Origin of the sequence: Pseudomonas plecoglossicida NBRC 103162 = DSM 15088 (assembly GCF_000730665.1) — a bacterium.
GTDB classification, from domain to species: Bacteria; Pseudomonadota; Gammaproteobacteria; order Pseudomonadales; family Pseudomonadaceae; genus Aquipseudomonas; species Aquipseudomonas plecoglossicida.
The window spans coordinates 1-89,240 of sequence record NZ_BBIV01000023.1; the positions used below are offsets into that span (position 1 = coordinate 1).

General features: G+C 63.0%; 76 protein-coding genes and 1 pseudogene. 41 read left to right on the plus strand and 36 right to left on the minus strand.

What is annotated here, in order from left to right; genetic code table 11:
* The first annotated feature begins 119 nt into the window (after positions 1-119).
* Positions 120-866, plus strand: a complete 747-nt coding sequence (locus tag PPL01S_RS14845; RefSeq protein WP_028625938.1) for a DUF599 domain-containing protein — start codon at positions 120-122, stop codon at positions 864-866.
* 68 nt (positions 867-934) lie between these two features.
* Here PPL01S_RS14845 and PPL01S_RS14850 read toward each other — a convergent pair whose 3' ends face one another.
* Positions 935-1,210, minus strand: coding sequence for a hypothetical protein (locus tag PPL01S_RS14850; protein ID WP_016393105.1), 276 nt, complete (start codon positions 1,208-1,210; stop codon positions 935-937).
* A 151-nt stretch (positions 1,211-1,361) separates the two neighbouring features.
* Here PPL01S_RS14850 and PPL01S_RS14855 point away from each other — a divergent pair, with 151 nt between their 5' ends.
* From PPL01S_RS14855 to PPL01S_RS14870, 4 genes are all read left to right on the plus strand, one after another.
* Positions 1,362-1,838 carry a PaaI family thioesterase gene (locus PPL01S_RS14855; protein ID WP_016393106.1) on the plus strand — a complete coding sequence of 159 codons (477 nt, stop codon included), beginning with the start codon at positions 1,362-1,364 and terminating at the stop codon, positions 1,836-1,838.
* Positions 1,835-2,317, plus strand: coding sequence for a PaaI family thioesterase (locus PPL01S_RS14860; protein WP_016393107.1), 483 nt, complete (start codon positions 1,835-1,837; stop codon positions 2,315-2,317). The genes PPL01S_RS14855 and PPL01S_RS14860 overlap by 4 nt, the downstream gene beginning before the upstream one ends.
* Before the next feature lie 69 nt (positions 2,318-2,386).
* Positions 2,387-4,291, plus strand: coding sequence for a molecular chaperone HtpG (gene htpG, locus PPL01S_RS14865; RefSeq protein WP_016393108.1), 1,905 nt, complete (start codon positions 2,387-2,389; stop codon positions 4,289-4,291).
* Between the two features lie 79 nt (positions 4,292-4,370).
* Positions 4,371-5,096 carry a dienelactone hydrolase family protein gene (locus PPL01S_RS14870; RefSeq protein WP_016393109.1) on the plus strand — a complete coding sequence of 242 codons (726 nt, stop codon included), beginning with the start codon at positions 4,371-4,373 and terminating at the stop codon, positions 5,094-5,096.
* 129 nt (positions 5,097-5,225) lie between these two features.
* Here the strand turns inward: PPL01S_RS14870 and PPL01S_RS14875 are convergent, their stop codons facing one another.
* Complete coding sequence (locus PPL01S_RS14875; protein ID WP_016393110.1) at positions 5,226-6,089, minus strand: pirin family protein; 864 nt, start codon at positions 6,087-6,089, stop codon at positions 5,226-5,228.
* Positions 6,090-6,203: 114 nt separating this feature from the next.
* On the opposite strand from PPL01S_RS14875, the gene PPL01S_RS14880 reads away from it, so the two are divergent.
* A complete protein-coding gene (locus PPL01S_RS14880; RefSeq protein ID WP_016393111.1) occupies positions 6,204-7,208 on the plus strand; it encodes an amidohydrolase family protein in 1,005 nt (334 codons plus the stop codon).
* A 146-nt stretch (positions 7,209-7,354) separates the two neighbouring features.
* On the opposite strand, the gene fabB is transcribed toward PPL01S_RS14880, so the two are convergent.
* The 5 genes and pseudogenes from fabB to PPL01S_RS14905 form a co-directional block, all read right to left on the minus strand.
* Positions 7,355-8,575 (minus strand): beta-ketoacyl-ACP synthase I, encoded by a 1,221-nt coding sequence (gene fabB, locus PPL01S_RS14885; protein WP_016393112.1) that lies wholly within the window; start codon positions 8,573-8,575, stop codon positions 7,355-7,357.
* A gap of 11 nt (positions 8,576-8,586) precedes the next feature.
* Positions 8,587-9,102 carry a 3-hydroxyacyl-[acyl-carrier-protein] dehydratase FabA gene (gene fabA, locus PPL01S_RS14890; RefSeq protein ID WP_012273340.1) on the minus strand — a complete coding sequence of 172 codons (516 nt, stop codon included), beginning with the start codon at positions 9,100-9,102 and terminating at the stop codon, positions 8,587-8,589.
* A gap of 201 nt (positions 9,103-9,303) precedes the next feature.
* A pseudogene (locus tag PPL01S_RS14895) lies at positions 9,304-11,236 on the minus strand (ATP-binding protein).
* The gene (locus PPL01S_RS14900) at positions 11,233-12,123 is read right to left on the minus strand and encodes an ABC transporter substrate-binding protein (RefSeq protein ID WP_028625937.1); all 891 of its coding nucleotides are present in this window, start codon (positions 12,121-12,123) and stop codon (positions 11,233-11,235) included. The pseudogene PPL01S_RS14895 and the gene PPL01S_RS14900 overlap by 4 nt, the downstream one beginning before the upstream one ends.
* On the minus strand, positions 12,123-14,270 hold the full coding sequence (locus PPL01S_RS14905; RefSeq protein WP_174435906.1) for a TonB-dependent receptor plug domain-containing protein: 2,148 nt from the start codon (positions 14,268-14,270) through the stop codon (positions 12,123-12,125). The genes PPL01S_RS14900 and PPL01S_RS14905 overlap by 1 nt, the downstream gene beginning before the upstream one ends.
* Before the next feature lie 123 nt (positions 14,271-14,393).
* Between PPL01S_RS14905 and PPL01S_RS14910 the strand changes: the two genes are divergently transcribed.
* Genes PPL01S_RS14910 through sixA form a run of 3 tightly spaced genes read left to right on the plus strand, consistent with a single transcriptional unit; the run spans position 14,394 to position 16,243 of the window.
* Positions 14,394-15,419 (plus strand): NAD(P)H-dependent glycerol-3-phosphate dehydrogenase, encoded by a 1,026-nt coding sequence (locus PPL01S_RS14910; protein WP_016393116.1) that lies wholly within the window; start codon positions 14,394-14,396, stop codon positions 15,417-15,419.
* A 27-nt stretch (positions 15,420-15,446) separates the two neighbouring features.
* The gene (locus tag PPL01S_RS14915) at positions 15,447-15,794 is read left to right on the plus strand and encodes a DUF4389 domain-containing protein (RefSeq protein ID WP_028625935.1); all 348 of its coding nucleotides are present in this window, start codon (positions 15,447-15,449) and stop codon (positions 15,792-15,794) included.
* A complete protein-coding gene (sixA, locus tag PPL01S_RS14920; protein WP_016393118.1) occupies positions 15,791-16,243 on the plus strand; it encodes a phosphohistidine phosphatase SixA in 453 nt (150 codons plus the stop codon). Before PPL01S_RS14915 ends, sixA begins: the two co-directional genes overlap by 4 nt.
* A 310-nt stretch (positions 16,244-16,553) precedes the next feature.
* Here sixA and PPL01S_RS25140 read toward each other — a convergent pair whose 3' ends face one another.
* From PPL01S_RS25140 to PPL01S_RS14930, 3 genes are all read right to left on the minus strand, one after another.
* On the minus strand, positions 16,554-17,456 hold the full coding sequence (locus tag PPL01S_RS25140) for a hypothetical protein (RefSeq protein ID WP_144062882.1): 903 nt from the start codon (positions 17,454-17,456) through the stop codon (positions 16,554-16,556).
* A gap of 177 nt (positions 17,457-17,633) precedes the next feature.
* A complete protein-coding gene (locus PPL01S_RS14925; protein WP_028625934.1) occupies positions 17,634-18,527 on the minus strand; it encodes an immunoglobulin-like domain-containing protein in 894 nt (297 codons plus the stop codon).
* 520 nt (positions 18,528-19,047) lie between these two features.
* Positions 19,048-19,863 carry a hypothetical protein gene (locus tag PPL01S_RS14930; RefSeq protein ID WP_016393120.1) on the minus strand — a complete coding sequence of 272 codons (816 nt, stop codon included), beginning with the start codon at positions 19,861-19,863 and terminating at the stop codon, positions 19,048-19,050.
* A 190-nt stretch (positions 19,864-20,053) separates the two neighbouring features.
* Between PPL01S_RS14930 and PPL01S_RS14935 the strand changes: the two genes are divergently transcribed.
* The 11 genes from PPL01S_RS14935 to PPL01S_RS14985 all read left to right on the plus strand — a co-directional run bounded on the left by PPL01S_RS14935 (position 20,054) and on the right by PPL01S_RS14985 (position 32,141).
* Positions 20,054-20,404, plus strand: coding sequence for a hypothetical protein (locus PPL01S_RS14935; RefSeq protein ID WP_016393121.1), 351 nt, complete (start codon positions 20,054-20,056; stop codon positions 20,402-20,404).
* 94 nt (positions 20,405-20,498) lie between these two features.
* On the plus strand, positions 20,499-21,287 hold the full coding sequence (locus PPL01S_RS14940; RefSeq protein ID WP_016393122.1) for an alpha/beta fold hydrolase: 789 nt from the start codon (positions 20,499-20,501) through the stop codon (positions 21,285-21,287).
* Complete coding sequence (locus tag PPL01S_RS14945; protein WP_028625933.1) at positions 21,284-22,138, plus strand: alpha/beta fold hydrolase; 855 nt, start codon at positions 21,284-21,286, stop codon at positions 22,136-22,138. Before PPL01S_RS14940 ends, PPL01S_RS14945 begins: the two co-directional genes overlap by 4 nt.
* 109 nt (positions 22,139-22,247) lie before the next feature.
* The gene (locus tag PPL01S_RS14950; protein WP_016393124.1) at positions 22,248-23,030 is read left to right on the plus strand and encodes a DUF4892 domain-containing protein; all 783 of its coding nucleotides are present in this window, start codon (positions 22,248-22,250) and stop codon (positions 23,028-23,030) included.
* Between the two features lie 12 nt (positions 23,031-23,042).
* Positions 23,043-24,095, plus strand: coding sequence for an AI-2E family transporter (locus tag PPL01S_RS14955; protein WP_016393125.1), 1,053 nt, complete (start codon positions 23,043-23,045; stop codon positions 24,093-24,095).
* A gap of 154 nt (positions 24,096-24,249) precedes the next feature.
* Positions 24,250-24,339 (plus strand): K(+)-transporting ATPase subunit F, encoded by a 90-nt coding sequence (gene kdpF / locus PPL01S_RS14960; RefSeq protein ID WP_033743702.1) that lies wholly within the window; start codon positions 24,250-24,252, stop codon positions 24,337-24,339.
* A 9-nt stretch (positions 24,340-24,348) separates the two neighbouring features.
* Positions 24,349-26,043 carry a potassium-transporting ATPase subunit KdpA gene (kdpA, locus tag PPL01S_RS14965; RefSeq protein WP_016393126.1) on the plus strand — a complete coding sequence of 565 codons (1,695 nt, stop codon included), beginning with the start codon at positions 24,349-24,351 and terminating at the stop codon, positions 26,041-26,043.
* A 10-nt stretch (positions 26,044-26,053) separates the two neighbouring features.
* Positions 26,054-28,108, plus strand: a complete 2,055-nt coding sequence (kdpB, locus tag PPL01S_RS14970) for a potassium-transporting ATPase subunit KdpB (RefSeq protein WP_016393127.1) — start codon at positions 26,054-26,056, stop codon at positions 28,106-28,108.
* Positions 28,109-28,118: 10 nt separating this feature from the next.
* Complete coding sequence (gene kdpC, locus PPL01S_RS14975) at positions 28,119-28,670, plus strand: potassium-transporting ATPase subunit KdpC (protein WP_016393128.1); 552 nt, start codon at positions 28,119-28,121, stop codon at positions 28,668-28,670.
* Positions 28,671-28,794: 124 nt separating this feature from the next.
* Entirely contained in the window at positions 28,795-31,449 is a 2,655-nt protein-coding gene (locus PPL01S_RS14980) for a DUF4118 domain-containing protein (protein WP_028625932.1), read from the plus strand.
* Positions 31,446-32,141, plus strand: coding sequence for a response regulator (locus tag PPL01S_RS14985; protein WP_016393130.1), 696 nt, complete (start codon positions 31,446-31,448; stop codon positions 32,139-32,141). The genes PPL01S_RS14980 and PPL01S_RS14985 overlap by 4 nt, the downstream gene beginning before the upstream one ends.
* Before the next feature lie 71 nt (positions 32,142-32,212).
* Here PPL01S_RS14985 and PPL01S_RS14990 read toward each other — a convergent pair whose 3' ends face one another.
* From PPL01S_RS14990 to gloB, 9 genes are all read right to left on the minus strand, one after another.
* Positions 32,213-32,509 carry a DUF3077 domain-containing protein gene (locus PPL01S_RS14990; RefSeq protein WP_016393131.1) on the minus strand — a complete coding sequence of 99 codons (297 nt, stop codon included), beginning with the start codon at positions 32,507-32,509 and terminating at the stop codon, positions 32,213-32,215.
* Positions 32,510-32,586: 77 nt separating this feature from the next.
* On the minus strand, positions 32,587-32,826 hold the full coding sequence (locus PPL01S_RS14995; RefSeq protein WP_016393132.1) for a hypothetical protein: 240 nt from the start codon (positions 32,824-32,826) through the stop codon (positions 32,587-32,589).
* A gap of 282 nt (positions 32,827-33,108) precedes the next feature.
* A complete protein-coding gene (locus tag PPL01S_RS15000; RefSeq protein ID WP_016393133.1) occupies positions 33,109-34,728 on the minus strand; it encodes an ABC transporter ATP-binding protein in 1,620 nt (539 codons plus the stop codon).
* 1 nt (position 34,729) lies between these two features.
* Complete coding sequence (locus PPL01S_RS15005) at positions 34,730-35,749, minus strand: ABC transporter permease (protein ID WP_016393134.1); 1,020 nt, start codon at positions 35,747-35,749, stop codon at positions 34,730-34,732.
* Position 35,750: 1 nt separating this feature from the next.
* Entirely contained in the window at positions 35,751-36,824 is a 1,074-nt protein-coding gene (locus PPL01S_RS15010; RefSeq protein ID WP_008091250.1) for a microcin C ABC transporter permease YejB, read from the minus strand.
* 1 nt (position 36,825) lies between these two features.
* Positions 36,826-38,661 (minus strand): extracellular solute-binding protein, encoded by a 1,836-nt coding sequence (locus tag PPL01S_RS15015; RefSeq protein ID WP_028625931.1) that lies wholly within the window; start codon positions 38,659-38,661, stop codon positions 36,826-36,828.
* Entirely contained in the window at positions 38,658-40,487 is a 1,830-nt protein-coding gene (locus tag PPL01S_RS15020; protein WP_033743700.1) for an extracellular solute-binding protein, read from the minus strand. Before PPL01S_RS15020 ends, PPL01S_RS15015 begins: the two co-directional genes overlap by 4 nt.
* A 168-nt stretch (positions 40,488-40,655) precedes the next feature.
* Positions 40,656-42,071 carry a lytic transglycosylase domain-containing protein gene (locus PPL01S_RS15025; protein ID WP_016393137.1) on the minus strand — a complete coding sequence of 472 codons (1,416 nt, stop codon included), beginning with the start codon at positions 42,069-42,071 and terminating at the stop codon, positions 40,656-40,658.
* A 100-nt stretch (positions 42,072-42,171) separates the two neighbouring features.
* Positions 42,172-42,951 carry a hydroxyacylglutathione hydrolase gene (gloB, locus tag PPL01S_RS15030; RefSeq protein ID WP_016393138.1) on the minus strand — a complete coding sequence of 260 codons (780 nt, stop codon included), beginning with the start codon at positions 42,949-42,951 and terminating at the stop codon, positions 42,172-42,174.
* An 85-nt stretch (positions 42,952-43,036) separates the two neighbouring features.
* Here gloB and PPL01S_RS15035 point away from each other — a divergent pair, with 85 nt between their 5' ends.
* From PPL01S_RS15035 to PPL01S_RS15050, 4 genes are all read left to right on the plus strand, one after another.
* Positions 43,037-43,810, plus strand: a complete 774-nt coding sequence (locus PPL01S_RS15035; protein ID WP_016393139.1) for a class I SAM-dependent methyltransferase — start codon at positions 43,037-43,039, stop codon at positions 43,808-43,810.
* Between the two features lie 13 nt (positions 43,811-43,823).
* Complete coding sequence (rnhA, locus tag PPL01S_RS15040) at positions 43,824-44,270, plus strand: ribonuclease HI (RefSeq protein WP_028625930.1); 447 nt, start codon at positions 43,824-43,826, stop codon at positions 44,268-44,270.
* Positions 44,271-44,321: 51 nt separating this feature from the next.
* On the plus strand, positions 44,322-45,080 hold the full coding sequence (gene dnaQ, locus PPL01S_RS15045; protein WP_016393141.1) for a DNA polymerase III subunit epsilon: 759 nt from the start codon (positions 44,322-44,324) through the stop codon (positions 45,078-45,080).
* 176 nt (positions 45,081-45,256) lie between these two features.
* Positions 45,257-47,506, plus strand: a complete 2,250-nt coding sequence (locus PPL01S_RS15050; RefSeq protein WP_028625929.1) for an Orn/Lys/Arg family decarboxylase — start codon at positions 45,257-45,259, stop codon at positions 47,504-47,506.
* On the opposite strand, the gene PPL01S_RS15055 is transcribed toward PPL01S_RS15050, so the two are convergent.
* Positions 47,490-47,708 (minus strand): hypothetical protein, encoded by a 219-nt coding sequence (locus PPL01S_RS15055; RefSeq protein ID WP_016393143.1) that lies wholly within the window; start codon positions 47,706-47,708, stop codon positions 47,490-47,492. The two genes, PPL01S_RS15050 and PPL01S_RS15055, sit on opposite strands and share 17 nt — an antisense overlap.
* A gap of 156 nt (positions 47,709-47,864) precedes the next feature.
* Between PPL01S_RS15055 and PPL01S_RS15060 the strand changes: the two genes are divergently transcribed.
* Positions 47,865-48,425, plus strand: coding sequence for an NADPH-dependent FMN reductase (locus PPL01S_RS15060; RefSeq protein ID WP_016393144.1), 561 nt, complete (start codon positions 47,865-47,867; stop codon positions 48,423-48,425).
* Between the two features lie 92 nt (positions 48,426-48,517).
* Complete coding sequence (locus tag PPL01S_RS15065; RefSeq protein WP_028625928.1) at positions 48,518-52,960, plus strand: NEL-type E3 ubiquitin ligase domain-containing protein; 4,443 nt, start codon at positions 48,518-48,520, stop codon at positions 52,958-52,960.
* A gap of 64 nt (positions 52,961-53,024) precedes the next feature.
* On the opposite strand, the gene phnX is transcribed toward PPL01S_RS15065, so the two are convergent.
* Positions 53,025-53,852 carry a phosphonoacetaldehyde hydrolase gene (gene phnX / locus PPL01S_RS15070; RefSeq protein WP_028625927.1) on the minus strand — a complete coding sequence of 276 codons (828 nt, stop codon included), beginning with the start codon at positions 53,850-53,852 and terminating at the stop codon, positions 53,025-53,027.
* Positions 53,853-53,885: 33 nt separating this feature from the next.
* Positions 53,886-54,992 (minus strand): 2-aminoethylphosphonate--pyruvate transaminase, encoded by a 1,107-nt coding sequence (locus PPL01S_RS15075; protein ID WP_028625926.1) that lies wholly within the window; start codon positions 54,990-54,992, stop codon positions 53,886-53,888.
* A 133-nt stretch (positions 54,993-55,125) separates the two neighbouring features.
* Here PPL01S_RS15075 and PPL01S_RS15080 point away from each other — a divergent pair, with 133 nt between their 5' ends.
* From PPL01S_RS15080 to PPL01S_RS15115, 8 genes are all read left to right on the plus strand, one after another.
* Complete coding sequence (locus PPL01S_RS15080; RefSeq protein ID WP_016393148.1) at positions 55,126-55,989, plus strand: LysR substrate-binding domain-containing protein; 864 nt, start codon at positions 55,126-55,128, stop codon at positions 55,987-55,989.
* A 58-nt stretch (positions 55,990-56,047) separates the two neighbouring features.
* Positions 56,048-57,070 (plus strand): AraC family transcriptional regulator, encoded by a 1,023-nt coding sequence (locus tag PPL01S_RS15085; RefSeq protein ID WP_028625925.1) that lies wholly within the window; start codon positions 56,048-56,050, stop codon positions 57,068-57,070.
* 183 nt (positions 57,071-57,253) lie between these two features.
* The gene (locus PPL01S_RS15090; protein WP_033743698.1) at positions 57,254-61,687 is read left to right on the plus strand and encodes an NEL-type E3 ubiquitin ligase domain-containing protein; all 4,434 of its coding nucleotides are present in this window, start codon (positions 57,254-57,256) and stop codon (positions 61,685-61,687) included.
* A gap of 115 nt (positions 61,688-61,802) precedes the next feature.
* Positions 61,803-63,449 (plus strand): AMP-binding protein, encoded by a 1,647-nt coding sequence (locus PPL01S_RS15095; protein ID WP_016393150.1) that lies wholly within the window; start codon positions 61,803-61,805, stop codon positions 63,447-63,449.
* A gap of 11 nt (positions 63,450-63,460) precedes the next feature.
* Positions 63,461-64,228, plus strand: coding sequence for an SDR family NAD(P)-dependent oxidoreductase (locus PPL01S_RS15100; protein ID WP_016393151.1), 768 nt, complete (start codon positions 63,461-63,463; stop codon positions 64,226-64,228).
* A gap of 12 nt (positions 64,229-64,240) precedes the next feature.
* Positions 64,241-65,434: an acetyl-CoA C-acyltransferase gene (locus PPL01S_RS15105; protein WP_016393152.1), complete on the plus strand. Its 1,194-nt coding sequence runs from the start codon at positions 64,241-64,243 to the stop codon at positions 65,432-65,434.
* Positions 65,435-65,442: 8 nt separating this feature from the next.
* Positions 65,443-66,570, plus strand: a complete 1,128-nt coding sequence (locus tag PPL01S_RS15110; protein ID WP_016393153.1) for an acyl-CoA dehydrogenase — start codon at positions 65,443-65,445, stop codon at positions 66,568-66,570.
* Positions 66,571-66,583: 13 nt separating this feature from the next.
* Entirely contained in the window at positions 66,584-67,357 is a 774-nt protein-coding gene (locus PPL01S_RS15115; protein WP_016393154.1) for an enoyl-CoA hydratase, read from the plus strand.
* A gap of 33 nt (positions 67,358-67,390) precedes the next feature.
* Here PPL01S_RS15115 and PPL01S_RS15120 read toward each other — a convergent pair whose 3' ends face one another.
* On the minus strand, positions 67,391-71,926 hold the full coding sequence (locus PPL01S_RS15120) for a dermonecrotic toxin domain-containing protein (RefSeq protein WP_028625924.1): 4,536 nt from the start codon (positions 71,924-71,926) through the stop codon (positions 67,391-67,393).
* Positions 71,927-72,267: 341 nt separating this feature from the next.
* On the opposite strand from PPL01S_RS15120, the gene PPL01S_RS15125 reads away from it, so the two are divergent.
* From PPL01S_RS15125 to PPL01S_RS15140, 4 genes are all read left to right on the plus strand, one after another.
* Entirely contained in the window at positions 72,268-72,672 is a 405-nt protein-coding gene (locus tag PPL01S_RS15125) for a TraR/DksA family transcriptional regulator (RefSeq protein ID WP_016393155.1), read from the plus strand.
* A 186-nt stretch (positions 72,673-72,858) separates the two neighbouring features.
* Positions 72,859-73,053 carry a hypothetical protein gene (locus PPL01S_RS15130; protein ID WP_016393156.1) on the plus strand — a complete coding sequence of 65 codons (195 nt, stop codon included), beginning with the start codon at positions 72,859-72,861 and terminating at the stop codon, positions 73,051-73,053.
* Positions 73,054-73,409: 356 nt separating this feature from the next.
* Positions 73,410-73,880 carry a hypothetical protein gene (locus PPL01S_RS15135; RefSeq protein ID WP_016393157.1) on the plus strand — a complete coding sequence of 157 codons (471 nt, stop codon included), beginning with the start codon at positions 73,410-73,412 and terminating at the stop codon, positions 73,878-73,880.
* The gene (locus PPL01S_RS15140; RefSeq protein ID WP_016393158.1) at positions 73,877-74,089 is read left to right on the plus strand and encodes a hypothetical protein; all 213 of its coding nucleotides are present in this window, start codon (positions 73,877-73,879) and stop codon (positions 74,087-74,089) included. The genes PPL01S_RS15135 and PPL01S_RS15140 overlap by 4 nt, the downstream gene beginning before the upstream one ends.
* 12 nt (positions 74,090-74,101) lie before the next feature.
* On the opposite strand, the gene PPL01S_RS15145 is transcribed toward PPL01S_RS15140, so the two are convergent.
* From PPL01S_RS15145 to PPL01S_RS15175, 7 genes are all read right to left on the minus strand, one after another.
* On the minus strand, positions 74,102-74,467 hold the full coding sequence (locus tag PPL01S_RS15145) for a Na+/H+ antiporter subunit G (protein WP_016393159.1): 366 nt from the start codon (positions 74,465-74,467) through the stop codon (positions 74,102-74,104).
* Positions 74,464-74,742 (minus strand): K+/H+ antiporter subunit F, encoded by a 279-nt coding sequence (locus PPL01S_RS15150; RefSeq protein ID WP_016393160.1) that lies wholly within the window; start codon positions 74,740-74,742, stop codon positions 74,464-74,466. The genes PPL01S_RS15145 and PPL01S_RS15150 overlap by 4 nt, the downstream gene beginning before the upstream one ends.
* Positions 74,739-75,227, minus strand: a complete 489-nt coding sequence (locus PPL01S_RS15155; protein ID WP_016393161.1) for a Na+/H+ antiporter subunit E — start codon at positions 75,225-75,227, stop codon at positions 74,739-74,741. Before PPL01S_RS15155 ends, PPL01S_RS15150 begins: the two co-directional genes overlap by 4 nt.
* Complete coding sequence (locus PPL01S_RS15160) at positions 75,224-76,903, minus strand: monovalent cation/H+ antiporter subunit D (RefSeq protein ID WP_016393162.1); 1,680 nt, start codon at positions 76,901-76,903, stop codon at positions 75,224-75,226. The genes PPL01S_RS15155 and PPL01S_RS15160 overlap by 4 nt, the downstream gene beginning before the upstream one ends.
* Positions 76,900-77,244, minus strand: coding sequence for a Na+/H+ antiporter subunit C (locus tag PPL01S_RS15165; protein ID WP_013971840.1), 345 nt, complete (start codon positions 77,242-77,244; stop codon positions 76,900-76,902). Before PPL01S_RS15165 ends, PPL01S_RS15160 begins: the two co-directional genes overlap by 4 nt.
* The gene (locus PPL01S_RS15170; RefSeq protein ID WP_028625922.1) at positions 77,244-80,156 is read right to left on the minus strand and encodes a monovalent cation/H+ antiporter subunit A; all 2,913 of its coding nucleotides are present in this window, start codon (positions 80,154-80,156) and stop codon (positions 77,244-77,246) included. The genes PPL01S_RS15165 and PPL01S_RS15170 overlap by 1 nt, the downstream gene beginning before the upstream one ends.
* Before the next feature lie 150 nt (positions 80,157-80,306).
* A complete protein-coding gene (locus tag PPL01S_RS15175) occupies positions 80,307-81,257 on the minus strand; it encodes a DMT family transporter (RefSeq protein ID WP_016393164.1) in 951 nt (316 codons plus the stop codon).
* A gap of 83 nt (positions 81,258-81,340) precedes the next feature.
* Between PPL01S_RS15175 and PPL01S_RS15180 the strand changes: the two genes are divergently transcribed.
* Positions 81,341-81,904, plus strand: a complete 564-nt coding sequence (locus PPL01S_RS15180; protein WP_016393165.1) for a helix-turn-helix domain-containing protein — start codon at positions 81,341-81,343, stop codon at positions 81,902-81,904.
* A gap of 70 nt (positions 81,905-81,974) precedes the next feature.
* Here the strand turns inward: PPL01S_RS15180 and PPL01S_RS15185 are convergent, their stop codons facing one another.
* Positions 81,975-82,523, minus strand: a complete 549-nt coding sequence (locus PPL01S_RS15185) for a cysteine hydrolase family protein (protein ID WP_016393166.1) — start codon at positions 82,521-82,523, stop codon at positions 81,975-81,977.
* 81 nt (positions 82,524-82,604) lie between these two features.
* Positions 82,605-83,075, minus strand: coding sequence for a redox-sensitive transcriptional activator SoxR (gene soxR / locus PPL01S_RS15190; protein WP_016393167.1), 471 nt, complete (start codon positions 83,073-83,075; stop codon positions 82,605-82,607).
* A gap of 87 nt (positions 83,076-83,162) precedes the next feature.
* Between soxR and PPL01S_RS15195 the strand changes: the two genes are divergently transcribed.
* Entirely contained in the window at positions 83,163-83,543 is a 381-nt protein-coding gene (locus tag PPL01S_RS15195; RefSeq protein WP_016393168.1) for an antibiotic biosynthesis monooxygenase, read from the plus strand.
* On the opposite strand, the gene PPL01S_RS15200 is transcribed toward PPL01S_RS15195, so the two are convergent.
* Entirely contained in the window at positions 83,522-84,292 is a 771-nt protein-coding gene (locus tag PPL01S_RS15200; RefSeq protein ID WP_016393169.1) for an alpha/beta hydrolase family protein, read from the minus strand. The two genes, PPL01S_RS15195 and PPL01S_RS15200, sit on opposite strands and share 22 nt — an antisense overlap.
* Complete coding sequence (locus PPL01S_RS15205) at positions 84,276-85,394, minus strand: DUF3182 family protein (RefSeq protein ID WP_016393170.1); 1,119 nt, start codon at positions 85,392-85,394, stop codon at positions 84,276-84,278. The genes PPL01S_RS15200 and PPL01S_RS15205 overlap by 17 nt, the downstream gene beginning before the upstream one ends.
* A gap of 217 nt (positions 85,395-85,611) precedes the next feature.
* Here PPL01S_RS15205 and PPL01S_RS15210 point away from each other — a divergent pair, with 217 nt between their 5' ends.
* Positions 85,612-87,420, plus strand: coding sequence for an aminopeptidase P family protein (locus PPL01S_RS15210; RefSeq protein ID WP_016393171.1), 1,809 nt, complete (start codon positions 85,612-85,614; stop codon positions 87,418-87,420).
* A gap of 54 nt (positions 87,421-87,474) precedes the next feature.
* Here the strand turns inward: PPL01S_RS15210 and PPL01S_RS15215 are convergent, their stop codons facing one another.
* Both PPL01S_RS15215 and rhtA read right to left on the minus strand, forming a co-directional pair.
* Positions 87,475-87,756, minus strand: coding sequence for a hypothetical protein (locus PPL01S_RS15215; protein ID WP_016393172.1), 282 nt, complete (start codon positions 87,754-87,756; stop codon positions 87,475-87,477).
* A 189-nt stretch (positions 87,757-87,945) separates the two neighbouring features.
* A complete protein-coding gene (rhtA, locus tag PPL01S_RS15220; RefSeq protein ID WP_016393173.1) occupies positions 87,946-88,833 on the minus strand; it encodes a threonine/homoserine exporter RhtA in 888 nt (295 codons plus the stop codon).
* Between the last annotated feature and the right edge of the window lie 407 nt (positions 88,834-89,240).

Sequence of the window (89,240 nt, forward strand, 5' to 3'; positions counted from 1 at the left end):
GCCGGCGATGAGGCCAGTGCAGGTAAAGCGTATTTTCAGCCAATCATGTGCCTTTACCGACTTGCCGGCGTCGAAACCCGGTCCTTACTCTTTATGCGCCTTGCCCTCGGGAAACCTGCATGAACTTCATCCAAAGCAACCTCCACAACCTGCTGGCCATCTGCTGGTTCGCGCTCTGCTGGGGTGGCTATACGCGCTATGCCATCTGGAAGGGCCGCGACACGGCCTGCCTGGCCAGCGTGTTGCACCTGTACCGCGAAGACTGGATGCGCCGCATGTTGCTGCGCGACAACCGCATCGCCGATGCCAGTGTGATCGGCAACCTGGAGCGCAACGCTTCGTTCTTCGCCTCCAGCACGCTGATCATCCTGGCCGGTATTCTTACCGTGCTAGGGTCTTCTGAGCGTGCGCTGTCACTGCTGGCAGACCTGCCCCTGGTGCAGCAGGCATCCCAAGGCATGTCGGAGATCAAGTTGCTGTGCCTGGCGATGGTCTTCGTCTATGCGTTCTTCACCTTCAGCTGGTGCATGCGTCAGTACAACTTTGCCGCCGTGCTGGTAGGTTCTGCGCCGATGATTGGCGAGCGGCTGGTCAATGAACTGGAGCGCAAGGCCTTTGCGTCAAGAGCGGCGCGCGTATTGTCCCTGGCGGCCAACCAGTTCAACTTGGGCCTGCGTTCTTATTATTTCGGCATGGCCATGCTTACCTGGTTCATCAGCCCATGGCTGTTCATGGTCGTGAGTGTTGGCGTAGTGCTGATTCTGTATCGCCGAGAGTTCCACTCCGATGTACTCGACGTCATGGTATTCACCCCGACGGAGCGTGCACCGACCGAGGCTGGCAAGGAAACTACCGTCAATAACTGAAACGTTTAATCCAAAAGTTGTAGGCACAAAAAAACCCGACAATTGTCGGGTTTTTTCGTACAGCTCGATTACTGCTTGGCAGGCTCGGCTGGCGCGGTTTCCGGCGCCGGAGTTGCCGGAGCGGCTTCTTCGGCAGCCTTCTTCTCGGCTTCGGCCTGATCTTTGGCGGCTTCGGCGTTTTCCTTGGCTGCGTCGTTCATTTTATCCTGAGCTTCGCCCATCTTTTCCTGGGCTTGCTCGGCGTGTTGCTGTGCGTCCTGGGCTTTGTCTTCGCTCGCTTTATCGCAAGCAGCCAGGCCCATGGCAGCAGCCAGCATCAGAGCAAAAGCAAAAGGTTTACGCATGGGGGTGTATCTCCTTGGTGGGATAAGTGACTTGTTCCTTCGAGTTCACGAGTCTGGAATAAGTTCCGCAGAGATTACAGATATATAACATCGCGTTCTATATAGACTTTTTATCCTTTTTATGAAGCGCGCAGATAACAGGGAAGAACCGATGAGCGACTCCAGCTTGATGGCCATGGCCGAACGATTCTTGTCGGCACTAAAACATTGCCAAGTGTTGCAAATGCGTGTGGACCATGCAGATAGCGAAGGCATGACACTGATGATGCCCTGGTCGCCGACCATCGTCGGCAACCCGCAGACCGGCGCCGTACATGGCGGTGCCCTGACCACGCTGATGGACACCACCTGCGGCATGGCCACCCTGTGCGTGCTGCCGCGCTTCGAGGTCTGCCCAACCCTGGACCTGCGCATCGATTACATGCACCCGGCCGAGGCGGGCAAGGCAATCTACGGCCACGCGCAGTGCTACCGGGTCACCCGTGACGTCATCTTCACCCGCGGTATCGCCTACCAGGATGATCCTGGGCAGCCGATCTGCCAGGTAGTAGGCACGTTCATGCGCCTGGGCCAGGAGATCAAGGGCGGCATCCGTTTCGGCAACAGCCTGAAGGAGGGCGGCGCATGATTCCCCAGGAGGTTCGCCAGCGCCTGAATGCGGCCCATGCCAAAGGTGACTATGAGCCATTGCTGGCGCTGATCCCCTACGCCGCCCTGATCGGCATTACCTGCCAGCGCGAGGGCGACGACCTGTTGTTCTGTCTGCCGGCCAGCCAGGACAACATCGGCAACCCGTTGTTGCCGGCCATCCATGGGGGGGTGATCGCCGGCTTCATGGAGCTTTCGGCGGCGTTGTACCTGTTGATCTACAGCGAGAGCGCGAGCATCCCGAAAATCATCGATTTCTCCATCGACTACCTGCGCGCCGGCCTCTACCGCGACACCTACGCCCAGTGCCAGCTATGGCGCCAGGGCCGACGCGTGACCAACGTGGCAATCACTGCCTGGCAGGCCGACCGGCAATCGCCGATCGCCACCGCGCGTGCGCATTTCAAGATCGAACCGGAGAAGCCCTTGAAATCATCGGGTCAGCCCCCATCTGAATGACATCCGCCGTCAACGCAGGCCAATCGGCTGCCAGGCGCCAACTGCCATCAGATCGGAGTTTTGAAGACCATGAGTGTGGAAACACAAAAGGAAACCCTGGGCTTCCAGACCGAGGTGAAGCAACTGCTGCACCTCATGATTCATTCGCTGTACTCGAACAAGGAGATCTTCCTTCGTGAACTGATCTCCAACGCCTCCGACGCTGCCGACAAGCTGCGCTTCGAAGCCCTGGCCAAGCCAGAGCTGTTCGAGGGCGATGCCGATCTGAAGATCCGCCTGAGCTTCGACAAGGACGCCGGCACCGTGACCCTCGAGGACAACGGTATCGGCATGAGCCGTGAAGACGTCATCGCTCACCTGGGTACCATCGCCAAGTCTGGCACCGCCGACTTCATGAAGAACCTCACCGGTGACCAGAAGAAGGATTCGCACCTGATCGGCCAGTTCGGCGTGGGCTTCTACTCGGCCTTCATCGTCGCCGACAAGGTCGATGTCTACAGCCGCCGCGCCGGCCAGCCGGCCGCCGAAGGCGTGCACTGGTCGTCCAAGGGCGAGGGTGAGTTCGAGGTCGCGACCATCGACAAGCCTGAGCGTGGCACTCGCATCGTCCTGCACCTGAAGAAGGACGAGCAGGAATTCGCCGATGGCTGGCGCCTGCGCAATGTGGTCAAGAAGTACTCCGACCACATTGCCCTGCCGATCCAGTTGCCGAAGGAACAGGCAGCCGCCGAAGGCGAAGAACAGCCGGCCGAGGAATGGGAAACCGTCAACCGCGCCAGCGCCCTGTGGACCCGTTCGCGTACCGAGATCAAGGACGAGGAATACCAGGAGTTCTACAAACACATCGGCCATGACTTCGAAAACCCGCTGGCCTGGAGCCACAACAAGGTCGAAGGCAAGCTCGAATACAGTTCGCTGCTGTACGTCCCGGCCCGCGCGCCGTTCGACCTGTACCAGCGCGAGGCGCCACGCGGCCTGAAGCTCTATGTGCAGCGCGTGTTCATCATGGACCAGGCCGAGTCGTTCCTGCCGCTGTACCTGCGCTTCATCAAGGGTGTGGTGGACTCCAACGACCTGTCGCTGAACGTCTCCCGCGAGATCCTGCAGAAGGATCCGATCATCGATTCGATGAAGACCGCGCTGACCAAGCGCGTGCTGGACATGCTGGAGAAGCTGGCGAAGAACGAGGCGGAGCAATACAACGGCTTCTGGAAGAACTTTGGCCAGGTGCTGAAGGAAGGCCCGGCCGAAGACTTCGCCAACAAGGAGAAGATCGCCGGCCTGCTGCGCTTCGCCTCTACCCATGACGACAGCGGCGAGCAAAGCGTCGCCCTGGCCGACTACCTGGCACGCGCCAAGGAAGGTCAGGACAAGATCTACTACCTCACCGGCGAGACCTACGCGCAGGTCAAGAACAGCCCGCACCTGGAAGTCTTCCGCAAGAAAGGCATCGAGGTATTGCTGCTGACCGACCGTATCGACGAGTGGCTGATGAGCTACCTCAACGAGTTCGATGGCAAGGCCTTCGTCGACGTCGCCCGTGGCGACCTGGACCTGGGCAAGCTGGACTCCGAAGAGGACAAGAAGGCCCAGGAAGAAGTGGCCAAGGAAAAGGAAGGCCTGGTCGAGCGCCTCAAGGGTGCGCTGGGTGACAGCGTCGCCGAGGTCCGCGTTTCGCACCGCCTGACCGACTCGCCGGCGATCCTCGCCATCGGCGAACAGGACCTGGGCCTGCAGATGCGCCAGATCCTCGAAGCCAGCGGGCAGAAAGTGCCGGATTCGAAGCCGATCTTCGAGTTCAACCCGAGCCACCCGCTGATCGAGAAGCTCGACAACGAGCAGAGCGAAGACCGCTTCGCCGAGCTTTCGCATATCCTCTTCGATCAGGCGGCCCTGGCGGCCGGTGACAGCCTGAAGGACCCGGCGGCTTACGTTCGTCGCCTGAACAAGCTGCTGGTCGAGCTGTCTGCTTGAGTTGATGCACAGGAAAGCCCGCTTCGGCGGGCTTTTTTAATGGCAGCCTTTTTCAAGGTGAGTCCCTAAGGAGTGTTTGATGAGCAAGGTAATCGTCGAATCGTTGGTGTATCACCTCTCCGGCAAAGCCTATGAAAGCCGCCTGGTCTACGAGCCAGGCGCGTTGGGCCGCCCTGGCCTGGTCATGGCGCCGAACTGGATGGGTATTGGCGAAGGCGCCGAGCGCATTGCCAAGGAAGTGGCCGAAAAGGGTTATGTGGTACTGATCGCCGACCTGTATGGGCAATCGCTGCGACCGTCCAACGCCGACGAGGCGGGGGCGGCGATGATGCCGTTGAAGAATGATCGCGGCGAGTTGCGCAAGCGCATGCAGGAGGCTCTGGCGCAGCTGCTGGGCCAGTCCAAGGCATTGCTGGAGCCTGGCAAGGCGGCGACCTTTGGCTTCTGCTTTGGCGGTTGCTGCGCCCTGGAGCTGGCCCGCAGCGGTGCCGACCTGAGGGCGGCGGTGTCGTTCCACGGCACACTGGATACCCCGAACCCGGAAGATGCCAGACGTATCAAGGGCTCGGTGCTGGTGCTGCATGGGGCTGCCGATCCGCTGGTGCCGAAGGAGCAGCTGCCGGCGTTCGAAGAGGAAATGAACGTGGCCAAGGTGGATTGGCAGTTGCTCAGCTATGGTGGCGCGGTGCATTCGTTCACCGACCCGAATGCCAATGTGCCGGGCAAGATGCAGTATGACCGCCGCACCTCGGAGCGGGCGTTCCGGTCGATGCACAATCTGCTCACCGAAGTGTTCCAGCGCTGAGATGGCAGGGGGCTGCTGCGCAGCCCATCGCTGGCAAGCCAGCTCCCACAGGCAAGGTGTTGTCCGTAAAAACGGCGCGATCTCTGTGGCAGCCAGCTTGCCGGCGATTGGGCCGCAAAGCGGCCCCCGTCAACGCGGCAACTCGATCCGCGAACTCTCCCCCGGCACCACCGGCCAATCCCGCGCAGCCCACTTCGCCCTGGCCTGCTCGATCAACGCCGGATCACTCGCCACGAAGTTCCAGTTCATCCGCCGTGGCCCATCCAGCGCCGCGCCGCCGATCAACACCAGCTGGCACTCACCTTCTGCATACAAGGTGATTTCCTCACCCTGGGCAAGCACCAGCAGGCTGCAAGCCTCGACTTCCTCATCGTCCATCATCAGTTCCCCATCGAGCAGATACAGCGCCCGTTGCGCATGCTCGTTGGGCACCAGCAGGGTGGTGGCCGGTTGCATCCGTACATGCGCATAGAGGGTAGGGGAGAGCACCGGCACCGGTGACGCCAGGCAGAACCCGCTGCCGGCAATCATGCAGATACGCACCCCCAGGCTGTCGCTGACCGGCAGGCTGGCCGACGGGTGATGGCTGTAGCTTGGCGCGCCCTGTTCGAGCTCGCGTGGCGAAGCCAGCCATACCTGCAGCCCATGCAGACGCGAGCCGTGGGCCAGGGCATCGGCGGGGGTGCGCTCGACGTGCGCGACGCCTCGGCCAGCGGTCATCCAGCTGACATCACCGGGCAACACCAACTGCTCGGAGCCGAGACTGTCCTTGTGCACAATGGCCCCTTCGAACAGGTAGGTCAGGGTCGACAGCCCGATATGCGGGTGCTGGCGGATATCCATGCCATGCCCCGGTGCATAGTCGGTTTCGAGCATGTGGTCGAAAAACACGAACGGGCCGACACTGCGGCACTGGGCCGAGGGCAGCGGGCGCAGGATCGGTTGGCCCTCGACCGACTCGGCGCGTGGGCGGATGACCAGGGGGCTGCTCATGGGAGGCTCCAGGCGTGGCAGATTGTCCCCAGCATAGCGGTTAGGCAGGCAGAGCTGAACCGCTGCGGGCAGCTGCCGGTCTACCTTGTTGGTATTGGCAAGAGGAAGCTGCCCATGTTCGGCAAGCTGTTGGCTGGCATGTTGTTGTCTGGATGGCTGTGTGACGCGGCGCTTGCGCGCGACTACCGCTACAGCGATGCCCATCTGCACTACGTGGATTTTTTCCAGGAAAGCGAAGGCATGCAGGCGTTGCTCGAGGCCATGGACGACGCTGGCATCGAGCAGTCGATGATCTCGGGAATCCCGGTAGCCAAGAAATGGCACGAGGATGAACCCAAGCGCCCGCGCTATTACGCCGGCGACGATGCCGATGCCTACTGGTATAGCGCCACCGATACCTATGTGGCAGCGGCGTTGCTGCAGCTGCCTGCCGCGCAGCGGGAACGCTTTCATCCGTTTCTGAACGGTTTCAATCCGGTGGACAAGAACGCGGTCAGCCATATCCAGCGCATGCTCGATCTGTATCCCGGGCTCTGGCAGGGCATTGGCGAAGTCTTCACCCGCCACGACGACCTTACCGCCCTGACCAGTGGCGATACGCCGCGGGCCAACAACGAGGCGATGACGCGCATCTATCACCTGGCGGCCGAGCGTGACATGCCAGTGCTGCTGCACTCGAACATCACCTCCAAGCGCGAGCGTAATCCGCTTTACCTCGCCGAGATCGAAGAGCCCTTGCGCAATCACCCCCATACCAGGTTCATCTGGGCCCATGCGGGCAGCAGCGTGGAGATTCACCGGCATCAGGCGCACATGGACTTTCTCTTGCCGGTACTGACGCGCTTGCTGGGGGATTACCCGAACCTGTATGTCGACTTGTCGTGGAGCGTGCTGGAGCCGTACCTGCTGGATGACCAGGGTGTGCCGCGCAAGGCTTGGGTCGACCTGGTGGTGAAGTACCCGGAGCGGTTCATGCTGGGCAGCGATGTGGTGGGCAGGTTTGCCAGCCTTGGCGAGCAGATGCACGGGTTCCAGCCGTTTCTGGATGCTTTGCCGGAAGGGGTGGCGAACAAGGTGGCGAGGGACAACTTCTTGGCCGTTTTGCCCGGGCAGCGTTAGCTGTTGCCTTTGCTGGCCTATCGCTGGCAAGCCAGCTCCCACAAGTCCAGTAGGAGCCGGCTTGCCGGCGATAGGGCCGGTACAGACAAGCACAAACGAAAACGCCCCGAACCAGTCGGGGCGTCTTCAACTACAGCAGCGAGGCCTTACTTGCCTTCCCAGCGCTTGAGCACCAGGGTGGCGTTGGTGCCGCCAAAGCCGAAGCTGTTGCTCATGACCGTGTCGATCTTCGCGTTCTCTTCGGTCTTGCGCAGTACCGGCAGGTCGGCGACCTCAGGGTCCAGCTCGTCGATGTTGGCGGAGCCGGCGATGAAGTTGTTCTCCATCATCAGCAGGCAGTAGATCGCCTCGTGCACGCCAGCGGCGCCCAGCGAGTGGCCCGACAGGCTCTTGGTCGAGCTGATCTTCGGTGCCTTGTCGCCGAACACTTCACGCACACCCTTCATCTCGGCAACGTCACCGACCGGGGTCGAGGTGCCGTGGGTGTTCAGGTAGTCGATCGGGGTGTCGACGGTGGACAGGGCCTGCTGCATGCAGCGGATGGCACCTTCGCCGCTCGGGGCAACCATGTCGTAGCCGTCGGAGGTCGCGCCGTAGCCGACGATTTCGGCGTAGATCTTGGCGCCACGGGCCAGGGCGTGTTCCAGCTCCTCGACCACGACCATGCCGCCGCCGCCCGCGATGACGAAACCGTCGCGGTCAGCATCGTAGGCGCGCGAGGCCAGTTCCGGGGTTTCGTTGCGCTTGGTCGACAGGGCGCCCATGGCATCGAACAGGAACGACTGGCTCCAGTGCTCTTCTTCACCGCCACCGGCGAAGACAATGTCCTGCTTGCCCCACTGGATCTGCTCCAGGGCGGTGCCGATGCAGTGAGCGGAAGTGGCGCAGGCCGACGAGATCGAGTAGTTGATGCCCTTGATCTTGAACGGGGTGGCCAGGCACGCCGACACGGTGCTGCCCATGGTGCGGGTGACACGGTAAGGGCCGACGCGCTTGACGCCTTTCTCGCGCAGGGTGTCCAGCGCTTCCATCTGGTTCAGGGTCGAGGCGCCGCCGGAGCCAGCCACCAGGCCGGTACGCGGGTTGGACACCTGCTCTTCGGTCAGGCCGGCATCCTTGATCGCGTCCTGCATTGCCAGGTAGGCGTAGGCCGCGGCGTGGCCGACGAAGCGGAAGACCTTGCGGTCGATCAGTTCTTCGAGGTTGAGGTCGATGGACCCGGAAACCTGGCTACGCAGCCCCATTTCCTTGTATTCCGGGTTGTAACGGATACCCGGACGGCTGTTGCGCAGGTTTTCGGTGACGGTAGCTTTGTCATTGCCCAGGCACGATACGATGCCCAGACCAGTGATAACGACGCGGCGCATGCGAATAACCCTTAGAAATTGTCAGTGGAGGTGAACACGCCGACCCGCAGGCCTTCGGCAGTGTAGATCTCGCGGCCGTCAACGCTGACCGAGCCATCGGCGATGGCCATGTTCAGCTTGCCCTTCAGGACGCGCTTGATGTGAATGTTGTAGGTGACTTTCTTGGCGCTAGGCAATACCTGGCCAAAGAATTTCACTTCACCCGAACCCAGGGCGCGGCCACGGCCTGGCAGACCCTGCCAGCCGAGGAAGAAGCCGACCAGCTGCCACATGGCATCGAGGCCCAGGCAGCCTGGCATCACCGGGTCGCCTTCGAAGTGGCAGGCGAAGAACCACAGGTCCGGGGTGATATCCAGCTCGGCGACCAATTCACCTTTGCCGTACTTGCCGCCTTCTTCGCTGATATGGGTGATGCGATCGACCATCAGCATGTTCGGCGCGGGCAGTTGCGCATTACCTGGGCCGAACAGCTCACCGCGACTGCAGCGCAGCAGGTCTTCCCGAGTAAAGGCGTGTTGTTTGGTCATGCGAGCTCCTCAATAACCCCCTGTGGCAGGGGATGAATCTTCCCGGCCAACCCGGCATCTCTCCGAGCGGCAGCCTACAGGTAGACTATTGCGTTGTGGTGAAAGTCACAGCGCACCTGGCTAAAGAAGTACAGGTGTGCACTGAAACGTCTATTTTCAGGGCCGACGAAGGTCCTGTCCAGTCCTTAAGACTGCCGCACTTTAGCATTTATCGCCAGTCGCGGCTGTCTGGCCGGGTCAACCAGCGCTGTAGAACCCGCTGCAGGTCGGTGCGGCGGAACGGTTTGCTCAGATAATCGTTCATGCCTGCGGCCAGGCAACGTTCGCGCTCGCCCTGCAGCGCGTTGGCGGTCAGGGCGATGATCGGTAGATGGCCGGCCCCAGGCAACTGGCGAATGCGCCGGGTAGCCTCGTAGCCATCGACGTGGGGCAGACGGCAGTCCATCAATACGGCGGAAAAACGCTGCTGGCTGACCTGGTCGACTGCCTGCAGCCCGTCATGGGCGACGCTGACCTCAAGGCCCAGGCTGCGCAACATGGCCTCGATGACGCTTTGATTGACCGGATTGTCCTCCACCAGCAGGATGCGTTCGCCCTCGGCCATCGGCTCCGGCTCCAGCGCGCTGCCCGGCAAGGCTGCTGGCGCTGTCTTGGCCAGGGTCAGTGGCATTTCCAGGGTAAAGGTCGAGCCCAGGCCTTCGCGGCTTTCGCCGCGCAACTTGCCGCCCATGCGCTCGGCCAGGGTACGGGCGATCGACAGGCCCAGGCCGGTACCGCCATAGCGCCGGGAAATCGAGCTGTCGGCCTGCTGGAAGGCGACGAACATCATCTCCAGGCGTTCGTTGTCGATCCCGATGCCGGTGTCGCGCACGCTGCAGGTGAACCACAGTTGCTGCCGATCCAGTGCTTGCCAGCGTGCCTCCACCTGGATCTCGCCGCGTTCGGTGAATTTCAGCGCATTGCCGACCAGGTTCAGCAGCACCTGGCGGATCCGCGTAGGGTCGCCTGCCACCTGCAACCGCTCGGCGCCGGCTGGCAGTTGCAGGTGCAGCGCGAGGCCGCGCTGCTGGGCGCTGTGCTGGAACGACTGGACGCTGCTGGCGATCAGTTCGCCCAGGTTGAAGTCGATGTGCTCCAGCTCCAGGGCAGTGCGTTCGATACGCGAAAAATCGAGGATGTCGTTGATCACCTTGAGCAGGTGGCCGGTGGACTCGCTGGCCACTGCCGTGTAGTCGGCCTGTTCGCTGGTCAACTGGGTGGTTTCCAGCAGTTGCAGCATGCCGAGGACGCCGTTCATCGGCGTGCGCAGCTCGTGGCTCATCATGGCCAGGAACTCCGATTTGGCGCCGTTGGCCTGCTCGGCTTCCTCGCGGGCCTGGATCAGTTGGGCGATCGCGCGCTTCTGTTCGACGCTGGCCTGCTCCAGGGCGCTGGCCAGGTTGTTGATGTGTTTGGCCAGGTGGCCCAGTTCGCTGTCGTCGACCACCGGCAGCGGCGCGTCGTACTCACCCTGCTGGATGGCCTTGACCGCGTGGCCCATGTCGCTGATCGGCTTGGCCAGGCTCATCGCCAGGCGGCGGGCGAGCAGGAAGGTGAACAGCAGGGCGAACAGGGCCAGGATCCCGGCCTTGATCACGATCTCCTGCTGGCGCTGGCTGAATGCATCGTCCGACATGCCGACGATGACCCGCCCCAGGTAGTCGTCGCCGATGGACGGTGGCGCTGCCTTGCCTTGCTGGAGGAAGTCGTTGTCCAGGCGTATCTGCTGCAGGCGAATCGGCGCCTGGAACACTTCCACCCGCTGCGCCCGGTTGCTGCTCTCATCGGACTGCTCGACGTACACCAGGATATGGTTGCGGCTGTCCTGCACTTCGAGAAAACGCACATGGGGAATGCTCAAGGTGGCGCGCATCAGGCCTTCGAGCACTTCGTTGTTGCCGGAGATCACCCCGTATTCGGAGGCCGGCGCCAGCTGGTTGGCGATCAGTTGCCCGGTGTGGTTGAGCTCCTGGCGCAAATCCTGGATGCGCACGAAGGTGAAGAAGCTGATCAGCAGCAACGTCAACAGCAGCGCAGGGCCGAGGCTGATGATCTGGGTGCGGGTATGGATGTCCCAGCTCAGGCGTTTGCTCATGGGGTGGGCTCTCCTGCTGCCAAGGTCTTGGCAGCGGCCTTCGGATCGATCGGTTCAAGGCCCAGGGCACGTGCCACCTGCTGATTGCCGCTGACCCCGAAACGCTTCGGGTAGAGGCTGCGCGGCCAACGCGCGGGCGGGTGGTCGAGCAGGTGGTCGAGCACCTGCAGCCAGTCGTCCTGGTCGCTGTAGGTGCTGGCTAGGGCGCCGGCGCGGACGAAGCCCGCGTTCGGCCCGATCAGCGCCATCTGCCGGCCGTAACTGCTGAGCAGCACATTTTTCGCGGTCTTGGAGTTGTACAGGTCGGGGTCGTCGAGGCCCAGCAGCACATCACTGTTGCCCAGCAGATGCTGCAAGGGCCGGCTGTCGCGCTGGTCAGGCCAGTCCTGGGCGACGATCTCCAGGCCAAGCGGACGGGCCGCCAGGCGCAGCTCTTCGAGCAGGAAGTGGCTGTGCTCGCCGTACAGCACGCCAATGCGCTGCGCCTCTGGCAGCAGGTAGCGGGCCAGGCGCAGCTGTCGGGCCAGGGGCGGGTCACTCCAGAGCAGGGTCAGGTACGCGGGGCGCGACTTTCCCAGGCGTTGCTCGGCCTGTACCCGGCTGATGCGCATGGCCAGGGCGGGCGGCCCGGCGGCTTCGCCCAGGCGCCACTCCAGCGCGGCGCTGTCGAGCAATACCAGGCGCAGGTCGGCCTTGAGCTGGCTGGGGCGCGGCAGTTCGGCGACGGTACTGAACCGCACCTGGTCCAGACTGCGACGGCTTTCAAGGGCCGTGGCGAAGCTGCGTATGCCGGGCTGGTCTTCGCCACCGACCACCAGGATTTCGCTGGCGGACAGCGAACCCAGTGGCCACAGGCTGAACAGCAACAGGCACAGCAGGCGGACCATCAGAACTCCAGCTCCGCGCTCACGCTCAGGCGGTGGCGGCTGTCATAGCGGTTCTGGGCGCTGGTGATCGGCTCGTCATCCAGGCGTTGTTGCCACAGGGTGGCCAGCTCCAGGGTACTGCCCTGGATGCGAAAGCGCTTGGCCAGACGCAGGTCGAGGCGCTCGTAGCGATAGTCGTTGAGATCAGCGTCGGCATAGTAGAACAGCCCACTCGACCAACCGTCGCCCCATTCGCGCATCCAGCCGGCAGAGCCACTGTTGCTGGCGGTGTTGGCGCTGTCGGCAGGGTTGCTGGCCCAGGCGTCGACATAGGCGTAGGTGAGGCGCAGGCGGTCGCGGCGGCTCGCACGCCAGTCCAACTGGGCTTCGCTGCCGCTGAAGCGCGCCTTGTTGGCATTGCTGGCAATATACTGGTTGTTGCGCAGGGGCTCGCTGATCATGCCGGTGATCTCGTCATAGAACAGCTTCACGTCCATGTTCAGGTCGATGTCGCTGAACTGGCCGTTGTAGCCCAGCTCGCGCGAGCGCATGCGTTCCTGGTCGAGGTCCCCGGGGCCACGGGTCTTGACGAAGTATTCGCCGTGCTGCTGGCCGAAGGCATTGGGGGTCAGGTTCTTGACCGTGTAGCTCCAGTTGACGTTGTTCTCGAACATGTCCGGTGAACGCACCGCCTCGGAGTACACGGCGCGCAGGCCATGGCGTGGGGTGATCAGGTAGTTCACCGCCACGCGCGGGGTCAGGGAGCTTCCGGACAACTTCGAGTCCTCGAACATCGCGCCGCCCTGCAGGATCCAGTGCTCGTCGACACGCCATTCGAGCTGGCCGAACAGCCGCCAGGTCTGGTCGTCGATGCTGCCGTCGAAGTAGGTCTGCGAGTCGGCGCGATCATAGCGCAAGTTCATGCCGCTGAGCAGGCGCAGGTTGTCGGTGAGGCTCAGGGTGTCCTGGATTTCCAGGTCGTAGCGGGTTTCCCGGGTGCTCTGGTCGACATCGCCGCACACCACCTGGCGACCGCCCAGGTTGTTCCACTGGTTCTTGATTGTCTCGACCAGCGCCTGCTCTTCGGGGTTGCTGCTGCTGGGCGGATTGTTGGCCCGGCGTGCGACCTGCTCGGCGAAATTCGGGTTCAGTTGCCACAGCCGGGTCAGCTCCGGGCTGAACGACAACGCCGCGTCGCAGGCGCGCCAGACCTGCTGGCGGTCGAAGTGCTGGGCCGAGCCCTGGACGTACAGGCTGTGCTCGGGGTTGAAGTCGATGTTCCAGCGCATCGAGCCGGCATAGTCCTTGGCATTGACGTCGGCGTTGTCGCCGCTTTCGGTGACGAAGGGGAACACCGGCTGGTAGGTGTACGGGCGCTGGTTGCTGCCTTCCTTGGCCGCCAGTTGCCATTCCAGGGTCTGGTTCGGTGCCAGGACATGGCTGACGCTGAGGTTGAAGCGGTTCAGGCGGCGGCTGTCGCGGTAGTCCTGGCCGAACTGGTTTTCATCGAAACCGTCATCCTTCTGGCCCGACACCGAAAGCCGCAGGTCGCCGCCGTCCCAGCCCAGGCCGTGGCTGAGGTAGTAGTCGTCGATGCCGTCCTCGCCCCGGGTCAGCTTCATGCGGGTGCCATGGCTGTCGGCCGGGTTGCGGGTCAGGATGTTGACCACCGCCATCAGCGCGTTGGCGCCATAGCTGACGGTGTTGGGGCCGCGGAATACCTCGATGCGCTCGATGTCCTCCAGCGCCACCGGGATATCGCTCCAGTCCACCGTCGCCAGTCCGGCACGGTACACCGAGCGGCCGTCGATCAGCACCTGCATGCGCCGTGCTTCGTTGACGTTGGTGCCGTGGTAGTTGACGGTCGGCTGGTTGCCGGCGCCGTAGCCGATCATCATGCCCGGCACCAGACGCAGCAAGTCAGGGATGTCGCGGGCACCGCTGGCGCGGATCAGTTCGCTGTCGAGCACGGTCATGCTGCCCGGTACCGCGGCCGGGGATTGTTTCAGCCGCGTGGCGGTCAGAACCTGCGGCAGGTCGGCGTTGTCGATGAACAAGTCGTCGGCCACGGCCTGGCCGCCAAGCAGGGCGCTCAGCAGCAACAGGCGAGGATAGGGGGGCGAGCCAGGAAACACGATACGGCCTTGTATCAGAGTTGAAGCGGGCATGTTAACCGACCATGGGGGTTTTACCAGCCGTATCCAATTCGCCGGCCCTGCCTCTGGTTCTGAAGCAGGCGCGCCGTATAATGACCGGGTCGCCACTTAACTTATGGCTTTAACGGATTGAATATGACTGAACAGCAACCTGTTGCAGTTCTGGGAGGCGGCAGCTTCGGCACCGCCGTGGCGAACCTGCTGGCCGAAAATGGTGTGCCGGTGCGCCAATGGATGCGCGACCCCGAGCAGGCCGAGGCGATGCGCGTCAATCGCGAGAATCCGCGCTACCTCAAAGGTATCCGCCTGCACGATGGCGTCGAACCGGTCAACGACCTGTTGGCGACCTTGCAGTCCAGTGATCTGATCTTCGTTGCATTGCCCTCCAGCGCTCTGCGCAGCGTGCTGGCCCCGCATGCCGAGCTGCTGCGTGGCAAGTGCCTGGTCAGCCTGACCAAGGGCATCGAGGCGCAGAGCTTCAAGCTGATGAGCCAGATTCTCGAAGAAATCGCCCCCCAGGCGCGCATCGGCGTGCTGTCGGGCCCGAACCTGGCCCGCGAGATCGCCGAGCACGCGCTGACCGCCACGGTGGTCGCCAGCGAGGACGAAGCGCTCTGCCAGCGTGTGCAGGCCGTGCTGCACGGGCGTACGTTTCGTGTCTATGCCAGTGCCGACCGTTTTGGCGTCGAGCTGGGCGGCGCGCTGAAGAACGTCTACGCCATCATCGCCGGCATGGCGGTGGCGCTGGGCATGGGCGAGAACACCAAGAGCATGCTGATCACCCGCGCCCTGGCCGAGATGACTCGCTTCGCGGTGAGCCAGGGCGCCAACCCCATGACGTTCCTGGGCCTGGCCGGCGTCGGTGACCTGATCGTCACCTGCTCCTCGCCCAAGAGCCGCAACTACCAGGTCGGCCATGCGCTCGGCCAGGGCCTGAGCCTGGAAGAGGCCGTCAACCGCCTGGGCGAGGTGGCCGAAGGGGTCAACACGATCAAGGTGCTCAAGGCCAAGGCCGAGCAAGTACAGGTCTACATGCCGCTGGTGGCCGGCCTGCACGCCATCCTGTTCGAAGGCCGCACGCTCAACCAGGTGATCGAGCGCCTGATGCGTGCAGAGCCCAAGACTGACGTCGACTTCATTTCCACCAGCGGTTTCAACTGATCCCGCTCAATGAGCAAGGAGCAAGACATGAACGATACCCCCGAGCGCGCCCAGCGCGAGTCGATCATCCTGCGGGTGCTGTGGATGGTGGTGTTTCTGATCATCTGGCAACTGGCCGAGATTCTGTTGGGCGGCCTGGTATTGGTGCAACTGATCTACCGCCTGATCTACGGCGCGCCAAGTGCCAGCCTGATGAACTTCGGCGACAGCCTGAGCCAGTACCTGGCGCAGATCGGTCGCTTCGGCACTTTCCATACTGATACCAAACCCTGGCCATTCGCCGACTGGCCGGCCCCGCGTGCGCCGGAAGGCGAAACCCCGCACGCCGTGGCCCCGGCGCCGCATCCGGTGCGTGACGAGGAGCCGAAACTGTGAAGCTGTGGGTGTTGCGCCACGGTGAAGCGGAGCCACGGGCCAACAGCGATGCCGAGCGGCGCTTGACCGCCCATGGCCGCGAACAGGTGCTGCACAGCGCGGCGCGGCTGCTCGGGCAGCCCTTGCAGGCGATCATCGCCAGCCCGTATGTGCGGGCCCAGCAGACGGCGGCGCTGGTGCATGACACGCTGGGGTTCGTCGAGCCGGTGCGCACTGTGTCCTGGTTAACACCGGACAGTGACGTGCGTGAGGTGATCGATGAAATCGGACGGTTTGGGCTGGAGCATGTGTTGCTGGTCAGTCATCAGCCATTGGTGAGTTGCCTGGTGGGAATGCTGAGCGAGGGGCATCGTCAGGGGCCGGGGATGGGGACGGCGTGTTTGGCGGAGCTTGAAGGTGATTTTGGGCTGGTTGGTTCGATGAGCTTGTGCGGCGTGTATAACTCATGACACCTCCCCCACGGCTGTCACTTTGGATGTGCGACAAAGGGCGCGAGGTATTCGCGGCCCTTTGTCGCAACTACGTTGTCGGCTGACGACGTGGCCTGTATCGGGCGCTGTTCAAGCACGACTGAATAGGTACCAAGTCGGTTCAGTTGTCGAAATTGCAATCAAGTTGAACAACCATTCTCTCTGGGCAGCGTTCAAGCGGATCAAGTACTTAAAGGGTAATCGGCGAAGTACGTGAAGGCGTTGCGCCGCTTCCTTGTTTTTGTTCGGGTTGAGGCAGGCATCTCGCAACGCCTGATACTCGAAATGTTCAGGCTTCCCAACAAATTGAATGGATATTTACGGTTGATGGGCCATCGTTCGAATGATCATTGTGGGCTGAAAAAAGTGCGCGGAAGTGGTCCGTGCCAGTTTGCGGATGAGCCCCTGTTGGTATGGTGATTACTATACTGCTGGCGCTGATGGGGACGCTGACTGTATCTGTATGTTGCCCACTGCCGGGAATGAACCACATGGTAAACAACTGCATCGTCAGTCGTTTTGATGCGACGACATTAAATCGAATGGTAATTGTCAGCTGCCTTGCTAGAGGGGTGGGAAGCTTTGGTAGGTGGACCCAAAGGCTGCTGATGACGACCGGTGGGTTTGCGTGAAAGTCAATAAAATTGAGTGCGCGCTGCTGTCCGTTGGCGATGATTTGTGCACTGGAAGACATCGACTTAGTTGAAAACTCCAGTTGGGCGCCCGAGGGCAGTGGGTTAAGGATGTTGTCTGTAAACCTGTGACCGACAGGCAGACCTGAAAAGTCTTCGCACACCTGCCGTGGCAGAATCCGTAGCGGGAGAGCAGGGGATGGCACTGGCGTGCCACCCGTTGCACGGGTAACCAGGTACTTGACCTCTACCGACGTATTCGCGTAAGCGTCCACTTGCGCCTTGGGCACAATGAAGTTCTGCTGAACCAGAGCATTCACACGCTGTGGTGACGATGCATTGGCACCAAACTGCATGACGATCATATCCCCAATGGCCATGCCTTGGTACGCAGCGACGTAGACTGGCAGCCCTGTACCGGGCACATCGTTGGGTGGGAGCTGGTTTCCGGGTGCCAAGGGGATGGTAGGAACAAGCAGCACCAGATCTATCACTTTTCGGACATGGAACGCCAGTGGTTGCGATTGCCCAGCGCGAGTTTCTATCGTTGAATGTGACATTGGCTATCCTCCCTGTTTGATAGTCGCAGTATGGTCACGGTGCAGGGAGGGCGAAACTGGCAAAATTACTAGGTGGGTACGTGGGGTTGTTGGCAGGTCACCACCGACTTCACTGGTCGTTTGTGTTCTCCGCAAGTGCCCAGCAGCCAGCACCCAGGCGCTGGCTGAAGGTTGGTATCAACGGTTGAAAATCCCCCATCCTATCGCTGTGTCCCCACCGATGGAGGTGGCACGAAGCGCAGCTGTCGCGCCGGTACTCGGCGTGATTGCCCAGCGCTTGCCGGTTCCTGCCGAGTCCAGTGACCAGGCCTGTCCGGTTTCCATGTGGGTGCCATTGTAATTGGCCCGCAATGCATTCCACTCCGCGAGCGTCGGCAGACTCCCACCTCTTTCCGTCGCACGGTCGCGGCACCAGTACCACACATTGAAACTACCGAGCCCCTCGAACATCCTCACGCCGGAAACCGTCACCGGGTAACTGGCTGTCGCGTGATTGGCATCTGTCACCGTGACGCTGGCTGAACCGCTACCATACGAAACGGCGCGCCCTGAGGTTGCATCGACCTCTATCACATTGGTGTTGCTGGTTGAGTAAGTGTAGGGCGGCTGACCGCCGCTGGCGGTACGCGTGACGAATGAATTGACGGGTGGGTTGGGCACAGGTGCCGAGTTGCGATGAATGACCCCGGTCAATGATACGGGGGTGGGGTCTATAGACAGCGCAGGGGCGAGGGGGTCGATTTGCAAGTCGAGTTCCGGGGATGGAACCGCAGGCCCTCCTGAGACAGGCACGACCTCGTAATGCACCTTGATCCTGCTATCGGCATGGGCGTCCACCTGGGCCTTGGATACCGTAAATGTCAGCTCAGCGACTGCGGATACGGTCTGTTCGTCTGTCGACACCCCCGCGAAAACCACCTTGACCTTGTCGCCAGGGGTCATGCCCCCATAAACGGCGACGTTCACTGGCAACCCCGCTGGGAGTACTTTTTCCGGATCGAGCACATCGCCTGGAGCAAGTCGGATGATGGGGCGGGCCAGCACCAGGCTGCGTTTGACTTTGAACGTCAATGGATTCGATTGCCCTGCGCGACTGCCAGGGCTGTGAAGCGTTTTTGATGGGACGGTCGAGTGTGACATTTGCTGATCTCTTCGAAAGGAGAGATCGCAGTATGGAAGCGGCCCCAGCAGGGCGGAACTAGTAAAAATATCAGGTCCTCACCGGTTGCAAGGCTCCCCGCACAAGCACAGGTACCTGGCACTTTTCACGGGTGGCTAACGTTGCCGGGCAGTTTTGGCGATGCGCAATGAGTAGTCGCTGCTTGAAACTGGCAAGTTCGCTTGACTTGCCAAGCAGGCTGGAAAATCTGAGTAACGATGCAGCCTGTTGCGCGAACCAGCCGACACCAAGCTCCAGCTGTTGCGGGGTAGGGTTCAACGACAAGGCGCGAGCACCGCAGGCATTGGGCGATCTGCAAGGCGTCTATCTGGCCCTGTAGCGCTTGCAGCTGGATCATCAGGACCGGTGCCTGACGCCGCAGCCGGCGGATGGAAGTAAATCCAAATTGCTCGGCTGTTTCAGCGACGTCATTCAATACTCCATGGTAAAGTTGTCTACATTGATGCCTTGGCTGTTGATGGGGTGATGAATTATAATGTGGCTAATAAGCTGTGCGTAACTGAATACCGCCACTGAAGGAGTATTGTTAGCGGAACTTATGGGTCGGGATTCAAGGATTGTATTGCCACTATGAATGGTGACCTTTGCAGTATTGATGTTAAGGTGGTGGAACGTCAAGCGTCTAACTGCCCTTTTGAAGTGCACCCCTATTGCTGGACTATTCCCTCTGGGCAGCTGTGCCACGCCAAAAAGCAGGCAAGGTGGGGTAAGTGGCGGGAAGTTTTCAATGTAACGGTATGAAACGTAGCCCGATCCTACCACGATAGAGAAATAGGGGAAGTGGACTTCGCCGGTGAAGTAATCCTGCCGACCGTCAAAACTTTCCGTTTCCTTGAGTGTGGAAATGCTCACGCCAAGATCCGGAGAACGCACGGCGGAACCACCGGAGGCGCGCGTCACTTCGTAGTAGACGCTACCTGTACGGGCAGCATTCATCTCGACCTGAGCCCTGGCGACAATGAATGGCTGTGCCCCAATTGCATCCACGCGTTGTGGCAGTGAGGAGTAAGTACCAAAAAAATGCAGGACGATCATGTCCCCTACCGCCATCCCCACGTATTGAGGTACGGTCACCGGTAGACCGGTGTCTGGAACACTTTCTGGCAGCAGAACGTTACCAGGGCGCAGAAGGTTGATCTGCGGTGCGGTCAAGATCAGGCGGCCAAGCACCTTGAACGTCAGCGGTTGCGATTGACCGGAGCGGGTATTGGCTGTCGGGAGTGGCATCTGCAGGTCTCCTTGGTGGGTGATCGCAGTATTGCGACATCACCTGTAGAAGGTAACTGGCAAAAATATCAGGTACCCGTGTGCTTGCGTCGCCAGGTAACTGGCATTTCTGTCAGTTGTCGGCGCTCTGTATCCATTGCTAGCGTTGCACTCGGATAGCGCTGATGCTGAACCTGCCAGGGAGTCTTGAATGAGTAGCCTGATACCGGAGCTGTTGCGTTCGCTGGACCTGCAACTCACGATTGGAAAAGTCAACGAAGGCGCTGCGCTGGACTTTGCCCAATACAGCCTCCTGCGCGAATCGGCCGACGCCAAGCTCCATCACCTGCTGGGCAAAGTGCAAGGCGTAGAGGACCTGTGCAAACTGCAAGAAGCGTGCATGCGCGTGTCCCATCTCTTGCAAACCAGCTGCCTGGCCATGCTGCGCCTGCAGCTCGATTGCCAGGACCAGCAGCTGGCCCGCGAGGCCCTGGAGGGCCAACTGGCCTGCATGCAGGCCTGCCTGCAGCGCTCGCTGGCCTGTTTCGACAGCATTGCCTGACCTGATCACCCTTGGCGATGACCTTTACGGACGTTGCCCAGTGGCGGCAGGATGCCGACAATGAGCCATCCTTCCTCGGTCCGGACCCGGCGCCATGTCGCAGCAGATCTTCTTCGTCCATGCCAACGGTTTTCCCTCGGCGACCTACGGCAAGCTGTTCGCTGCCCTGGCGCCGGACTACCAGGTCAGCCACCTGGCCCAGCACGCCCATGACCCGCGCTTCCCGGTGAACGAAAATTGGCAGAACCTGGTGGACGAGCTCCTGCACCACCTGGCCCGCCAGGACGCGCCGGTGTGGGGTGTGGGCCATTCCCTGGGTGGCGTGCTGCACCTGCATGCGGCCTTGCGCTGCCCGCAGTACTACCGCGGCGTGGTGATGCTGGATTCGCCTGTGCTGACCCGTGCCGACCAATGGCTGCTGCGTACCGCCAAGCGTTTCGGCTTCATCGATCGCATCACTGCAGCGGGCCGTACCCTGGGCCGGCGTGAGGCTTTTGCCGACCGCGACAGCGCGCGGGACTACTTCGCCAGTAAGAGCCTGTTCCGGCATTTTGACCCCGACTGCCTGGACGCTTACGTGCAGCATGGCCTGGAAGAGGCCGAGCAGGGGTTGCGCCTGCGTTTCGACCCGGCCACCGAAATCAGCATCTACCGCAGCATCCCCCACGCCAGCCCGGCCCCGGCGCGGCAGTTGCAGGTGCCGTTGGCGATGGTGTGCGGCGACCGTAGCAATGTGATTCGCCGCCATCACCGGCTGGCTGTGCGTGGCATGCCCACGGGTGAATACCACAGCGTGCCCGGCGGCCACATGTTCCCGCTGGAACGGCCGACCGACACCGCCAGCCTGATCAAGGGCCTGTTCGACCGCTGGAGCCAGGCATGAGCGCGCAGGTCGAGGAAATCCGCCTGAGCCTTGGCCATATCGAGCTCGCCGCGCATCTGTTCGGCCCCGCTGACGGCCAGCCCGTGATCGCCCTGCATGGCTGGCTGGACAACGCCAACAGCTTCGCCCGCCTGGCGCCGCAACTGAAGGGGCTGCGTATCGTCGCCCTGGACCTGGCCGGGCATGGTTACTCCGAACACCGGCCGCCAGGCGCCGGCTATGCGCTGGCCGACTATGCCCACGACGTGCTGCGGGTTGCCGAGCAGCTGGGTTGGCAGCGTTTTGCCCTGCTCGGGCATTCGCTGGGCGCGATCATCTCGGTGCAACTGGCCGGGGCGCTGCCGGATCGGGTCAGCCATCTGGCGTTGATCGACGGGGTCATCCCGCCCACCGGTGCCGAACAGGACGCCGGCGAGCGCCTGGGCATGGCCCTGCAGGCCCAGTTGCGCCTGGACGGCAAGCGCAAGACGGTTTACCCGACCCTGGAGGAGGGCGTGCAGGCGCGCATGAAGGGCATGGTCGCGGTCAGCCGTGAGGCCGCCGAACTGCTGGCCCAGCGCGGGCTGATGCCGGTGCCCGGCGGCTTTAGTTGGCGCAGTGACAGTCGGCTGACCTTGCCGTCACCGGTGCGGCTGAGCCAGGCCCAGGCGATGGCTCATGTACGCCGGGTGAGCTGCCCTTCCAGCCTGGTGGTCGCCGCAGAGGGCATGCTCGCTCGCCACACCGAACTGCTGGAGCAGCTACCCTTTGCGCAGACGGTGTTGCCCGGCGGGCATCACCTGCACCTGAACGATGAACAGGGCGCGACCCTTGTCGCAGACTGTTTCAATCGCTTTTTTGGCTTTGCTTGACTTGCACCGGACAAGTGTCGAGGCTTGGCGGGTTGAACAGGGAGACAACCATGTACATGCCAGACATCCATCAATCTTTCACCGGCGCCGCGTGCGGCATGGGTGGCCGATGAGCATTCGAGTTCTCATCGCCGGCTGCCTGGCGCTGGCCAGCCCGCTGTTGTGGGCCGGCAGCCTGCCAGTCCCCGTGGATGCCAAGGTCGTCGACCAGCGCCCGGCGGTGGAGCAGGAACGCATCTACCCCATGGGCCCGTTGCGCAAGATCAGCGGCCGCCTGCGGGTCGACGACAAGGTCGAGAGCCGCGGCCAGGTCAGTTCGGTGACCTACGAGCTGCCGGTCGAGCGCACCGCCCGCGAAGCCTTCACCAGTGCTCGCGAAGCGCTGCAGCACGACGGTGGCTACCCCTTGTTCTGGTGCCAGGGCCGCGACTGTGGCGAAGCCAGCCTGTGGGCCAACGATGTGTTCGGCAACGCCCGCCTCAATGGCGGCGACGAGCAGCAAGCTTTCATCCTGCTGCGCCGCTCCGCCAAGCAAGCCGACACCTTGGTTGCACTGTACAGCGTCACCCGCGGCAATCGCCGCGCCTACCTGCACGTGGAAGAGTTCGTCGCCGGCAGCCCGCTGGGTGAGCTGCTGCCTACCGCGGCCACGGTGCTGCGCGAAATGCGCGATACCGGCAAGCTTGACTACCCTGACCTGAGCACCCCGCAGCCGGCCTGGGTGGCGTTGCTCAGCCGCAGCCTGAACCTGGACAGCACCCTGCGCGCCAGCCTCAGCGGCGCCGAGGCCGAGGCCTGGCGCGAGCAACTGGTCAAGGCCGGGGTGCGCAGCAACCGGCTCGAAGTCGGCAGCGCAACTACCGATGGCCTGCACCTGGAACTGATCCGTTGAACGAGTGCCACCATGGCCAACAATGACCGCCTGTTGATCCAGATTGTCCTGCTGGCGTTGCTCGGTGCGGCGCTGTGGGTGATGGCGCCGTTCATTTCAGCGTTGTTGTGGGGCGCCATCCTGGCCTTCGCCAGCTGGCCGTTGATGCGCCTGCTGACGCGGGTGTTGGGCGGGCGTGAAACCCTGGCCGCGAGCCTGCTGACCACCGCCTGGATCCTGATCGTGGCGTTGCCGCTGGTGTGGCTGGGGTTCAACCTGGCGGACCATATCCGCGACGCCACGGCCTTTGTGCGTGATGTGCAGGTCGATGGCCTGCCGGAAGCGCCGGACTGGCTGGGCAGCATTCCCCTGGTCGGTGAGCGCCTGGTTCGGTGGTGGCAATCCATGGATCAGCAAGGTGCTGCGCTGATTGCTTCGGTGAAGCCTTACCTTGGCCAGGTCGGCAACTGGCTGCTGGCACGCAGCGCGCAGATCGGCAGCGGCATGCTGGAGTTGTCCCTGAGCCTGGTCTTCGTGTTCTTTTTCTACCGTGACGGCCCGCGCCTGGCGGCGTTCGTGCTGCGGCTGCTGCAGCGGTTGGCGGGAGACCGCGCCGAGTATTACCTGGAGCTGGTGGCGGGGACCGTGCAGCGGGTGGTCAACGGGGTGATCGGCACCGCCGCCGCCCAGGCGCTGCTGGCGCTGATCGGCTTCCTGATCGCCGGTGTGCCCGGGGCCATCGTGCTGGGCTTGGTGACCTTCATGCTCAGCCTGATCCCCATGGGGCCGCCACTGGCCTGGATACCCGCCACCGCCTGGCTGGTGTGGAAGGGCGAGTATGGGATGGCGGTGTTCCTGGGCATCTGGGGTACCTTCGTCATCAGCGGCGTGGACAACGTGCTCAAGCCTTACCTGATCAGCCGGGGCGGCAACTTGCCGCTGGTGATCGTTCTGCTGGGCGTTTTTGGTGGGTTGATTGCCTTTGGCTTCATTGGTCTGTTCATCGGGCCGACCCTGTTGGCGGTGGGTTACAGCCTGCTGCTGGACTGGAGCCGCAACGCGGGGCCGCAGACGCCGCAGCGCTAGCCTTTGCTGGCGATAGGGCCTGGCCAGCCACCCAGAAACCCGATCTTTACGCATTCTTTATACCCATCCCCCACCCTCGATCTCGCCCCTTTACGCCCCTCCCTTCGACAATTTCCCTAAAGCGGCCAAAGCCGCACCACGGGGAGTTCCACTCATGTACATGCTCGACGGGCTGTCACTGCTGCTGGCAGTGGCATTGGCGATTTACCTGCTGGTGGCGCTGCTGCGCGCCGATCGCAGCTAGGGAGCGGCCATGCACAGTTACGACTTCGCTTTGCTGTTGGCATTCTTCGCCATCGTGCTGCTGCCGGCACCTTGGCTGGGGCGGTTCTACTACAAGGTCATGGAAGGCCAGCGCACCTGGCTGACGCCACTGCTCGGCCCCGTCGAACGAGGCTGCTACCGGCTCGCAGGGGTCAAGGCTGAGCAGGAGCAGAACTGGAAGCAATACGCCCTGGCGCTGCTGGCCTTCAACCTGGCCGGCTTCCTGTTGCTGTTCGCCATCCTGCTGTTGCAAGGCTACTTGCCACTGAACCCGCAGCACCTGCCAGGCCAGGAATGGTCGCTGGCCTTCAACACGGCGGTGAGCTTCGTCACCAACACCAACTGGCAGGCCTACAGCGGCGAGGCCTCGGTCAGCTACCTGAGCCAGATGCTGGGCATGACCGTGCAGAACTTCGTCAGCGCCGCCACCGGCCTGGCCGTGCTGGTCGCCCTGTGCCGCGGCATCGCCCGTCGCTCGACCACCAGCCTGGGCAACTTCTGGGTCGACATGACCCGCGCCACCCTCTACGGCCTGTTGCCGCTGTGCCTGGTGCTGGCACTGCTGCTGGTATGGCAGGGCGTGCCGCAAACCTTCGCCGACTACGCCCATGCCGTGACCCTGCAAGGCGCCGACCAGAGCATCCCGCTCGGCCCGGCCGCAAGCCAGATCGCCATCAAGCAGCTGGGCACCAACGGCGGCGGCTTCTTCGGCGTCAACTCGGCGCATCCGTTCGAAAACCCCACGGCTTGGAGCAACCTGTTCGAGGTGGCCTCGATCATCCTGATCCCGGTGGCGCTGGTGTTCACCTTCGGGCATTACGTCAAGGACCTGCGCCAGAGCCGGGCGATCCTGGCCTGCATGCTCAGCCTGTTCCTCATCGGCGGCGCCACCGCGCTGTGGTCGGAGTACCAGCCGAACCCGGCGCTGGAAAGCGCCCAGGTGCAGCAAGGCGCGCCCATGGAGGGCAAGGAAAGCCGCTTCGGCACGACCGGCTCGGTGCTGTGGACGGTGACCACCACCGCCGCCTCCAATGGCTCGGTCAACGCCATGCACGACAGCCTCAACCCGCTGACCGGCATGGTGGCGATGGTCAACATGATGGTCGGCGAGGTGATCTTCGGCGGCGTCGGCGCGGGGCTCTACGGCATGCTGCTGTTCGTGCTCATCGCGGTGTTCCTGGCCGGCTTGATGATCGGCCGGACCCCGGAATACCTGGGCAAGAAGTTGCAGGCGCGGGAAGTTCAGCTGCTGGTGGCCACCTTGCTGGTGATGCCGGTCGGCGTACTGGTGCTCGGCGCCATCGCCGCCAGCCTGCCGGGCCCGGCAGGCGCGGTCAGCAACCCGGGCGCCCACGGCTTCAGCCAACTGCTGTACGCCTACACCTCAGGCACCGCCAACAACGGTTCGGCATTCGCCGGATTCGGCGCCAACACGGTGTTCCACAACCTGATGATCGGCCTGGCCATGCTGATTGGCCGCTTCGGCTACATCCTGCCGATCCTGGCCTTGGCCGGCAGCCTGGCGGCGAAGAAAAGCGCGCCCCAAGGGCTGAACAGCTTCCCCACCCACGGCCCGCTGTTCACCGGTCTGCTGCTGGTGACCATCCTGCTGGTCGGTGGCCTGACCTTCCTGCCGACCCTGGCCCTGGGGCCAATCGCCGAACACCTGAGCCTGGGTTTCTGAGGAACCGACCATGAACATGCCCATTCCTGAAGTGAACGCCCCGCACAGCGCCAAGGACCAGACGCGCTTCGCCGCGCTCTGGCGCCCGGCGCTGGTACAGGCCTTCGTCAAGCTCGACCCGCGCCAGCTCAAGCGCTCGCCGGTGATGCTGGTGGTGGCCCTGACCGCCGTGCTGACCACCGTGCTGTGCTTTGCCCCCGGCAGTGGCGTGGGCACCGGCGTGGCGGCGCAGATCGCGTTGTGGCTGTGGTTCACCGTGCTGTTCGCCAACTTTGCCGAAGCCCTGGCAGAAGGCCGTGGCAAGGCCCGCGCCGACAGCCTCAAGGCCGGTAGCCAGGGGCTGACCGCGCAACGCCGGCGGGGTGATGGTTCGTTCGAGACCGTCGCCGCCACCCAGCTGCGCAAGGACGATGTGGTACGGGTGGTGTCGGGCGAGATGATCCCCGCCGACGGCGAAGTGCTCGAAGGCATCGCCGCGGTCAACGAGTCGGCCATTACCGGTGAGTCGGCGCCGGTGATTCGCGAATCCGGTGGTGATCGCTCGGCGGTGACCGGCAATACCCGCCTGGTCTCCGACTGGCTGTTGATTCGCGTCACCAGCAACCCGGGCGAGTCGACCCTGGACCGCATGATCGCCCTGGTCGAAGGTGCCAAACGGCAGAAGACGCCCAACGAAATCGCCCTCGACATCCTGCTGATCGGCCTGACCCTGATCTTCCTCATCGTGGTGGTGACCCTGCAGCCGTTCGCCCGCTTCGCGGGCGGCAGCCTGCCGTTGATCTTCCTTGCCGCGCTGCTGGTGACGCTGATCCCGACCACCATCGGCGGGCTGCTCTCGGCCATCGGTATCGCCGGCATGGACCGGCTGGTGCGCCTGAACGTGATCGCGCGCTCCGGTCGTGCGGTGGAGGCGGCCGGTGACGTGCATACCTTGATGCTCGACAAGACCGGCACCATCACCTTCGGCAACCGCCGCTGCAGTGCGCTGCATGCGGCTAGCGGCGTCACCGCCAAGGAGCTGGGCGAGGGCGCGTTGCTCGCATCGCTGGCCGATGACACGGCCGAAGGTAAGTCGATCGTCGAGTACCTGCGCCAGTTGCACGACTTCATCGAACCCGCCGCCGAACAGTTCGAAGCCATCGCCTTCAGCGCCGAGACCCGCCTTTCGGGCATCGACTTCCAGCAACACCGGTACCGCAAAGGGGCGGTCGATGCGGTGCTGGCTTTCGTTGGCATGCAGTGTCTGGAGATGCCAGTCGCGCTGGCCCGTGAGGTCGAGCGCATCGCTCAGAGCGGCGGCACGCCGCTGCTGGTGTGCGTCGACAAGCGCCTGCTCGGTGCGATCCACCTCAAGGACGTGGTCAAGCCCGGCATCCGCGAACGCTTCGCCGAACTGCGCAAGCTGGGCATCCGCACGGTGATGGTGACCGGCGACAACCCGCTGACCGCCGCCGCCATCGCCGCCGAAGCCGGCGTGGACGATGTGCTGGCCGAGGCCACCCCGGAAAAGAAACTGGCGCGCATTCGCCAGGAGCAGAACGACGGCCGCCTGGTCGCCATGTGCGGCGACGGTGCCAACGACGCGCCGGCGCTGGCCCAGGCCGACGTGGGCATGGCCATGAATGACGGTACCCAGGCCGCCCGCGAAGCCGCCAACATGGTCGATCTGGACAGCGACCCGACCAAACTGCTGGACGTGGTTCAGGTCGGCAAGGAGCTGCTGGTGACCCGCGGTGCGCTGACCACGTTTTCCATCGCCAACGACGTGGCCAAGTACTTCGCCATCCTGCCTGCGCTGTTCGCGGCCATCTACCCGCAGCTGGGCGTGCTCAATCTGATGCACCTGGCCAGCCCGCAGAGCGCGATCCTTTCGGCGATCGTGTTCAACGCGCTGATCATCATCGTGCTCATCCCCCTGGCCCTGCGCGGCGTGCGCGTGCAGGCCGCGAGTGCGGCGCACCTGCTGCGGCGCAACCTGCTGATCTACGGGCTGGGCGGCATCGTCGTGCCGTTTGCCGGGATCAAGCTGATCGACCTGCTGCTCAACGCCTTGCACCTGGTCTGAGGAGGCCACCATGAACAACTATGTACGCCCGGCACTGAGCCTGATCCTGCTGATGACGGTGGTCACTGGCGCGCTGTATCCGCTGGCGGTGACCGGTATTGCCCAGGTGGCGTTCCCGGAACAGGCCAATGGCAGCCTGGTGCGCGATGCCGCAGGCCAGGTACGTGGCTCGGCGCTGATCGCCCAGGATTTCCAGGGCGATGGCTGGTTCCAGTCGCGGCCTTCGGCGGGGGCGTATGCCACCGTGGCCAGCAGCGCCAGCAACCTGTCACCGAGCAATCCGGCCTTGGCCGAGCGCGTGGCCAGCGATGCGGCGAAGCTGTATCGGGCTGAACTGGGGCCGGTGCCGCAGGCCCTGCTGAGCACGTCTGGCAGTGGCCTGGACCCGCATTTGCCACCAGAGGCGGTGGCCTATCAGATCCCACGGGTGGCGGCGGCGCGACAGGTGCCTATCGAGAGGTTGCAAGCCTTGCTCGAAGAGGCCACCCTCCAGCCATTGATCGGGCCGCCTGTGGTGAATGTGCTGGCGTTGAACCAGGCGCTCGAGAAGACAGGACAGTGACAATGGGGCCGCGCTGCGGCCCATCGCCGGCAAGCCGGCTCCCACACAGGCAATGCAGATCCTTGTGGGAGCCGGCTTGCCGGCGATGGCCTGCGCAGCAGGCCCAACCAACGAAGGATCAGACATGAGTAATGCAGCCCGCGCCGACGCGCTGTTGGCCAACCTCCCGCGCGAAGGGCGCGGCAGGCTCAAGGTCTTCCTCGGCGCCGCCCCCGGTGTCGGCAAGACCTTCGCCATGCTCCAGGCCGCCCACGCCCAGCAACGCCAGGGCGTGCAGGTGCTCGCCGGCGTCGTCGAAACCCACGGCCGCGCCGAAACCGAGGCCTTGCTCGGCGGCCTGCAACAACAGCCGCAACTGCGCAGCGAGTACCGTGGCGTCACCCTCGAGGAAATGGACCTCGACGGCCTGCTCAAGGCCGCGCCCACCCTGGCCCTGGTCGACGAGCTGGCCCACACCAACGCCCCCGGCAGCCGCCATGCCAAGCGCTGGCAGGACGTGCAGGAACTGCTTGCCGCCGGCATCGACGTGTACACCACGGTCAACGTCCAGCACCTGGAAAGCCTCAACGACAAGGTCCGCGACATCACCGGCGTACAGGTCCGCGAAACCCTGCCGGACTGGGTGCTGCAGGAAGCCTTCGAGCTGGTGCTGATCGACCTGCCGCCGCGCGAACTGCTCGAACGTTTGCGCGAAGGCAAGGTGTATGTCCCCGAGCAGGCGCGTGCGGCCATCGATGCGTACTTCTCGCAGACCAACCTCACCGCGCTGCGTGAACTGGCCATGCAGACTGCCGCGGCCCAGGTCGATGCGGACCTTGCCCATGGCTACCGTCAACGCGGCCAGGAGGCGCCCACCCTGCGCGGGCGCATGCTGGTCGGCGTCGACGGTGACGACCAGGCCGAGCGCCTGGTGCGCCATGCCAGCCGGGTAGCGCAGCGGCGTCATCTGCCCTGGAGCCTGGTCCACGTCGACAACGGCCGGCTGCGCGACGAAACCGCCCGCCACCGCTTGCAGGCCGCCCAGCAACTGGCCGAACGGCTTGGCGGCGAAGTGGTGCTGCTGCGCGCAGGGGAAGTGGCGCGCACGCTGATCCAGCATGCCGTCGAGCGTCGTGCCAGCCTGGTGTTGGTGGGGCAGTCCCGCGACCGGCTGCGCCGGCGCTTCTTCGGCGCAGGCGTGGCGGCGCGCCTGCTGCGTGAAAGTCATGGCCTGGAGGTCAACGTACTCGATCGCGACGCACAGCCGGCCCCGACGAAGGCTGCTGTGCAACGGGTATGGGTGTGGCGCCATTACCTGTTGGCAGTGCTCGCCACCGTGCTGGCGGCGGGTTTGTCATGGGCGGTGTCGAGCGTGCTGGCATTGCCCAATATCTCCCTGGTGTTTCTCGCCGCCGTGCTGCTGGTCGCTGTGCGCAGCAGCCTGGGGCCGGCGCTTGCCTGCGCGGCCTTGTCGTTCCTGACTTACGATTTCCTGTTCATTCCACCGAACTTCTCCTTCAGCATCCAGCGCGAAGAAGATGTGTTGACGCTGGTGTTCTTCCTGCTGATGGCGGCCCTCACCGGCAACCTTGCCGCGCGTCAGCGTAGCCAGTTGCAGGCCTTGCGCGAAACCCAGGCGCAGACCAGCCAACTGCTCGACCTGTCGCGCCGGCTGACCGTGGCCACCGACCGCCAGGCGGTATTCAACGCCGCAGGTCAGCACCTCAACGGCTGGCAGGACGTGCAAGTGTGCCTGCTCGAACGTAACGCCGAAGGCCTGCTGCAGCTGGCCAGCGGCGAAGCGCACGTGCTGGGCGACAGCGAGCGCGCTGCCGCCGAGTGGGCCTGGCAACACGGCCAGGCCGCAGGGCATGGCAGCGATACCTTGCCCAATGGCCGCTGGTGGTGGTGGCCGCTGGCCGTCGACGACCAGCCCCTGGCCTTGCTCGGCGTGCGTCCGCGTTCCGGCGAGCCGCTCAGCGCCCAGCGCCGGCGCTTGCTCCAGGCACTCGGCCAGCCCCTGGCCCAGGCGCTGGCCCGCGCCCGCCTGGCCGAGCAGTTGGAGGCGGCGCGCCTGCACGGCGAAACCGAGCAGCTGCGCAGCGCCTTGCTGGCCTCGGTCTCCCACGACTTGCGCACCCCGTTGACGGCCATGCGCGGCAGCATCGACAGCCTGCTGGCGCTGGGCGAGGCGATCCCCGCCGAGGATCGCCGCGAATTGCTGGAAGGCACTCGCGATGAAGCCGAACGCCTCGACCGCTATATTCAGAACCTGCTGGACATGACCCGCCTTGGCCACGGCGGCTTGAAGCTCGCCCGCGACTGGGTCGCCCCGGCCGATATCGTCGGCAGCGCCCTCAACCGCCTGCGCCTGGTGCTGGCGCCGTTGCGCGTGCACACCGACGTCCCCGCCGAGCTGCCGCTGCTGTTCGTGCATGCCGCGCTGATCGAGCAGGCGCTGATCAATGTGCTGGAGAACGCTGCGCGTTTCTCGCCTGCTCAAGGTCGCCTGGAACTGCAGGTGTCGGTGCACGAGGAGCAGCTGCATTTCGCCGTCAGTGACCAGGGCCCGGGCATCCCGCTGCCAGAGCGCGAGAAAATCTTCGACATGTTCTACACCGCCGCTCGCGGCGACCGGGGCGGGCAGGGCACCGGCCTGGGCCTGGCGATCTGCCAGGGCATGATCGGCGCCCACGGCGGACAGATACGGGTCGGCGAAGGCATCGATGGCCAGGGTACCTGCATCACTCTATGCTTGCCGCTCCCTCAGCAACCCGAAGCCGAACACGAAGCCCCATGAGCCAGTCCGCCACCCTCCTGGTCATCGACGACGAACCGCAGATCCGCAAGTTCCTGCGCATCAGCCTGACTTCCCAGGGCTACAAGGTGATCGAAGCCGCCACCGGCGGCGAAGGTCTGGCCCAGGCAGCATTGGCCAAGCCCGACCTGGTGGTGCTCGACCTCGGCCTGCCGGACATGGACGGCCAACAGGTGCTGCGTGAACTGCGTGAATGGAGTGCGGTGCCGGTGCTGGTGCTGTCGGTGCGGGCCAGTGAGGTGCAGAAGGTCGATGCGCTGGACGGCGGGGCCAACGACTACGTGACCAAGCCTTTCGGCATCCAGGAGTTTCTCGCCCGGGTACGTGCGCTGTTGCGCCAGGTGCCGCAATCCGGTGGGGGCGAAGTCTCGGCCAGCTTCGGGCCACTGACCGTGGACTTTGCCTTTCGCAAGGTGACCCTGGCGGGCGTGGAGGTGGCGCTTACGCGCAAGGAGTACGCGCTGCTGGCGCTGCTGGCCGGGCATCCGGGGCGGGTGATTACCCAGCAGCAGCTGCTCAAGGAGATCTGGGGGCCGTCCCATGTGGAGAACACCCACTATCTGCGCATCGTGGTGGGGCATTTGCGGCAGAAGCTTGGGGATGACCCTACTGCGCCGCGCTTCATCATTACCGAGGCAGGGGTTGGTTACAGGCTGGTGAGTCCGGCCAGCTAATCGCTCCAGCTCCTGCGCTCTGAACGCGGGGCATTCCGCCCTCGAAAGTCCGAGTCGCACAAGGCGTGCACTCACTTCGACTCTTCATCGATGCCACTGGATACTCTGTGCGTCATCCCCAGCTCAGCATCATCCATCAGCGCCTTTGCCAGCGCGCTGAGGTAGTGCGAGGCCCAGATCAGTTGGGGGTTGTCGTCCATCAGGCCGGCGATGGTCATGTCGCGCACGTAGCCCATCAGCTCGGAGGCTTGTTCGCGGGCGTCCTGGCAGGGGATGCCGGGTTCGATGCGGAACAGGGGGTGGGTGTGGTTTTCGCCCTGGAAGAAGGTGGTTTTGCCTACGGTGAAATGGGTGTTGTCTGTGGTCATTGCTCTATCTCCCTGATTTTTTTGCTGCCTGGGCTGGCCCTATCGCCGGCCAGGCCACACCACACATCACTGTTGGTCTAGTGCAGCGTCCTTGGCTCAGCCGGCATCTGCACCTGGATCAACATGGATTCCAGCATGACGCGCAGCGCCTCCATCTCATGCATCGACGCCATCATCAGAATCGAAGCAGGTGACTTGGGCTGCAACAGGAGTGCCTGGTGAATCACGGTCTGGGCGCAGAGGGCGTAGTCCGTGGCCTGGATGAGGGTGTCTTCGAGGGAGTGGTTGTGCGGTGGATCGGGGACAATTTTCAGCATGGGTAGTATCCGTTTTTGGGGCGACCACCAAACTGCTGTCAAACAGGAGGGTGGCAGCTGTGCATAGGTTGACAGACCGGCGGATACCAGAACCGGCGCACGCGAACGTGCCCCATGCACAGCCGCCATAAACGACACGGCCGTGCAAAGTATCTCGTTACGGCCTGTCAAAGCCGTGTCGTTGATATGCAACGACACGCCGAGACTAGTGCGCTGCCAACGCGACCGCAACGGTAAAAAGGCGGTAGGAGTATCTTTGGGAAATGTCCTACAAGATAGAGCTTAAAACTGATTCTTTTCCCCATTCGGCTGCAAGAACGCCGCTTCCAGCAACTGCTGGGTATAGGCATGTTGCGGCGCATGGAAGATCGCCTGCGCATCCCCCTGTTCCACCACATGCCCATGCTTGATCACCATCAACTGGTGACTCAGCGCCTTGACCACTGCCAGGTCATGGCTGATGAACAGGTAGGTCAGGTTGTACTTCTGCTGCAGGTTCCTCAGCAGTTCCACCACCTGCCGCTGCACCGTGCGGTCCAGCGCCGAAGTCGGTTCATCCAGCAGAATCAGCGCAGGCTTCAATACCAAAGCCCGGGCAATCGCGATGCGCTGGCGCTGCCCGCCGGAAAATTCATGGGGATAGCGATGCCGCGTGCGCGGGTCCAGGCCCACTTCCTCAAGCGCTGCAATGATCGCAGCCTCCTGCTCGGCCGGCGTGCCGATACGGTGAATGCGCAAACCCTCGCCGACGATGTCCTCCACGCACATGCGCGGGCTGAGGCTGCCGAACGGGTCCTGGAACACCACCTGCATCTCGCGCCGCAGTGGCCGCACTTGCTTCTGATTCATCCCTTCCAGCGATTGCCCGTGGAAGCGAATGCCGCCGCGACTGGATATCAGGCGCAAGATCGCCAGCCCGAGGGTGGACTTGCCCGACCCGGACTCGCCGACGATCCCCAGTGTCTGCCCCTGGGGCAGGCTGAAATTGATGCCGTCCACCGCCTTCACATGGTCGACGGTGCGTCGCAGCAGGCCTTTCTTGATCGGGAACCAGACCTTGAGATCGTTCACTTCCAGCAGTGGCGAGCCCACCGGGTTGTGCGCCGGCAAGCCACTGGGTTCGGCATTGATCAGCATCTGCGTGTAGTGATGCTGTGGCGCGCTGAACAGCGTGGCGCAATCGGCCTGCTCGACGATCTGCCCGCGCTGCATCACGCACACCCGGTGGGCGATACGGCGGACCAGGTTGAGGTCGTGGCTGATCAGCAGCAACGCCATGCCCAAGCGCGACTGCAGCTCCTTGAGCAAGTCGAGAATCTTCAACTGCACGGTCACATCGAGCGCCGTGGTCGGCTCGTCGGCGATCAGCAGGTCCGGCTCGTTGGCCAGGGCCATGGCGATCATCACCCGCTGGCGCTGGCCACCGGACAGCTCATGGGGCAGTGCCTTGAGGCGCTTGCGCGGCTCGGGGATGCCGACCATCTCCAGCAGCTCCAGGGTGCGCGCGGTCGCTTCCTTGCCGGTCAGGCCCTTGTGCAGCAGGAGGATTTCGTTGATCTGCTTTTCGATGCAATGCAGCGGGTTCAGCGAGGTCATCGGCTCCTGGAAGATCATCGCGACGCGGTTGCCGCGGATGCGCTGCATGACCTTTTCGTTCTGTTGCAGCAGGTCCTTGCCTTCGAAGCGGATGCTGCCGCTGGGGTGACGCGCCAGCGGGTAAGGCAGCAGGCGCAGGATCGAGTGGGCGGTTACCGACTTGCCCGAGCCACTTTCGCCGACCAGGGCCAGGGTTTCGCCCTTGCGGATGTCGAAGCTGACGCCATCGACCACGCGGTTGACCTGCTCCCCGGTGACGAATTCCACCGCGAGGTCGCGCACTTCGATCAGGTTCTGTTCGGTCATTTCACTTCCTCGGGTCGAAGGCATCGCGGGCGGACTCGCCGATGAACACCAGCAGGCTCAGCATGATCGCCAACACGGCGAAGGCACTGATGCCCAGCCACGGCGCCTGCAGGTTGGACTTGCCCTGGGCCACCAGCTCGCCCAGCGATGGCGCGCCGGGCGGCAGGCCGAAGCCGAGGAAGTCCAGCGCAGTCAGGGTGCCGATGGCGCCCGTGAGGATGAACGGCATGAAGGTCATGGTCGAAATCATCGCGTTGGGCAGGATGTGCCGGTACATGATCGCGCCATTGCGCATGCCCAGGGCTCGTGCGGCACGCACGTATTCCAGGTTGCGCCCGCGCAGGAACTCGGCGCGCACCACATCCACCAGGCTCATCCACGAGAACAGCAGCATGATCCCCAGCAGCCACCAGAAGTTGGGCTGCACGAAGCTTGCGAGGATGATCAGCAGGTACAGCACCGGCAAGCCCGACCAGATTTCCAGGAAGCGCTGGCCGGCAAGGTCTACCCAACCGCCGTAGAAGCCCTGCAGGGCACCGGCGATGACGCCAACGATGGAGCTGAGAATGGTCAGGGTCAGGGCGAACAGCACCGAGATGCGGAAGCCGTAGATCACCCGCGCCAGCACATCGCGGCCCTGGTCGTCGGTGCCCAGCCAGTTGTCCGCCGAGGGCGGCGCGGGCGCGGGGACGCGCAGGTCGTAGTTGATGCTCTGGTAGCTGAACGGGATCGGCGCCCACAGCACGAAGCTGTCCTTCTTGGCCAGCAGCTCGCGGATGTACGGGCTCTTGTAGTTTGCCTCCAGCGGGAATTCGCCGCCGAAGGTGGTTTCCGGGTAGCGCTTGAATGCCGGGAAGTACCACTCGCCGTCGTAGCGCACGGCAATCGGCTTGTCGTTGGCGATCAGCTCGGCGCCCAGGCTCAGGCCGAACAGGATCAGGAACAGCCACAGCGACCACCAGCCACGGCGGTTGGCCTTGAAGCGCTCGAAGCGCCGGCGGTTGAGAGGGGACAAGGCCATGTCAGTGCTCCCGGCTGGCGAAGTCGATGCGAGGATCGACCAGGGTGTAGGTCAGGTCGCCGATCAGTTTCACCACCAGCCCCAGCAGGGTGAAGATGAACAGGGTGCCGAAGACCACCGGGTAGTCGCGGTTGATCGCCGCTTCGAAGCTCATCAGGCCCAGGCCGTCGAGGCTGAAGATCACCTCGATCAGCAGGGAACCTGTGAAGAAGATGCCGATGAAGGCCGACGGGAAACCGGCGATCACCAGCAGCATGGCGTTGCGGAACACATGCCCGTACAGCACCCGCGGGCGGCTCAGGCCCTTGGCCTTGGCGGTGACCACGTACTGCTTGTTGATCTCGTCGAGGAAGCTGTTCTTGGTCAGCAGGGTCATGGTGGCGAAGTTGCCGATCACCAGCGCGGTGATCGGCAGCACCAGGTGCCAGAAGTAGTCCAGCACCTTGCCGGTGGTGGACAGCTCGTCGAAGTTGTTCGAGGTCAGCCCGCGCAGCGGGAACCAGTCGAAGTAGCTGCCGCCGGCGAACAGCACGATCAGCAGGATGGCGAACAGGAACGCGGGGATGGCGTAGCCGACGATGATTGCCGAACTGGTCCAGACGTCGAAGTGGCTGCCGTGGCGCACTGCCTTGGCAATGCCCAGCGGGATCGACACCAGGTACATGATCAGCGTGCTCCACAGCCCCAGCGAAATCGACACCGGCATCTTCTCGACGATCAGGTCGATGACCTTGGCGTCGCGGAAGAAGCTGTCGCCAAAGTCCAGTTGGGCGTAGTTCTTGACCATGATCCACAGGCGCTCGGGTGCCGACTTGTCGAAGCCGTACATGCGCTCGATCTCGGCGATCAGCGCCGGGTCCAGGCCCTGGGCACCGCGGTAGTTGGAGCCGGCCACCGAGACTTCGGCACCGCCGCCGGCAATGCGGCTGGTGGCGCCCTCGAAGCCTTCGAGCTTGGCGATCATCTGTTCCACCGGGCCGCCGGGGGCGGCCTGGACGATGATGAAGTTGATGACCAGGATGCCGAACAGGGTCGGGATGATCAGCAGCAGGCGGCGCAGGATGTAGGCCAGCATGTCATTGGGCCTCTTGCGCAGGTGCTTCGGTCACGGCCGGGGTCACGTCGGGCTTGATCCACCAGGTGTCGATGCCGATATCGTACTTGGGCGACACCGCGGGGTGGCCGATGTGGTTCCAGTAGGCCACGCGCCAGGTCTTGATGTGCCAGTTGGGAATCACGTAGTAACCCCACAGCAGCACGCGGTCGAGGGCGCGGGTGTGGTCGACCAGGTTTTGCCGGGAGTCGGCGTTGATCAACTGTTCGACCAGTTGGTCGATGGCCGGGTCGCGCAGGCCGATGAAGTTGCGGCTGCCGGGGTTGTCGGCGGCGGCGCTGGTCCAGTATTCGCGCTGCTCGTTACCCGGCGAGTTGGACTGCGAGAAACCGCTGACGATCATGTCGTAGTCGCGCGAACGCAAGCGCGTGATGTACTGCGAGACGTCGACGCGGCGGATGCTCAGGTCGATGCCAAGGTCGGCCAGGTTGCGCTTGAACGGCAGCAGGATGCGCTCGAACTCGGTCTGCGCCAGCAGGAACTCGATGGAAACCGGCTTGCCGTTCTGGTCGACCATCTTGTCGTCGACGATCTTCCAGCCGGCTTCCTGCAGCAGCTTGTAGGCCTGGCGCTGCTGTTCGCGGATCATGCCGCTGCCGTCGGTGACCGGGTTGTGGAAGGCTTCGCCGAAGACCTGCTCGGGCACCTTGCCACGCAGCGGTTCGAGGATTTTCAGCTCGCTTGGGCTCGGCTGGCCCTTGGCCGCCATTTCGGAGTTCTCGAAGTAGCTGCCGGTGCGGGTGTAGGCACCATTGAACAGCTGCTTGTTGGTCCATTCGAAATCCAGCAGCAGGCTCAGCGCGTGGCGCACGCGCACGTCCTGAAACACCGGCTTGCGCAGGTTGAAGATGAAGCCCTGCATGCCGGTGGGGTTGCCGTTGGGCAGCTCTTCCTTGATCAGGCGGCCGTCGCGCACCGCCGGCACGTTGTAGGCGGTGGCCCAGTTCTTCGCGCTGGTCTCCAGGCCGTAGTCGAACTGGCCGGCCTTGAGCGCTTCGAGGGCGACGGTGTTGTCGCGGTAGGAATCGAAGGTCATGGCGTCGAAGTTGTAGAAGCCGCGGTTGATCGGCAGGTCCTTGGCCCAGTAGTCCTTGACCCGCTCGTAGCGGATCGAGCGGCCGGCCTTGACCTCGGCGATCTTGTAGGGGCCGCTGCCCAGCGGGATTTCCAGGTTGCCACGGTTGAACTCGCGGCCCTCGTACCAATGCTTGGGCAGCACCGGCAGTTGGCCGAGGATCAGCGGCAGCTCGCGGTTGTTCTGGTGCTTGAACTTGAACAGCACGCGCAGCGGATCTTCGGCGACCACTTCGGCGACGTCGGCGTAATACTGGCGGTACAGCGGGGCGCCGTCCTTGATCAGGGCGTTGAAGGTGAACACCACGTCGTCGGCGCGCATCGGGTGGCCGTCGTGGAAGCGTGCCTCGGGGCGCAGGTAGAAGCGTACCCAGCTGTTGTCCGGGGCCTTCTCGATCTTGCCGGCCACCAGGCCGTACTCGGTGAACGGCTCGTCCAGGCTCTGGCGCATCAGGGTGTCGTAGATGGCACCGACGTTTTCGGCCGGCACACCCTTGTTGATGAACGGGTTGAGGCTGTCGAAGCCACCGAAGCTGGACTGGCGGAAGGTGCCGCCCTTGGGCGCGTCGGGGTTGACGAAGTCGAAGTGCTTGAAGTCGGCCGGGTATTTCGGCGCCTCGTCGTACAGGGTCAGCGCGTGTTGCGGTGCGGCCAGGGCCGGCAGGCTCAAGCAGGCCAGCAACAGGCTGCCGGCCAGCTGGCGCAGGCGGGGCATGGGCATCATTGGGCTTTCTCCGAAGGCTTTATCCACCAGCTGTTCAGCCCGAGGGTGTAGGGCGGCGTGGTGACGAAGGCGAACCGGTTGCGGTAGGCCAGGCGGTGATTGTCGAGATACCAGTTGGGGATCATGTAGTACTGCCATGAAAGCACACGGTCCAGGGCGCGCGCGGCGGCGACCTGGTCATCGCGGGTGCGGGCGGCGAGCAGGGTGTCGAGCAGGTGGTCGACCACCGGGTCCTTGACCCCAGCATAGTTCTTGCTGCCCTTGGTCGAGGCCTGGCTTGAGTGGAAGTACAGCCACTGTTCGAGGCCGGGGCTCAGGGTCTGGTTGAGGGTCATCAGGATCATGTCGAAGTCGAACTGGTCCAGGCGTTGTTTGTACTGGGCACGGTCCACGGTGCGCAAGTGCGCGTCGATGCCGATGCTGGCCAGGTTTTCGACATAGGGTTGCAGGATGCGTTCGAGGTTGGGGTTCACCAGCAGCAGTTCCATGCGCAGTTGCTGGCCCTTGCCGTCCACCAGCCGCTGGCCATCGAGTTTCCAGCCCGCCTGGCCGAGCAGGGTCAAGGCCTGGCGCAAGGTCTGGCGGCTGATGCCGCGCCCGTCGGTATGGCTGACCTGGTAGGGCTGGGTGAACATCTTTTCCGGCAGTTGGTCACGAAATGGCGCCAGCAGCAGCCATTCCTTGCCGGTGGGCAGGCCGTCCGCTGCGAACTCGCTGTTGGGGTAATAGCTGGTCGAGCGGCGGTAGGCACTGCTGAACAGGGCGCGGTTGGTCCACTCGAAGTCGAGCATCAGGCCCAGCGCCTGCCGCACGCGGGCGTCGCTGAAGCTGGCGCGGCGGCTGTTCATGAACAGGCCTTGGGTCTGGGTCGGGATGCGGTGCGGGATCTGCGCCTTGATCACCTCACCGCGGCGCACGGCCGGGAAGTTGTAGCCGTTGGCCCAGTTCTTCGCCTGGTGCTCGATGTAGATGTCGAACTCGCCGGCCTTGAAGGCTTCGAAGGCCACCGTGGCGTCGCGGTAGAACTCGTACTCGATGCGGTTGAAGTTGTACTTGCCGCGGTTCACCGCCAGGTCCTTGCCCCAGTAGTTCTTCACCCGCTCGAACACCAGGTGACGGCCAGGTTGAACCTGGGTGATGCGGTACGGGCCGCTGCCCAGTGGCGGCTCGAAGGTGGTGGCCTTGAAGTCGCGGCGTTGCCAGTAGTGCTTGGGCAGTACCGGCATCTCGCCCAGGCGCAGGATCAGCAGCGGGTTGCCGGCGCGCTTGAAGACGAAGCGGATGCGCAGCGGGCCGAGGATGTCGACGCGCTGCACTTCCTGCAGGTTGGTGCGGTAGATCGGGTGGCCTTCCTTGAGCAGCGTGCGGTAGGAAAAGGCCACATCGGCCGCGGTGATCGGCTTGCCGTCATGCCAGCGCGCTTCCGGGCGCAGGTTGAACACCACCCAGCTGCGGTCTTCACTGTACTCGACCGAACGGGCGATCAGGCCGTAGCTGGAGGTGGGTTCGTCACCCGATGGGTCGTACTGGCCGGTGCCGACCATCAGTGTCTCGTTCAGCTCGCTCACGCCGTACTGCAGGAAGTTCGGCGTGGTCACCGGGCTGCTGCCCTTGAAGGTGTAGGGGTTGAGCGTGTCGAAGGTGCCGAACGCCATCGCCCGCAAGGTGCCACCCTTGGGCGCTTGCGGGTTGACCCAGTCGAAGTGGGTGAAGGTGGCTGGGTACTTGAGCGTGCCGAACTGCGCGTATCCGTGGCTTTCGCTCACCATCGCGGCTGCGGGAAAGCTCAAGGCCAGGCTGAGAGACAGCAGGAGGGGACGTATCAAGTCGGCATCCGATCCAGAGGCGTTGGGCTTTAGTCGGGGTACAGTAACAGCTTGGCGGGGTTGGAAAAAGAGGATGTCAGGGGCGGGCGGGAGGGGGCTGTGCGCCCCAATCGCCGGCAAGCCGGCTCCCACAGCCGGCGATTGGACGATTGGGCGATTGGGGTTACATCAATGCGGCAGGTAGACGGTCAAGGTCTGGCCCGGCTTCAGCGCATGGCCGCTACGCGGGTTCCAGCGCTTGAGGTGCTGCATCTCGACATTGAAACGTTTGGCAACCAAATACAGCGAGTCACCCTTGCGGACCTTGTATTGGGTCGTGCGCTCGCCGGAGGCTGCCACCCGGTTTCCCGCGGCGCTCGGCGCATTGCCGCCGCGCAGTGCCAGAACCTGCCCGGCTTTAACACGATTGCCCGGCAGTTTGTTCCAGCGCTGGATGTCCTTGACCGACACCCGGTTGGCCTTGGCGATGGTGCCCAGGTTGTCGCCACGCTTGACCCGGTAGGTGCGTGCAGTCGCCGGCGCTCGGGCTTCGGCGACTGCGCGCTCGAATACAGCCTTGTTCGGCTTGAGGCTGATCAACTGCTCGGGCTTGAGGTCGGTCAGCAACTGCGCCTTGGCGGTCGGCACCAGCAGTTGCTGCGGCCCATCGACGGTCATGCGCTTCTTGAATGCCGGGTTGAGCTGGATCAGCTCGTCCTCGTCGATGTTGGCGAAGGCAGCCACGCGCGACAGGTCGAGGCGTTCGTTGATGGCGACTGCTTCGAAGTAGGGCTCGTTGGCGATCGGGTTGAGGTTCACGCCGTAGGCCTCTGGGGTCGAGACCACCTGCGACAGGGCCAGCAGCTTGGGCACGTAGTCGCGGGTTTCCTGCGGCAGTGGCAGGTTCCAGTAGTCGGTGGGCAGGCCGAGCTTTTCGTTGCGCTCGATCGCCCGGCTGACGGTGCCTTCGCCGGCGTTGTAGGCGGCCAGGGCCAGCAGCCAGTCGCCGTTGAACATGTCATGCAGGCGGGTCAGGTAGTCCAGCGCGGCGTTGGTCGACGCGGTGACGTCGCGGCGGCCGTCATAGAAGTTGGTCTGGCGCAGGTTGAAGTGACGCCCGGTGGACGGGATGAACTGCCACATGCCCGCGGCATGGGCGCGCGAGTAGGCCATTGGGTTGTAGGCGCTCTCGATCGCCGGCAGCAGCGCCAGCTCCAGCGGCATGTCGCGTTCTTCGAGGCGTTCGACGATGTAGTGCAGGTAGAGGCTGCCGCGCTCGCCGGCGTTCTCGAGGAACGAAGGGTTGCTGGCGAACCACAGGCGCTGCTGCTCGATACGCGGATTGACGTCGATGCTGTCCTGCAGGGCGAAGCCCTGGCGCATGCGCTCCCACACATCCTGCGGCGGCTCGACGGGTTTGACCGCGAGCGGGGCAGGCTTGTGCTTGATCCGCGCCTGGTAGTTGTGCGCGCGAACGCTCTCGGCTTCGTCGAGCTGACGGGTGCTCTGGCAGCCCACCAGGGTGGCGGCCAGCGCCAGCGCACTGATCTGGGCCAGGCGCCTCAGGGCGACTGAATGAGGGGTTCTGCGGCTACGGGAAGACATCGGCGGGGACAGGTTTCCGGGCGAAAAATTTCGGCGATTCTAGAAACCGCACCCGGCCGGGTCAACCGTTGTCACCGCTCTGCGATATATCTTGAGGTTATCAGAATGTGTCCTTCCAAGACCTCAAGGCAGCAAAAACAGTGACCTGCGTATCGTTTGAATGTCCCTTCCATTCGTCTGCTTTTTGTTTAACTAATGTTTCAGACGTACGCAGAAAGGGGTTGGTCAGGCGTTCGAGACCGATCGTTGATGGCAAGGTGATGCGATTTTCCGCGCGCAAACGGGTAACGTCTTCGAACCGTTGCTGAACGTGCGGATTGCCGGGTTCCACGGCCTTGGCGAAACGCAGGTTGCTCAGGGTGTATTCGTGGGCACAGTACACTTCAGTCTGTTCCGGCAGCGCCGCCAAGCGGGCCAGGGCGGGCTGCATCTGTTGTGGCGAGCCTTCGAACATGCGCCCGCAGCCTGCGGCGAACAGGGTGTCGCCACTGAACAGCACTGGGGTGGCGGGCTGATCGCTGAATAGCGCGATGTGGCCCAGGGTGTGCCCCGGCACGGCAAGCACCTTGAAGGTCACGCCCAGCACCGTGACCTGGTCGCCTTCGTCCAGCGCCAGGTCGCGGCAGGGGATGCGCTCGTTGGCAGGGCCGCAGACCCTTGCGCCGGTCAGCTGCTTGAGGCGTTCGACGCCGCCGACGTGGTCGTTGTGGTGGTGGGTGACCAGAATGTCTTCCAGTACCCAGCCGGGGTGGGCGGCCAGCCAGGCCTCCACCGGGCCGGCATCGCCAGGGTCGACCACCGCGCAGCGGCGTTTGGCAGTATCCTGTAACAACCAGATGTAGTTGTCGGAGAAAGCGGGGAGAGCATCGATCTGTATCATGGTGCGGATCCGATTCGCCTAGCGTGGCACATGAGGGCATCTTAGCCGCGATGGCGCGGTGCGAGAACCTTCGAGGGAGAGCGCAATGACCGACCAAGCCTTTGCCCAGGCCGACCCCAGCTGGGTCGAGCTGATCAGCCTGGCCCGTGACTGGTTCAACGGCCCACTCGGCCAGTTGATGCTCAGGGAAGAGGAAAAACTGCTGGAAGAAGAGCTCGGGCGCTTCTTTGGCGGTTACCTGGTGCACTACGGCCCTTGCGCCGAGGCGCCGCCCAGCGCCCCGCAGGTGCAGCGCAACGTGCGCCTGGGCGCACCGCTGCCGGGTGTGGAGATCGTCTGCGAAGAGCAGGCCTGGCCGCTCAGCGAGCATGCCGCCGACGTGGTGGTGCTGCAGCATGGCCTGGATTTCTGCCTGTCGCCCCATGGCCTGCTGCGCGAAGCTGCCAGTGCCGTGCGCCCGGGCGGGCACTTGCTGATCGTCGGCATCAACCCCTGGAGCAGCTGGGGCATGCGCCATTTCTTCAGCCATGGCGCGCTGCGCAAGGCCCGTTGCATTTCGCCGTCGCGGGTGGGCGACTGGCTCAACCTGCTGGGCTTCGCGCTGGAGAAACGCCGCTTCGGGTGCTATCGTCCGCCGCTTGCCTCGCCGGCCTGGCAACAACGCCTGGCGGGCTGGGAACGCTTGGCGGGTGGCTGGCAGGGCTCCGGTGGCGGGGTCTACCTGCTGGTGGCACGCAAGATGGTGGTCGGCCTGCGGCCCTTGCGCCCGGAGCGTCGCGAGCCGATGGGCAAGCTGCTGCCGTTGCCGTTGGCCAAGGTCAACCGCACCGCCGTCAACCCCGATACCGAAAAGCACTGAACATGAGTGGTACATGAGCGAAAGCGTCGAGCTGTATACCGATGGTGCCTGCAAGGGCAACCCTGGCCCCGGCGGCTGGGGCGTCCTGCTGATCTACAAGGGCGTCGAGAAGGAACTGTGGGGTGGCGAGCGCGAAACCACCAACAACCGCATGGAGCTGATGGCGGCGATCCAGGGGCTGATGGCGCTCAAGCGCGAATGCGAGGTGGTGCTGACCACCGACTCGCAGTACGTGATGAAGGGCATCAACGAATGGATGGTCAACTGGAAGAAGCGCGGCTGGAAGACCGCTGCGAAGGAGCCCGTGAAGAACGCCGACCTGTGGCAGCTGCTGGACGAGCAGGTCAACCGCCACAAGGTCACCTGGAAGTGGGTGCGCGGCCACATTGGCCACCCTGGCAACGAACGTGCCGACCTGTTGGCCAACCGCGGCGTCGAGGAAGTGCGCGCCAAGCGCTGAGCTGGGGTACAATCCGCGGCTCTGTAATCGATGCAAGTTGGAGCGCCCCGCGTGGAGCAGCAGCAAGATAAACGCCTGGTCATTCTCGATACCGAAACCACTGGCATGCCGGTCAGCGAAGGCCACCGGATCATCGAGATCGGCTGCGTCGAGGTCATCGGCCGGCGCCTGACCGGGCGGCACTTCCACGTCTACCTGCAGCCTGACCGCGAGAGCGACGAGGGCGCGATCAACGTCCACGGCATCACCGATGCCTTCCTGGTCGACAAGCCGCGCTTCGCTGAAGTGGCCGAAGAATTCTTCGACTTCATCCAGGGCGCCACGCTGGTCATCCACAACGCGGCGTTCGACGTTGGCTTCATCAACAACGAGTTCGCTTTGCTGGGTCAGGCTGACCGCGCCGATATCTCGAACCACTGCACCATCCTCGATACCCTGTTGCTGGCGCGCGCCCGTCACCCGGGGCAGCGCAACAGCCTCGATGCGCTGTGCAAACGCTACGACATCGACAACTCCGGTCGTGAGCTGCACGGCGCATTGCTCGACTCCGAGCTGCTGGCGGACGTCTACCTGGCAATGACCGGTGGCCAGACCAGCTTGTCGCTGGCCGGGCACGGGGCTGACGGTGACAACGACGGGCAGGGCAGTGGTGGCAGCGAGATTCGCCGGATTACCGGGCGTGCGCCGGGGCGGGTGATCATGGCCAGTGCCGAGGAGCTCGAGGCGCATGCCGAACGCCTGGCGGCGGTTGCCAAGTCGGCGGGTGGGCCTTCGATGTGGCAGGCGTTGACCGAGACGCCTGCTGGTTGATGTTGGGGCTGCTCCGGCCCTATCGCCGCGGTTCGTCGCCACGACAAGCCGGCTCCCACAGGTACTCCACTGAGCTTTTTGTGGGAGCCGGCTTGCCGGCGATAGGGCCGCCACGGTAATCATCAGGCTCTACTACCCTGAGGAAGGATGCTCTGTCCTTCGGAGGTAGCAGCCTGATGTACAAGGACCTCAAGTTCCCCATCCTCATCGTCCACCGCGCCATCAAGGCCGACAGCGTCGCCGGCGAGCGCATCCGTGGCATCGCCGAGGAACTGAGCCAGGACGGTTTCGCCATCCTCGCCGCCGCCGACCATGCCGAAGCGCGGCTGGTCGCCGCCACGCACCACGGCCTGGCCTGCATGCTGATCGCCGCCGAGGGCGTCGGGGCCAATACCCACCTGCTGGAAAACATCGCCGAACTGATTCGCCTGGCCCGTGCGCGTGCGCCTGACTTGCCGATCTTCGCCCTGGGCGAGCAGGTCACCCTGGAAAATGCCCCCGCCGAGGCCATGGGCGAGCTGAACCAGTTGCGTGGCGTCCTCTACCTGTTCGAAGACACCGTGCCATTTCTCGCCCGCCAGGTGGCGCGCGCTGCGCACAACTACCTCGACGGCCTGCTGCCACCGTTCTTCAAGGCGCTGGTCCAGCACACCGCGCAGTCCAACTATTCCTGGCATACCCCTGGCCACGGTGGCGGTGTGGCCTACCGCAAGAGCCCGGTGGGCCAGGCGTTTCACCAGTTCTTCGGGGAAAACACGCTGCGCTCGGACTTGTCCGTGTCGGTGCCTGAGCTGGGCTCGCTGCTCGACCACACCGGTCCGCTGGCCCAGGCCGAAGCCCGTGCGGCGCGCAATTTCGGCGCCGACCACACCTTCTTCGTGATCAATGGCACCTCCACCGCCAACAAGATCGTCTGGCATGCGATGGTCGGCCGCGACGAACTGGTGCTGGTGGACCGCAACTGCCACAAGTCGGTGGTGCACGCGATCATCATGACCGGTGCCATCCCCATCTACCTGTGCCCGGAGCGCAACGAACTGGGCATCATCGGGCCTATCCCGCTCAGTGAGTTCAGCCCAGAGGCGATCCAGGCAAAGATCCAGGCCAACCCCCTGGCGAAGGGGCGTGAGCCACGGATCAAGCTGGCGGTGGTGACCAACTCCACCTACGACGGCCTTTGTTACCACGCCGGCCTGATCAAGCAGGTGCTGGGGCCAAGCGTCGAGGTGCTGCACTTCGACGAGGCCTGGTTCGCCTACGCGGCATTTCACGAGTTCTTCGCCGAGCGCTACGCCATGGGCACCCTGTGCAACACGCACAGCCCCCTGGTATTCAGCACCCATTCCACCCACAAGCTGCTCGCCGCCTTCAGCCAGGCGTCGATGATCCATGTGCAGGATGGCGCGCAACGCCAGCTCGACCGCGACCGTTTCAACGAAGCGTTCATGATGCATATTTCCACTTCGCCGCAATACAGCATCCTCGCCTCGCTGGATGTGGCGTCGGCGATGATGGAGGGGCCGGCGGGGCGTTCGCTGCTGCAGGAGATGTTCGATGAGGCCCTGAGCTTTCGCCGGGCCCTGGCCAACCTGCGTGAGCACCTCGCTGGCGATGACTGGTGGTTCAGCATCTGGCAGCCGGCGGCGGCGGGGGGGATGCAGCGTCTCGATGCCAAGGACTGGCTGTTGCAGCCGAGGGCAGAGTGGCATGGCTTTGGCGAGGTGGCGGACGACTATGTGCTGCTCGACCCGCTGAAAGTGACCTTGGTGATGCCTGGCCTCAGCGCCGGCGGAGTACTGGACGAGCACGGCATACCGGCGGCGGTGGTCGGCAAGTTTCTCTGGGAGCGTGGTCTGGTAGTGGAGAAGACGGGCCTCTACAGCTTCCTGGTGCTGTTCTCGATGGGCATCACCAAGGGCAAGTGGAGCACGCTGCTGACCGAACTGCTGGAGTTCAAGCGCCATTATGACGGCAATACCGCGCTCGGCGCCTGCCTGCCCAGCATCGTCGCAGTCGACGCTTCACGTTACCAGGGCATGGGCCTGCGCGACCTGTGTGACCAACTGCACGACTGCTACCGTGCCAATGCCACGGCCAAGCAGCTCAAGCGGCTGTTCACGCGCTTGCCGGAGGTCGCCATGACCCCGGCACGGGCCTATGACCTGATGGTCCGCGGCGCCGTGGAGGCGGTGCCGATCGAGGCATTGCTGGGCCGGGTCGCGGCGGTCATGCTGGTGCCGTATCCACCGGGTATCCCGCTGATCATGCCGGGTGAGCGGTTCACCGAAGCGACCCGTTCGATTCTCGACTACCTGGCGTTTGCCCGCGCCTTCAATAGTGGCTTCCCTGGCTTTGTCGCCGACGTGCATGGCTTGCAGAACGAAAGCGGCCGCTACACGGTGGATTGCATCAAGGAATGCGAATGATCTCGACGCCAGTGCGCGCCAGTTCGAAACGGTTTTCACCCAAGTGGTTGACCCGGTCGCCAATGGCCAGGCGATAGGTCGTGACCGGTGCGCCCACGGCGCTGCCGTCGGTTTGCAGGGTCGACTCCTGGAATTCGTGAACGGGGTAGATGCGGCCTTCGGCGTCTCGGGCGTGGAACTGGCCGACCATTACTGCTGCCATTTAGGTGGAAACCTCTGAATTACGTAGGAAATGTCTGCAGTGATAGACCGTGCAACAAAGCCGGAGTTTTCCAGGGCGGCAAAAAAAACCTGAGCGCCGAGGAACGGTCATCTATAACTAGGACGTCTCTTTAGCCAGCAAAGGTTGGAAATCGCCATGAGCCAGGTGTATTCGGTAGCGGTTGTCGTCGGCAGCTTGCGCAAGGACTCCTACAACCGCAAGGTGGCCCGCGCCCTTTCAGAGCTGGCGCCGTCCAGCCTTGCCCTGAAGATCGTCGAGATCGGCGACCTGCCGTTGTACAACGAGGACGTGGAGGCTGACGGTGTGCCCGAGCCGTGGAAGCGCTTTCGCGACGAAATCCGTCGCAGCGACGCGGTGTTGTTCGTCACCCCGGAGTACAACCGTTCGGTGCCGGGCGGCCTGAAGAACGCCATTGACGTAGGTTCCAGGCCCTATGGACAGAGTGCCTGGAGCGGCAAGCCCGCAGCCGTGGTGAGCGTGTCGCCGGGCGCCATTGGCGGCTTTGGTGCCAACCATGCCGTGCGCCAGTCGCTGGTCTTTCTCGACATGCCCTGCATGCAGATGCCAGAGGCCTACCTGGGCGGGGCAGCGAATCTGTTCGATGACAGTGGCAAACTCAGCGACAAGACCCGGCCATTCCTGCAGGGTTTCATCGACAAGTTCGCCTCTTGGGTCAAGCTGAACCGGGCGGTCTGAGTTCACGCCCTTGGCGGTAGCCATTCCAGCTGTAGTCAGACCGGTAGTTTCTTACAGCATTGTCGCTCCTGAACTTCGTTGCTGGAGCGACAATGTCCAACAAACCCTCGGCGATGCGCACGGCCGATGAAAAAATCCTCGGCGCCACCGATGACTTCATTGGTGCAAGGCTGCCAGCCTGGTTGAAGCAGGCTTCACGCGCCCAGCTGTCAGGATTGCGTGCGGCTTTCAATACTCACCAGGCCAGCCAGGCGCGCCTGCGTGGGCTCACCCAGAAGCTTGAGCCGCTTGACGTATTCGCCGAAAAGCACCTCAAGGTGCTGCTGGCCAAGCCACTGCCTGAGGGAATGGAGTTTTCACAGCTCGAGTGGCTGGTGGTGACGCCTTGGGTGGGTACGCTCGGCAGTTCCGACATGCAGGCGTTTGGTTACAGGGCAACACGCACCTCCGGCATCTTGAGGTTGATGAGCAACTTCGAGCCTGGCGACACCTTTTACGTCGGCTCCGGGCTGGTTGCGCCTGGGCACGATGAAGTTCTATCGGTCTCGGAAACGGCGCTCGCGACCGAGTGCCGAAAGCTGGACGCGGGGAAAAGGTATCAGGAGGAGCTGGACCGGGTCTTCAATGCGCAGGCCCTGGGCATCCTGGCCGATGACAAGCGTTCCGGACTTGCGTTGGCTAGCAAGATTGCTGCGATGAAAGGCGATATTACAGCCGAGGTGGAAATCGCGCTGCTCGAAATGACCCGCTCAGAGATTCACCTTCAGGCGTCGGGGCTGCGCGGTTATGGCGGTACCGTGCAGGTGCTCGGTCAGGTTGCAGCCGATGGCATGCTCGTCCGGTTGCGCAACCTGCAGGGCAAGCAGGTGGGTATCCTGCTGTACCTGCCGAGCGACCCGCTGCAGGCTTTGCGTCATTTCGATGATGATGCTTCGATGAACAGGGCAATGGCAACGCTGCTGCTAGGCGAAGCTTACCGTTCTTTTTTCTCCCAGTTGATCAGCCTGCGCGACCGGGCCAGTTTTGTAGAGTTGCTGGGTAAGCGTTTGAAGGACCCCAGTCCCGACCTTGAGATGGTAGGTGCCGTGGTTGAGGGCAGCATTTTCACGGCGCTGGCCCGTGCCCAGATCAAGCGCACCAAGGAAGATGCGCGAGTGCTGTTGGTGCCGACCGCCGAGGCTGACGCCAAGGCCGCCCGGGCCCGGCATGAGGCGTGGAAGTCGGCAGGCCTGAGCCTGATCAACCTGGCAGGGCTTTTCATTCCCGCGATCGGTGCATTGATGCTCGGGCAACTGGTATTGCAGACCTTGGGCGATGTCTTCGAAGGCGCACAGGACTGGTACGAGGGGCACCGTCATGAAGCACTGGAGCATATGCTCGGTGTGGCCGAAGCGTTGGCGGTTACAACCGCGACCGTGATCGGCGTAAGTGTCGTGCGCAGCGCCTGGGTCGCGGCCATGGAGCCCGTCAATGTGAAAGCCGGCATTCAGCGTTTGTGGCACGACAGTCTCGTACCCTACGAGTCGGTACCCGAGAACGTTATCCTGCGCTCCGATGGTTTGTATGGCGATGGCAAGCAGCGCTGGCTGCGCGCCGGCTCTCGTTACTATGAAGTGCATCGCCCCGACCCTGAAGGACCTTATCGGTTACGCCAGCAACGACGTTCTGGGGCATATGAGCCAGCCGTGCTGCATAACGACGAGCGTTGCTGGCGGCCGATATGCGAACGGCCTTGGGAGTGGGATGACAGCAGGCGAATGCTTGATCGGCTGTGGCCACAGCACCCGATGATCGATGCACAACGGACGGAGCAAGTGCTGCGCGTGGCAGGCGTCGATCAAGATGAGCTGCGCGGCATCCTGATGGAAAACCGGCAACTGCCTGTCAACCTGCGGGAGACACTGCGCAGCTTTGAGGCGGATGAGCGCATCGAGCGGTTCTTCGATCATTTGCGGCGCAAACGTCTCGATGCTCAGGACGAGGCGCTGCTGGCATGGTGCGAGGCATTGCCCGAGGTGGGCAAGGGCATCGCTAAGGTGCTGGAGGCAAGGCTGCAGCTGCGCGGGGTGCTTTACACGCACCTGACAAGCCTGAACCCTGGTGGTAATGACCCTCTGCTCGAACAGTTGCGCAGGGATTTTCCTGGCCTGGGGGACGGCTATGCCAAGCTGCTGGAAGGCGAGGCCACTGCGCTTGAGCGCAATGAAGCCGTCAGCAACGGCAAGCTTCCTCAGGCGTTGGCGCTCAAAGCGGCTTCGTTGCTACGTGTGGCAAGAATCAGCAAAGCCTTGGCGGGCCTTTACCTGGCCAGTGGATACTCCACGGAAACTGGCGAATTGATATTCGCACTGCTCAACCAGTTGGGTCCTCAGACCCTCAACATCAATCTCTGTGAAGGTGAAGTCGACGGGCGCTTGGTGGCAAGTCTGGTGGCGCAGGAACAAGGGACGCCATTGCGGATCCTGGTGCACCAGGACGGACGGTTCAATGTCTTCGAGGCCAATGGCAGCAAACTTGCGGTGTCGGTAGACGACCCAGGAGATCTGTTTGAAGTCATCGCCGCACTGATGACGCCTGCCCAGCGGCTGGAGTTAGGCGTGGAGAAAGATGGCAAGGTCAGCCAATTGCTACGAGCCCATGCACTGGAGCAACTGCCCGAAAGCCATGAGGAAATTGCACGGTTCATGGAATGGCCAGAGCGGGCGCGCTGGTTCAACCCTGGGCAACGTCTGGAAGATGGTCGGGTCGGCTACTTGCTCAGTGGGCGCGGCGCAGGCCGGCCAAGAACCTCCCGAGAGGTTTTGCAAGATGCCATGCGGCGCTATTTTCCGGGGTTGAGCGAAACTCAGTTGGATACGGAGCTGCAACGTATGCTTGCAGGACGGGCTTCGGCATTCGACCTTCTGCTGCAGTTTCAGGACGACCATGAGCAGCTGGAAAGGGGACTGCAGCGATGGCAAGGCAGCGAATTGAACGATGCCAGACGTCAAGTGCGTGGGCAGGTTGCCCGGCGCCTGCGAAGAGCATGGGCTGCGCAGGCCGAGGCGATACCCGGGGGTGATGAAGGTGCTCCAGGACAGCGGCTGCGCCTGACAGACATGAATATCACCACCCTTCCAGAGTTTGCGCTGCAACTGGATTTCACCTATATCACCTCGTTGCTGATGAGCGGTACAGCGATCAGCGAAGTGCCGGCACAGTTCCTCAGTTCATTCCCTAACCTGCAGATCTTGAACATGGGGGGCAATGCCCTGCTTCGCGTTCCACAGGGTATTTCATACCTGACCGAACTGCGCGAGCTGCGCTTGGCACGAAACAATATCCGACTGGACGCTGCGTCCCAGCAGGCGTTGGTTCAACTGCCGCGTCTTTGCTATCTCGACCTCAGCCATAATCCTCTCGGTCAATTTGCGATGAGGTTCAATCATCTGCCGCACCTGGTGCATCTGTATCTGCGCAACTGTCGCCTGGGTGACTGGCCAGTCGGTGTGGAGCTCTGCGGCTTTCTCGAAGTAGCAGACTTGCGCGACAACCAGTTGCCGGCCGCACCTGCTCGTTTATTGCAGATGCCCTATGAGTTTCGCCGCGGATTCCAGCTCGACGGCAATCCGATAAGCAGCGCGAGTCTGCAGCGTTTCTATGCCCTGGACAGCATTCTTGAAGAGCCTGCCGAATCGGCCAGGTCGGTATCGGATATCCGTGCTTGGTGGGTAGGTGAAGATGCTGACATGCAGGTGAGTCGCGGCGAACTCTGGAGCGCATTGCAGGCAACCGTACAAGGGGAAAGACTTATTGCACTGTTGGGCAACTTGATTGAGTTGGCCAACTTCAGTTGGTCGCAGTCGTTCCTGCTAGAGCAGGGGTGGGGGGTACTGAACGAATGGCAAAGCAATGACGAGTTTCGCCGAGTGATCGACGCACTGATGGAGCAGCCGGTGATAGACGACAACTCGGCCATCGAGCGATTCAGCCAGCTGTCATTGCGTTTGCGTATCGCACGGATCGAGGGGCGAGGTGGCGAGCTGGTGGCATTTGGGCGGGCGCTCATGCGTCTGGACTTTCTCGACCAGTACGCTCGCAGGGACATAGCTCGGCGTCAGCAGCTACGCTCACGTGTCGACCGGACCGCGATTGTACTGGGCTACCGTGTGCGCCTGCGGGAGCGCTTGAGCTTGCCCCAGCAGCCGAGGGCAATGCGTGTGTCGCAGGACGGTCGGATAACCGGGGACCAGTTGCTGGAGGCATTGCGCGCCTTGCGTGAGCACGAAACACCCGAAAACCTGGCACGCAGCCTTTGTCGCCGATCGTTCTGGCAGAGATACCTGGAGCTCGAGAATACTGATGCATTCAGTAATTTGGCACAGGTTTACGAGCAGAGGCGCAGCCTGGTCGAAGGGCGGCGTGCGCAGCTGGGTGAAACCGTGTATCGGGCCAGTCTGGAGGCGCTTGACAGGGAACTGGACGCCGATGGTCATGCCTTGAGGCTGCAGCTCACCTTGTGGATCATTCGCAGCCTTGAGAGGAGCAGGGGTTAAGCAAGGGCTGCGGCTCCTGCAGGTTCGCCATCGACCCTGCAGGAGCGGGCACAACACCGAACTATCAGAAGGCCTGCGGCATCTCCCCCTTGGCCAGGCGCCGGTTGATGTCTGCGATCACCTCAGGCAGATCATTGATGGTGTCGATCAGATAGTGTGGGCGCGAACTTTCGAACATCGCGTGAATACGTGTGCGTTCGCTCTCCAGCTTCTCCGCGCTCAGCGCCTGGTAGCTTTCCCAGGTCAGGCCCAGGGCATTACCCGAGCACACCAGGGCGACGGTCCACATGCCAGCACGACGGCCTTCCAGGATACCTGGCACCGTATCATCAACCTTGACGCAGGCTGCCACATCGTCAATGCCCAAGGCGATCACGTTGGCCAAGGCCTGGGCAGGCCATGGGCGGCCATTGGGCGTTTCATCGGTCGCCACCACATGGTCGGCAACGTAACCGTTCTGCGCAGCCAGTTCCACCACCTTGTCCATCACCACCTTCGGGTAGCCCGAGCACGAGCCGATCTTCAGGCCCTCCCGGCGCAGGCCGGTGAGGGTATCGAGGGCACCGGGGATCAGCGCCGAATGCACGGCGATCTTCTCGATCTGCAGCGGCATGAAGCGGTTGTAGATGGCGGTGACGTCGTCGTCGGTCGGCGTGCGACCGAACACCTTGCGGTAGCGCTCGGCGATTTCCGGCACGTCGCACAGGGTGCGGATGTGGTCCCACTTGCCCATGCCCATCGGGCCGCGGGCTTCCTCGATCGAGACCTGCACGTCGAACTCGGCGAAGGCTTCGACGAAGATCTGCGTCGGGGCGAAAGAGCCGAAGTCGACCACGGTGCCGGCCCAGTCGAGGATGGCGGCTTGCAGCTGGGTAGGATTGCTGTAATTCATGTGCGCGTTTTCCTGAAATAGGTTGGGCAGGGGTCAGATGTCCAGTACTTCCATTTCCCGCAGCACTTCGGCCACGGCATTGACGGCGGCTTGCATGCCATCGGCCCCGACCACGCCAATGCAGCCGACGCGGAAGGTCTCGACCTGGGTCAGCTTGCCCGGATAGAGGATGAAGCCCTTGGCCTTGACCCGCTCGTAGAAGTCCTTGAACTGGTAACGGGCGTCATTCGGTGCATGGAAGGTGACGATGATCGGTGCCTGAATCTCGGTCGGCAGGAAGCTGCGCAGACCGATGGCGGCCATGCCGTCGAGCAGGGTCTTGCAGTTTTCGGCATAGCGCTGGTGACGCGCGGGCAGGCCGCCTTCCTCGTTGTACTGCTGCAGGGCTTCGTGCAGGGCCGCGACCACGTGGGTAGGCGGGGTGAAGCGCCACTGGCCGGTCTTGGCCATGTAGGCGTGCTGGTCCTGCAAGTCCATGGCCAGCGAATGGGCATTGCCTTCGGCGGCGGCCAGGGCGGTCTTTTCGGCGAACACGAAGCCCATGCCGGGTACGCCTTCCAGGCATTTGCCCGAGGCCGCGATCAGCGCTTCGAAGGGGATCTCGCGGGCGTCGATCGGCAGCGCACCAAAGGAGCTCATGGCGTCGATGATCAGGCGCTTGCCGTGGCTTTTGATCGCCTGGGCGATCTCTGGCAGCGGGTTGAGGATCCCGGTGCTGGTTTCGCAGTGGATCAGCGCCACGTGGGTCACGGCCGGGTCTGCGGCGAGCAGCCGGTCGACGTCGGCGGCCGTGGTCGGTTGGTCTTCGGCGGTTTCGAAGGTGCTATAGGCACGGCCGAGCACTTTGCAGATCTTCGCCAGACGCTGGCCATAGGCACCGTTGATCAGTACCAGGACCTTGCCGTCACGGGGCACCAGGGTGCCGATCGCGGCTTCCACGGCGAAGGTGCCGCTGCCTTGCAGGGGCACGCAGTGGTGGCTGGCGCTGCCGTCGATGATCGCCAGCAGCTGCTCGCAGACGCTGGCGGTCAGTTGGTTGAAATCGCGGTCCCAGGAGCCCCAGTCCACCAGCATGGCTTGGCGGGTGCGGAGTGATGTGGTCAGTGGGCCGGGGGTCAGCAGAATCGGGGCGTTGCTCATTCCGTGGTTCCTCACAAGCTGCGGTGGTCGCCGGTTGGGTGGGCGCTGAAACTACGGGGCCTAGGTTGCAATTCACCAAGCTATCAATCAAATTGTTTGTTGTTATGTCAGCTATAAGTCAGGCCGATACGAAATGAACCTGTTCCAGCTTCGTGCTTTCGATGCCGTCGCCCGCGAGGGCAGCTTCACCCGTGCCGCCGAGCGCCTGTTCATCAGCCAGCCGGCGGTGACCGGGCACGTCAAGGCGCTCGAGGAGCACTATCAGATCACTCTGTTGCGACGCACTGCGCGGCGCGTCGAGCTGACCGAGGAGGGCACACGCCTGGCGGCCATCACCCGGGCCATGTTCGGCCTGGCCGAGGAGGCGCAGGCCATGCTCGAAGCCAATCGCCAGCTCCTTACCGGGCGCCTGGAAGTGGCGGCCGACGGGCCGCACCGGGTCATGCCCATGCTCGCCCTGTTGCGCGAGCGTTACCCGGGCATCACCGTCAACCTGCGCCTGGGCAATGCCCAGGAAACCCTGGCCGCACTGCTGTCCGAACATGCCGACGTGGCCGTGCTGACCGAGATCGAGCCGCGCAAGGGGCTGCACCTGCAAAGCCTCTGCGAGTCGCGCTTGTGCGCATTGCTGCCAGTAGGGCACGACTGGGCCAGGGGCGAGGGTGACCTGCCGCTGCCCGCGTTGCATCAGCAGATCATGGTGCTGCGCGAACCGAGCTCGACCACCCGGCGCACCTTTGACAAAGCCTGTGCCCAGGCAAAAGTACAGCCACGGGTACTGCTGGAGCTGGACAGCCGTGAGGCGGTGACCGAGGCGGTGGCGTCGGAGCTGGGCATTGGCGTTGTCTCGTCCACCGAGGTGGCCCACGACCCACGTGTGGTTGCAAGGCCACTGGCCGGTGAGGGGCTGAGCAACCAGCATTTGCTGGGTTGTCTGGAGCGGCGCCGCGAACTGCGCTTGATCCAGGCGTTCCTTGGCTTGGCGGCAAGCCTGTGAGGCCACACCGGCTTGCCGTAAGATGGCCGCCAGTGAGCAACCTGGCGCCGGATGGCCGATGAGCGAGAAAGACACGATTTCCATGCAGCTGGTGCGTGAAGCCCTGTTGCAGAGCTGCCCCGACCGTGACGCTGCCGGCGCTCTGCTGCGGCGTGCCGGGATCGATCCCAGCCTGCTCGAACAGGCGGATGCGCGAGTGGCTGCGGGCGCCTACGCACAGCTTTGGCGGCTGCTGTCGCTGCGTTGCAACGATGAGTTCTTCGCCATGGACCCGCGCGGTCTGCGTTCGGGTAGCTTGGCCTTGTTGGCCCACGCCGCCATGGCCCAGCCCAGCTTGGGAGAGGCGTTGGACGTGGCGCTGGGGTTTCTCGGCCTGATGCTCGAAGACCTGCAGCCGGTGCTGGTGCGCCAGGGCAGCCTGGCCGAAATTGTCATCGGCGAGCCCCGCGAACAACCGCGGCGGGCCTTCACCTACTTCACCTTCTGGATGATCGTGCATGGCGTGGCCTGCTGGCTGGCCGGGCGACGCATTCCGATCCTGGCCATCGACCTGCGCTGTGCCGAGCCACCGTTTTGCGACGACTATCGGGTGATGTTCTCCGAAAACCTGCAGTTCGGTCGGCCGCGCACCCGCATGATCATTGCCGCCGAATGCCTGGCACTGACGCCCAGGCGCACGGTGGAAGACCTGCAGCGTTTTCTGGCGGAGGCGCCCGGCAACATCCTGGTCAAGTACCGCGACCCGGACAGCCTGGCCCGGCGCATTCGTCACGACCTTCGGCAAACCAACCCGGGCGCCTGGCCTGATGCCGGGCGCCTGGCACTGGGCTTGTGCATGTCGGCGCCGACCTTGCGCCGGCGTCTGGCTGACGAGGGCCAGACCTATCAAGGGTTGAAGGACAGCGTGCGCCGCGAGCTGGCGATCAGTTGGCTGGCCGAGGCCGACATTGGCCTGGCGCAGGTCGCCGAGCGCCTTGGGTTCGCCGACAGCAGTTCGTTCTACAAGGCCTTTCGCAAGTGGTTCGGCTGCAACCCTGGGCATTACCGCACGCTGGTGTTGCAGGGGGATGGGGCGGCCTGACTGGCGACGCTTCCGGCTGCAAGCCTGGAATTCGACGGCCAAGGGGCATACGCGTTGACCCAACAGTTTCTCCACGGGCTGGAGCGAGGGCGTGGTTGTGTGGCCCTGCGGGGAAAGTTCCCTGTGCGATGGCGAGCGGCTTTCACCCAGGGTGGAGGCCCTCTCGCCAGCACAGGTGCAATCATGTCGCAATTCACCACCACGCTCGCCGACCCCACGGATCAGTTCGTGGCGTCTCGCCTGCCTCTTTGGCTCAAGCAGGCCTCCCAGGGGCAGATCAACAAACTGCGGGACTGCTATGCGGCCCACCGCGCAAGCCACGGGAAGCTGGCCAAGGTGTTGCATGCCTTGGCATCGCCGCAAACCTTCGCTCTTCAGGCGTTTACCGGGCTGCTCAGCGCCGAGGCGGCCAAGCTGGGGTTCGACAGGCTCGAATGGTTGGAAGTGCGGCGCAGATTTACGGTTTCGTCCGGCATCAGCTTGCCCGAAGACGAAATCTCTTATGCCCGCAGCCCTGCGTTACTGAGGATGATGCAGAATTTTCCAGGAAATGAGCCTTTCTACGAAGGCAGTGGTCTGGTGGCCAAAGGCGAAAGCAGGCTATTGCTGGGGGACGCCAATGACCTCGCTCGGCGCTGTCGGGAAGCGGATGCGGGGAAGCAGTATCAGGCGCTGCTGAGTAAAACGGTAACCGCCGAGGTACGCAAAGCACTGGCCGAGCACAAACGTACAGGCTTCAGCTTGGCCTTGGAACTGGCGGCGCTCAAAGGTGACATCGGCGGTGTCCAGCAGGCAGCAGTGCGCGAACTGGCAAACCACGACCCTGCGCAGCAATCGACCAAGGCTTATGCCGGAACGCTGAAGGTGTTGGACTGTGATGCCTTCGACTCCTTGTTGATACAACTGCGCGGGAGCGAGGGCGAGGATACGGGTGTGGTGCTCTACATGCCTGCCGACGTCAAGCATCCACTGCGCTTTTTCACTGGCATGGCCAAGCTCAATGAGGGCCTGGCGGCAGACTTTCTGGCCCCAGCAATGCATCGGCGAACCGGTGAGCTGGTGCAATTGAGCGAGCGTACGGCGTTCGTGAAGAAGCTGGACAAGCGCTTGCGTGACAGCGAACCTGACCTTGAGCTGGATGGCCAGACGGTCGCAGGGGATGTATTCGCTGTCTTGGCCGATGCCCATGTCAAGCGCCTGCGCGCCGATGCCGACATGCTGTTGGTATCTACTGCTGAAGCCGAGAGGACCGCTGCAAAGGACCGGTTGTTGCGCTGGAAGGGCATTGGCATGGGGGCACTGGGCATCGCCGGCCTGTTCGTGCCAGGGCTGGGCGAGTTGCTGTTGGCGCAACTTGCGGTGCAGGTGACCGAGCAGACCTATGACGGCGTTTCCGACTGGGCGCAGGGGCACCAGCATGAAGCGGCCGAACATCTGTTGGGCGTGGCGGAAATCGTGGCGGTGACCGCAGCCACAGCGGCTGGGGCCGGGGTGGTCGCGCGAGGTTTCTCGCGCAGTGCCTTTGTCGATGAACTGGAACCCGTCGATGTCGACGGCGGCCCGCGTTTGTGGGCGCATGACTTGAGTTGCTACGAAGCCGACCCAGGCCAGGCATCATTGCAGGGCGATGGCTTGTACGGGGAGGGTGAGCGCCGCTTCTTGCGTATCGAGTCGCGCTACTACGCAGTGCATCGGCCAGAGCCGCACGGGCCATGGCGCCTGAGGCACCCTGCACGTAGCGATGCCTTCGAACCCCAGTTGGTCGGCAATGGCGAGCGTTGCTGGCGCCTGCGCCTGGAGCGTCCACTGGAGTGGAACGACAGTAGTCTGATGCTGGACCGTTTGTGGCCAAGCCATCCACCTTTGCAGGCCCCGCAGGTCGAACAGATTCTTCAGGTGTCTGGGGTCGACCGTGACGAACTCCGCGGTTTGCTGGTTGAAAATCGCCCTTTGCCGGTCAACTTGCGCGATACCCTTCGCCGCTTTGAGGTCGATGCTAGGCTCTCGCGGGTGTTCGACGAGTTGCGCCAGTCACCTGAAGTGTTCCCGGATGTCGACATCCTCGACTGGTGCAAGCAACAGCCAGCTCTGCAGAACCAGAGTGATGCTCAGATCGGCATTGCGCTGCTCGAGGATCAGCGCTTGTGGCGTGGTCAATTGCTCGAGCATCTGGCCGCGCCGGTGCATATCGATGACGAGGTGATGACCCTGCTCAAGCGGGACTTTCCAGGGTTGCCAGATGCTTATGTCCAAGCAGCCTTGCACGACATGGATCTGACAGCGCGTAACGTCGCCGTGCAGGAGCAGCGCATACCGCTGGCGCTGGCCACGAAGGCACGCGCGCTGATGCAGTTGGCCCGGGCCAATCGCGCGCTCGAGGGGCTGTACCTGCAAGGCGCCTACAGCGACGGAACAGGGGAGTTGGTGCTCGCGTTGCTGAGAAACCTCCCCAAATGGCCCGAGCGGCTCAACCTGGAGTTACGCAAAGGGACTGAAAGCGGTCGCTTGCTGGCGCAACTGGACCCACAGGGTCTTGCCAGCTCACGCACCGTATTGGTCTATCGAGAAGGCGGCTTCAGGCTGTATGACGCACAAGGGCTGGAGCTCGAAACCGAGGTTGCTGAACCGGCCAGCATTTTCGATGCACTGCTGGCATTGCTCAGCTCGACCGAGCGCACGGCCCTGGCATTGACGCAAGACGATGCTGCCCAGCAACTGCGCAACCAACTGGCTGCCGGACTGCCTTCGCAGCGCAAGAACCTGTTCAATCTCCTTGGCTGGCGCAACGAAACCCCGTGGTTCAACCCCGGTTTCCGCTTGCCCGATGGCCGCGTGGGATACTCGCTTGGCGGTCGGGTGCCGGGTCGGGAGTATTCGGCCAGGACCTTGCGTGATCGTGTCCGTGTCTTGTACCCGGGCTTCAACGAGGCGCAGGTCGAGAGCTTTTTCCAGCGCCTTCTGCAGGAGCCGGGTTCGCCCTTCGACCACCTGATCGAACATGAGCGCAACTATGCGCAACTCGATCGTGCACTCAACCGCTGGGGCGCCACTACGACCGACCGCACGTTGCGCTACCAACGGCAGCATTTTGCCGAGCAGTTACGGCGGGCCTGGCGCCTGGAAGGAGAGGTCGATGCCAGCGAGGCGGGTAACCGCGCAGCGATGCGCGTGAACCTCAGTGGCTGGCGTATCAAACAGTTGCCCTCGCTGCCAGTTGAAGTGGACTTGAGCCATGTCGGGGAGCTGGTGCTGGCCGGCATGGGACTGGAGGAGGTACACGCCAATTTCCTGCGTTGCTTCGACCGTGTACATACCCTGGTGCTGACCAACAATCGCCTGACGGCCATACCTTCCGGTCTGTCACATCTTCGCCAGCTGCGCACGCTGCGATTGATGGCCAACAGGATCCGCATGAATTCGCAAAACCAAGAGGTGCTGTCGTCCCTGACGCGTTTGGAAGTACTGGATATCAGTCATAACCCCTTGCGTTCGCTGAGCTTGCGTTTCGATGAACCGCCCCAGTTGCAGAGTTTGCGCCTCGGCCATTGTCAGTTGCGAAGCATTCCCGACGGCATCGAGCAATGCGGCTTTCTGCAGTTCGCCGACCTCAGCGACAATCAGATCGAGACCGCTCCGGCCGAGCTTCTGCGCATGCCGTGGAGCTTTCGTGCCAGGTTCAACCTGACTCGCAATCCGATCTCTGCCGCCGAGCGCGAGCGGTTGTACGGGGTCGACCGCCATGGCGAGACGCCACGGCTAACGGAGGCGAGCGAGGACCTGATGGCCCGCTGGCTGGGTGACCAGCCGCAGGTCGGGCGCCAGGCGCGCATGGCGATATGGCAACGGGTGCAGCACGAGGACGGCAGTTCGGGGCTGTTCGAGCTGCTGCAGGCGTTGACCCAAAGCAGTGACTTCAGCCGGGAGCGAGGTTATGTCAGTGACCAGGTATGGACCCTGCTCGAAGCCATCGACCAGGATGCCACGCTGCGCGGGCGGGTTTTCGACAGTGCCGGTGAAGCACTGGGTTGTGTCGACAGTACGGCGGAGCGTTTCAGTCGCTTGCAGATTCAGGCGCTGGCCTATCAGGCCGGCCAACGCAGCACGGCCGCAGAAGCCGGGATAGAGCTGTTGAACCTGGGGCGGCGCTTGTTCCGTCTGGAGGCGCTGGACCGCTTCGCCTTCCAGGCGGTCGACCAGCGACGATTGGCCGAGGGTCTGGTCGATGACCTGGAGATCGTGCTTGGCTACCGCATCCATTTGGCAAAGGTGCTGGACCTGCCTTGCCAGCCACGGACCATGACATTCCATACCTTGGCCGACATCACCGCAGAGCGCGAGCAGGAGGCCCTGCAAGCGGTGCTCGCTGCGCAAACCCCCGAGGCAGTGGCGCAAAGCGTGGCGCGCCAGAGCTTCTGGAGCGACTACCTGCGCCACCAGCACCCTCGGCCGTTCGCGGCGATTGGAGCAGCGTTCGACGCCCGTGGCGAGGCGCTCGATGTACAGGCCGAGCAGTTGACTACCGAGGTGTATGTGAGCAGTTGGGAGGCACTCAAAGCGGAACGGGAAAGCGCAGAACATGAACTGACTCTGATGCTGACCCGCGAGGCGTTGGCTTAGCGGCCAAACCGCTCATCCAGATTGAACGCTTTGGCCATTGTCCGCGCAGGGCGTTGGCGTGACCATCGTCAGACCTTTGGTGCGATTCCAACAATAAGAAACCAGGAGTCTGACGATGCGCGATTACGCCGAGGCCGTCCGTTCGTTCGCCTATGAAGAGGCCGTGAATGCGGCTTTGCAAGGCGACCTTGGGGCCCTCAATGCCTGTGTCGAATGCTGCGATCGCCATGTAGGCACGGACAAGGCCGCACTTGTCTGGGAGGATCGGGACGGTAACGGCAAACGCTACAGTTTTGAACAGTTGCAGGAGATGGCCGCCCGTTTCGCCAATGTCTTGCGCTCGCAAGGCGTCGGTCCCGGTGACCGGGTCGCCGGCTTGTTGCCGCGAACTCCTGAGCTGCTGGTGACGATCCTCGCCACCTGGCGCCTCGGCGCCGTCTATCAGCCTCTGTTCACTGCCTTTGGTCCGAAGGCCCTCGAGCACCGGTTGGAGCAATCCGGGGCCAAGGTCGTGGTCACCGACCGGGGCAATCGCCCCAAGCTCGATGGCCTGACTGCACGCCCGGTCACCATCACTGTCAATGCGGCCGAAGGCGAGCTGGATTTCCAGCGCCTGCTCGACGCGGCAGCGCCAGCATGCGACCCGGTTCTGCGCCGTGGCGACGACCCGTTCCTGCTGATGTTTACCTCGGGCACCACAGGCCCGGCGAAGCCGCTGGAAGTGCCGCTGCGAGCCATTGTGGCGTTCCAGGGCTACATGCGCGATGCCATCGACCTGCGCCCGGAAGACCACTTCTGGAACCTGGCCGACCCGGGCTGGGCCTATGGCCTGTACTATGCCGTCACCGGCCCGCTGTCGCTGGGCCATGCTACCACCTTCTACGATGGCCCCTTCAGCGTCGAAAGCTGCGCGCGGGTCATCGCCAAACTGGGCATCACCAACCTGGCGGGCTCGCCCACGGCGTACCGCCTGCTGATCGCCGCCGGGCATGAGTTCTCCGCGCCGATCCAGGGGCGCCTGCGGGTGGTCAGCAGTGCGGGCGAACCGCTCAACCCGGAAGTGATCCGCTGGTTCGCCGACGAACTGGGCGTGACCATCCACGACCACTACGGCCAGACCGAGCTGGGCATGGTGCTGTGCAACCATCATGGCCTGCAGCACCCGGTTCACCTTGGCTCGGCCGGCTTTGCCATCCCCGGTCACCGCATCGTCGTGCTCGACGAGCAGGGCAACGAACTGCCCGCCGGCCTGCCTGGCATCCTGGCCGTGGACCGGGAGCAATCACCGCTGTGCTGGTTCGCCGGTTACCACGGCTTGCCCACCAAGAGTTTCGTCGGCAAGTACTACCTCAGCGGCGACACCGTCGAGCTCAACCACGATGGCAGCATCAGCTTCGTCGGCCGCAGCGACGATGTGATCACCACATCGGGCTATCGAGTGGGCCCGTTCGATGTGGAAAGCGCACTGATCGAGCACCCAGCGGTGATCGAGGCTGCGGTGATCGGCAAGCCGGACCCCGAGCGTACCGAGCTTATCAAGGCCTTCGTCGTGCTCGCGGCGGGTGTTAGTGGTACGCCGGAACTCGAAGAGACACTGCGCCAGCATGTACGCCAGCGCCTGTACGCCCATGCCTACCCACGGGAAATCGAATTCGTCAGCGAGCTGCCCAAGACCCCCAGTGGCAAGCTGCAACGCTTCATCCTGCGCAATCAGGAAATCGCCCTACAACAAGCGGCGCAGGCCAACCGCGCCAGCGCCTGAAGGAACCCATCATGCAGATAGCCAACAGCAACTTCATCGTCAGCGGCGCGGCCTCGGGGCTGGGTGCCGCAACCGCGCACATGCTGATCGAGGGCGGTGCCAACGTCATGCTGGTCGACCTCAATGCCCAGGCCGTGGAAGCCAAGGCACACGAACTGGGTGACCGTGCACATTTCGCGGTGGCCGACATCAGCGACGAGCAGGCCGCGAAGGCTGCCGTGGACGCCGCCGTGGCCGCCTTCGGCAGCCTGCACGGGCTGGTCAACTGCGCGGGCATCGTCGGTGCCGAGAAAGTATTGGGCAAGCAGGGGCCGCATGGGCTGGCCAGCTTCGCCAAGGTCATCAACGTCAACCTGATCGGCAGTTTCAACCTGCTGCGTCTGGCGGCTGCGGCCATGGCCGAAGGCGCCGCCGACGCGCAAGGCGAGCGTGGCGTGATCATCAACACGGCGTCGATTGCCGCCTACGATGGCCAGATCGGCCAGGCTGCCTATGCTGCATCGAAGGGTGCCATTGCCAGCCTGACCTTGCCGGCCGCCCGCGAGCTGGCGCGCTTCGGCATTCGGGTAATGACCATCGCCCCGGGTATTTTCGAAACCCCGATGATGGCCGGCATGACCCAGGAGGTCCGCGACTCGCTGGCCGCCGGTGTACCTTTCCCACCACGCCTGGGCCGGCCCGTCGAATACGCGGCACTGGCCCGTCACATCATCGAGAACAGCATGCTCAACGGCGAGGTGATCCGCCTCGACGGTGCGCTGCGCATGGCTGCCAAGTAAGGAGAAACCAACATGACCCTTGCCAACGATCCGATCGTCATCGTCAGCGCCGTGCGCACACCCATGGGTGGGCTGCAGGGCGACCTCAAGAGCCTGACCGCGCCGCAACTGGGCAGCGCCGCCATCCGCGGTGCCGTGGCGCGAGCCGGTATCGACGCCGCCAGTGTCGAGCAGGTGCTGTTCGGTTGCGTGCTGCCTGCCGGCCTGGGCCAGGCACCGGCACGCCAGGCCGCGCTCGGCGCCGGGCTGGACAAGCACACGACGTGCACCACCCTGAACAAGATGTGCGGTTCGGGCATGCAGGCTGCGATCATGGCCCACGACCTGCTGCTGGCCGGCAGCGCCGATGTGGTGGTGGCAGGCGGCATGGAAAGCATGACCAATGCCCCGTACCTGCTCGACAAGGCGCGCGGCGGATACCGCATGGGGCACGGCAGGATCATCGACCACATGTTCATGGATGGCCTCGAGGATGCCTACGACAAAGGGCGCCTGATGGGCACCTTTGCCGAGGACTGCGCCCAGGCCAACGCCTTCAGCCGCGAAGCCCAGGACCAGTTCGCCATCGCTTCGCTGACCCGTGCCCAGGAGGCGATCAGCACTGGCCGGTTCGCTGCCGAGATCGTTCCGGTGGAAGTCACCGAGGGCAAGGAAAAGCGCATCGTCAAGGACGATGAGCAGCCGCCCAAAGCGCGCCTGGACAAGATTGCGCAGCTCAAGCCCGCGTTCCGCGAAGGTGGCACCGTCACCGCCGCCAACTCGAGCTCGATCTCCGACGGTGCCGCGGCGCTGATGCTGATGCGCCGCTCCGAAGCCGACAAGCGTGGCCTCAAGCCACTGGCGGTGATCCATGGCCACGCGGCGTTCGCCGATGCCCCGGCACTGTTCCCCACCGCGCCGATCGGTGCCATCGACAAGCTGATGAAACGCACGGGCTGGAACCTGGGCGAGGTCGACCTGTTCGAGATCAACGAAGCCTTTGCCGTGGTCACCCTGGCGGCCATGAAGCACCTGGACCTGCCCCACGACAAGGTCAATATCCACGGCGGCGCCTGCGCCTTGGGGCACCCGATCGGTGCCTCCGGTGCGCGCATCCTGGTGACCCTGCTGTCGGCCCTGCGCCAGAACAACCTGCGCCGTGGCGTGGCGGCCATCTGCATTGGCGGTGGCGAGGCCACGGCCATGGCGGTCGAATGCCTGTACTGAGGTGAACCATGTTGGTAACTGACGAGCAACAACAGATCGCCGACGCCGTCCGCGAATTTGCCCAGGAGCGCCTGCGGCCCTTCGCCGAGCAATGGGACAAGGCTCATCGCTTCCCCCGCGAGGCCATCGACGAGATGGCGGCGCTGGGCCTGTTCGGCATGCTGGTGCCGGAGCAATACGGCGGCAGCGATACCGGCTACGTGGCCTATGCCATGGCCCTGGAAGAAATCGCGGCGGGCGATGGCGCCTGCTCGACGATCATGAGCGTGCACAACTCGGTGGGTTGCGTGCCGATCCTGAAATTCGGCAGCGAGCAGCAGAAACAGCAATTTCTCGCGCCGTTGGCCAGCGGTGCGATGATCGGTGCCTTCGCCCTCACCGAGCCCCAGGCAGGTTCCGATGCCAGCAGCCTGAAGACCCGGGCACGCCTGGAAGGTGTTCACTACGTGCTCAACGGCAGCAAGCAGTTCATCACCTCCGGGCAGAACGCCGGGGTGGTGATCGTCTTCGCCGTTACCGACCCGGATGCCGGCAAGCGTGGTATCACGGCCTTCATCGTGCCCACCGATTCGCCGGGCTACCAGGTCGCGCGGGTCGAGGACAAGCTCGGCCAGCATGCCTCCGACACTTGCCAGATTGTCTTCGACAACGTGCGTGTGCCAGTGGCCAACCGCCTGGGCGAAGAAGGGCAGGGCTACAAGATCGCCCTGGCCAACCTGGAAGGTGGGCGCATCGGTATCGCCTCGCAATCGGTGGGCATGGCCCGCGCCGCGTTCGAAGTGGCCCGCGACTATGCCCACGAGCGGCAGAGCTTCGGTAAAGCCCTGATCGAGCACCAGGCGGTGGCCTTCCGCCTGGCCGACATGGCCACCAGGATCGCGGTGGCCAGGCAGATGGTGCTGCATGCCGCGGCGCTGCGCGATGCCGAGCGTCCGGCCTTGGTGGAAGCCTCGATGGCCAAGCTTTTCGCCTCGGAAATGGCCGAAAAGGTCTGTTCGGATGCCTTGCAGACGCTTGGCGGTTATGGCTATCTGAGCGACTTCCCGCTGGAGCGGATCTACCGCGACGTGCGTGTCTGCCAGATCTACGAAGGCACCAGCGACATTCAGCGCATGGTCATTGCGCGCAATCTTTGAAGGAGCAGTCTGCATGGCATTCGAAACCATCCTGTTGGACATCCACGGCAAGGTCGGCCTGATCACGCTCAATCGTCCCCAGGCGCTCAACGCCCTCAACGCGCAGATCATCGGCGAGATCAACCAGGCCCTGGACCAGCTGGAGAAGGACCCGAACATCGGCTGTGTGGTGCTGACCGGGTCCGCCAAGGCCTTCGCGGCGGGTGCCGATATCAAGGAGATGGCCGAGCTCAAGTACCCGCAGATCTACGTCGACGACCTGTTCAGCGACTCCGACCGCATCGCCAACCGGCGCAAGCCGATCATCGCTGCCGTGTCCGGTTTTGCCCTCGGCGGTGGCTGTGAGCTGGCGATGATGTGCGACTTCATCCTGGCTGGCGACAACGCCAGGTTCGGCCAGCCCGAAATCAATCTCGGCGTGCTGCCGGGCATGGGCGGCACCCAGCGCCTGACCCGTGCGGTGGGCAAGGCCAAGGCCATGGAACTGTGCCTGACCGGCCGCCTGATGGGCGCTGAAGAGGCCGAGCGCGCAGGGCTCGTGGCGCGTGTGGTGCCTCAGGCCGAACTGGTCGAGGAAGCCCTGAAGGTGGCGGCGACCATCGCCAGCAAGTCGATCCCGGTCAGCATGATGGTCAAGGAAAGCGTCAACCGTGCGTTCGAAGTCACCCTCAGCGAAGGTGTGCGTTTCGAGCGTCGGGTGTTCCATGCGGCGTTCTCCACCGAAGACCAGAAGGAGGGCATGGCAGCCTTCATCGCCAAGCGCGAGGCGCAGTTCAAGGACCGCTGAGATCCCTGGCCAAACCCTCCAGCGTGCAACCACTCAGCCTGTGAAGAAGTAAGCGTTTGCTGCGGCCCGATCGATCGGGCTGCGGTAGACCTCGATTTCACGACCGTCAGGGTTCTTGACCAACCGACCGCGCTCATAGCGCTGCTCGGCGGTCTTGAGATGACCCGCGGTGTAGTCGGCCTGCCGCGTGTTCATGGCGGGGTAGTGGAAGTGGGCAAACCAGTGCGCCTGGTTCTGGTGGCGTATGACGAACTCTTCCAGATAGTCGTCGCTGCGCCCGGCGACCTTGGCCAGTCTGTGGCGTGGCCCGGTCGACTCGATCACCACCTGTTCGCGCTCCAGCAGGAACTGCAGCTCACCCATCCTGGGGGCTTGCAGCAGTGCAACCCGTGCCCGCTGTGCGGTCGCCTGATCGGCCAAGGTCGATGACATGTCCTCTATCGCCTTGATGTTCATGGCTGCGTCAGCACCCGGCGTGCCTTCGTCAGTCTGGTTGTCGCGTGTCAGGCGCAACTCGATGGCAGCTCGGTGCTCGTCCAGTCGTGCGCGATGGCCAAGCAGGCTGTCCTGGATGTCGACCGGGATATAGGTATTGGCCTTCTTGCTTTGCATCAGGGCGACTTCCTTGCGGGCGCCATCGAGTAATCGGGTGCTTTGCTTGAGCAGCGTCTTCAACTTCGCAGGTGCTTTGCCTGGTGTCGTCTTGGTCTTGTTTGTCGCTGCGGCATCGACGGCGACCCACTGGTCGTCTTCGCGCTTGTAAGCAGTAGAGACAGAGTCGTTGTCGACCCCTGGAATGTCGATGATGTCGTTGTCATCTGTACGTGGTTGGCCCAGCAGCAGACCGTCATCGCGGGTTTCTATGAGCCCGGGCAGTTGCTCGTTCAACTGGGATATCGTGCTGCGCTCGTCGTTCCCTGGATACTCAGAGCGCTCGAAATCGACGCTGGTGCTGATGGCGTTGACGTCGCGCCTCAGGTCGTTGAGCAATGTGGGCACGTGGTCCTTGCCGAAGGCGTCTGCCAGGGCGCTTAGCCGCGTCCTGGCATTGTCCAGGTTCGAGGCGATGCTCTGCAGCACCCGCCGCATGACCTCATCGCTGGCGTTGGCTTGCTTGTGCAGTTGCACGTACTGACTGATGGCCAGATCGATGTTGCGCCAGGCACGCAAGAGCCAGATACCTTCATTGTGCTCTTCGTCGAGAATCAGGCGGTCGAAGCGGTTCTCACAGCGTATGAAGCGCCAGTGCAAGATCGTCCAGCTGCCCTTGTGCGGCTCGATCTTGCTCAGCATCTCGGCGACCTTCGGCTGGGACGGGCCGGCAAGTCGTCGCATCTGCTCCAGGCATAGGTTGAAGGCGGTGGCGTTGTCGAAGAGCTGGTCGATCAGGGTGCCTGTATCCTCCAGGCGTTTTCGCAGAATGACGATATCTGCGGGGGAAAGCTCGACCAGGCGGTCGATCATGCCCGTCAGCTGCGTGCGCTCCGGCTTGTAGAGGCGCAGCTGCAGTTCACGTATCTGCAACTGGCATTCGAGCTGATGGAACAGGGTGCCGGCGCGCTTGACCTTGTACTCTTGCACCGGGGTTCGTGCGTTCAGCTCGTGCAGGCGCTGGATATGTTCTGCGATGAACGTCTCGAATACTTGCAGTTTCTCCAGGCAGCCGCGAATGACGCGAGGCTCATCGGAGCCTTGCCCCAGTGTGCTGACTTTCCTGAGCTCGGGTATTCGCTCGACGATGCTTTTCGAGTCGCTGACCAGGCGTTTGGCCAGCTCTTCGGTGCTTTTCCTGATAGCGTCCTTCGATCTGGCAATCTGCTTCCTGGGCGGCATGCCACCTTTCAGGCGCAACCCGAGGTCCAGCTGCCAGCGGCCCGCTTCATCGCGCCGCAGCCACGGGCCGAGTGCGTTGCCATCGGCTGCGCCTACGATTCGAAACTGCTCGCTCACAGTATCGATTTGCACCTTGTAGACCTTGCCCTCGACTCGACTGTAAAGCTGGTCGGCATGCAAGTAGAGGCCGCGCATGGGGCCAGAGGGAACCGCGGAACCCAGGGTATCGACCGAGATGTCGACCCGCAACTTGTCGAGCGCGCTGGCCTGCTTGCTGTCGAGCTTGAGCGTCGGTTGCGCCCAGCTGAAGTCGAGCCGTGTCTCGGTCGGGCTGGTGACCACCACCGGCGCAGGCGTCAGTGCCTGCTGCTGACCGGGAGGCAGGGTTGCGTCCAGAGGGTGCTCCTGCTCCATACGTTCCATCGCGTGGTTGAAGATCAGGAAGGCGACATTGACCAGCAGTGCTATCCAGTCTGCGCTGCGGTCTCCCGGCTGGTTGTCCTCGTTGGCCTGCATCAGGTGGGCGAATGCGGTTTCCATCTGCACCAGCCAGGCGGCTTCGGCTACGGGGCCTTCGACGAACGGCAAGACCGTGTTGAGCAACAGCCAGCCCAACTCTTCCCAGCGTTGCCAACGGGCTTCGTCGCTGCTGGCCGATCGTTCCTTGAAGTTGTGCAACGCTTCCTCGACGCAGGCCTCGTAGATGGCGCGAGCCACATCGACGACAGGGGCTTCGCGTGACAGGGTCACCGGTGCCGGCTTGCTCGGTGCGACCGCCCAGTCGTCTTCCAGCGGGAAGAAAATATGCGGTTCCATGAAACCACCATGCTTGTACACCCGCCGGTCCTCTTCGGGCAGTCGATGAATGATGTCATCCTGCAGTTCGCCGCTTTCGCCGAGTGCCACCAGTAAAGCAAGGCGATCGCGGAACTCCACGATGGGCTCGTGGTGCAGGGGGCGGTAAAGCAGGCAGCTCTGGCCGGGCAAGGTGTCGTTTTCCAGCAACCAAGCGTTGCGCGGGTGGTCAGGGGCGGCGTCCATCGTTCTCAGCAGACCCAGCGGGCGCATGACCCATTGATCGTGTTCATCGGGCAGCGGAGCGAACAGCTGTTCGACAGCGATGATCGCCAGCAGCGAGGGGTGTCCGTGCTGCAGATGCCGGGTCATGACCTGCGTTGGCAGTTGGCTGCGCAATTGATCGGCAAGCAGTCGCTGCCGCGCGTTGCTCTGCCGGGCGTCGTCGAGTAGCAGGGCCTTCAACCTTTGCGGGTAGGTCGTGCCGATGTCCGCCTCGTCGATCAGGGCACGCAGCGCCGCAGTATCAAGCCAGGTGGGTATGGGTTGTCCATCGGTCGTTTCCAGCGTGACTCTCCCCGGCTTGAGCAGCCCAAGGTTGGCGATGGCCAGCTGCGTCAGGCTGAAGGTCACCGCTACCGTGGTGCCTTCGCTCACCATTTGCCCTCCCACCGGAATTGCCGTGGCGGTGGTCTGGTGGTTGATCACTCTTACGGCAGCAGGGTCAAGGGTCGACGTGGGATGATCACGGCGAATCAGTGCGCCAAGGCGCTCGCAGGCGAAGACTTGTGCGCTGGGTACGCCGTCCAGCCAGGTCTTGCCATCGGCGTCGGCACTGCTGCGGGCGACATCGGTCAGCATCGAGCTGTAGACGATCAGCGCCCTGGGGTTGCCATCGCGCATCCAGCCGGGGAATTGGTCGATGAGGCTTCCATGGCCCGCCAGGTCGTCCATGCTGCACAGGGGCGCCAGCGAGCCGAGGTGGTCCAGGGCATCTTCCAGTTGCTGGGCACTGCCTTGGGTATGAAAGGCGGTGGCGGCGATCTCGATGCCTTCGAGTTGCTGCTGCAGCAGGTTTGCAGCCTGCGCCTGGAACAGCTGCCGCTCGGGTGTGCCCAGTTTAACCGCGGGTGGTGACTTGGCGAGGATTGCTGGCCAGTGCTCGCTGATGGCTTCCAGCAAGCGCGTGCGGGAAGGGAAGGACAGCAATCGGCCCCCGGGGGTGAAGAGCAAGGTGAAGGGTGGGCGGCCAGGTGCGTCCGGGCGCTCGATCAAGACAGCGCTGACCAGGTTGGGGTCCAGCTGCCAGTCGGCGGAAAAATTGGTGACTACCGTCTGCAGCGTGATGCCGTGTTCGGCGCACAGCTTGAGCTGGTCGTCGTAGTTGGCGGGCGCTTCGGCGAGTGCCTCGAGCGTGGCTTGGGCGGCAGGCAGTTCATGCTTGGCAGCTGCCTCGGCCACCGCGCAGCGCAAGCGTTCCTGCAGATGCTTGCTCAGCCAGGACCAAGGGGTTTCACCGCTGCGGTCGGCCGCGCACCAGAAATCGACCAGTGCTGCGGTGAAATTGTCGAGAAGCAGCGGGCCGCATTCATTTATCAGGGCTTCGAGTCGCACCAGATCGACCGGCACCGGCTGCTCGGGTTCGATGCGCAGCTCGCGGCAGACGACATCCTGCCCTGAGGTCAGATTGAGGGTGGCGCGCAGGCAGAAACGCTCTGCCAGCAACTGATAGAGCGGGCGGACATAGGCGACACCTGGCACGGGGCCGAAACTGGCCAGTTGCAGACCCACTGGGTCGAGTGTGACGTCGAAGCCGTAGGCGGGCCATTGTTCCAGTAGCAGACGGGCGGCAACCTCGAACAGTCGAGGGCGGTTGGCGAAGGTCTGGGCGATCTGGCAGGGCAGCGTGGTGTTGCGACGTAGCCTGTTGACAGGGGGCATAGCGGCAGTCTCGGTGAGGGTCCTGCCGCCATTGGGTCGTCTGGGCTAAGGCCTGCGGTACTACAGGTCTACTGCCAAGGGAGGCAAGCCGGTGGGGTAGTGGGTTACTGACTTTTCTGCCACTGTCCGGTTGTCTTATCGGAAAATGACAGCCGGCAGGCAGATTCCACCTCATTTCGGTCAAATCCACCGTCATTGGTGTTGCCCCTGGCGACGCGGCGCCTTAGACTTCCGCCCCCTGTAAAAGAGTGCCAGTTGGCGCTTGAAGAATTCCGCTGCCGATGCCAGTGCGTCGGCGGCACCTGAATTGCCCAAATGCACATTTTTTCATAGAGATATCGATGACCAAGGAACAGTTGCTGGCCATGTCGGCCGATGACTACATGAACGCTGATCAGCTGGCATTCTTCACTGCCCTGCTGCAGGCGATGAAAGTCGAAACCCATGAACGCATCGAGCTGAGCCGCGCCACCATCGAAGGCCTGGACACCCCGTCGGACCCTGCCGATGTGGCGTCGGTCGAAGAGGAGCGTAGCTGGCTGGTCAACGCCATCGATCGCGACCAGCGCTTGTTGCCGCAGCTGGAAATGGCGCTTGATCGTATCAATGACGAGAGCTTTGGCTGGTGCGATGACAGTGGTGAGCCAATCGGTCTCAAGCGTCTTTTGATCAGCCCGACCACCAAGTACTGCATCGAAGCGCAAGAGCGACACGAGCAGCTCGACCGCCACCAGCGTCAGGTCTGATCGCACGCGGTGCGCCAAGCCCCATGGAGTGATCCTTGGGGCTTTTTGCGTTTCTGGCGCCAGGGGGTCGTCTGGCTTTGTTGCTCAGGGTGCAATGCTGCTGTACAGCAATGTGCTGTTTCTTCCCCAATGGCGGGCGTATCATGGTCATATCGTTAGGGTGCTACTTATATTCCGGAGGGAATGATGAATAGCCGAGTCGATGTGGCCGTGATGATCGGCACAGGCGTGCCAGCAACGCTGCAAGCGCTGGGCAAGCGCATTTGCTGGGTGGTATTGGTCAATGGTGAGCGCCGTGGTACGGCATTCGCGACCCGTGAAGAGGCCCTGGAATGCCAGGCCGCCTGGTTGAAACAGTTGCAAAAAGCCGAGGCCGCCTGACGCGGAGCAATAAATGTGCTTTTGCGCTCGACGGATTTCGGTGTTTTCGTGCATATTTGATCCCCGGTAATGCGCTGCTTGATGCCCGCGCCCGATGATGGGCGTGCAGTTATCTATCGCATCTTTCTGGCGGATGTATTTGTCAGACTTTACGCTTCCCGCTCCGGGAACATGTCTAGCGGCTATATAAAGCCCGGGTCTGACAAGCTCGTGTAAAATTTCCTGCCTGTTGCATCGTCAGCAGGCACAGACGTTTCGCGCATCGCTTGATTACTCTTTTGCCTATCGAAATGAATATGGCCGCATCTCGCTGAGGTCGAGTGAGGGCGGATGTCACCGGTCTGAGGATTACTTCATTGGCAGTCAGTACACTCGATACCCATGCCTTGTTCGCACTTGGCGATTTGCGCGGTAAGTTGGCCAAGCTGTTTCAAGGTCGTTTCATTTATGTCACCGAACAGAACCCCGAAGGCCTGTACATGGCCGAAATCGACACTGAGAGTGCGTTGGTGGTCGATGACAAGCAGCGACTGGAGTTGAAGGTGGGCGATCATTTCCGGGCGGCGGTTTTGCCGAGCCGGGAAGGTGGCAAACTGGAAATGCGCTTTCGTGAAATCAAGCTCAATGTCTATGGCCTGGGCGACTATGCCTTTGTTTCGGTGCCGGAAGGCGAGGGCATCGTCTTTCGTGACGGCCATGGCGTGATGCTGGTGTTCGCAGCCCAGCAGCAAGTGCAGGAGGGCCTGGGCAAATTGCTCAAGGCTGTTACCGGCAAGGTCGCGAAATGGCGCAAGGGCGAACTCATCACTTTCAAGGCCAGTGAATGACTGATCAGGGTGAAGTGCCTGGCACTCGTGCGGCGTTTCATCGGCAGCACCAGGCGCGGGCGACGGCCCAGGCCGAATCCCTGTTGGCTCGACGTGAAGACCTGCAGGGTGCCTGGTTGAACTGGGTGGCCGCGCAGTTGTACCAGCTTCGCCCGGCACCCTATGCGGCCATGGTGCGGCGGGAGTTGCAGCGCCTTACCCAGTCGTGAGGTTGGCGCCACTCAGTTTCCGCGATGCCCGCCGCTGCTTGTTTCCTCCGGCACCGCCTCCTTGGCCATGCGTTTGCGAAACAGCGCTGCGCGAGCCAGCAGCAGGGTGGTGACGGGCACGGTAATGGACAGCAGGATGGGAATCAGCCAGGCGTGCAGCACCGGGCTTTGCTTGATCCACGAAAAGTAGATGATCGAAGCCAGCGCTACGCACCATGCGCCGATGGTCGAGGCCAGCGCAGGTGGGTGCATTCGCTGGAAATAGTCTTTCAGCCGCAGCAGCCCGATTGCACCGATCAGGGCGAACAGGCTGCCAATCAGCAACAGTGTCGCGGTGAGCAGTTCCAGCCAGAACGGCAGTTCAAGGGTTTCGTTCATTCGATCACCTCACCACGCAGCAGAAACTTGGCCAGGGCAAACGAGCCGACGAAGCCGAACAGCGCAATCAGCAGGGCACCTTCAAAGTACGTGTCGCTGGCATAACGAATGCCCAGTACCAGCATCATCAGCATGCCCAGAATATACAGGTAGTCCAGCGCCAGTACCCGGTCCTGGGCGGACGGGCCGCGAAACACCCGTATCAGCGCCAGGCCCATGGCCAGGGCAAAGATGAACAGGCTGGCAAGGACTGCATTGGCGAGCAGGCCTGTCATTCGAAGATCTCCATCAGCGGGCGTTCATAGGTGTGTTTGAAGTGTTCGATGAAGGCCGCTTCATCCTCCAGGTCGAACACGTGCAGCAGCAGTACGCTGCGGTCCAGGGCCAGTTCGGACCAGACGGTGCCGGGCACTACGGTGGTGATCATCGACAGGGCCGCCAGGCCATGGGCGTCGTGCAGATCCAGCGGGATGTGCACGAAGGCCGAGCGCGGGGGCTGCTGGCCGGCACGCAATACGCCGCGGGCGACCAGCAAGTTGGAGGCAATCACATCGATACCGACACGCGCGATCAACTTGGCAACCACCAGCGGCCGTCGCACATGGGCGCGTTGCGGGCGCAAGGGTGCCATCAGCAGTGGGGCAGCCAGTCCTAATGCGGCGCCGAGCAACAGGTTGCCAGGGCTGACCGACAGGTTCAGCAGCAACCACAAGCCGAACAGCGCCAAGGACAGCAGCGGAGCGGGGAATATTCGGCTCATGGCTGCACCTGCTGTTCGGGCGTGGTCGGGCCGGGAATGGGGCGTGCTGCCATCACCGCTTCGATATAGCGCTCTGGCGTCTGCAGGCTGGCGGCGGTGTCCTGGGTATAGCGCAGCAGAGGCTCGGCCCTGAAGCTGAGGATGATGCACAGGCCCAACAGGACCACGATCGGCAAGCATTCATAGCGACGCAATACAGGCGAAGGGCGTTCTTCTGGCTTCCAGAAACGCTGGATGCCCACGCGGCCAAAGGCGATCAACGACGCCATGCCTGACAGTACCAGCAAGGCCACCAGGCCCCAGCCGGCTGCAGGCAGTGGTTGCTCGGCCGGAACACCTAGCCCCAACGGATTGAACAGGGCACTGATCAGGTTGAGTTTGCCGACGAAACCCGAAAGTGGCGGCATGCCGATGATCAGCAAGGCGCAGGCAATGAAGCTGAGGCCGAGGAAGGCCATGGTCCAAGGGATGATCTGGCCGATCACGACCTTTTGCTCGTCGTCGAGGTTGATACCTTTGGGCGGGTGCAAGGACTCGAGCGGCGACGGCATGACGCCTTCTTCATCATCCAGCGGTGCTTCGTTGGCCGAGCGCGAGCGCTCGATCAGCTCGGCGAGCAGGAACAGCGCGCACAGCGCCAAGGTCGAGTTCACCAGGTAGAACAACGCTGCGCCGGTCAGGGCTGGCTGGGCGAAGCCGACGGCACCGAGCAGGGTGCCGGCGGAGACCAGGATGCTCAGGGCGGCCATTCGCTCCAGGCGCTGGGCCGCCAATATCGACACTGCCGCGACGGCCAAGGTTGCCAGACCGCCATAGACCAGCCATTGCCCACCAAAATGCGCCGATGCGCCCGCCTGTCCGGAAAACAGCAGCGTCCACAAGCGCAGTACGGCGTACAGCCCGACCTTGGTCATGATGGCAAACAGTGCAGCGACCGGTGCACTGGCCGAGGCGTAGGCGGGGACAAGCCAGAAGTTCAGTGGCCAGATTCCGGCTTTCACCAGAAACGCCATGGCCAGCACCGCAGCCCCGGCATGCAGGAGGCCGCGGTCGGCTTCCGGCACCAGCGGAATCTTCAGGGCCAGGTCGGCCATGTTGAGGGTACCGGTAACACCGTAGAGCATGGCCGCGCCGATCAGGAACAGCGACGAGGCAAACAGGTTGATGGCGATGTAATGCAAGCCTGCTCGAACCCGCGCTCGACCCGAGCCATGCAGCAGCAGGCCGTATGAGGCCGCCAGAAGCACTTCGAAGAATACGAACAGGTTGAACAGGTCGGCGGTGAGGAAGGCACCGTACAGGCCCATCAGCTGGATCTGGAACAAGGCGTGGAAGCTGGCGCCTGCGCTGTCCCAGCGGGCGCGGGCGAACAGCAGCGCGCTGACGCCGATGACTCCGGTCAGCGTCAGTAGCAGTGCCGAGAGGTGATCGAGCACCAGCACGATGCCGAAAGGCGCAGGCCAGTTGCCGGGCAGGTAGACGCCGATCGACTCCGCCTGACCGTGGGTGCGTACCCACAACAGCAAGCAGATCGCGATCGCCAGGCCTGTGACGGTGGAAAGCAAATTCAGGCGTGCTTTGAGCTGGCGATGCTTCTCGCCCAGCAACAGCATCACTGCCGCCGTCAGCAACGGTAGCAGGATGGGGGCGACGATCAGTTGACCCATGGACGTCATTCGTCACGCTCCCGGCCATCCACGTGGTCGGTACCGGTGAGGCCTCGCGATGCCAGCAGCACGACCAGGAACAAGGCGGTCATGGCGAAGCTGATGACGATCGCGGTCAGCACCAGCGCCTGGGGCAGCGGGTCGGTGTAATGCAGGAGATCCTGGGGCACCCCATCCTTGATGATCGGCTCCTTGCCGATGAACAGGCTGCCCATGCTGAAGATGAACAGGTTGACCCCGTACGACAGCAGGCACAGGCCCATGATCACCTGATAGGTTCGAGGGCGCAGGATCAACCACACCCCAGAGGCGGCCAGCACACCGATGGCGACTGCTATGACTTCTTCCATCAGGCGGCTCCTGCTTGGCTGGATTTCGGATTGCCCGGGCGATAGGCGCGGACCGACTGGTGCGCCAGGGCAGTGAGGATCAGCAGGGTCGAGCCGACCACCACGGTATACACGCCGATGTCGAAGAACAGTGCGCTGGCCACGTGCACATCGCCCAGTACCGGCAGGTGCAGGTGGGCGGTATGGGTGGTGAGGAACGGATAGCCCAGCAGCATCGCGCCGACCCCGGTCAGGGTGGCGCACAGCAGCCCGGTGCCCATCCAGCGTAGCGGTCGAAGGCTCATCTGTGCTTCGACCCATTGGGTGCCGGCGACCATGTACTGGAGGATGAACGCCACCGACATGACCAGGCCGGCGACGAAGCCGCCGCCTGGCTGGTTGTGGCCACGCATGAACAGGTACATCGATACCAGCAACGCGATTGGCAACAGCAGGCGTACCAGCACCGCGGGCACCATCATGAAGCCCAGGGCGGTGTCGGTGGCATGGCGCGGGTTGATCAGGTCGGTGACCACGTCAGGCGCCAGCAGGCGTTGCTGGGAAGGCAGCTGCATGCTCTCCTTGGGCGGGCGGAAGCGGCGCAGCAGGGCGAACACGGTCAGCGCCACGGCTACCAGCACGGTGATCTCGCCGAGGGTGTCGAAGCCACGGAAGTCCACCAGCATCACGTTGACCACATTGGTACCGCCGCCCTGGGGCAGGGCCCGGCTCAGGTAGAACGAAGAAATATCGTTTGGCGTGGGGCGTGTCAGCATGGCGTAGGACAGCACGGCCATACCGGTTCCGACCAGGATTGCCAGCACCAGGTCGCGCAGGCGCCGAACGCGCGCGCGCTCGAGGCTGCCGGGCAAGGGCGAGACGCCTTCGATACGGCGTGGCAGCCAGCGCAGGCCGAGCAGGATCAGTACCGTGGTGACCACTTCCACCACCAGCTGGGTCAAGGCCAGGTCGGGTGCGGAGAACCACACGAAGGTGATGCAAGTCATCAGGCCGCAGACGCTGACCATGATCAGGGCGGCCAGGCGGTGGTACTTGGCCTGGTAGGCGGCGCCGATGGCACAGGCAATGGCAATCAGCCAGAGGGCGACGAACACGCCGGAGCCAGGAATCTTTGGCCGATCGCCCCAGCTCAGGCCGCTGTAGAGCATGGGCGTGAGGCCTGCCAGGAAGGCCGCCAGCACCAGCATGAACAGCTGGGACTGCAGGCGGCGGCTGGTCAGCAGTTTCTCGACGCGGCGGGCCAGCAGCATCAGGTGCACCTGACCGTGTTCGAACAGGCGTTTGCCATTGAAGCGTTCGAGCAGCGGTGGGTAAGGAAAGCGGCCGAGGCGCAACTGATTGCGCAGCAGCAGGTAGAGCACGATGCCGCCACTCATGGCCACCAGGCTCATGATCAACGGCGCGTTCCAGCCATGCCAGATGGCCAGGCTGTATTCCGGCAGCGTGCCGCCCACCACGGGCAACGTGGCGGCCGCCAGCAGCGGGCCGACCGACTGGGCAGGGAAGATACCTACCACCAGGCAGGTGAGCACCAGCAGTTCGACGGGGGCGCGCATCCAGCGTGGCGGTTCATGCGGCGTGTGTGGCAGATCCTGAGCGGTAGGGCCGAAGAAGACGTCGACCGTAAAGCGCAGGGCGTAGGCGACGCTGAAGGTGCCGGCAAGGGTGGCGATCACCGGCAGAGCGGCTTCGACCCAGGCGGTGGAGGAGATGAAAACGGTTTCGGCGAAGAACATTTCCTTGGACAGGAAACCGTTCATCAGCGGCACTCCCGCCATCGAGGCGCTGGCCACCATGGCCAGTGTCGCGGTGTAGGGAATCAGGCGGATCAGCCCGCTGAGGCGGCGGATGTCGCGGGTGCCGCTCTCGTGGTCGATGATACCGGCGGCCATGAACAGCGAGGCCTTGAAGGTCGCGTGGTTGAGGATGTGGAACACCGCGGCGACGGCTGCCAGCGGGCTGTTGAGGCCCAGCAGCAGGGTGATCAGGCCCAGGTGGCTGATGGTGGAGTAGGCCAGCAGGCCCTTGAGGTCGTTCTGGAACATGGCTGCGAACGCGCCCAGCAGCAGCGTCATGGCACCGGCACCCCCAACGATCCAGAACCACTCTTCGCTGCCGGAGAGCACCGGCCACAATCGCGCCAGCAGAAAGACCCCGGCCTTGACCATGGTCGCCGAGTGCAAATAGGCAGAAACCGGTGTCGGCGCTGCCATGGCATGGGGTAGCCAGAACTGGAAGGGGAACTGTGCACTCTTGCTGAGCGCGCCGACCAGGATCAAGGGCAGCAGTACCGGGTAAAGCGCGTGTTGGCGAATGGTATCGCCAGCGGCCAATACCTTGTCCAGGTCGTAGCTGCCGACCACATGCCCAAGCAACAGCGCGCCTACCAGCAGGCACAGGCCGCCGGCGCCAGTGACCATCAGCGCCATGTACGCACCGCGGCGAGCGTCGGCGCGGTGGTGCCAGTAGCCGATCAACAGGAACGAAAACAGGCTCGTCAGTTCCCAGAAAAACACCAGCTGGATCAGGTTGCCGGATATCACCAGCCCGAGCATGGCGCCCATGAACGCGAGAAAGAATGCGAAGAAGCGCGGTACCGGGTCCTGGGGCGACATGTAGTAGCGCGCATACAGCGACACCAGGGTGCCGATACCCAGCACCAGCAGTGAGAACAGCCAGGCGAAACCATCCATGCGCAGCACGAGGTTCAACCCCAGGCTGGGCAGCCAGAGAAACTCTTCGCGAATGACACCGCCATGGGCGATCTGGGGATACAACAGTGCTACCTGGATCGTCCCTGCCAGGGCTACGAGCCCTGCGAGGATGGACTCGGCGTTACGTGCGTTGTGCGGCAGCACGGCTGCCAGGCAACTGCCCAGGAACGGCAGAAGCAGTAGCACTATCAATGACATAGCATTCTATTCTGGAAAGGTTTGCCAAGGATCATACGTGCCGGGCAGTTGATCACCAACACGCAAGCTGTCGCAGAATCGTACAAACAGGGTGTGACAAGCTATTTTTTTATAACAGTTTTTTACAGAGCATAGCTGCAGTTGAGCGCTTTACAGGCCGGCTTCGTGTTCCCGCTCCTGCGCGACTTCGATTTCCTCACTGGCCATGCGAGCGCGGCGGAACTTCAGTTCGCTCACCACCACGGCCACCACGATAAGCAGCCCGCCCAGCAGCGCGACGCCTGGCAAGCGCTCACCTGCGATACGTCCGACCACCCCGGCCCATACGGGTTCGCCGGCATAGATCAGCGTGGCACGGGTCGGCGAAACCGACTGCTGGGCCCAGTTCATCGCTACCTGGATCACCGCGCTCATGGCGCCCAGGCCGAGCGCACTGAGCACCAGCAGCCAGGAGAAATCAGGGAGGTGCTCCTGGGTCGGGACAATCATCAGGAACGACAGCAACGAGGCGGTAGCCAGTTGCACCACGGTGACGCGGCGAACATCGACCTGCCCGGCGTAGCGACTGATCAGAATGATCTCACCGGCGATGGCCACGGCACTTACCAGGGTTACCACTTCGCCTTCACTGAAGTGCAGCGCCCCACCCTCGGGGCCGGCCAGCAGCATGAGGCCGATGAATGCCAGGCAGATACCGATGCTCGGCATCAACCCTGGGCGTCGGCCCAGCACCAGCCACTGCAGCAGCGGCACGAACGGTACATAGAGCGCGGTGATGAACGCCGACTGGCTGCTGCTGATGGTCTGCAGGCCCATGGTCTGCAAGCCGTAGCCGAGCATGATGGTCGTGCCGATCAGCACGCCGGCTTTCAGTTCGGTGAGGGTCAGGCCGGACAGCGCTCGCGCCGATACCGCGCCGACGAACAGGGCGGCGGCGGCAAAGCGCAGGCCCACGAAGAACATCGGGCCGCTGACCGTCATGACATTGTGCACCAGCAAGAAGGTGCCGCCCCACAGCATGGTGATGAACACCAGCACCATCTCGGCCTTGCTCAGGCGAAAGGAGAGGGAAGTCTTCGGGCTGTTGGTCGCCTCGTTCATGCTCTTGCACACTCGGAAGGGGCGGCGCACAATCGGCGCAAAGTGGGCAGTATACTGCGCAACCTGGGTAAGTGAGCAATATAGTGCACAGAGATTCCACACACCGCGCGTCGGTGCTGCAGCATGTCAGCGTCAACGTCCGTAGCCTGCGCAACGCCGCTTCGATGAGCCAGTCGACCCTGGCCGAGCGTTCAGGCGTCAGCCGGCGCATGCTGGTGGCGATCGAGGCTGGGGAAAAGAATGTCAGCCTGACCACCCTTGACTTGATTGCCGAAGCCCTGGGGGTCGCCTTCAGTACGCTCATTCAGGCGCCTGAGCAGCGTGACCCGAGCCGTATCGACGAACTGGCCTGGGCTGGCGTGCAGCCGCAGAGCAAGGCGGTGCTGCTGGCCAGCAGCGCGGCTCGCCGCGAAGTGGAAATCTGGGAGTGGACCCTGGCTCCGGGCGAGTGCTATGTCAGCGAAGCCGATGCGCAGGGCTGGAGCGAACAGATCTATGTGGCCGAGGGGCAGCTTACCTTGATCATAGAAGGGGTCGAGCGCTGTCTGCAGGTCGGCCAGTTCCATGTATTTCCAAGCGATTGTCGCTACGCCTACCGTAACGATGGCGCGGTGACCACGCGCTTCGTGCGCAACGTGGTGATCTGACCGCAACGCTGTGCCGGCCACCTCGAGGGCATGCCTGCGAGGTGGCCGGCATGGCGTGTGTCAGTGTTCTTCAGTGGTCCAGCAGCTCGTCAGTCCTCACCACCTTGGCATAGGCAAACGCCAACGCGGCCATTGCCGAGGCATGCACATCGGTCGCCGCAACCTGTTTGCCATCGAAGTCCAAGGGCAGCGTGGCACAGGCATCATGTGCGACGGTGACGTCATAGCCATAATCGGCGGCTGCCCGGGTAGCGGCATCGATGCACATATGGCTCATGCTGCCCACGATGGTCAGGGCCTGTATGCCGTGTTGGTCCAGGGTGCTCTTGAGCGGAGTATCGCGAAACGCATTGACCTTGTGCTTGAGTACCACGGGCTCGCCGTCCAGTGGTTTGACCTTGCTGTGGATGGCGGCACCCTGCGACTCGGGGGCGAAGAAGGGCGCATCGGCGCTTTCGAACTCATGCCGAACATGCACCACCAGGTCGCCTCGCTGGCGTGCCGCCGCCAGCAGGCGCGCGGCATTGTCGGCAGCCTGCTCGGCGCCGTCGAGGGTCCATTTGCCGCCGGGGAAGTAGTCGTTCTGGATATCGATGATGATCAACGCCTGCTTGCTCATGTTGCCTCCTGTGGCAATTGTTGTGGTCAGACGCTAGTTATAGGCGCTGCACAGCGCTACTGCCGCTAACCGAACGCACGCTCACAGCGGTTCTGGTGGTGCGGATGGATGGGGCCCTGGTCCCGCTTGGGCCAGATGATCCTGGCGATTGCGCAGCGGGCACTCCTTCAGTGACAGGCAGCCGCAGCCAATGCAGCCATCGAGCTGGTCGCGCAGCAAGGTCATCGCATCGATGCGGCGGCTGAGATCTTCTCGCCAGCGCGCCGACAATCGTTGCCAATCTTCGGCAGTCGGCGTGTGGTCGTTGGGCAATGCGGACAGCGCGGTGGCGATATCCGCGAGCGGGATACCCAGGCGCTGAGCCATCTTGATTACCGCCACACGCCGCAGCATCGCCCGCGGATAACGGCGCTGGTTGCCTGTATTGCGGTTGCTGTGAATCAGCCCTTTGGTTTCGTAGAAGTGCAGGGCGGTGACGGCCACGCCGCTGCGGGCGGCCAACTGGCCGACACTGAGTTGCTTGTCCTGCACCTCTGACGTTTTGCCCGGCATGTCGAAAAAGCTCTTGACCTTGAGTTAACTCGAGGTTTTACCCTGCTGGCCATCGCGCTGCAAGCGTTCGGAGCAAGGAGACTGAACATGACGGCTTCGCCGCAATCCCTGTGGTTCACCCAGATGATCGAATATGAAGTACCGGTTTCTCGTCAGGCGGCCCTGGCCCAGGCCCTGGTCACGCGCAGCGAGGAACTGGCGATGCGATGCGAGGGCCTGCAAGGGGTCAGTATCCAGGCCAGTGATGACGGCAGTCGGGTGTTGCAGTACTTGCAGTGGCAGTCGCGAGAGGCGTGGGCGGCTGCGGCGCAAGGTTTTGCCCAAGAGCCGTTTTTCGACTTGCTCAGCCGACATCAGGCAAGGGGTGTCAACTTCAGCGCCTATCAGGCCTTGCGCAGCCTGGTGCGCGGCGGTGATGGCGGCTTCCATTGCCAGGTCGGCAGGCTTCAGGCGTACCACGGTGCATAGTGCGGGTAGCGATCCAGGCGGGCGCCGATGACCATTTCACCAATCCACGCGGCCAGCATCGCGCTGTAGGCTTTCTGGCTCTCTTCGCTGGACAGTGCGTGGTCGGCACCGTCGACGAGACGGTGGGTGAGCGAGTGAGCGCTGATGAATGCCGAGCGATAGCTCATCAATGTCGTGTGCGGCACATAGTCGTCCTGCTCTGACTCCACCAGCAACACATCGCCACGAAATTCCGCGCAGGCTGCAAGCGCTCGGTTGTCACCCGGGCCCAGCAGGCGCTGGCGGTAGGTATTCAGGCGCTGGCGGTCGAGGGTCTGCTTGGGGGCATCCCAGTCGTCATCCCAGTACATCGCAGGTACCCGCAAGGCCAACCACTTCACCGGTCGCTGGAGGGTCAGCAAGGTCGCCAGGTAACCGCCATAACTGCTGCCGATGATGGCGATCGCGTTGCTGTCCACGGCCGGGTGACTGGCCAGGCAGTCGTAGGCGGCCAGGAGGTCGTAGAGATTCTGTTCGCGGGTGACTGTAAGCCGTTGGCTCTCGGTCTTTTCATGGCCGCGCAGGTCGAACGTCATGCACACGCAGCCGAGCCCGGTAATGTGACGGGCGCGGGCCAGGTCGCGTTGTTGGCTACCGCCCCAGCCGTGGACGAACAGAATGCCAGGCATCTTGCTGCCGGGGCTGACCAGGGTGCCGACGATGCTGTCGTTTTCAACCTGAAGTTCCACGGTTTCACTCTGAATGGTCATGCTCGCGAATCCGCGCATATTTGCTGAGTTGTCCGAGTTCACTGTCGTTTCCTTGATAGAAGAGGGTGGCGTCGGCGGGCAGATCGGACTCCCCGAACACTTCGTGTGTCGATGCACGCACACGCTGCAGGGCGGGGTCAGCGGAAAATGCCTGCAAGGCCAAGAGTTCTGCGCTGCTGGCGCCCCCTTGGCGCCAGGATTGTTCGAGCACGCCGCTGCGCAGGTGTCCTTGCGCGCTGGTGCCCCGGGCGATGTCATAGTTGCGCCTGGAGGCGATGAAGCCTGGGAAGTTCTGCTCCGCCGCGCGCTCATAGAGCACGGCCTGATTGATGGCCAGGCGAAGATGATCTTCAAGCTCCAGTTGCAGCAGTTCCGGGTAGCCACCGCGGACCACGACCAGCTCGGAACCGCCATAGACCTCGATGCCTTGGTGATCGTGGGTCAGTTGCTGGGTGCCGTGGTAGCTGCAGGTCAGCCCGGCTACGCGAACCTGGCCCACGCTGAACGTCTCCACATTGCTCAGGTCCTCTTCCAGTACCAGGCCCCAAAGCCCTAGTTGCTGGTCATCGATGTCGGCCAGCAAGGGCTCCAGCTCATCCAGTCGGCTGATCACCTTCTGCCCGCGCCCGGCGCAGGCCAGAACTGGCTTGAATCGAAGGGGGCCGTCGAGCAGCAGTAGCTTCGCGGCGAGGCGCGCATCGGTCTTGCTGAACACGGTGTAGCCACGTAGCAGGGCATCGCTGGCCTGCAGCGCAAAGGCGTCGGTCCAGCCAGGCGGAAAGTTGGCATTCGCCGGCAGGGGGTGGGAAATCGCTTTTGTGGCCATGTATGGATGACTGACCAAGCCACCGAACAAGTCCTCTTCGGTGTGGATACCCATCGACGCATGGTGCTCAGGGCCAATCAGTGTTTCGGTAGGCAGGTAGTAGTAGTTGTCCGGGTCACTCGCAGAGGGGCTGGGTTGCTCGACTGTGCAGCCCAGCAGCTGGGCCAGACTGGCGGCGATCTTGAGATGGACCGCGTGCTCGTGCTCCGGGGTGTGCTCGCGGGTATCGAGCAGAACGACAGCACGCTTCGGATTGCAGGCACTGGGCATGGGCATCGACCTGTCTGCAAGGAATGTACTGTTTGTGAAGCCTGGGCAGGTGGGAAGTTCAGCGCAAGTCGATCGAAGGTAGGGGCTTGCTGTAGGAATGTTCCTGTTTGCATGCCGTCCGGGCATTTGTCGATCTGCTCATGGTCACCATGATTGCGGCGCTGTGATGGCTGTTCCATTATCGTCATCCTGGATCAACCAAGACCTGTCCGCAGGAGTGCGCATGAACGTTAAGACCACCCTTCAGCAAACTGTGCCCGAGCGCCTGGCACAGGTGCGCCAAGTCATGGTCGAGGAGGGAGTCAATGCCCTCCTGGTGCCTTCGGCCGACCCTCATCTGTCCGAATACCTGCCGGGCCACTGGCAAGGGCGCCGCTGGTTGTCAGGGTTCCATGGCTCGGTGGGAACGCTGGTGGTCACTGCAGATTTCGCCGGCCTGTGGGTAGACAGTCGTTACTGGGAGCAAGCCGAGAAAGAGCTGGCGGGCAGTGGTATCGATCTGATGAAACTGCAGCCAGGCAAGCCGGGAGCATTGGAGTGGCTGGGCGAGAATGTCGTGGCCCAAGGCACGGTCGCCGTCGATGGCGCGGTCATGGCACTGGCTGCGGCGCGTGAGCTTGAAAAGCGCCTGGAGGCTCGCGATATCCGCCTTGTGACCGATCAAGACATGCTGGCCAAGGTCTGGATGGGGCGTCCCGCGTTGCCAGGCAATCCTGTCTATCAGCATCTGCCGCCCCATGCCACTGTCAGCCGTGCTGAAAAACTCGCCCGTTTGCGCAGCACCTTGAAAGAAAAGGGGGCGGATTGGCACTTTCTGGCGACGCTCGATGATATTGCCTGGCTGTTCAATTTGCGCGGCAGCGACGTGTCTTACAATCCGGTGTTCGTAGCTTTCGCGCTGATTGGCCATGGCCAGGCCATATTGTTCGTCGGAGAGGAAAAGCTCGATGAGCACTTGCGTCATGTGCTTCAGGTCGATGGTGTCGAGGTGCGTGAATACGCGATGGTTCACCAGGCGCTTGCTTCATTGGCGCCGGGCAGCCGTCTGCTGGTCGATCCTGCGCGGGTGACCTGCGGCCTGGTGAAAAACCTGGATGCCCAGGTGCAATTGATCGAGGGGCCGAACCCGACCTCCCTGAGCAAGTCGTGCAAGGGTGATGAAGATCTGGTGCATATCCGCCGGGTCATGGAGCAGGACGGTGCGGCATTGTGCGAGTTCTTTGCCTGGTTCGAAGCGCATCAGGGCAAGCAGATCATCACTGAGCTGACCGTCGATGAGCAGTTGAGTGCCGCGCGGGCCCGTCGACCTGATTACGTTTCGCTGAGTTTCTCGACGATTGCCGCTTTCAACGGTAATGGGGCGATGCCGCACTATCGGGCTACGGAGCAATCGCACGCCGTGATCGAGGGCGATGGCCTGCTGCTGATCGATTCGGGCGGCCAGTACCTGGGTGGGACCACCGACATCACTCGGATGATCCCGGTGGGTACGCCCACCCTGGAGCAGAAGCAGGATTGCACGCGTGTGCTGAAGGGGATGATTGCGCTATCACGTGCCACTTTTCCTCGCGGCATCCTCTCTCCGCTGCTCGATGCCATAGCGCGTGCGCCAATCTGGGCGGATCGAGTCGACTATGGCCATGGTACCGGGCATGGGGTGGGCTATTTCATGAACGTGCATGAAGGTCCGCAAGTAATCGCCTATCAGGCGGCAACCACCGCGCAGACCGCCATGCAGGCCGGGATGATCAGTTCGATCGAGCCGGGGACCTACCGCCCCGGCGAATGGGGCGTGCGGATCGAGAACCTGGTGGTCAATCGGGAGGCGGGAGCGACAGCATTCGGCGATTTCCTGAACTTCGAAACCTTGACACTGTGTCCTATCGATACCCGCTGTCTGCTGCCTGAGCTGCTGAGCCAGGAAGAGTTGGACTGGCTCAACCGGTATCACGCAACCGTGCGTGAGCGCCTTGCACCGTTGCTCGAAGGCGCGGTGCTGGCGTGGTTGCACGCGCGTACCGTGCCATTGTAAACGGCGCGATGGTGATCGAATGAAAGAAGGGCAGCCCATCGGCTGCCCTTTCTGTTACTTGCAGATGACGATCATGCTGCGGCTGGTATAGCCGGCTGGGTTGATGCCGAACAGGTAATCCCCCGGTTCTTCATCGGTGTCACCTGAGCGTGCGATGACCTTGTAGCCGCGCTTGCTGCACAGTTTGGCGGCTTTGTCGTAGCACTTGTCCCACGACGATGACAGGCCGGAGCAACTTATATGCAGGCCCTGCTTCCCATTTTTGACCTCGGTCTTGGCAGTCGCGGCACATCCAGCCATAGCCGCGACCATCAGGATGAGCAAGATACGTTTCATTCCCGTCCTTAAAAGCAGGGCTAGGCATGTGCCGTGCCCTGTCGTTATCGCTTCGGTTCTTCCTGAACGTTCCCCGGCATCCGTGTGCGTCAAGTAGATAGCGTAAAGATGATGCTTGTGTGACAGCTTAATCAGCGGTGCGGGACGCCACAATGGTTAATGACAGAGCAAATGGAAATATTTCTCAAATCAGTCGGCCGCTACCGCTGGGCTTGGGTCGCGACGCATCGAAAGCGTGGCGCCTGCCGAGGCAGCAATGATAGCCAGAATTGCCAACCACTGGCTTACGCTCAGTACCTCACCAAGGAACAGCAACCCGGAAAGTGCTCCAATTGCAGGTTCGATACTCATCAATGTGCCGAAGGTGCGTGCAGGCATGCGAGTCAGGGCAACCATTTCCAGGCTATAGGGCAAGGCAGTCGAGAGAACGGCCACACCGAGAGCCAGCGGGATGAGCGCAGGATTGAGCAGCGCGCTGCCGGCATGAACGATGCCAATCGGGGCAACGAACAGCGCGGCGACCACGACACCCAGTGCAGCGCTCTGGATCCCGTGCTCCGCACCAGCGCGCTGACCGAAGAGAATATACAGCGCCCAACAGACGCCGGCTCCCAGTGCATAAGCCACGCCCTCCAGGTCGAGTGGTTGGCCACTCTGCCCGACTGGAATGAGCAAAAGCAGGCCGACAACCGCCAGGGCAATCCACAAGAAATCGATCGCGCGTCGCGAGGCGAAAAGGGCAACGGCCAACGGGCCGGTGAACTCCAGGGCGACGGCGATCCCCAGTGGAGTGGTCTGCAGGGCCATATAGAAGAGGAAGTTCATCCCACCCAGCGACAGGCCATAGATGACCACATTTCGCAGTGTGGTTGCCGTCATGCGCACACGCCATGGGCGCAGGATCGCCAGCATGATGATGCTGGCGAACACCAGGCGCAGGGTCGTGGTGCCTTGTGCGCCAATGATCGGGAACATGCTTTTGGCCAATGAAGCGCCGGATTGTATCGATGCCATGGCGATGATCAGCAGACCGATAGGGAAGAGCGTGGCGGCCAGGCTGCGAGGCTGGGTGTTCATTTGTGGGAGGAGATCCTGAGGGGATGAGACGGTTGTGCACTATAGTGCGCAATAGCAGGGGTGTGGTGCAAAATTGCATGCAAAAGCGAGATTAATGAAGATTAGCCTTGACGGGCTCTCGAATCCCCTTATAATGCGGCCCACTTCCAGCGTGGCCGGAACGAGAAACTCCTTGAGATTCAAAGAGTTAAACGATCCAGGTGGTACTGGAAGCGCTTCGATCGAATGATCGGCAGCGGTTGAGATGATGGTTGACAGCGCTCTTGAGTGCTGTATGATTCGCCTCCCGCTACGAGAGATCGCAGCGAGTCAAGTGTTTGAAGCTAAACGAGTTTCTCGCAAAAAACTTCAAAATAAACGCTTGACAGCAAATGAGGAAAGCGTAGAATGCGCGCCTCGGTTGAGAT

Bases quoted from the DNA above. Each gene is read 5' to 3' on its own strand.
- PPL01S_RS14845 (WP_028625938.1), top strand. From the start codon at position 120: ATGAACTTCATCCAAAGCAACCTCCACAACCTGCTGGCCATCTGCTGG.
- PPL01S_RS14850 (WP_016393105.1), bottom strand. From the start codon at position 1,210: ATGCGTAAACCTTTTGCTTTTGCTCTGATGCTGGCTGCTGCCATGGGC.
- PPL01S_RS14855 (WP_016393106.1), top strand. From the start codon at position 1,362: ATGAGCGACTCCAGCTTGATGGCCATGGCCGAACGATTCTTGTCGGCA.
- PPL01S_RS14860 (WP_016393107.1), top strand. From the start codon at position 1,835: ATGATTCCCCAGGAGGTTCGCCAGCGCCTGAATGCGGCCCATGCCAAA.
- htpG (WP_016393108.1), top strand. From the start codon at position 2,387: ATGAGTGTGGAAACACAAAAGGAAACCCTGGGCTTCCAGACCGAGGTG.
- PPL01S_RS14870 (WP_016393109.1), top strand. From the start codon at position 4,371: ATGAGCAAGGTAATCGTCGAATCGTTGGTGTATCACCTCTCCGGCAAA.
- PPL01S_RS14875 (WP_016393110.1), bottom strand. From the start codon at position 6,089: ATGAGCAGCCCCCTGGTCATCCGCCCACGCGCCGAGTCGGTCGAGGGC.
- PPL01S_RS14880 (WP_016393111.1), top strand. From the start codon at position 6,204: ATGTTCGGCAAGCTGTTGGCTGGCATGTTGTTGTCTGGATGGCTGTGT.
- fabB (WP_016393112.1), bottom strand. From the start codon at position 8,575: ATGCGCCGCGTCGTTATCACTGGTCTGGGCATCGTATCGTGCCTGGGC.
- fabA (WP_012273340.1), bottom strand. From the start codon at position 9,102: ATGACCAAACAACACGCCTTTACTCGGGAAGACCTGCTGCGCTGCAGT.
- PPL01S_RS14900 (WP_028625937.1), bottom strand. From the start codon at position 12,123: ATGGTCCGCCTGCTGTGCCTGTTGCTGTTCAGCCTGTGGCCACTGGGT.
- PPL01S_RS14905 (WP_174435906.1), bottom strand. From the start codon at position 14,270: ATGCCCGCTTCAACTCTGATACAAGGCCGTATCGTGTTTCCTGGCTCG.
- PPL01S_RS14910 (WP_016393116.1), top strand. From the start codon at position 14,394: ATGACTGAACAGCAACCTGTTGCAGTTCTGGGAGGCGGCAGCTTCGGC.
- PPL01S_RS14915 (WP_028625935.1), top strand. From the start codon at position 15,447: ATGAACGATACCCCCGAGCGCGCCCAGCGCGAGTCGATCATCCTGCGG.
- PPL01S_RS25140 (WP_144062882.1), bottom strand. From the start codon at position 17,456: ATGTCACATTCAACGATAGAAACTCGCGCTGGGCAATCGCAACCACTG.
- PPL01S_RS14930 (WP_016393120.1), bottom strand. From the start codon at position 19,863: ATGCCACTCCCGACAGCCAATACCCGCTCCGGTCAATCGCAACCGCTG.
- PPL01S_RS14935 (WP_016393121.1), top strand. From the start codon at position 20,054: ATGAGTAGCCTGATACCGGAGCTGTTGCGTTCGCTGGACCTGCAACTC.
- PPL01S_RS14940 (WP_016393122.1), top strand. From the start codon at position 20,499: ATGTCGCAGCAGATCTTCTTCGTCCATGCCAACGGTTTTCCCTCGGCG.
- PPL01S_RS14945 (WP_028625933.1), top strand. From the start codon at position 21,284: ATGAGCGCGCAGGTCGAGGAAATCCGCCTGAGCCTTGGCCATATCGAG.
- PPL01S_RS14950 (WP_016393124.1), top strand. From the start codon at position 22,248: ATGAGCATTCGAGTTCTCATCGCCGGCTGCCTGGCGCTGGCCAGCCCG.
- PPL01S_RS14955 (WP_016393125.1), top strand. From the start codon at position 23,043: ATGGCCAACAATGACCGCCTGTTGATCCAGATTGTCCTGCTGGCGTTG.
- kdpF (WP_033743702.1), top strand. From the start codon at position 24,250: ATGTACATGCTCGACGGGCTGTCACTGCTGCTGGCAGTGGCATTGGCG.
- kdpA (WP_016393126.1), top strand. From the start codon at position 24,349: ATGCACAGTTACGACTTCGCTTTGCTGTTGGCATTCTTCGCCATCGTG.
- kdpB (WP_016393127.1), top strand. From the start codon at position 26,054: ATGAACATGCCCATTCCTGAAGTGAACGCCCCGCACAGCGCCAAGGAC.
- kdpC (WP_016393128.1), top strand. From the start codon at position 28,119: ATGAACAACTATGTACGCCCGGCACTGAGCCTGATCCTGCTGATGACG.
- PPL01S_RS14980 (WP_028625932.1), top strand. From the start codon at position 28,795: ATGAGTAATGCAGCCCGCGCCGACGCGCTGTTGGCCAACCTCCCGCGC.
- PPL01S_RS14985 (WP_016393130.1), top strand. From the start codon at position 31,446: ATGAGCCAGTCCGCCACCCTCCTGGTCATCGACGACGAACCGCAGATC.
- PPL01S_RS14990 (WP_016393131.1), bottom strand. From the start codon at position 32,509: ATGACCACAGACAACACCCATTTCACCGTAGGCAAAACCACCTTCTTC.
- PPL01S_RS14995 (WP_016393132.1), bottom strand. From the start codon at position 32,826: ATGCTGAAAATTGTCCCCGATCCACCGCACAACCACTCCCTCGAAGAC.
- PPL01S_RS15000 (WP_016393133.1), bottom strand. From the start codon at position 34,728: ATGACCGAACAGAACCTGATCGAAGTGCGCGACCTCGCGGTGGAATTC.
- PPL01S_RS15005 (WP_016393134.1), bottom strand. From the start codon at position 35,749: ATGGCCTTGTCCCCTCTCAACCGCCGGCGCTTCGAGCGCTTCAAGGCC.
- PPL01S_RS15010 (WP_008091250.1), bottom strand. From the start codon at position 36,824: ATGCTGGCCTACATCCTGCGCCGCCTGCTGCTGATCATCCCGACCCTG.
- PPL01S_RS15015 (WP_028625931.1), bottom strand. From the start codon at position 38,661: ATGATGCCCATGCCCCGCCTGCGCCAGCTGGCCGGCAGCCTGTTGCTG.
- PPL01S_RS15025 (WP_016393137.1), bottom strand. From the start codon at position 42,071: ATGTCTTCCCGTAGCCGCAGAACCCCTCATTCAGTCGCCCTGAGGCGC.
- gloB (WP_016393138.1), bottom strand. From the start codon at position 42,951: ATGATACAGATCGATGCTCTCCCCGCTTTCTCCGACAACTACATCTGG.
- PPL01S_RS15035 (WP_016393139.1), top strand. From the start codon at position 43,037: ATGACCGACCAAGCCTTTGCCCAGGCCGACCCCAGCTGGGTCGAGCTG.
- rnhA (WP_028625930.1), top strand. From the start codon at position 43,824: ATGAGCGAAAGCGTCGAGCTGTATACCGATGGTGCCTGCAAGGGCAAC.
- PPL01S_RS15050 (WP_028625929.1), top strand. From the start codon at position 45,257: ATGTACAAGGACCTCAAGTTCCCCATCCTCATCGTCCACCGCGCCATC.
- PPL01S_RS15055 (WP_016393143.1), bottom strand. From the start codon at position 47,708: ATGGCAGCAGTAATGGTCGGCCAGTTCCACGCCCGAGACGCCGAAGGC.
- PPL01S_RS15060 (WP_016393144.1), top strand. From the start codon at position 47,865: ATGAGCCAGGTGTATTCGGTAGCGGTTGTCGTCGGCAGCTTGCGCAAG.
- PPL01S_RS15065 (WP_028625928.1), top strand. From the start codon at position 48,518: ATGTCCAACAAACCCTCGGCGATGCGCACGGCCGATGAAAAAATCCTC.
- phnX (WP_028625927.1), bottom strand. From the start codon at position 53,852: ATGAATTACAGCAATCCTACCCAGCTGCAAGCCGCCATCCTCGACTGG.
- PPL01S_RS15075 (WP_028625926.1), bottom strand. From the start codon at position 54,992: ATGAGCAACGCCCCGATTCTGCTGACCCCCGGCCCACTGACCACATCA.
- PPL01S_RS15080 (WP_016393148.1), top strand. From the start codon at position 55,126: ATGAACCTGTTCCAGCTTCGTGCTTTCGATGCCGTCGCCCGCGAGGGC.
- PPL01S_RS15085 (WP_028625925.1), top strand. From the start codon at position 56,048: ATGAGCGAGAAAGACACGATTTCCATGCAGCTGGTGCGTGAAGCCCTG.
- PPL01S_RS15090 (WP_033743698.1), top strand. From the start codon at position 57,254: ATGTCGCAATTCACCACCACGCTCGCCGACCCCACGGATCAGTTCGTG.
- PPL01S_RS15095 (WP_016393150.1), top strand. From the start codon at position 61,803: ATGCGCGATTACGCCGAGGCCGTCCGTTCGTTCGCCTATGAAGAGGCC.
- PPL01S_RS15100 (WP_016393151.1), top strand. From the start codon at position 63,461: ATGCAGATAGCCAACAGCAACTTCATCGTCAGCGGCGCGGCCTCGGGG.
- PPL01S_RS15105 (WP_016393152.1), top strand. From the start codon at position 64,241: ATGACCCTTGCCAACGATCCGATCGTCATCGTCAGCGCCGTGCGCACA.
- PPL01S_RS15110 (WP_016393153.1), top strand. From the start codon at position 65,443: ATGTTGGTAACTGACGAGCAACAACAGATCGCCGACGCCGTCCGCGAA.
- PPL01S_RS15115 (WP_016393154.1), top strand. From the start codon at position 66,584: ATGGCATTCGAAACCATCCTGTTGGACATCCACGGCAAGGTCGGCCTG.
- PPL01S_RS15120 (WP_028625924.1), bottom strand. From the start codon at position 71,926: ATGCCCCCTGTCAACAGGCTACGTCGCAACACCACGCTGCCCTGCCAG.
- PPL01S_RS15125 (WP_016393155.1), top strand. From the start codon at position 72,268: ATGACCAAGGAACAGTTGCTGGCCATGTCGGCCGATGACTACATGAAC.
- PPL01S_RS15130 (WP_016393156.1), top strand. From the start codon at position 72,859: ATGAATAGCCGAGTCGATGTGGCCGTGATGATCGGCACAGGCGTGCCA.
- PPL01S_RS15140 (WP_016393158.1), top strand. From the start codon at position 73,877: ATGACTGATCAGGGTGAAGTGCCTGGCACTCGTGCGGCGTTTCATCGG.
- PPL01S_RS15145 (WP_016393159.1), bottom strand. From the start codon at position 74,467: ATGAACGAAACCCTTGAACTGCCGTTCTGGCTGGAACTGCTCACCGCG.
- PPL01S_RS15150 (WP_016393160.1), bottom strand. From the start codon at position 74,742: ATGACAGGCCTGCTCGCCAATGCAGTCCTTGCCAGCCTGTTCATCTTT.
- PPL01S_RS15155 (WP_016393161.1), bottom strand. From the start codon at position 75,227: ATGAGCCGAATATTCCCCGCTCCGCTGCTGTCCTTGGCGCTGTTCGGC.
- PPL01S_RS15160 (WP_016393162.1), bottom strand. From the start codon at position 76,903: ATGACGTCCATGGGTCAACTGATCGTCGCCCCCATCCTGCTACCGTTG.
- PPL01S_RS15165 (WP_013971840.1), bottom strand. From the start codon at position 77,244: ATGGAAGAAGTCATAGCAGTCGCCATCGGTGTGCTGGCCGCCTCTGGG.
- PPL01S_RS15170 (WP_028625922.1), bottom strand. From the start codon at position 80,156: ATGTCATTGATAGTGCTACTGCTTCTGCCGTTCCTGGGCAGTTGCCTG.
- PPL01S_RS15175 (WP_016393164.1), bottom strand. From the start codon at position 81,257: ATGAACGAGGCGACCAACAGCCCGAAGACTTCCCTCTCCTTTCGCCTG.
- PPL01S_RS15185 (WP_016393166.1), bottom strand. From the start codon at position 82,523: ATGAGCAAGCAGGCGTTGATCATCATCGATATCCAGAACGACTACTTC.
- soxR (WP_016393167.1), bottom strand. From the start codon at position 83,075: ATGCCGGGCAAAACGTCAGAGGTGCAGGACAAGCAACTCAGTGTCGGC.
- PPL01S_RS15195 (WP_016393168.1), top strand. From the start codon at position 83,163: ATGACGGCTTCGCCGCAATCCCTGTGGTTCACCCAGATGATCGAATAT.
- PPL01S_RS15200 (WP_016393169.1), bottom strand. From the start codon at position 84,292: ATGACCATTCAGAGTGAAACCGTGGAACTTCAGGTTGAAAACGACAGC.
- PPL01S_RS15205 (WP_016393170.1), bottom strand. From the start codon at position 85,394: ATGCCCATGCCCAGTGCCTGCAATCCGAAGCGTGCTGTCGTTCTGCTC.
- PPL01S_RS15210 (WP_016393171.1), top strand. From the start codon at position 85,612: ATGAACGTTAAGACCACCCTTCAGCAAACTGTGCCCGAGCGCCTGGCA.
- PPL01S_RS15215 (WP_016393172.1), bottom strand. From the start codon at position 87,756: ATGAAACGTATCTTGCTCATCCTGATGGTCGCGGCTATGGCTGGATGT.
- rhtA (WP_016393173.1), bottom strand. From the start codon at position 88,833: ATGAACACCCAGCCTCGCAGCCTGGCCGCCACGCTCTTCCCTATCGGT.